At 45.0% G+C, this 115,343-nt stretch carries 109 protein-coding genes and 1 pseudogene (1 of these 110 cut by a window edge); 65 read left to right on the forward strand and 45 right to left on the reverse strand.

The window, feature by feature from the left end:
• The 4 genes from creC to pta all read right to left on the reverse strand — a co-directional run.
• Positions 1–834: the 5' portion of a two-component system sensor histidine kinase CreC gene (gene creC, locus LDO37_RS19455; protein WP_126606502.1), read on the reverse strand. 639 nt of this gene lie to the left of the window's left edge; 834 of the gene's 1,473 nt are visible here — the first part of the coding sequence; its start codon is at positions 832–834; the stop codon falls past the left edge of the window.
• A 1-nt stretch (position 835) separates the two neighbouring features.
• Positions 836–1,537 carry a response regulator gene (locus LDO37_RS19460; RefSeq protein ID WP_126606503.1) on the reverse strand — a complete coding sequence of 234 codons (702 nt, stop codon included), beginning with the start codon at positions 1,535–1,537 and terminating at the stop codon, positions 836–838.
• Positions 1,538–1,643: 106 nt separating this feature from the next.
• Positions 1,644–2,399, reverse strand: coding sequence for a sulfite exporter TauE/SafE family protein (locus LDO37_RS19465; RefSeq protein ID WP_126606504.1), 756 nt, complete (start codon positions 2,397–2,399; stop codon positions 1,644–1,646).
• 19 nt (positions 2,400–2,418) lie between these two features.
• Entirely contained in the window at positions 2,419–3,417 is a 999-nt protein-coding gene (pta, locus tag LDO37_RS19470) for a phosphate acetyltransferase (protein WP_126606505.1), read from the reverse strand.
• A 172-nt stretch (positions 3,418–3,589) separates the two neighbouring features.
• On the opposite strand from pta, the gene LDO37_RS19475 reads away from it, so the two are divergent.
• From LDO37_RS19475 to LDO37_RS19485, 3 genes are read left to right on the forward strand one after another with little or no spacing between them, the layout of a single operon-like run.
• Positions 3,590–4,399, forward strand: a complete 810-nt coding sequence (locus LDO37_RS19475) for an IclR family transcriptional regulator (RefSeq protein ID WP_101110356.1) — start codon at positions 3,590–3,592, stop codon at positions 4,397–4,399.
• A gap of 8 nt (positions 4,400–4,407) precedes the next feature.
• Entirely contained in the window at positions 4,408–5,112 is a 705-nt protein-coding gene (locus tag LDO37_RS19480) for a UTRA domain-containing protein (RefSeq protein ID WP_126606506.1), read from the forward strand.
• Positions 5,113–5,115: 3 nt separating this feature from the next.
• A complete protein-coding gene (locus LDO37_RS19485; protein WP_126606507.1) occupies positions 5,116–6,015 on the forward strand; it encodes an EamA family transporter in 900 nt (299 codons plus the stop codon).
• A gap of 329 nt (positions 6,016–6,344) precedes the next feature.
• On the opposite strand, the gene lpdA is transcribed toward LDO37_RS19485, so the two are convergent.
• Together lpdA and LDO37_RS19495 are read right to left on the reverse strand one after the other, a co-directional pair.
• On the reverse strand, positions 6,345–8,483 hold the full coding sequence (gene lpdA, locus LDO37_RS19490; protein ID WP_126606508.1) for a dihydrolipoyl dehydrogenase: 2,139 nt from the start codon (positions 8,481–8,483) through the stop codon (positions 6,345–6,347).
• A 461-nt stretch (positions 8,484–8,944) separates the two neighbouring features.
• Positions 8,945–9,361 carry a hypothetical protein gene (locus LDO37_RS19495; RefSeq protein WP_101110349.1) on the reverse strand — a complete coding sequence of 139 codons (417 nt, stop codon included), beginning with the start codon at positions 9,359–9,361 and terminating at the stop codon, positions 8,945–8,947.
• A gap of 375 nt (positions 9,362–9,736) precedes the next feature.
• Here LDO37_RS19495 and LDO37_RS19500 point away from each other — a divergent pair, with 375 nt between their 5' ends.
• The 3 genes from LDO37_RS19500 to LDO37_RS19510 all read left to right on the forward strand — a co-directional run bounded on the left by LDO37_RS19500 (position 9,737) and on the right by LDO37_RS19510 (position 13,270).
• Positions 9,737–11,989: a ribonucleoside-diphosphate reductase subunit alpha gene (locus LDO37_RS19500; RefSeq protein ID WP_126606509.1), complete on the forward strand. Its 2,253-nt coding sequence runs from the start codon at positions 9,737–9,739 to the stop codon at positions 11,987–11,989.
• 93 nt (positions 11,990–12,082) lie between these two features.
• Positions 12,083–13,015 (forward strand): ribonucleotide-diphosphate reductase subunit beta, encoded by a 933-nt coding sequence (locus LDO37_RS19505; RefSeq protein ID WP_101110345.1) that lies wholly within the window; start codon positions 12,083–12,085, stop codon positions 13,013–13,015.
• Between the two features lie 12 nt (positions 13,016–13,027).
• Positions 13,028–13,270, forward strand: coding sequence for a glutaredoxin family protein (locus LDO37_RS19510; RefSeq protein WP_101110343.1), 243 nt, complete (start codon positions 13,028–13,030; stop codon positions 13,268–13,270).
• Positions 13,271–13,405: 135 nt separating this feature from the next.
• Here LDO37_RS19510 and LDO37_RS19515 read toward each other — a convergent pair whose 3' ends face one another.
• The 3 genes from LDO37_RS19515 to LDO37_RS19525 form a co-directional block, all read right to left on the reverse strand.
• Positions 13,406–14,797, reverse strand: coding sequence for an ATP-binding protein (locus tag LDO37_RS19515; RefSeq protein WP_126606510.1), 1,392 nt, complete (start codon positions 14,795–14,797; stop codon positions 13,406–13,408).
• Entirely contained in the window at positions 14,790–15,482 is a 693-nt protein-coding gene (locus tag LDO37_RS19520; RefSeq protein WP_101110339.1) for a response regulator transcription factor, read from the reverse strand. The genes LDO37_RS19515 and LDO37_RS19520 overlap by 8 nt, the downstream gene beginning before the upstream one ends.
• Before the next feature lie 341 nt (positions 15,483–15,823).
• Positions 15,824–16,069: a PnuC protein gene (locus LDO37_RS19525; protein WP_126606511.1), complete on the reverse strand. Its 246-nt coding sequence runs from the start codon at positions 16,067–16,069 to the stop codon at positions 15,824–15,826.
• 116 nt (positions 16,070–16,185) lie between these two features.
• Between LDO37_RS19525 and LDO37_RS19530 the strand changes: the two genes are divergently transcribed.
• Positions 16,186–17,049: an AraC family transcriptional regulator gene (locus tag LDO37_RS19530; RefSeq protein ID WP_221768503.1), complete on the forward strand. Its 864-nt coding sequence runs from the start codon at positions 16,186–16,188 to the stop codon at positions 17,047–17,049.
• Positions 17,050–17,111: 62 nt separating this feature from the next.
• On the opposite strand, the gene LDO37_RS19535 is transcribed toward LDO37_RS19530, so the two are convergent.
• Positions 17,112–18,476, reverse strand: coding sequence for an MATE family efflux transporter (locus LDO37_RS19535; RefSeq protein WP_126606512.1), 1,365 nt, complete (start codon positions 18,474–18,476; stop codon positions 17,112–17,114).
• Between the two features lie 107 nt (positions 18,477–18,583).
• On the opposite strand from LDO37_RS19535, the gene LDO37_RS19540 reads away from it, so the two are divergent.
• Positions 18,584–19,468, forward strand: a complete 885-nt coding sequence (locus LDO37_RS19540; protein ID WP_126606513.1) for a LysR family transcriptional regulator — start codon at positions 18,584–18,586, stop codon at positions 19,466–19,468.
• A 72-nt stretch (positions 19,469–19,540) separates the two neighbouring features.
• Here the strand turns inward: LDO37_RS19540 and LDO37_RS19545 are convergent, their stop codons facing one another.
• Complete coding sequence (locus LDO37_RS19545) at positions 19,541–20,956, reverse strand: OprD family outer membrane porin (RefSeq protein ID WP_399481715.1); 1,416 nt, start codon at positions 20,954–20,956, stop codon at positions 19,541–19,543.
• A gap of 462 nt (positions 20,957–21,418) precedes the next feature.
• Between LDO37_RS19545 and LDO37_RS19550 the strand changes: the two genes are divergently transcribed.
• On the forward strand, positions 21,419–22,327 hold the full coding sequence (locus LDO37_RS19550; protein ID WP_399481717.1) for an EamA family transporter: 909 nt from the start codon (positions 21,419–21,421) through the stop codon (positions 22,325–22,327).
• Positions 22,328–22,352: 25 nt separating this feature from the next.
• Here the strand turns inward: LDO37_RS19550 and LDO37_RS19555 are convergent, their stop codons facing one another.
• The 6 genes from LDO37_RS19555 to LDO37_RS19580 all read right to left on the reverse strand — a co-directional run bounded on the left by LDO37_RS19555 (position 22,353) and on the right by LDO37_RS19580 (position 29,614).
• Entirely contained in the window at positions 22,353–23,078 is a 726-nt protein-coding gene (locus LDO37_RS19555) for a DUF3726 domain-containing protein (RefSeq protein WP_101110329.1), read from the reverse strand.
• A complete protein-coding gene (locus LDO37_RS19560) occupies positions 23,075–24,775 on the reverse strand; it encodes a hypothetical protein (protein ID WP_126606516.1) in 1,701 nt (566 codons plus the stop codon). The genes LDO37_RS19555 and LDO37_RS19560 overlap by 4 nt, the downstream gene beginning before the upstream one ends.
• A gap of 108 nt (positions 24,776–24,883) precedes the next feature.
• On the reverse strand, positions 24,884–26,482 hold the full coding sequence (locus LDO37_RS19565; RefSeq protein ID WP_126606517.1) for a BCCT family transporter: 1,599 nt from the start codon (positions 26,480–26,482) through the stop codon (positions 24,884–24,886).
• A 142-nt stretch (positions 26,483–26,624) separates the two neighbouring features.
• Entirely contained in the window at positions 26,625–27,614 is a 990-nt protein-coding gene (locus LDO37_RS19570; RefSeq protein WP_126606518.1) for a membrane dipeptidase, read from the reverse strand.
• 34 nt (positions 27,615–27,648) lie between these two features.
• Positions 27,649–29,103: an aldehyde dehydrogenase family protein gene (locus LDO37_RS19575; RefSeq protein WP_101110321.1), complete on the reverse strand. Its 1,455-nt coding sequence runs from the start codon at positions 29,101–29,103 to the stop codon at positions 27,649–27,651.
• Positions 29,104–29,215: 112 nt separating this feature from the next.
• A complete protein-coding gene (locus LDO37_RS19580) occupies positions 29,216–29,614 on the reverse strand; it encodes a RidA family protein (RefSeq protein WP_126606519.1) in 399 nt (132 codons plus the stop codon).
• Positions 29,615–29,766: 152 nt separating this feature from the next.
• Here LDO37_RS19580 and LDO37_RS19585 point away from each other — a divergent pair, with 152 nt between their 5' ends.
• Together LDO37_RS19585 and LDO37_RS19590 are read left to right on the forward strand one after the other, a co-directional pair.
• Positions 29,767–30,666, forward strand: coding sequence for a LysR family transcriptional regulator (locus LDO37_RS19585; protein ID WP_126606520.1), 900 nt, complete (start codon positions 29,767–29,769; stop codon positions 30,664–30,666).
• Positions 30,667–30,801: 135 nt separating this feature from the next.
• Positions 30,802–32,157, forward strand: coding sequence for an aerolysin family beta-barrel pore-forming toxin (locus LDO37_RS19590; RefSeq protein WP_126606521.1), 1,356 nt, complete (start codon positions 30,802–30,804; stop codon positions 32,155–32,157).
• Positions 32,158–32,301: 144 nt separating this feature from the next.
• Here the strand turns inward: LDO37_RS19590 and LDO37_RS19595 are convergent, their stop codons facing one another.
• On the reverse strand, positions 32,302–33,234 hold the full coding sequence (locus LDO37_RS19595) for a LysR family transcriptional regulator (protein WP_224055764.1): 933 nt from the start codon (positions 33,232–33,234) through the stop codon (positions 32,302–32,304).
• 488 nt (positions 33,235–33,722) lie between these two features.
• Between LDO37_RS19595 and LDO37_RS19600 the strand changes: the two genes are divergently transcribed.
• The 4 genes from LDO37_RS19600 (at position 33,723) to pstB (ending at position 37,286) form a co-directional block, all read left to right on the forward strand.
• Entirely contained in the window at positions 33,723–34,544 is an 822-nt protein-coding gene (locus LDO37_RS19600) for a phosphate ABC transporter substrate-binding protein (protein WP_126606971.1), read from the forward strand.
• Between the two features lie 78 nt (positions 34,545–34,622).
• Positions 34,623–35,552, forward strand: a complete 930-nt coding sequence (pstC, locus tag LDO37_RS19605; RefSeq protein ID WP_126606970.1) for a phosphate ABC transporter permease subunit PstC — start codon at positions 34,623–34,625, stop codon at positions 35,550–35,552.
• Between the two features lie 2 nt (positions 35,553–35,554).
• A complete protein-coding gene (pstA, locus tag LDO37_RS19610; protein WP_126606969.1) occupies positions 35,555–36,430 on the forward strand; it encodes a phosphate ABC transporter permease PstA in 876 nt (291 codons plus the stop codon).
• 106 nt (positions 36,431–36,536) lie between these two features.
• Positions 36,537–37,286 (forward strand): phosphate ABC transporter ATP-binding protein PstB, encoded by a 750-nt coding sequence (gene pstB / locus LDO37_RS19615; protein WP_101110309.1) that lies wholly within the window; start codon positions 36,537–36,539, stop codon positions 37,284–37,286.
• Positions 37,287–37,380: 94 nt separating this feature from the next.
• Here pstB and LDO37_RS19620 read toward each other — a convergent pair whose 3' ends face one another.
• The 4 genes from LDO37_RS19620 to LDO37_RS19635 all read right to left on the reverse strand — a co-directional run bounded on the left by LDO37_RS19620 (position 37,381) and on the right by LDO37_RS19635 (position 41,678).
• Positions 37,381–38,391 (reverse strand): ester cyclase, encoded by a 1,011-nt coding sequence (locus LDO37_RS19620; RefSeq protein WP_126606968.1) that lies wholly within the window; start codon positions 38,389–38,391, stop codon positions 37,381–37,383.
• Between the two features lie 50 nt (positions 38,392–38,441).
• A complete protein-coding gene (locus LDO37_RS19625; RefSeq protein WP_126606967.1) occupies positions 38,442–39,323 on the reverse strand; it encodes a carbohydrate ABC transporter permease in 882 nt (293 codons plus the stop codon).
• A gap of 11 nt (positions 39,324–39,334) precedes the next feature.
• Positions 39,335–40,366: a carbohydrate ABC transporter permease gene (locus tag LDO37_RS19630; RefSeq protein WP_126606966.1), complete on the reverse strand. Its 1,032-nt coding sequence runs from the start codon at positions 40,364–40,366 to the stop codon at positions 39,335–39,337.
• Between the two features lie 70 nt (positions 40,367–40,436).
• A complete protein-coding gene (locus LDO37_RS19635; protein WP_126606965.1) occupies positions 40,437–41,678 on the reverse strand; it encodes an ABC transporter substrate-binding protein in 1,242 nt (413 codons plus the stop codon).
• 418 nt (positions 41,679–42,096) lie between these two features.
• Here LDO37_RS19635 and LDO37_RS19640 point away from each other — a divergent pair, with 418 nt between their 5' ends.
• The 21 genes from LDO37_RS19640 to LDO37_RS19740 all read left to right on the forward strand — a co-directional run bounded on the left by LDO37_RS19640 (position 42,097) and on the right by LDO37_RS19740 (position 62,233).
• Positions 42,097–43,167, forward strand: a complete 1,071-nt coding sequence (locus LDO37_RS19640) for an ABC transporter ATP-binding protein (RefSeq protein WP_126609080.1) — start codon at positions 42,097–42,099, stop codon at positions 43,165–43,167.
• Positions 43,164–43,691 carry an ester cyclase gene (locus LDO37_RS19645; RefSeq protein ID WP_126609079.1) on the forward strand — a complete coding sequence of 176 codons (528 nt, stop codon included), beginning with the start codon at positions 43,164–43,166 and terminating at the stop codon, positions 43,689–43,691. The genes LDO37_RS19640 and LDO37_RS19645 overlap by 4 nt, the downstream gene beginning before the upstream one ends.
• Positions 43,692–43,722: 31 nt before the next feature.
• Positions 43,723–45,033, forward strand: coding sequence for a histidinol dehydrogenase (hisD, locus tag LDO37_RS19650; RefSeq protein WP_126609078.1), 1,311 nt, complete (start codon positions 43,723–43,725; stop codon positions 45,031–45,033).
• A gap of 18 nt (positions 45,034–45,051) precedes the next feature.
• Positions 45,052–46,131 (forward strand): ester cyclase, encoded by a 1,080-nt coding sequence (locus LDO37_RS19655; RefSeq protein WP_126609077.1) that lies wholly within the window; start codon positions 45,052–45,054, stop codon positions 46,129–46,131.
• A gap of 1 nt (position 46,132) precedes the next feature.
• Positions 46,133–46,900, forward strand: a complete 768-nt coding sequence (locus LDO37_RS19660; RefSeq protein ID WP_126609076.1) for an SDR family NAD(P)-dependent oxidoreductase — start codon at positions 46,133–46,135, stop codon at positions 46,898–46,900.
• Positions 46,900–47,916: a LacI family DNA-binding transcriptional regulator gene (locus tag LDO37_RS19665; protein WP_126609075.1), complete on the forward strand. Its 1,017-nt coding sequence runs from the start codon at positions 46,900–46,902 to the stop codon at positions 47,914–47,916. Before LDO37_RS19660 ends, LDO37_RS19665 begins: the two co-directional genes overlap by 1 nt.
• A gap of 3 nt (positions 47,917–47,919) precedes the next feature.
• On the forward strand, positions 47,920–48,888 hold the full coding sequence (locus tag LDO37_RS19670) for a nuclear transport factor 2 family protein (RefSeq protein WP_126609082.1): 969 nt from the start codon (positions 47,920–47,922) through the stop codon (positions 48,886–48,888).
• A 141-nt stretch (positions 48,889–49,029) separates the two neighbouring features.
• Positions 49,030–49,989, forward strand: a complete 960-nt coding sequence (locus LDO37_RS19675) for a cupin domain-containing protein (protein WP_126609074.1) — start codon at positions 49,030–49,032, stop codon at positions 49,987–49,989.
• 119 nt (positions 49,990–50,108) lie between these two features.
• A complete protein-coding gene (locus tag LDO37_RS19680) occupies positions 50,109–50,681 on the forward strand; it encodes an alpha/beta fold hydrolase (RefSeq protein WP_224055919.1) in 573 nt (190 codons plus the stop codon).
• A complete protein-coding gene (locus LDO37_RS19685; protein ID WP_126609072.1) occupies positions 50,678–51,373 on the forward strand; it encodes an RraA family protein in 696 nt (231 codons plus the stop codon). The genes LDO37_RS19680 and LDO37_RS19685 overlap by 4 nt, the downstream gene beginning before the upstream one ends.
• Positions 51,374–51,519: 146 nt before the next feature.
• The gene (locus LDO37_RS19690) at positions 51,520–51,900 is read left to right on the forward strand and encodes a VOC family protein (protein WP_126609071.1); all 381 of its coding nucleotides are present in this window, start codon (positions 51,520–51,522) and stop codon (positions 51,898–51,900) included.
• A 113-nt stretch (positions 51,901–52,013) separates the two neighbouring features.
• Positions 52,014–52,460, forward strand: coding sequence for a hypothetical protein (locus LDO37_RS19695; RefSeq protein WP_051841951.1), 447 nt, complete (start codon positions 52,014–52,016; stop codon positions 52,458–52,460).
• Positions 52,461–52,524: 64 nt separating this feature from the next.
• On the forward strand, positions 52,525–53,928 hold the full coding sequence (locus LDO37_RS19700; RefSeq protein ID WP_126609069.1) for a TolC family protein: 1,404 nt from the start codon (positions 52,525–52,527) through the stop codon (positions 53,926–53,928).
• Positions 53,929–53,943: 15 nt separating this feature from the next.
• A complete protein-coding gene (locus LDO37_RS19705; protein WP_126609068.1) occupies positions 53,944–55,644 on the forward strand; it encodes an efflux RND transporter periplasmic adaptor subunit in 1,701 nt (566 codons plus the stop codon).
• 2 nt (positions 55,645–55,646) lie between these two features.
• Positions 55,647–58,769 carry an efflux RND transporter permease subunit gene (locus tag LDO37_RS19710; protein ID WP_126609067.1) on the forward strand — a complete coding sequence of 1,041 codons (3,123 nt, stop codon included), beginning with the start codon at positions 55,647–55,649 and terminating at the stop codon, positions 58,767–58,769.
• A gap of 63 nt (positions 58,770–58,832) precedes the next feature.
• Positions 58,833–59,348, forward strand: a complete 516-nt coding sequence (gene copI / locus LDO37_RS19715) for a copper-resistant cuproprotein CopI (protein WP_022560720.1) — start codon at positions 58,833–58,835, stop codon at positions 59,346–59,348.
• Between the two features lie 152 nt (positions 59,349–59,500).
• Positions 59,501–59,878 (forward strand): MerR family transcriptional regulator, encoded by a 378-nt coding sequence (locus LDO37_RS19720; RefSeq protein ID WP_126609066.1) that lies wholly within the window; start codon positions 59,501–59,503, stop codon positions 59,876–59,878.
• A gap of 47 nt (positions 59,879–59,925) precedes the next feature.
• Entirely contained in the window at positions 59,926–60,738 is an 813-nt protein-coding gene (locus LDO37_RS19725; RefSeq protein ID WP_224055766.1) for an SDR family NAD(P)-dependent oxidoreductase, read from the forward strand.
• Positions 60,739–60,842: 104 nt separating this feature from the next.
• The gene (locus LDO37_RS19730) at positions 60,843–61,334 is read left to right on the forward strand and encodes a GNAT family N-acetyltransferase (RefSeq protein ID WP_148112156.1); all 492 of its coding nucleotides are present in this window, start codon (positions 60,843–60,845) and stop codon (positions 61,332–61,334) included.
• Between the two features lie 30 nt (positions 61,335–61,364).
• Positions 61,365–61,778, forward strand: a complete 414-nt coding sequence (locus LDO37_RS19735; protein WP_126609999.1) for a GNAT family N-acetyltransferase — start codon at positions 61,365–61,367, stop codon at positions 61,776–61,778.
• Positions 61,779–61,795: 17 nt separating this feature from the next.
• Positions 61,796–62,233, forward strand: coding sequence for a GNAT family N-acetyltransferase (locus LDO37_RS19740; protein WP_126609998.1), 438 nt, complete (start codon positions 61,796–61,798; stop codon positions 62,231–62,233).
• A 69-nt stretch (positions 62,234–62,302) separates the two neighbouring features.
• On the opposite strand, the gene LDO37_RS19745 is transcribed toward LDO37_RS19740, so the two are convergent.
• Complete coding sequence (locus LDO37_RS19745) at positions 62,303–63,511, reverse strand: MFS transporter (protein WP_126609997.1); 1,209 nt, start codon at positions 63,509–63,511, stop codon at positions 62,303–62,305.
• A gap of 97 nt (positions 63,512–63,608) precedes the next feature.
• Between LDO37_RS19745 and LDO37_RS19750 the strand changes: the two genes are divergently transcribed.
• The gene (locus LDO37_RS19750; RefSeq protein WP_126609996.1) at positions 63,609–64,511 is read left to right on the forward strand and encodes a LysR family transcriptional regulator; all 903 of its coding nucleotides are present in this window, start codon (positions 63,609–63,611) and stop codon (positions 64,509–64,511) included.
• A 51-nt stretch (positions 64,512–64,562) separates the two neighbouring features.
• Here LDO37_RS19750 and LDO37_RS19755 read toward each other — a convergent pair whose 3' ends face one another.
• Positions 64,563–65,759 (reverse strand): CobW family GTP-binding protein, encoded by a 1,197-nt coding sequence (locus LDO37_RS19755; protein WP_126609995.1) that lies wholly within the window; start codon positions 65,757–65,759, stop codon positions 64,563–64,565.
• 259 nt (positions 65,760–66,018) lie between these two features.
• Between LDO37_RS19755 and LDO37_RS19760 the strand changes: the two genes are divergently transcribed.
• Complete coding sequence (locus LDO37_RS19760) at positions 66,019–66,882, forward strand: glycine betaine ABC transporter substrate-binding protein (RefSeq protein ID WP_221768597.1); 864 nt, start codon at positions 66,019–66,021, stop codon at positions 66,880–66,882.
• Between the two features lie 75 nt (positions 66,883–66,957).
• Here the strand turns inward: LDO37_RS19760 and LDO37_RS19765 are convergent, their stop codons facing one another.
• Positions 66,958–67,314 (reverse strand): RICIN domain-containing protein, encoded by a 357-nt coding sequence (locus LDO37_RS19765; protein ID WP_126609994.1) that lies wholly within the window; start codon positions 67,312–67,314, stop codon positions 66,958–66,960.
• Between the two features lie 332 nt (positions 67,315–67,646).
• Entirely contained in the window at positions 67,647–68,267 is a 621-nt protein-coding gene (locus tag LDO37_RS19770) for a dioxygenase family protein (protein ID WP_126609993.1), read from the reverse strand.
• A gap of 448 nt (positions 68,268–68,715) precedes the next feature.
• Between LDO37_RS19770 and LDO37_RS19775 the strand changes: the two genes are divergently transcribed.
• Positions 68,716–69,939 carry a M23 family metallopeptidase gene (locus LDO37_RS19775; RefSeq protein ID WP_224055768.1) on the forward strand — a complete coding sequence of 408 codons (1,224 nt, stop codon included), beginning with the start codon at positions 68,716–68,718 and terminating at the stop codon, positions 69,937–69,939.
• 257 nt (positions 69,940–70,196) lie between these two features.
• The gene (modA, locus tag LDO37_RS19780; protein WP_224055769.1) at positions 70,197–71,003 is read left to right on the forward strand and encodes a molybdate ABC transporter substrate-binding protein; all 807 of its coding nucleotides are present in this window, start codon (positions 70,197–70,199) and stop codon (positions 71,001–71,003) included.
• Positions 71,004–71,055: 52 nt separating this feature from the next.
• Here modA and LDO37_RS19785 read toward each other — a convergent pair whose 3' ends face one another.
• The 6 genes from LDO37_RS19785 to LDO37_RS19810 all read right to left on the reverse strand — a co-directional run bounded on the left by LDO37_RS19785 (position 71,056) and on the right by LDO37_RS19810 (position 76,992).
• Positions 71,056–71,853, reverse strand: a complete 798-nt coding sequence (locus LDO37_RS19785) for a phosphodiesterase (protein ID WP_126608648.1) — start codon at positions 71,851–71,853, stop codon at positions 71,056–71,058.
• A gap of 13 nt (positions 71,854–71,866) precedes the next feature.
• On the reverse strand, positions 71,867–72,718 hold the full coding sequence (locus tag LDO37_RS19790) for a carbohydrate ABC transporter permease (RefSeq protein ID WP_126608647.1): 852 nt from the start codon (positions 72,716–72,718) through the stop codon (positions 71,867–71,869).
• Positions 72,715–73,629 (reverse strand): carbohydrate ABC transporter permease, encoded by a 915-nt coding sequence (locus tag LDO37_RS19795; RefSeq protein ID WP_224055770.1) that lies wholly within the window; start codon positions 73,627–73,629, stop codon positions 72,715–72,717. The genes LDO37_RS19790 and LDO37_RS19795 overlap by 4 nt, the downstream gene beginning before the upstream one ends.
• Positions 73,630–73,804: 175 nt before the next feature.
• The gene (locus LDO37_RS19800; protein ID WP_126608646.1) at positions 73,805–75,070 is read right to left on the reverse strand and encodes an ABC transporter substrate-binding protein; all 1,266 of its coding nucleotides are present in this window, start codon (positions 75,068–75,070) and stop codon (positions 73,805–73,807) included.
• 75 nt (positions 75,071–75,145) lie between these two features.
• Positions 75,146–76,201: an ABC transporter ATP-binding protein gene (locus tag LDO37_RS19805; protein WP_126608645.1), complete on the reverse strand. Its 1,056-nt coding sequence runs from the start codon at positions 76,199–76,201 to the stop codon at positions 75,146–75,148.
• Positions 76,198–76,992: a DeoR/GlpR family DNA-binding transcription regulator gene (locus LDO37_RS19810; protein ID WP_126608644.1), complete on the reverse strand. Its 795-nt coding sequence runs from the start codon at positions 76,990–76,992 to the stop codon at positions 76,198–76,200. The genes LDO37_RS19805 and LDO37_RS19810 overlap by 4 nt, the downstream gene beginning before the upstream one ends.
• 298 nt (positions 76,993–77,290) lie before the next feature.
• Here LDO37_RS19810 and LDO37_RS19815 point away from each other — a divergent pair, with 298 nt between their 5' ends.
• Positions 77,291–77,896 (forward strand): histidine phosphatase family protein, encoded by a 606-nt coding sequence (locus LDO37_RS19815; protein WP_126608643.1) that lies wholly within the window; start codon positions 77,291–77,293, stop codon positions 77,894–77,896.
• Positions 77,897–78,037: 141 nt separating this feature from the next.
• On the opposite strand, the gene LDO37_RS19820 is transcribed toward LDO37_RS19815, so the two are convergent.
• Together LDO37_RS19820 and LDO37_RS19825 are read right to left on the reverse strand one after the other, a co-directional pair.
• The gene (locus tag LDO37_RS19820) at positions 78,038–78,982 is read right to left on the reverse strand and encodes a hypothetical protein (protein ID WP_126608642.1); all 945 of its coding nucleotides are present in this window, start codon (positions 78,980–78,982) and stop codon (positions 78,038–78,040) included.
• Between the two features lie 59 nt (positions 78,983–79,041).
• Positions 79,042–79,974, reverse strand: a complete 933-nt coding sequence (locus LDO37_RS19825; RefSeq protein ID WP_126608641.1) for a delta-60 repeat domain-containing protein — start codon at positions 79,972–79,974, stop codon at positions 79,042–79,044.
• A gap of 413 nt (positions 79,975–80,387) precedes the next feature.
• Here LDO37_RS19825 and LDO37_RS19830 point away from each other — a divergent pair, with 413 nt between their 5' ends.
• The 8 genes from LDO37_RS19830 to LDO37_RS19865 all read left to right on the forward strand — a co-directional run bounded on the left by LDO37_RS19830 (position 80,388) and on the right by LDO37_RS19865 (position 89,401).
• On the forward strand, positions 80,388–80,576 hold the full coding sequence (locus tag LDO37_RS19830) for a DUF1289 domain-containing protein (protein ID WP_126608649.1): 189 nt from the start codon (positions 80,388–80,390) through the stop codon (positions 80,574–80,576).
• A 165-nt stretch (positions 80,577–80,741) separates the two neighbouring features.
• Positions 80,742–83,567 carry a M16 family metallopeptidase gene (locus tag LDO37_RS19835; RefSeq protein WP_185829865.1) on the forward strand — a complete coding sequence of 942 codons (2,826 nt, stop codon included), beginning with the start codon at positions 80,742–80,744 and terminating at the stop codon, positions 83,565–83,567.
• Positions 83,568–83,808: 241 nt separating this feature from the next.
• Positions 83,809–84,672: an AEC family transporter gene (locus LDO37_RS19840; protein ID WP_224055771.1), complete on the forward strand. Its 864-nt coding sequence runs from the start codon at positions 83,809–83,811 to the stop codon at positions 84,670–84,672.
• Positions 84,673–85,129: 457 nt separating this feature from the next.
• Positions 85,130–85,888 (forward strand): helix-turn-helix domain-containing protein, encoded by a 759-nt coding sequence (locus tag LDO37_RS19845; protein WP_126606890.1) that lies wholly within the window; start codon positions 85,130–85,132, stop codon positions 85,886–85,888.
• A gap of 59 nt (positions 85,889–85,947) precedes the next feature.
• Positions 85,948–87,101 (forward strand): IS3 family transposase gene (locus tag LDO37_RS19850; RefSeq protein ID WP_224055256.1). Its coding sequence is split into 2 segments (ribosomal slippage): positions 85,948–86,194 and positions 86,194–87,101, totalling 1,155 coding nucleotides; the frame shifts between segments, so codons are not numbered across the junction.
• A 130-nt stretch (positions 87,102–87,231) separates the two neighbouring features.
• Positions 87,232–87,726 carry a bifunctional 3-hydroxydecanoyl-ACP dehydratase/trans-2-decenoyl-ACP isomerase gene (fabA, locus tag LDO37_RS19855; protein ID WP_126606879.1) on the forward strand — a complete coding sequence of 165 codons (495 nt, stop codon included), beginning with the start codon at positions 87,232–87,234 and terminating at the stop codon, positions 87,724–87,726.
• 280 nt (positions 87,727–88,006) lie between these two features.
• Positions 88,007–88,330, forward strand: a complete 324-nt coding sequence (locus tag LDO37_RS19860; protein ID WP_126606880.1) for a Fis family transcriptional regulator — start codon at positions 88,007–88,009, stop codon at positions 88,328–88,330.
• A gap of 168 nt (positions 88,331–88,498) precedes the next feature.
• Positions 88,499–89,401 (forward strand): LysR family transcriptional regulator, encoded by a 903-nt coding sequence (locus tag LDO37_RS19865; RefSeq protein WP_126606881.1) that lies wholly within the window; start codon positions 88,499–88,501, stop codon positions 89,399–89,401.
• Positions 89,402–89,523: 122 nt separating this feature from the next.
• Here the strand turns inward: LDO37_RS19865 and LDO37_RS19870 are convergent, their stop codons facing one another.
• Complete coding sequence (locus LDO37_RS19870) at positions 89,524–90,015, reverse strand: VOC family protein (protein ID WP_126606882.1); 492 nt, start codon at positions 90,013–90,015, stop codon at positions 89,524–89,526.
• A gap of 550 nt (positions 90,016–90,565) precedes the next feature.
• Between LDO37_RS19870 and LDO37_RS19875 the strand changes: the two genes are divergently transcribed.
• The 3 genes from LDO37_RS19875 to LDO37_RS19885 all read left to right on the forward strand — a co-directional run bounded on the left by LDO37_RS19875 (position 90,566) and on the right by LDO37_RS19885 (position 93,507).
• Positions 90,566–91,531, forward strand: coding sequence for a hypothetical protein (locus LDO37_RS19875; RefSeq protein WP_126609791.1), 966 nt, complete (start codon positions 90,566–90,568; stop codon positions 91,529–91,531).
• Positions 91,532–91,572: 41 nt separating this feature from the next.
• A complete protein-coding gene (locus LDO37_RS19880; RefSeq protein ID WP_126609792.1) occupies positions 91,573–92,820 on the forward strand; it encodes a DUF3644 domain-containing protein in 1,248 nt (415 codons plus the stop codon).
• Positions 92,821–92,934: 114 nt separating this feature from the next.
• Entirely contained in the window at positions 92,935–93,507 is a 573-nt protein-coding gene (locus tag LDO37_RS19885) for a hypothetical protein (protein WP_126609793.1), read from the forward strand.
• A 218-nt stretch (positions 93,508–93,725) separates the two neighbouring features.
• On the opposite strand, the gene LDO37_RS19890 is transcribed toward LDO37_RS19885, so the two are convergent.
• Complete coding sequence (locus tag LDO37_RS19890; RefSeq protein WP_126609794.1) at positions 93,726–94,916, reverse strand: benzoate/H(+) symporter BenE family transporter; 1,191 nt, start codon at positions 94,914–94,916, stop codon at positions 93,726–93,728.
• An 88-nt stretch (positions 94,917–95,004) separates the two neighbouring features.
• Here LDO37_RS19890 and LDO37_RS19895 point away from each other — a divergent pair, with 88 nt between their 5' ends.
• Both LDO37_RS19895 and LDO37_RS19900 read left to right on the forward strand, forming a co-directional pair.
• Complete coding sequence (locus tag LDO37_RS19895; RefSeq protein WP_126609795.1) at positions 95,005–95,571, forward strand: helix-turn-helix domain-containing protein; 567 nt, start codon at positions 95,005–95,007, stop codon at positions 95,569–95,571.
• 122 nt (positions 95,572–95,693) lie between these two features.
• Positions 95,694–96,239: an AAA family ATPase gene (locus LDO37_RS19900; protein WP_126609796.1), complete on the forward strand. Its 546-nt coding sequence runs from the start codon at positions 95,694–95,696 to the stop codon at positions 96,237–96,239.
• Between the two features lie 60 nt (positions 96,240–96,299).
• Here the strand turns inward: LDO37_RS19900 and LDO37_RS19905 are convergent, their stop codons facing one another.
• A complete protein-coding gene (locus tag LDO37_RS19905) occupies positions 96,300–96,647 on the reverse strand; it encodes a hypothetical protein (protein ID WP_126609797.1) in 348 nt (115 codons plus the stop codon).
• A gap of 690 nt (positions 96,648–97,337) precedes the next feature.
• Between LDO37_RS19905 and LDO37_RS19910 the strand changes: the two genes are divergently transcribed.
• Positions 97,338–97,937 carry a hypothetical protein gene (locus tag LDO37_RS19910; protein ID WP_224055772.1) on the forward strand — a complete coding sequence of 200 codons (600 nt, stop codon included), beginning with the start codon at positions 97,338–97,340 and terminating at the stop codon, positions 97,935–97,937.
• Positions 97,938–98,029: 92 nt separating this feature from the next.
• On the opposite strand, the gene LDO37_RS19915 is transcribed toward LDO37_RS19910, so the two are convergent.
• From LDO37_RS19915 to LDO37_RS19925, 3 genes are all read right to left on the reverse strand, one after another.
• Positions 98,030–99,025 carry a trypsin-like serine protease gene (locus LDO37_RS19915; RefSeq protein ID WP_126610246.1) on the reverse strand — a complete coding sequence of 332 codons (996 nt, stop codon included), beginning with the start codon at positions 99,023–99,025 and terminating at the stop codon, positions 98,030–98,032.
• 464 nt (positions 99,026–99,489) lie between these two features.
• A complete protein-coding gene (locus LDO37_RS19920; protein ID WP_126609374.1) occupies positions 99,490–101,190 on the reverse strand; it encodes a S8 family peptidase in 1,701 nt (566 codons plus the stop codon).
• Positions 101,191–101,515: 325 nt separating this feature from the next.
• Positions 101,516–102,013 carry a GlcG/HbpS family heme-binding protein gene (locus LDO37_RS19925; RefSeq protein ID WP_101110243.1) on the reverse strand — a complete coding sequence of 166 codons (498 nt, stop codon included), beginning with the start codon at positions 102,011–102,013 and terminating at the stop codon, positions 101,516–101,518.
• Between the two features lie 160 nt (positions 102,014–102,173).
• Between LDO37_RS19925 and LDO37_RS19930 the strand changes: the two genes are divergently transcribed.
• Both LDO37_RS19930 and LDO37_RS19935 read left to right on the forward strand, forming a co-directional pair.
• Positions 102,174–102,854, forward strand: coding sequence for a response regulator (locus LDO37_RS19930; RefSeq protein WP_101110597.1), 681 nt, complete (start codon positions 102,174–102,176; stop codon positions 102,852–102,854).
• Positions 102,832–104,256: a sensor histidine kinase gene (locus LDO37_RS19935; protein ID WP_126609375.1), complete on the forward strand. Its 1,425-nt coding sequence runs from the start codon at positions 102,832–102,834 to the stop codon at positions 104,254–104,256. The genes LDO37_RS19930 and LDO37_RS19935 overlap by 23 nt, the downstream gene beginning before the upstream one ends.
• A 66-nt stretch (positions 104,257–104,322) precedes the next feature.
• Here the strand turns inward: LDO37_RS19935 and LDO37_RS19940 are convergent, their stop codons facing one another.
• Positions 104,323–105,273: a bile acid:sodium symporter family protein gene (locus tag LDO37_RS19940; RefSeq protein WP_126609376.1), complete on the reverse strand. Its 951-nt coding sequence runs from the start codon at positions 105,271–105,273 to the stop codon at positions 104,323–104,325.
• A 395-nt stretch (positions 105,274–105,668) separates the two neighbouring features.
• Here LDO37_RS19940 and LDO37_RS19945 point away from each other — a divergent pair, with 395 nt between their 5' ends.
• Positions 105,669–107,246, forward strand: a complete 1,578-nt coding sequence (locus LDO37_RS19945) for a S8 family peptidase (RefSeq protein WP_126609377.1) — start codon at positions 105,669–105,671, stop codon at positions 107,244–107,246.
• A gap of 373 nt (positions 107,247–107,619) precedes the next feature.
• On the opposite strand, the gene LDO37_RS19950 is transcribed toward LDO37_RS19945, so the two are convergent.
• Entirely contained in the window at positions 107,620–108,528 is a 909-nt protein-coding gene (locus LDO37_RS19950) for a LysR substrate-binding domain-containing protein (RefSeq protein ID WP_126609378.1), read from the reverse strand.
• A gap of 106 nt (positions 108,529–108,634) precedes the next feature.
• Here LDO37_RS19950 and LDO37_RS19955 point away from each other — a divergent pair, with 106 nt between their 5' ends.
• Positions 108,635–109,072, forward strand: a complete 438-nt coding sequence (locus tag LDO37_RS19955; RefSeq protein ID WP_126609379.1) for a VOC family protein — start codon at positions 108,635–108,637, stop codon at positions 109,070–109,072.
• A 16-nt stretch (positions 109,073–109,088) separates the two neighbouring features.
• Here the strand turns inward: LDO37_RS19955 and LDO37_RS19960 are convergent, their stop codons facing one another.
• On the reverse strand, positions 109,089–109,664 hold the full coding sequence (locus tag LDO37_RS19960) for a TetR/AcrR family transcriptional regulator (RefSeq protein WP_126609380.1): 576 nt from the start codon (positions 109,662–109,664) through the stop codon (positions 109,089–109,091).
• A gap of 81 nt (positions 109,665–109,745) precedes the next feature.
• Here LDO37_RS19960 and LDO37_RS19965 point away from each other — a divergent pair, with 81 nt between their 5' ends.
• The 5 genes and pseudogenes from LDO37_RS19965 to LDO37_RS19985 all read left to right on the forward strand — a co-directional run bounded on the left by LDO37_RS19965 (position 109,746) and on the right by LDO37_RS19985 (position 112,531).
• The gene (locus tag LDO37_RS19965; protein ID WP_185829913.1) at positions 109,746–110,180 is read left to right on the forward strand and encodes a GFA family protein; all 435 of its coding nucleotides are present in this window, start codon (positions 109,746–109,748) and stop codon (positions 110,178–110,180) included.
• Position 110,181: 1 nt separating this feature from the next.
• Positions 110,182–110,748: a histidine phosphatase family protein gene (locus LDO37_RS19970; RefSeq protein ID WP_185829914.1), complete on the forward strand. Its 567-nt coding sequence runs from the start codon at positions 110,182–110,184 to the stop codon at positions 110,746–110,748.
• Positions 110,749–110,798: 50 nt separating this feature from the next.
• Positions 110,799–110,972, forward strand: a pseudogene (locus tag LDO37_RS19975) (Lrp/AsnC ligand binding domain-containing protein); the annotation flags it as partial.
• Between the two features lie 422 nt (positions 110,973–111,394).
• Positions 111,395–111,805: a hypothetical protein gene (locus LDO37_RS19980; RefSeq protein WP_126608553.1), complete on the forward strand. Its 411-nt coding sequence runs from the start codon at positions 111,395–111,397 to the stop codon at positions 111,803–111,805.
• A 171-nt stretch (positions 111,806–111,976) separates the two neighbouring features.
• Positions 111,977–112,531, forward strand: coding sequence for a nucleotidyltransferase family protein (locus LDO37_RS19985; protein WP_126608554.1), 555 nt, complete (start codon positions 111,977–111,979; stop codon positions 112,529–112,531).
• Positions 112,532–112,537: 6 nt separating this feature from the next.
• Here the strand turns inward: LDO37_RS19985 and LDO37_RS19990 are convergent, their stop codons facing one another.
• A complete protein-coding gene (locus LDO37_RS19990; RefSeq protein WP_126608600.1) occupies positions 112,538–113,563 on the reverse strand; it encodes an AraC family transcriptional regulator in 1,026 nt (341 codons plus the stop codon).
• A 125-nt stretch (positions 113,564–113,688) separates the two neighbouring features.
• Here LDO37_RS19990 and LDO37_RS19995 point away from each other — a divergent pair, with 125 nt between their 5' ends.
• Positions 113,689–114,408, forward strand: coding sequence for an AraC family transcriptional regulator (locus LDO37_RS19995; RefSeq protein WP_126608555.1), 720 nt, complete (start codon positions 113,689–113,691; stop codon positions 114,406–114,408).
• Positions 114,409–114,420: 12 nt separating this feature from the next.
• On the opposite strand, the gene LDO37_RS20000 is transcribed toward LDO37_RS19995, so the two are convergent.
• Positions 114,421–115,323 carry a DMT family transporter gene (locus tag LDO37_RS20000; RefSeq protein WP_126608556.1) on the reverse strand — a complete coding sequence of 301 codons (903 nt, stop codon included), beginning with the start codon at positions 115,321–115,323 and terminating at the stop codon, positions 114,421–114,423.
• Positions 115,324–115,343 lie beyond the last annotated feature (20 nt).

Below are 115,343 nucleotides of genomic sequence, written 5' to 3' on the forward strand. Positions count from 1 at the left end.
AAGTTCGTGGGTGAGTGTTTGAACATACTCTTCAACGTAGTGTTTTCCGTCGAGTTGATTGCGCATTTTTTCCAGCGCATTACTTAGCGTGCCGTATTCATAAAAGATTCGAAAAGTCGGCTTGGTGACTTTTTCTCCGCGCCCCATTTTTTCTGCGTAATCTTCAAGTTTATGTAGGGCAGAGTGAATACGCCAAGCGATGAGCGCACCGGTGAGCAATACTAGCCCTGTCATCCACATCATCCAGAACAAGACATTTCGTTTTGAAAGATCGATAAAAGGCTGAACACTCCGATTGGCTTTCGCGACCGTAACGCTGCCGATAATTTCTCCTTGATGGTAGATGGGGGCGGCAACGTGCATAACCGTAGAAAGAGGATCTTCGGGGTTTTCTGTTGTACTGCGAGCCCCATATTTTCCGCGTAACGTTAAGTACACGTCATTCCACTGAGAGTAATCTTTGCCCACGTCTTGCTGCCAAGAATCTGCGATAACAATGCCATTTCTATTGGTGATATAGATTCGATGATTAATGACTTTTTTGCCGATTTCCCAGATTCTCGCTTCCGGTTCTCGCTTACCATAAGCGGTCAGTAAACTGGCAAATCGACTTTGTGTCATTTCACCATTTGCAACTTCTTCTTCCGCCAGTACGGCAAGCAAATTCGCCATGTCGACTAACGTTTCCTCTGTCGCTTGGCGCACGGTCGGTTTCAGTTCTTGAATGACCGTTTGGCTAACGATATAGGCAGTCATGCCCACCAAAACAAAGTAGAGGAAGAACAGACGAATCCCGAGGGGGATTTTAGGCCAATTGAACGTTTTGTCGGTCATGTTAAGCCTTACAGCGGTGTGAGTTTTGAGCGCAATAGTAGTATCCGAACCCGCGTTTTGTACAAATTCTATCTGTCATACCAAAGGGTTTGAGTTTGTTGCGAATGGCTTTAATGTGAGAATCGATATTACGTTCGTAGATGGCATCTGGCGTCATGTCGGCAGCGATCATGAGCTGTTCTCGGCTAAGTACATTGGTCGATACATCAATCAACTTATGAAGGATTTTGAATTCCACAGCGGTTAGACCTAGGTTTTGGCTGCCCACACGGTAGTCAAAATTCTCAGGGTATAAGTCTTGGGTACTCTCGACCGATTTTTCCGCTTCAGGTGGGGGAGAGACTAATGGGCGAGATTTAATACGAAGCTTGATTCTTGCAAGCATTTCCCGAGGGCTAAAAGGTTTGGTTACGTAATCATCAGCCCCGATTTCTAGTCCAACAACTCGGTCTATTTCATCATGTCTGGCGGTTAAAAAAATGATAGGGATTGCGGAAAAATCTCGAATGGTTTTACATAGCTCGAAGCCATTTCCATCCGGTAGCCCCACATCCAGAACCAATAAATCTGGGCTTTGTGCTTTTAAATGGGCAAGCCCTTCACCAGCGGTTGAAAACCAGTCCACTTGATAACCATCCATTTCCAAAACGTGGATTAAATTTTCAGCAATAGCGGGTTCATCTTCAATGATCAGGATATTCAAAATTTGGCTCGATTCAGGTTTTATATCGCGCAATTATACCAGCCAAAAGTAAAGTATGGGGCTGGTGTGTTAGCTGCAGTCACATATCAGTGTTTAATCAGATGAGTCACTTGGGGAGCATGTCTATAAAGAACGGCACCATCAAGCGCATTGCGATCAGAAATAACACAATCGATATCCCTTTTCTCATGGTATTGGGGGCGATATTCGTCGGATATTTCTGGGTTAAGTAGGTCACAAGCATCACTAAGGGAATCGCTGCGGCTGAAATAGTCAGAATTTCAGGGGTGAGCTGGTTTTCCCATGCAAGAAGCACCGTTCGAGAAACCGAACTGCAAAGAAAGGTGGAAAGCAACAGCGCACGAATATGCTCCATTGCCATAGGTTGGCGATAAAAGTGGTAAACAAGTGGAGGGCCGCCCAGCCCGAACATTCCGCTACAAAGCCCCGAAGTAAAGCCAGCAACAGAGAAACTACGAACACTAGAGAGTTCTTTTTTTGCCGACGCTCGCCAAAATAAACTGATGGCGCTGTACAAGATGATACAGCCCAACAAAAACTCCAAAGTACTTATCGCTTCACCACTGAGATGGTTCAAGCCCAGTAGACCAATATAGATACCAGGCATAACACCTAAAATGGTGAACACCCATTTACGCCAAGGGGTTTGCCGACCAACACCTTTTAAGGCGACTAGACAATTTCCGATTGTTATCAAACTGATGATGGCAGCGATAACAGGTAAACTGTAGAGTTGGAAAGCGCTGGTCAAGCCGATAATGATTATGGCGATACCAAACCCTGCTACAGTTTGGAAATACGTGCCAATGGCGATAATAACGAGTAACAGGATTAATTCCATTCGTGCGAGGTAACCTCAATTAGGTATGTTGAGCTTGAACAACCGTTGTGGCGATGACATGGAATATATCGTCTTCGCTGCAACCTCGGGACAAATCGTTGGCGGGTTTTGCCAGTCCCTGTAAAAGAGGCCCTATAGCTTTTGCGCCACTGAGTCTTTCTGCCAGTTTGTAGCCGATGTTTCCTGCTTCTAAATTAGGGAAAACGAGCACGTTGGCGTTGCCTTTTACGGTTGAATTTGGTGCCTTCTTATTAGCAACTTCTGCGACGATGGCGGCATCGAATTGCACATCTTCATCAATTGCCAGTTCAGGTCGTTGATATTTTACTCTTTTTGACGCATTTATCACTTTGTCTACCGAAGAATGTTGCGCACTTCCATTTGTTGAGAATGAAAGCATCGCGACTCTCGGTTCTACATTCAGAAGTTGCTGTGCGCTATTGGCTGCTGTGATCGCAATATTGGCAAGTTGTTCTTCGTTTGGATCCACCACCAAGCCGCAGTCTGTAAATATGAGTGGTCCTTTATGCTGGTGGAAAGGCTCACATAACATCATGATGAAAAAGCTCGACACGAGCGGGAATGCTTTGTTGGTGCCAATTAACTGAATGGCATTACGAACGACATCCGCTGTGGTGTATACCGATCCTGCGACCAGCCCATCAGCATAGCCCTCTCGTACAAGCATAGATGCAAAAACGAGCGGTTGACGAATCAATGCTTCAGCATCTTGTAGGCTGATCCCTTTGTGTTTCCTTAACTCATACAATGCTTTGCTCAACGGCTTGGTAAGTGAGCTATCGTCGATACAAATCAAGGTTAACCCAGACAACGATAGCCCTTGTGCCAAAGCTTGCGCTTCAAGATCTTTGTTGCTGCCAACCAATATTATCTCAGCGACCCCGAGTTGATGAGCCTTTAAACTGGCGTTGAGGATGCGCTTATCTTGTGCTTCGCACAACACGATCTTTTTTGGGTTGTTTCTTGCGGATTCGATGATCTTTTCAATTGCTTTCATAATAATAAAATTCCATTTATTGATACAATTTGTTCCGTAAATTGTAATTATGTGACAATGCTAGCGACTGATGCCCCATAGATCAATCTAAAATCCGCTATGTGGTATAAATCATATTGCTTTCTTGCTATAAGTGGTCTCGTGAGCAGTTGAAGAAGAAAATCGGAGAAATATGGACAGCCAGTCACCCACTCAGCCTCCAAAAGTGGAGGGTGATACGCCCACCTTGCGCCTTTTTGCTTTACTCGAAGTGATCGCGGAAAAGGACGAATTTTTCTCATTACAAAGCCTTGTCGAAGAAACGGGTTTGCCAAAGCCCACATTACACCGAATGCTTCAGCAGCTAGAGAGCGCTGGCATTGTTCAGCGTGACCATGATGACAGGCACTACAGCACCGGAATACGATTACGCCGTTTTGCGGAAAAGTTGCTACTGAACAGTACGATTCACAGTGCGAGGCACGCCGTGTTACTGCAATTGCAAAATGAAGTGGGAGAAAGCTGTAACCTTACGGCGCTTTCTGGGGGCGAAATTGTCTATGTTGATCGCGTAGAAACCCAAGCCCCACTTCGCTTTTATTTGCACCCCGGTTCTCGTGTGCCTGTGCATTGCAGTGCAACGGGTAAGCTTTTCCTCGCGAATATGAATGCCAAACAGCGCAGACGTGTGTTAACCACCACTGAATTAGAGCGTTACACCCAGCATACGAAAACCAACATTGAAGATTTGGAAGAAGAACTCGACCTCGTTAAGAACAATGGTTACGCCATCGATAACGAAGAGTTTTTACCCGGTCTGTTCTGTGTTGCTGTGTTAGTGCCTTCAAAACGTGGACGCTCTAATCTTGGTATTGCCATACAAGCGCCGATTATTCGCCTAAAACCAGAACAAGCTCTACATTTTCTTCCTGCTTTGCAGCGCGCAGCCAATGCATTGGCCAAAATAGAAGAGGAAGAAGATGAACGGTTGTCTGACAAATAGGTGAATGGGTGCAATACGTAGAGATTAAAATCGCAGTAGAAGAGCAGATTGAGTCTGGTTTATTACCTCCTGGGCAAAAACTGCCTCCGGAACGTAAATTAGCTGAGTCATTTAACACGACTCGAGTAACACTGCGAGAAGCACTATCGCTGCTTGAGATTGAAGGAAAAATCTACCGAGAAGATAGGCGAGGTTGGTTTATCTCGCCTCCGCCACTAAGCTACGACCCGGGTAAAGACTTCAGTTTTACGGCATTAGCGACGGCGAATGAAAGAAAGCCTAGAACCGAAGTTCTCACATCGAAAACCATTTTGGCGACCAAATACGCTTCTCAGATTTTGGATCTTCAACCTTTCTCTGATGTGCATAAAATTGAGAGGCTTCGTTACCTCGATGAACGCCCCGTCATGCATGTGACTCATTATGTTCAGCCTGACTATGCACCGAGCTTGCTCGATCACGACCTTACCTTTTCACTCAGTGGTATTTGCGCGAGTGAATTCGGTATTCACCCTGCATCGACTCAAATTCGGCTACGAACTACTTCACTGCTTGGAGACATTGCACAGTCTTTACGTGCAACACCGGGTGCCCCCGCAATGGTGATTGAGCGCTCTAGCTTAGACAGTTCCGGTGCGATCATTGATTGTCGCATCGAATATTGGCGACATGATGCGATCAGTATTGAATCGAGTGTGGAGCTGAAAAAATAGCTTATGTCGTTGTTTGCTATTGCGTTAGTGGTTTTCTCGGCGTTGCTGCACGCGAGTTGGAATATCATTGGCAAATCTAAACAAGGTGCTGGTGGTTCGTTTTTTCTTGCTTCGGCGTATGCTCCAACTCTTATCTTAGCCCCTTATACGTTTTGGTTTCTCTCTTCTCCCGAGATTTCATTGCCTTCCCAATTTTGGCTTTGGGTATGTGTGAGTGCGGTATTTCAAGCTGTTTACATGCTTGGGTTAGCGTACGCTTATCAGCGTGCCGATGTTGGCGTGATTTATCCTATCGCGAGAGCCACGCCAGTACTGATGGTTGGTATGGGGACGGTATTGTTAGGGCAGACATTGAGTGATGCTCAATGGATTGGCTTTACCTTAATTACCCTTGGCTGCCTGTTTGTTCCGCTCGTGACATTCAGCCAGTTTAGGCTATCCGATTACATGAATAGTGGTGTGGCTTGGGCGCTTGTCGCCGCAGTGGGGACAACGGGTTACTCCATTCTGGATAAAGTCGCGATAGACATTCTTACCACTGAAGTGAAGGAAGTTTACAGTGCGCAACAGGTGGCTATCTTCTATTTGGGCGTTCAGTTTGCATTTATGGCCGCGACATTAACCCTGACCTTTGCTTTAACGAAACAATGGCATGTCTTTCGAAAAGGTTGGGAAATGAAAAAGTCCGCCACCGTTGCAGGCGTCATGATGGGCGTAACGTACACCTTAGTTTTGTATGCCATGACGCTAACGGAAAACGTCAGCTTGGTGGTTGCTTTACGCCAGACCAGCATCATATTTGGGCTTTTATTGGGAATTATTTTCTTGAAAGAAAAGTGGCTGTATACAAGAGGTGTCGGGGTGGTGTGTATTGTCGTTGGACTTGTCTTGGCTCTTATTTGATGATCTGTGTAAAAACAAAAAAGTGCCCTGAAAAACAGGGCACTTTTGGTTATACTCCAACCACCTCAAAGTGCAGGATTCAGAGCTCTATCTTCTGTTTCAGTTCAAGGAGAAGAACGCAGTGGAATGACGAGTCCTTTCCAAGTTCTTTGACGATGAAATGGGACAGAAGATAAGCTCCCAAGGGCGAGTTTGCTTGGTTTTCATGCCGCGTTACCGATTCTAGATTTAGAACCACTAGACCTTCAAATCGGTGCCTTGCCTGAAAACTAAGCAATTCTCGCTGAACCTAGCACCTTGAGGTGGTTGGAGTATAAAACCTTGTTGGCTTACTTACCACGTTGCCAACCGTGGAATTTTTGAACCCATTCCAACAGTTTTTCTGGTGCGTTGGCTTTTTTCCATACCCCAGCAGTGTATTTCGCCGCTTCACTCATCGTTGGGTAAGGGTGAATCGTACCTAGAATTTTGTTCAAACCTAAGTTGTACTTCATGGCTAAAGTAAATTCAGCCAGCAATTCACCTGCTCCGTGCCCCACAATCGTGACACCCAAAATAGTGTCTTTTCCTTTTGGTGTGATCACTTTAATGAAGCCGATGTCTGCTCCATCGGTAATGGCGCGGTCTAGATCATCAATGCCATAAGTCGACACTTCGTAGTTAATGCCTTTGGCTTTTGCTTCGCTTTCGTTGATACCAACACGAGCGACTTCTGGTGTAGTGTACGTTGCCGCTGGCATCACACGGTAGTCGGCTTTAAATTTCTTAAACTGCCCAAACAAGCCATTTACGGCTGCATACCAAGCTTGGTGCGCGGCAGCGTGAGTCAATTGGAATGGGCCACACACATCGCCAACAGCGAAGATATTAGGGTACTTAGTTTGTAGGTATTCATTGACGTCAACCGTGCCACGATCCGTAACTTCAATGCCGAGCTCCTCTAAGCCAAAGCCTTTCACATTGGCAACGCGACCGAGTGCAAGTAACACTTTATCGAAGTAGACGCGTTTGGTTTCGCCCTGGTGTTCAAGCTCGGCAAACTGCCCCTGTTCATCACGGCCAAATTGCGCGGCTTTGTGACCCGTTAACAGGTTGACACCGTCTTCGGTTAAATGGCTTGCTACGAGATCAGACGCTTCTCTATCTTCACGAATTAGGATTTGTTCCGCCATTTCAACCAGAGCAACTTCAGATCCAAGTAGGCTAAAGCTTTGTGCAAGTTCGCAACCAATAGGACCGCCACCTAACACCAACAGTTTTTCAGGCTGCTCACGCAGTTCCCATACGTTGTCGGAAGTGAGGTATTCAACATCGCTTAAACCTGGGATACCCGGAACCAGTGGGCGAGCACCAGTTGCGATAACGATATTCTTCGTGGTGAGACGCTTACCATTTACTTCCACTTCCCAAGGGGATAGAACTTTCGCTTCGCCAGTCACACAATCGACACCCAGCGAAGAATAGCGCTCGATAGAATCGTGAGGTTCAATGTCCGCAATGACGTGTTGAACACGATCCATTACCGCGCCAAAATCGGCTTTCGCTTCTCCGGCATCAATTCCAAAGCGCTTCGCTTGAGAGATTTCCTTCATTGTGTGCGCGGCACGAATCAGTGCTTTAGAAGGCACACAACCTGTGTTCAAACAGTCACCGCCCATCTTATGGCGCTCAATCAAGGTGACTTTCGCTTTAACCGCGGCAGCAATGTAAGCTGAAACTAAACCACCAGAACCAGCACCGATAACCACCATGTTGGTATCGAATTTAGCGGGTTTCTTCCAGCCTTCATACACTTTACGAGCCGCAATAATATCGACCAGTTTCTTGGCAATTAATGGGAACAAACCAAGTAAAACAAATGAAAGCAAAATTGGTGGTGAAATAATGCCCGCTAACGAGTCGATTTCAGCAAGCTGAGTACCGGCGTTAACGTATACTGCTGTTCCCGCCAACATACCCAGTTGACTTACCCAGTAAAAATCGCGTGCTTTGATTGGCGTTAAGCCCATTAAAAGGTTAACGACAAAGAAAGGGAATACAGGGATTAGACGTAAAGTGAATAGGTAAAATTTACCTTGTTTTTCAACACCTTCGTTAATGGCTGATAAGCGCTCGCCGAATTTGTTTTGAACCCAATCGCGCAGTAAGAATCGGCTGAATAAGAACGCTAGTGTTGCCCCTACAGAGCTGGCGAATGAAACCAATAGCAAGCCCCAGCCAAATCCAAACAATGCGCCGCCTAATAACGTCATAATGGCTGCACCAGGCAGTGATAGCGCGGTCACGATGACGTAAATTACAAAGTAGGTCACACTGGAAAGCAGAGGGTTTTCAGCAATCAGAGAAGACAATTGTTCCTGCTGCTGTTTTGCTGTTTCCAAGGTTAGGAAGCGACCTAAATCTAGGCTAAACCATAAAACTATGAACCCAACAATCGCGAGTGCGAGAAGTATCTTTTTTTTGCTCATCACATTTCCTTCATTAGGTTGTTGGCAAAATTATCAACCACTTATATCCATCACGTGGTCTGGCTATAAGTGTAGTGAAACTGACTAATAAAAACAGGGCAAATACGTTCTTTTCCTTGAACTGAAACAGAAGATAACGCTCTGAATCCAGCATCTTGAGGAAGTTTGAGTACTCATTTACAGCACTGTTTTGAAGACTTGTTTTAAAAGACCCAGCAAAGCACAGGTTCATTTCACTTTTTTATGCTTTTTTTTAAAAAAAGGGATTCGCCTTATTCCTCAAGATTCTGAATAAGTCATCAGGGAAGCAAAAATGCATCTTGCTACGGATAATCAAACAGACCCTAGATACGAGGATCTGTGGCTAGAAGGAATGTCGTTTCATTGAACTGCTGGGTGCGACAAATCTTAGGGTCAATAGACCCTAACATGAACGGAAAGCTTGGAATGAGAGGGAAAACTCAGTGTGATTTAGGAGGATGATTACAGGTAATGGAGCGAGAAAACTCTTCCTGACACATTTGAGCGCGTGGCTCATTTTCATACAAACGGTAGAGGCGGCACATTTCCACCAATGTATCGCATGCCAAAAGATAACTTTTGTGACGAAAAGCCTGACCGCGGTCTGGGTTGTTCATCTCGTTAACCAGTGCATAGTGGAGCTTTTTCAATACTCGGATGGCACAATAGTCGTCACCGACTTCCTGTGATCGTCTCACCAGTTTTTGGCAGGCATCGTTATAGGCATGAAGTGCTCGCTCGCAGCCGTTGCTTTTAGTCAATACAGCTTCACACAGATACATTTCGGTTTTTAAATCTTGAGCCTTCAAGCGATAGTTATCGATATTGCGGAAAATCTGATGATGAAGTGAATCCATTTCTTTAACATCCCAAATGAGTGAAGTATTTTTTAAATGATAATCATTATCAATTGATAAATCTACACCCTTTTTTTGTTTTAAAAATTACGCGGTCGATCACGAAACTTTATTTCTGCTTAAATTTCATAAAAAATTCATATATATCATTGGTATACACCAATCATGGCTGGTGTTTAATTTTGTGGGAAATTTCGTGCTTCAAACCGCCAAACTTTGCTCGCCTCTGGTCTGGCAAGGCATCTAGAAATTGCAAAATTTTTTTCGCTTGTTCAGTTCTAATATGTAAAACGTCTTGAATTGATAATCATTATCAACTAGATCTATATAGCAAGATGTAGTGGTTAATTTTTGAACTGGATACAAGATATAGTTATGGACGTAATAAAACGCGACGGGCGAAAAGAGAAAACTAGCCTGGACAAAGTTACCCGAAGAGCAGAGGCACTGTCAGACGGTCTTAAGGTAGAACCTATAGCAGTGGCTCAAAAAGTAGTAAGTGGCCTGTATGATGGCATTAAGGTGACAGAGATTGATGTTTTCCTAGCAGAAACATCAGCCAGCTTGGCAGCAGAGCACCCAGATTATGCAAAGCTTGCAGCACGTGTGTTGGTGAGTTCACTTCAAAAAGAGACTCAAGGCTTCCAGTGGGCGACGAAGAAACTGGCCGAAATTGGCATTTTATCGGACGAATATGTTGCTCAAGTGCAGCGCCAAGGTCCTGAGCTTGCAGAACTCATTGATTACAAACGTGATTATCAGTTTGACTACTTCGGGTACAAAACGTTAGAGCGTTCATATCTGCTCAAAGCAGATGGTGTGATTATTGAACGTCCGCAAGACATGTACATGCGTGTTGCGATAGCAGTGGCCGGTGACAACATTGAGCAAATTAAAGAGCTCTACGACATGTTGAGCTTGGGCTATTACACTCACGCAACGCCAACGCTGTTCAATGCTGGCTGCAAAATGCAGCAACTTTCATCTTGTTTCCTTTTGGCCATGCAAGATGACTCCATTTCAGGCATCTACGACACGCTAAAAGATTGCGCGCTGATTTCAAAATCGGCGGGTGGAATTGGCTTACACATCCACAATATTCGGGCATCCGGCGCACCAATCATCGGTACGAACGGTATTTCGAATGGCATCATCCCGATGTTGAAAGTGTTCAATGAAACCGCTCGTTACGTAGATCAAGGCGGCGGTAAACGAAAAGGTTCTTTTGCGATTTACCTAGAACCTTGGCATGCCGACATTGAAGCTTTCCTAGACCTGCGAAAAAACCATGGTAAGGAAGAATTCCGTGCTCGTGACCTATTCCTGTCACTTTGGGTTCCAGACTTGTTTATGGAGCGCGTAGAGCAGGATGGTGATTGGACGTTGTTCAGTGAACACAGCGCGAAAGGGCTTTCTGACGTTTACGGTGATGAGTTTGTTGCCCTGTATGAGAAATATGAACGTGAAGGACTAGGGCTCAAAACAGTTAAAGCGCGTCAAATTATGACTCAAATTATTGAGTCTCAAGCAGAAACTGGCACGCCTTACATGTTGTATAAAGACTCGTGTAACGTGAAATCGAACCAAAAAAATCTGGGTACGATCAAGTCGAGTAACTTGTGTGCTGAGATCATGGAAGTATCGACAGCCAATGAAACCGCCGCTTGTAACTTGGCTTCACTGGCATTACCTAAATGCATTATTGACGGTGAGTTCGACTTCGAGAGGCTCCACGAAATCACCAAAATCGCGATTAAGAATTTAGATCGCGTGATTGATGTGAATTACCATCCAACAGACAAAATCGAAAAATCGAACCACGCTCACCGACCAGTTGGTTTGGGTATTCAAGGCTTGGCAGACGTATTCTTCAAGTTGCACTTACCTTATGACAGTGAAGAAGCGCGTGCTCTGAACCGCGATATTGCTGAAACCATGTATCACGCTTCTCTGGAAGCATCGTGTGAGTTAGCACAAGATCTGGGAACTTACAGCAGTTACGATGGCTCACCTGCCAGCCAAGGTATTTTCCAGTTTGATTTATGGAATGAACAACCGAGCGAGCGCTGGGATTGGTCTTCACTGAGAAACAACATTTCTCAACATGGTCTTCGCAACTCACTGTTGATTGCTCAAATGCCAACCGCATCTACTGCTCAAATCTTGGGTAACAATGAAGCATTTGAAGCGCAGACCAGCAATATCTATAAGCGTCAGACACTGTCTGGTGAGTTCATTATTGTTAACCGTCACTTGGTTAAAACGCTAGAAGAACGCGGCTTATGGACGGCAGCTGTTCGTGACTCCATCATTTTGAACAACGGTTCCTTACAAAATATTGCGTCGATACCTGAAGATGTAAAAGCGGTTTATCGTACGGTATGGGAACTTTCTCAAAAAGCGATCATCGACATGTCGGCAGATCGTGGCCCGTATGTATGTCAATCACAGAGCCTTAACCTATGGCTAGCATCTCCAACGTTTGCTCAGATTAACGCCATGCATTTCTACGCTTGGAAACGCGGACTGAAAACGGGCATGTACTACCTGAGATCCAAACCTTCTGCTAACGCGGTGAAGATGACCGTCGGTAACAACGATGAAGATTGCGTAGGCTGTGGTGCTTAGGTTAAACCGCCAGAACCAGAAAACGCTTTGTTTTAAATAGAACAATGATTTAAGGCGGGTATACCCTATCCGCCTGCTTAACAGGACAACACCATGATAGTAAAAAACAAGTTCAGCCTTTTTCCTATTCAGTACGAAGAAATTTGGCAAGCATACAAAACCCATGAAGCCGCTTTTTGGACCACTGAAGAATTAGACTTTGCTCAAGATCTGCCTGATCTACAAAAACTGACAGAAGGTGAGCAGCACTTTATCCGTCACGTGTTGGCATTCTTCGCACAAAGTGAAGGCATGATCAATGAGAACTTGTTGACCCGTTTTTACGGTGAGATTGAAATTGCAGAAGCGCGCTGCTTCCTTGCTCTGCAAGCATTCAATGAAGTTATTCACGCCGAAACATACGCGCTTCAATTGGAAACTTACATACCGGATGTCGAAGAGCGTGAGCGTTTGTTCAATGCCATCGACAACGTGCCAACGGTGAAGCGTAAAGCCCAATGGGTGATGAAGTGGATCTCTTCAGACAAACCACTAGCGATGCGCCTTATTGCGTTTGGTTTAGTGGAAGGGTTGTTCTTTGCGGGCAGTTTCTGTGCGATTTACTACTTCCGCAAGCGCGGTTTATTGGCGGGTCTTGCAGCAAGTAACGACCTAATCGCACGTGATGAAGGCTTGCACTTTAGCTTCTCGGCATTGCTATTTAAAACATTGGGTCAAGGTAAAGTGACTCAAGCGGAATTTGAAGAGATATGCCGTGAAGCGGTATCTATCGAAAAAGAGTTTGTGACAGAAGCATTGCCTGTGGATCTGATTGGTATGAATGCGGATCTAATGTGCCAATACATTGAACATACTGCTGATGTTATCGCTGGGCTATTTGGATTTAACCCTGTTTTTGGCTCAGAGAACCCATTTGATTACATGCGCCTTCTTGATATGGAAGGGAAAACCAATTTCTTTGAAAAACGTGTGACCGAATATAAGCGTCCACAAGATCGTCAACTGGCATTTGATGCCGATTTCTAACAGGAGTGGAAAATGCAAATAGAGATGTTTAGCAAGGACAACTGTCCACAATGTGTCACAGCGGCAAATTGGATTGCTCAGCAGGGTATGAAGCTTCATCAACTGAAGTTAGATAAAGACTTCGACCGTGAATCCTTATTTGAACTCTTCCCAACAGCGCGCAGCTATCCGCAGTTTAGAGTGAATGGCGAAGCGGTAGGCGATTTTGAATCGCTGAAAAGACAGTTGGCCTTTGCATCAGAAGCAGCATTTTAACTTCCGTGCAGCGGTTAAGTTAGATACAGAAGATTCTGAAAACAAAAATGGCGGCACATGGTGCCGCCATTTTTATGAGCGTTACATTAGTTTTTATGAGAGTTACACCGGTTTTTATAAACGTTACACTGGCGGCTACAATGTCGTGGTATCGAACTGGTAGGTTTGTATATCAACTTTTTTCTGCTGAGGCTTAACTTCTAACGGAACCAAAACGGTGAAGCGTGCGCCACCTAATTCACTGTCATCGACTGAGATGGTCCAGTTTAGAGTCTTAGCGGCACTTGCTGCTATGGCTAACCCAAGTCCAAACCCGCCACTGTCGGCATTTCGGCTTCTATCTAAGCGAGAAAATGCCATAAAGATCTCTTTGCGTTTATCAAGCGGGATACCCGGTCCATCATCTTCAATATCTATAGCCCAGTGAGTTTTGAAACAGGTTAGGCTCAGCCTAACTTTTTCTTTACCATAACGAGTAGCGTTGGTTATGAAGTTGTCTATTACGAGCTGACAGAGTGTTTCATCCGCATTAAGAACCGTGTTGCCCGTTTTACAATTAACAACATACTCTCCCTGACATTCCGTAATTTTGTTTAGACGGTCGCTGCAAAAATCGGAAATATAAATGTCGGAATTCTTGCTGGCCTTATCGATGCTCCCTGCCAAATTCAATTTAGAGAGCTGCACAATTTTGGTCGACAGTTCTTTTATGTCGTCGACGTAAGTATCGATGTTATTGAAGATGGCTCTATCTTGAATTGGAGTCTGTATTCTAGCGAGGTCGGAAGCCATCTGTATACGGCTTAGCGGCGTACGAATTTCGTGAGGAATGGCTTGGGTGAAGATTTGGCTTTGGCGAACTCGGCTCTCGATGTCTTCCGCCATGCTATTAAATCCGTCAGCTAATTCCCGAATAGGATGTGAATACCGCTCTGTAGTACGGGTTGTTAAACAGCCTTGACCAAATTTACGTTGAGCGCTGACCAACAGGTTAATTTGCTTTTGAATCCTACGGACCGGCATGTAAATGAGCGCGCCTAAGCTCACCACTAGTGTTGCTAATAGTGCGAGTACGAAATGAATTTCTGAGTTTTCGTACCACTCAAACTGAGGTTCAAAAAATTCGCCATGTTCACTGAAAAACAAGCTGGACGAAGAGTTAGGTATGGGCATGACAACGGCAAAGTGACAACCGTTTATGAGGTATACCGGTAACCCTTTCATGTAAAACATGAATTCGCAATTAGCACAGGGTTTACTCTCATCCCAGTCTTTGAGCAGCGCCATATCAAAAATGTAAAAGCGCTGCTTACCTGTTCGTTCCAGTTCTTTGTATAACGAGTTGGGTTGCCCCCTTTCCTCAATGTATTGATTGACGAAAAAGCTCGCGTCGTTGAGGAATATCTCGACATCAGTGCGATGCATGTATTCTTCACCGAGATGGAGGAAAACCATAACGGTTAACCCTAACCCGGCGACAATACCAAGATACAGCCGAGTGAACATGGAATTGAAAATTTTAAACATGAGTCAGCATGTAACCCTGATTTCTAACTGTTTTAATGAACGCGGTTGTAACGTTCGCCATTGAAAACTTTTTACGTAAACCAGAAACGCGCATGTCGATAGATCGATCATTAAAATTGTATTCAATGCCGCGAGCAGACTGGCAGAAAATTTCTCGTGAAACGGGCTTGTTCGAGTTCTCTAACAGCAAGTGCAAAATATCGAATTCTGACTCAGTAAGATTGAGCTTAGTTTCGTGATAGCACGCAATTTTTCGGGTTAGACATAGCGAAATGCCGTAGTTTGAAAGAGATTGAGGATCCGGTGCTGATTGGGATTTTTGATAGCGCCTTAAAAGGGCTTCAATCCGAGCAACAAGAATATGACCGCGAACGGGTTTGGTGATGTAGTCGTCTGCCCCAAATTTAAATAGGCTTACTTCAGTAAGTTCATCTTCTGAAGCAGTTAGAACGACGATCATACCATCGTAAAACTCCCGAATTTCTTGGCATATGGTTGCGCCGTCTTTTCCGGGTAACATGAGATCTAAAATCACAAGATCTGGGGAAGTATTTTTAACCGCGTCGACAGCATCCAAACCGTCGCAGATAGCGTCTACCTTATAGCCTTCGGCTTCGAGGTACATCTTAGTCAGGCGAGATATTTCCTTATCATCTTCAACCAATAAAATTCTACAATTTGGCATCTTGATATGGTCTTTATATATATTGCGAGGTGAGTATATAGAATGTGAATTGTATCGCAAGAGTGAGAAAGGAAAAAAATTTCTCATTGTAAATAGCGAAACCCTTACGCGTTCTTACATATGAGATGTTTTAAATACATTCACCTGCATTTCATGCTGTAAACAAATAACGAACCCTTTAAATGCAGAGTTTTGTACCAAACCTTCTTGAATGTTTTTCATGTATACAATTGATAGAAATGTAATACATTCTTTTACAAAAGTGTCAGTATTCAGAGGTAACCCACGGTCATATGAGTAGCCGCGATTTTCACTTAAGAAGTATTTGATTACACCAGCCTTTATTCCAAGGAAGCTTTTGGCGATCGAGACCATTTGATGATGGCTCGTAAATTCATTGAAAAGAAAATGATGTTGGCAATGATCATGGCTAGGCTGTCAGTGAGGTAACCAACCACTACCCAGCTACTGTTACCGCACATCATTAGCATGAAGCCTATTCTGTTTTTATTGCCAATCTGCCAAATGGCCAAAAAAGTTAGCACCATTGCGAGCCAGTCTATTCCATAGTATTGCGAGTAATCCATCAATGTTCTTCTCTATTTTATAAGCAGGTAGGTTCGTATTGAGCAGAATACAGCAAGATTGGTCAGGCGCAATAAGCATCAAAATAAGATATTAGGAATCGAACAAAGGAGAGGATGTGAAGAACCAATACGATAGAAAAATGAAAAACGTCTGCGAGTTTATCCATCAAAACTTGGACCAATGTTTGACGGTAAAACGGTTAAGCCAAGTAGCTCATTTTTCTGAATATCACTTCCATCGACAGTTTAGTGCGTATTTTGGTGTCAGCGTAGCAAAATACATTACCCAAACTCGCCTAAAAAGAGCCTCCTATGAGCTGTGTTTTCTGAAAGAGAAAAGCATTACAGACATTGCGATGGATGCGAAATATGAGTTTTCTGAATCATTTTCTCGTGCGTTCAAAAAAGAGTATGGCATATCGCCAATGGCTTTTCGCATGAATCCGGATTGGCTGTCATGGAACCAGAAAATGAAGAAGACAACAATACCAACGGTGAGCGTGATGAATGTAAATATTACTGACTTTAAAGAAACAAAAGTAGCTGTATTAGAACACTTAGGACCTGCTGAGAAAGTGAATGAGTCCGTGATGAAGTTTGTCCAATGGCGAAAATCGACGGGGTTATCTCCCATCTCTCAGAGCCGAACGTTTGGGCTCATTTATCATGATCCGGCGATCGTTGAACCGAATGAATTCCGTTTCGATATCTGTGGTGAAGTGTTAAAGCCAATCCCAAATAATGAATTTAGTGTGGTGAACAAAACCATACCACAAGGGCGAGTAGCCGTTTTAAGGCACACCGGATCTCATGATCTTATGGACGAGAAGGTGCACTATCTTTACGGAAAGTGGTTACCAGAGAGTGGTGAGGAGACGGGAGATTTCCCATGCTTTTTCCACTATCATAATTTCTTTCCGGAAGTGGCTGAGCATGAATTAATTACCGATATTTTCTTGCCACTTTCGGGAAGAACATAAGACTGTTCTCTTTACGGTTTGAATATTGAAAAGGGCACAGTGAAGTGCCCTTTTTATGTCCATCATGTTGCTGGCAGAGGCTCAGGATGTTGTGCCTCTTCTTTTAGGTTTCTAAGGCTCTTAATTAACATAGGCAACACGATAACCGTAAGAGCAATGTTCGAAGCAGGTACTGATAGCCAAATGCCATCTACACCAAGATATTTCGGTAAAATCCATAAAAAGGGCAGTTGGATAAACATATTCCCAGCTGAGACAAATAAGGCTTTGCCCCCAAGACCTATTGCCATAAAGTAAACAGAAGCAGCAAATAAGAAACCATCTAAGTAAATGCCTAGCAAGTGAAGTTTAACGCCCTGCGCTGTTGCATCAGTTAATGCCACATCACCCGTGGTAAATAAAGAAATAGCAGCTAGTGGATATACATTCACCAGCAGCACCACAACAATACCTAACCCTACGGATACTGCCAGAGCCAGCTTGACTGTCTTAATGATATTGTCGTATTGCTTAGCACCAAAATAGTAACTCACTGGGGGCTGCATTCCATTGGCTATCCCTTCCGTGAAGTAGTAATACAAACTGGCTATGTAACCGACGATGGCAAAGGCCGCGACATGAGTTGCATCGCCGTACATCATAAATAGCTTATTGTGCAGTGCTAATACAAAGCCGAAGTATATGAACATAACTAAGCTAGATGCGCCCAATTCAAAGATTTGCTTAGCAATTTTGAATGAGAACTTTCCTTGGTTCAAAGAAGCTTCGGAATGCTTGCTGATAAAATACCAAAGGGCTAAAAGGCACGTTGCTAGTTGTGCTATTAACGTAGCGATGGCTGCCCCTTTTAATCCCATATTGAGGTGTGCCAAAAACACATAGTCCAGCAAAATATTGGCTAACGCTCCTACGACAATAAAGGCTGTCGCTAGATTAGGGCTATTATCGTTTCTAACTAACATCGGAAGTGCGGCAGCGCCAATAGTCAACACCGTTCCCATAGTTAATATGTCAATGTAATCTTCTGCGAATGCTCTTGGTGTATTTGAAGCACCTTGGATGGACAATATTGAGTCGCTCGAAATCACCAGAAATATTGCCCCTACCATCCCTGTAATGAGAACAAGAAAGATGGATGTGAATAATGAATGGTTAACGGACTGAGTGTTTCCCTCTCCACGCTTGATAGATATAACACTGCCGCCACCCATGCCAATTAATAACCCAATCCCAATAACAACCGCCAGAACAGGGAATGCCATATTGATCCCCGCAAGCCCTTCTCCTCCAACGTAATGACCGACAAAAATCCCGTCAATGACTTGATAAAGACCACTCACTACCATAGCAACGATAGACGGAACGGCGTAACGCCAAAACGTACTCGTTACAGAGTCATTTTTTTGAGAGGCAGTGATTTGAGACATGGCGCGATACCTAATTACGTTGATCAAATTTGAAATCGATTATATTTCTAATGTGGATAGATAAAAGTTACTATCTATCCGTATTTCGGATAGTTTGAGGTGATAACGTGAATTGGACTTTAGATCAGATTGAAGCGTTTGTGACGGCGGCTCATACTGGGTCATTTTCTGCCGCAGCCCGAAAAATGGGAAAGGCACAATCTCGGGTGAGCAGTGCCATCTCCAATCTAGAGGCGGATCTGGGGTTTGAACTCTTTGATCGTTCCGCTCGTTTTCCTGTTTTAACCGAGTTGGGCAAGCAAATGCTCATCGACGCTGAAGCGCTTTTGCAGCAAAGCCAAAAGCTGAATAGCCGAGCACTAGCGGCTTCTTCCGGTGAACCTATCGCCTTAAAGCTGACGGTAGATGAAGCAATCCCACTTGATACCGCCCATTCAATATTCACTAACCTTGGAGAGCGTTTTCCCAATCTTAGGCTGACAATCACCAACGGTTCGCGTGATGATATCTCGGTAGCGATTGCAGAAAAGAAAGCCGATATCGGGCTTATGTTTCGTCAAAGTGATTTACCAACAGAAGTGGATTTTCAATCCATCGGGTACTTTGAAAAGGTGCTGATTATTGGCGAAGATCATCCGTTAGCGGGTGAGCAAGAAGTCTCGTTATCGGATTTGTATGGAGACAGGCAATTCGTTATTTGCGACCGTTCCGGAGAGGGAGGCGATAAGGCACTAACGCCGAACCATTGGCACATAGACAGTTACTATTTAATTTGCGATTTGGTGGCGCGTAACCAAGGTTGGGCTATTGTTCCTCAGCACATCGCTGACTCAGATTGGTTTTTAGGACAGGTCAAAACCATGGCATGTAAAGATTCCTTTGCAGAAATGATGGTAGAAGTTGGGCTAGTAAAGCGAATTGATAGCCAAATTAGCGAAGTAAAAAGCTGGTTGATTAAAGAACTGAAAGAGATGATGGCGAATCGTGCTTAACCAGTGCTGTCTTCCATAAAAAATGCCCTGCAAGCGGGAAACCATGCAGGGCATAAAGGCAGCTTTTCGGAATTACTTCAAATTCAGGCTATAGGAAATAAGCAGTTTTACGTCATTACGGTCTTGCTTATGTACCACATCACTACCGCGGAACATGCCGTGGAATAGACGAACATTAAGCCCTTTCAACCCGCCATCCAAAAACTTATACCCAAGATTCCAATCTAACGAGTGCATGGTGCCATCGTATTCTTTCTCAATTTTGCTCGAGCGAACGTTAGTGCCATAGTTTGCACCAAGACCAGCGGTTAAGCCTGCAACACCAAAATCAGCAAAGTTGTAGTTCACAGCAAGCTTCGCGGCTTTTGTACCATCAACGTTATAGTCCTCTAGCTGAGAGGTGGTTTGTTGGAAATTGCGGTTGTCGGAGTTTGCCCAAGGCGTAAGGCGGAAGTTATACCCAACTTCTTGACCTTTCGTGTCGGTGGCGCTTAAACCAGCAATCCAGGTGAAGTTACCGCTTTTGATGTTCGCGCCCAAGCCAACGTAACTTTGCGTTTCCTGATCTTTAAGACCTGTCAGCTCAGTTTCGGCGCGGATACTGCCGTGGTAAAAACCGGTCAGGTTGACTTTTGCATCGCCCATGTCGAAGCCGTATTTACCCAAAACTTGCCAGTTAGTGCGGTAATCTTTACCTTCACCGTAGCCTAAATCAATCTGACCACCATCAAACTTATAGATGCCACCGACTGTGTGAATGTAGTCGATGATCTTGCCTTGTTTGCCACCAGGGTGTTGGTTTTGGTGCCAAGTTGTCGTCATATCGTGGAAGTTTTTACGCCAGTCATTTTTGAACTTGTCCGCGATGGCGTAACCGACAACGAAATCACCAAAGTGCGCTTTGGCTTCTAGGCCGCGGTAAGAATGTGGGTTTAATCCCCAGCTCGAACGGATCGTACCGATATTGATTCGGGTATAACCACCGCGAAGCGCAAGACCTGTATCGTCGTCGCCAAATTTGGCTTTAAGCGACGCTACTGGAACTGCCACATAAGATTTTTCGCACGCTTTGCCATCGTAAGAAGGGTTGTTTTCACAGGTGTGATCGTAGTAAAGAATTTCGGATTGACCCGTTGTGTCGCCTAACTGCAAGTTGGTGTTCGCCCAAATATCGATGCCAACCGTATCTTTGAAATACCCAGAACGGTAATCCCAAGCCAATTGTAGGGTTTGATTTTCAATATTCGGAACGTACTCACCGTTGTCGTCTTTTTGCTGACGATCTCGGATGTATAAGAAAGAGTGCAGCTTGGATGAAGAGTCTTCATAAAAGGCTTGTTTTGCTTCATCGGCAAGGTTCAGTGCCGCAGCACTTTGGTTGAGTACATCATTTGGATCATTGTCATTTGCGTGTACAGGCAGTGCCGCCATTGCAACCAAAATGGAGGTACTGAGTAGGGAAAGTGGAGCTTTGTTTATCGTGTTCATAACCATATCCATCAGTTATTGATTAGTCTGTGAATAATCACATTAATAATTTTATAAAAACGGTGGTTTTTTAAAATAGAAACGATGTTTTAAATATACAAAATAAGGCTTAGATCATAGTTAAGTGCTGAGATTAGAAGCCGATCACAATCTGAATGTGGCGAGGAGAAAGGAAAGACATGAACACTTAAGTATTTGATTGGTAAATCGAATATGGGGTTTCCATACGAAGTGCAATGTGGCTTTGCTTGCGTGACATCACTTTTTACTCAAAGTGGCATTGAACGTTTTTCTGTGACATCTATCAATAAAGGTCGCCAATTTACTCGAAAATCTCCAATTAAACAGCAGCAATGTAGAGAAAGTAATTTCGTGCTTAGGCTTATTTTTAATCAATTCCCTCTTCTAAGAATTGAGTGTAAGTTACTATTATATTAATAAAAACTGACTAGAATGAACCAAGTGAAAAATACTTCGACCGATGAATCCCGTGGAATAATGGCATCTATTATGGCGTCCGTTGGGTTTGCCATGATGCCCGCCTATGTGACTTTTCAGCCAGAGATTACAGGCATTCCGACCGATTTTGGTATGGGGAATTGGTTGGCTGGTCAGCGAATATTATGGGGTTCGATACTCTTATTATTTGGTCTTGCCCTATTTGGACGATTACCCACGTTTTGGTCTTTCTTTTCCCAGTGGCGACTGTGGCCGAGATACATGTTATCCGCGATTCTTATTGCCCCTCAGCTTTGGGTTTTTGTTTGGGCACCTCTTCAAGGGGAAACACTTTCTGTTGCGCTTGGCTATTTTTGCTTGCCCCTAACGTTAGCCGCAGTTGCACATTTTGTTTACAAGGAAAGCATTACTCGGAAGCAGTTGATCGCATGCGCTTTCGCCGCCTGTGGAGTAGCTTACGCTTACGCGATGGCCGACGGAGTTTCTTGGATAGTATTTTTGATTTGCTTTGGTTATCCCATGTATTTTATGTTTCGCCGTAAATATAAAATCAGTAGTGACATGTCTTTCAGTTTAGAGAATGTTTTTCTATTGCCGTTTGCCATTATTGGTATGGCTCTGACTTACCCAATTGAGTCTTGGGGAGCCATTGCACCAAGCGCATGGCTGTATTATCTCGGTTTGGCCTTTACGGGGATTATCCCAATTATTCTCTTTTTCTATGCGTCGCAGCTATTGCCAATGACTCTATTTGGACTACTGGGTTATTTGGAGCCTGTGCTGGTTTTTTGTGTTGCGTTGGTATTAGGGGAGCGTATTGCGTTGATCCAGTGGCCAACCTATCTTGCGATTATGGTAGCGTTGGCCATTGTTGCGTTAGAACAGTTGAAATTACGACGATCGTTAGGCTAGGTCAACAGACCCTAATACGCCTATATTATTCGCCTGCTCCAAGCCTTGATTGTTCGCTATTTTCAACCAGGATTTCTGTCGCCGTTTCTTTTAGCGTTTGCCATTCTTGTTCATCCACTTCAATGCCTTTCTCCCACGAGGCTTTTTGGGTGCGAGAAAGTTGCTTTGCCGAAATGTGGATATTGTAACCGTCGGCAACTTCCGAAAAATCAAAGTCATCAATCGAAAGAACAATAGTCATATCGTGAATGATCAATGATTCTGGCGACGCCTGCTCTGAAAAGAAGAGCTCAGGTGATATGCGCCCTTTGTTTAGCACCAGCAGCACTTTCTTAGGATCAGACCCGTTTTCCCAATAGGCTTTACAGGCAATGCCTTTAGACGACAGTTTGGCTAATTCACTGTAGGCGAGCCAGCGATTATGGCACCGTGTTAACTTCAATGTAATTTGACGGTGATTGACCATTTTCTCTAGTGCGAAATCCAATACAACGGGTAAATGACACGCAAGGCTTGACCCGTGAAGATCGATTTCAAGGCTACTATTACCAAGTTCGTATACATCTACGGGGCAATCTTCTTCCTTGCTCATGAATCGGCTGCCATTGTTGAAATGTTTGACACCATTTAGCCCAACCATTTGCAAATCTGCGACCATATTCGCGATGATATCGGCTTCACCACAGTTTCTGCGCATTCCCAAAAATGCTTTGGTGACGGTCGCCACCAATTCGTTATGAGAGACTATCATGGCGCTTTGCCTCCGGTGTATTCGGTTGATGACGGTAACGTAGGAAAGACCCACTCGTCTTCATTGATCTCATCAAGAAGTGGTGCGCCTTGAAAGAACGTTACTCTTACCCAGCGATCTGATCTGGGGTCAAACTTAGTTGCACCGAACATCGCCAATTTGCATCTTAATAAGTGCATAGGCAGCGCATCTTTGTGCAACACATTCATTTGAATGTCGCCCATCACTTTGTTCCCTAATGTCCATGCTCTGCGAGCAATGGCACGGTGTTTTGGGTGCTTCAGTGAAAATTCTGCCATAGATATACTTGGATTTTCGGCGATGAGGGAATGATAAAGTTTGTTCACCTGACGCCCAATATCCAGTGGCAGCTCTTTCTCTTCACCAGGCTCTTCATCTCGCACACCGAGTCTTGGTTCTTCTTTGTCTTGCGAGCGATACCAAAACCAATAGCGGTTGTCGTGCTGAGAATAATCGGTGTTAATTGCCCAGTGATAGCGTGTTTCGAGCAAATCAATAAACTGCTGAACGGTTCTATGACCTTCCAAGTGCAATGACTCATCACAATTCATTTTGTCTTGGTATTTGTCTACTTTTTCAGGGTACAGTTCCATTAAGCAGCTTGTTATTGATTCCTGCGTTTCTAAACTGAAATGAGTACACTGTTCGAGCCATTCTCCCCAGCTTTGATGAACGTCCGAAATGGTATCCATCTCTCTTACAACGCGTTGAAGCTCTTGAACAGCGGCGGTGTTAAGCTGCTTTTGTGGTTCATCTATGGTGACCACTTGATCTAAGTGGCGAATGGCTTTATTTAACAAAGTCACGAGTTTTGAGCGACTTTGTTCATCAGGTGATTGACACAACACTTCTGACAATGCCGACTCTCTTGCGGTTAACCATTGGTCGACAATACAAGGGTGATTAATGAGGTACGGAGCCATGCCGAGCCCCGTCGCATTGCCTACACCAAGGTAGCGTTGAAGTGAGCGATCGAGTTCGACAAAGCGATCCCCACCTTGCAGTTTAGCGAGGTAATTAACCCAGTCTAGGCTGAATTCACGCAGCAGGTAAACCGCACACATTTGAGCACTGAAAGACTGTTTAAAGTCTGGGTTATTTTCCAGCAGCTTAAAATCGGCAATACCAAATTTGCCATTGCCATACACTGCAGTGGTTCGCAATATGTAGCCGACCTTGGCTAACTCATTCGCTTCAGGTTGGATGCCATTAGCTAAACTTGACACAATGTGCTCGAACACTCGCACGCTTTTGTTTGCACGAGCCAACACCAACACGTTGTTGGGGTTGCGACCAGCTTCTTGCAATGGCACGTTTTCACGAAGCCTGTTTAAGAGCACTTGAGATACTTCGCCTTTAACCAGTGCAAAAGTGACATCCCACTTCTCTGCGATCACTCTGTCGTTACGTTCACCGTCTTCAATTTCAGTACAAAACACCACCAGATGGTAGATGTTTTCCGGTGTTTTTAATTGATAAACGACATGACCAAAGCCTTGTGGACACAGCTCCCACTGGTGGTTTGTTACGCTCCATCTCTGATTGGCCATTTTTCGGATCAAGGTTCTAACAAAACTGATCCGGGTTTGGTGCATAGCGCCTAAGCGTTCAGGTGCCATGACGACATCGGCATTGCGATACTGGGCGTTAAAATGAGTTGAACGATGTGCATCCATTTTTGCTCACCACTATGTTGTTATAAGTCAAAATTTTTATAAGACAAATGGTTATAAGAAATAGGGAGGGCAAACACCCACCCGATTATTGGACTAGGTCAACAGGTCCTAGTTTAAGCCTTGTTCTTTAGCTAATTTCATTGCTATTTGCGGCGCATTCCATAGAGAAGGCAGCAAGATCAGCGAAACAGGCACCGCAGTAATCACGATGAACGATTGCAGTGCGGATATCCCACCCGAGCCAAGAGAGATAAGAATTAGCGCTGTAACCCCCATCATTACGCCCCAGAAAGTACGGATAATGGCATTAGGTTCAGTTTCTCCGCTGATCACCACACTGATGGTGTAGGTCATGGAGTCACCTGTTGTTACGATGAAAATAGTCGTAAGAATCAAAAACAAGATAGAGACAAGCATCGGCAACGGTAGCTGTTGAGTTACGGCTAGTAGTGCTCCAGGAAGGTTAAATCCTTCAAAAGCTTTACTGACGGTACCAGGTTCCGCAATTTCAAATGCCAGACCAGAGCCGCCGACAATCGTGAACCAAAAGAACGTCACCAAAGGAGCAATGATGCTGATAGTCGAAATGATTTGACGAATGCTTCGGCCACGAGAAATACGTGCGATAAAGATGGCCATCATTGGTCCATAGCCTAAGAACCAGCCCCAGAAGAACACAGTCCACCAGCTTAACCAGCCTTCGTCACCGCGGTATGTTGCCATTGGAATGAAGTTATCCAACATGGTGCCAACGCCTTGAATGTAGCCATTGAAGATAAAGTTAGTTGGACCAAATAGCAGAATGTAGACCATCAATGCGCAGGCAAGGATAACGTTGAATCGGCTTAGCATCTGCATACCTCTGTTCAAACCACTGATGGCAGAAAGGGTATAAAGAGCGATAGCGAACATCACAATGATCAGTTGAGTAGTAAAGCCGTCAGGGATATCAAACAGAGCATTAAGCGCATAGCTGACTTGTAGACCTAAGAAACCGATAGGACCAATGGTTCCGGCAGCAACAGCCACTATGCAGCAAGCATCAATGAGTGCACCAGTTTGACCTTTCAGTGCGCGTTCACCTAAAACAGGGTAGAGCAAAATGCGAGGTTTTAACGGCAGCCCTTTGTCGTAATGTAGGTGCATGACAACGATAGAAGTCAAACTGCCCACTATCGCCCACGCTAGAAAGCCCCAGTGCATAAATGATTGAGAAAGCGCGTTGATCGCCATTTGTTGGGCATTTTCTTGCGCGCCATACAGAGGAGGTGGGCTAACAAAATGTGCTATTGGTTCTGCCGCTGCCCAGAAGACGCCGCCACCGGCGAGCAAGGTACAGAAGATGATCGCCATCCAGCGAAAACCATTCATTTCCGGTGCAGAGATATTGCCCAAAATGACTTTCCCTGTTCTGCCTGCAGCAAGACCGAGACCAATCAAAAAGGTTAACAGAAGCAGTAATTGCCAATACGGTCCAAATACTTTAACAGACCACGCAAACCCCGTGTTCACGAGCGTAGAGAGAAGTTCTCCATTGAACAAAGCAAGTAGAACGAACAGGGCAATAAAGCCGCCGCTGTACCATAATGCAGGGTTGGTCAGCCCTAACGCATCCGTTGCGCTTTGTGCTGATTTGGTGTTGTCCGATACTGAAGATGTAGGGTTAGTAGCTTCAGTATTTTTCATGCTATTGGTTAGATCAGACATGTGCTGACTCCAGAAGTTTTCTTTGCCGTTGCAAAGGTGTATTTAACACCTGCCCTTATTATTGATTTTGTTAGGCAGGCTGTTCCTTGTTAGGTGAGCTTCAGGTTCTATGTGTGGCAAGGCTCTACATATCACAAAGGCTTTATGTGATAGGCTCTAGCCCGCTTTTCAAAAAGTTGAACCAGTTATCACCGATAATTTGTCCTGCCTCGGGTTCGTTGAACCCATGACGTAGTAATCCGTTATAAATGTTTTCCATTCCTTCGCTGCCAGCGAACCACGGCAGTGAGTCTGGCCAGCCCGAATTGCTTGCCGAGCCTTCACCATAGTCCATGGCTTTTGACCAGCGCCCGTTACGCATCCACTCCAGCACAGACTGAGGTTGGTTTAGGCATAAGTCAGACCCGATAGCGAGATGCTCAACACCCACCATGTCGGCGGTTTTGGCGATCATTTGGCAGAAGTCTTCCAAGGTACAATCACTGCCTTTTGGAAGGTGGAAAGGGTAAAGGCTAAATCCGAGTAGCCCGCCACGTTCAGTGAGCGACTTAATGACATGATCCGATTTATTGCGAAGGGCTTTGTGTGCAAAACTTGGGTTAGCGTGGCTAATACAAATCGGACGAGAAGACATATCGATGGCTTCCAGCGTTGAGCGTTCTGCGCTGTGAGACATATCGATGATCATGCCTACTCGGTTCATTTCCTGAATGGCTTGTTTACCAAATCGAGTAATGCCCATGTCGTGTTGCTCGTAGCAGCCTGTCGCCAACAAACTTTGGTTGTTGTAGGTAAGCTGCATGATCAGCAAACCTTGGCGTTTCATTACTTCGATTAACCCAATCTCATCTTCTATTGGGGAGCAGTTTTGTGCCCCAAAGAAAATACCGACTCTACCCGTGGCTTTTGCTTCTTCCACATCTGCCATGGTGTGAATAGGCATAATGAGATCGGCATTTTGTTCGAATCTCAGGTTCCACTCTGCAAAACGCGTAAGCGTCTCGCGGGTGTTTTCGTGATACACCACAGTGGCGTGCACAGCGGTAATACCGCTGGCTTTTAGAGTTTGAAAATACTCGCGATTCCAGTTGCAGTACTGCAAGCCATCAATCACTATCCTTTGCTGATACATGCCTATTCCTTCCTAGTTGGTGTTCACGATATGATCAGTAAGGACGCTGGTAAGTCGTCTTCACTACGGTGTAAAACTCTTTGGCGTACTGACCCTGTTCACGCGGACCAAAGCTGGATTCTTTGCGCCCACCAAACGGCACGTGATAATCGGTACCAGCTGTTGGCAGATTAACCATGACGCATCCCGTTTGTGCTTGTTGTTTGAAAATGGCACTGGTGCGCAGGCTTTGGGTGATGATGCCGCCAGTCAGACCAAAGCGAGTGTCGTTGGTGACGGCAATGGCTTCTTCGAGGTTCGCAACACGAATGACGCTGGCCATTGGCGCAAACACTTCTTCTTGGTTCACTTCCCATTGATTCTGAGTATCCAAGAACAGAGTCGGTGACATGTAGTAACCTTCGTGAGCGAGGTTTAAACGCTCACCACCAAATGCCAATTCCGCGCCACTTTCTCGGGCTTTGTCGAGCCATGCGAAGTTGGCGTCCAGCTGATTACCATCGACAACCGGCCCCATAAATACGCCGTCTTCGAGTGCGTGGCCGACTTTCAGCTCGCTCATGCGTTTGATCAGTGCTTCCACGTATTGGTCGTGAATACCATCCATGACGACAAGGCGAGAAGATGCGGTACATTTTTGACCAGCACCAGAGAAAGAACCGGCAATAGTGGCATCAACCGCTGTTTGAATATCGGCATCGTCGGCAACCACTAAGGCATTCTTACTGCCCATTTCCAATTGGCTGCGCACAAAGTTGGGTGCGGTTGCAGCAGCAACTTTACGACCGGTTTCAACAGAACCCGTAAAGCTGACCGCGTTAATCTCTTTAGAATTAATCAGAGTGTTACCAACCTTAGAACCACTACCTAGAACGAGGTTGAATGTGCCAGCTGGCAATCCTTGGCGGTGAATAATTTCAGTCAGAGCAACGGCACTGGCAGGAGTGAGGTTAGCGGGTTTCCAAATGACGCTGTTACCAAACGCGAGTGCTGGCGCGATTTTCCAAGCGGCGGTGGCGGTAGGGAAGTTCCATGGGGAAATGATGGCAACCACACCAACCGCTTCACGCGTGACTTCAACAGAAACACCAGGTCGAACAGAATCGGCTGTGTCGCCCATTTGACGAAGAACTTCCGCCGCAAAGTACTGGAAGAACTGCCCAGCGCGGTAGATTTCTCCACGCCCTTCAGCAAAAGGTTTTCCTTCTTCACGAGAAAGTAGCGTACCCAATTCGTCACATCGTGCTATCAACTCATCACCAATCGCTTGCAAGACAGCTTGCTTGCGCTCCATCGGGGCTTTTTCCCACTCTGGCTGTGCGTGTCTTGCTGCGCTGATAGCCTGTTGAGTTTGTTGCTCGCTTGCTTGTGCGAAGGAACCAATGGTATCGGAAATGTCCGATGGGTTGATGTTAGCAACAGTGCTTTCACCTGTATGCCATTCACCACCAATGTAGAGTGCGTTTTCGTAGGGCAATTGAGTCGTCATTGTTGTGTCCTTGTCTGTTCTTTGGCTGCTCATCCCTTATTGTTATAGACGTTTTGCAGCGTGTTCGAATATATGTCGTGTTTATTGAGGCTTGGTTGTTGGCTAAAAAAAGCTACTGAGTCTGCGTCGCAGAAGCGTACACAACGAACTCCACCAACATTTCCTCTCTAGCCAGACCTGCTACAACCATGGCTGCACGGTTAGGGAAGGGGGCGTTAAAGTACTCGGCATAAACACGGTTAACTGTTTGAAGATATTCGCGGTCGGTCACGTAAATCAAAACTTGAAAGACTGAATCCATGGATTCGCCAGCGCACTCAAGGGTATGACTTAAGTTTGCGAAAGTTTGTCGGGTTTGAGCCTCGATACCACCTTCAACAACCGCACCCGTTTCATCAATGGGAATTTGAGCAGTGTAAAGCGTGCCGTTTCCAACGACTGCCCATTCAAGTGGCGCTTTGGAAGCAAAAAGTTCAGTTTTAATTGGTTGTTTTTTAGGTTGTGTATTCACGTCTCGGTTCCAATATGTAACGAAATTGTTTCTTGATGGTTAAATATTGCCCGTTGACAGGTGATAAATCTAACGGTAAATTTTTTACATTTGATAAATAAAATTTATCATCGTGTTTGGCATCAATCCCAAAGAGGGCTGAGAGAAAAATTATGAATATAAAGCTGCAACAACTGATGCATTTTTCTTTCGTCGTAGAAGAAGGGGGGTTTAGAGCGGCGTCGCATCGAGCGAATCGATCTCAGGCGGCGCTTTCCACTTCTATTAAGGAGTTAGAGCGCACATTAGGGCAACCACTTTTTGAAAGTGGCAATAAGTCTGCGTTGACGCCATTTGGTGAAATTTGTGTCCCTAAAATTTCCCAGTTTCTAAATGTGTACCATGCGCTGGATAACGATTTGCGAGCGGCGGCAGCTGGTCAGCAAGGTCGGGTACGCATTGCCAGCGTTCCTTCAGTCGCCGCCAAACTGATTCCAAGTGTGCTGGCTGCATTTTGTGAACAGTTCCCTAGTGTGGAAGTGAGCTTAGTCGACGACAATGCAGCTGGTGTAGAGTCTCGGTTGATGTCTGGAGAAGTCGATCTCGCTTTGGGTAACTGCTCGCACTTGGAAGAAGAATCCATTGATTTTGTTTCGCTGATTTCAGACCCGATTGGAGTGGTGTGTTTGAAAGACAACCCAATCGCGAGCAAACAAGAAGGCATTGCATGGGAAACTCTCATACAGCAACCATTTATTCGAAACGGCACCTGTACCCTGCTGGAATCTACGCCGGCCAGAGTGCTAAGTGAGCGAGCACTCTACTCTGTAGAAAATATTACTTCTTTATTCTCTGTCCTTGAGTTAGGAATAGGTGTGACAACACTTCCAAAACTAGCGTTTCCTACCAATGAAACACGCCTGACTTGGATACCCCTAATCGATCCACCATTACAACGTGAGATAGGGATTTTTAGGTTGTCCGATCGCACTATATCCCCGCAAGCGCAAGCCTTTCACGACCTATGTATCGAGTATCTAAATTACGGTCAGGAGAGTAGGAATGATCTTTAGGTCATAAATTGAACCAATACTGATCAAACTATCAAAAAGCAATTTCTATTTAGGAAAACTCGGTTTTATTCCACTGATATTCACTCTCCAATCTCAATGCATAAGAATGATTTTGCAAACACAAAGGAGATAATAATGGAAAGAAAACCTTTTGCTTTATGTACCTTAGCAGCAAGTATTGCACTTGTTATGGCACCTTCTGTTGCTTTGGCGAGCTCGTCTTCAGACGGTGCGTCAGGCAGCGCAACCCCTACAGTAAACAATAGCCCGCTACCAGCGTTACCTAGCTACCCAAACAAAGCGTATGCCGATGGTGGAAATGTTGAAGCCCTACAATACAACGTCTTTAACGACCCCGATTTCTATAAACCTTTGTCGTATCTTGGGCATTATTTAGGCTTTGGTTGGGCTGGTGGTACGAAATCACGCTATATCGGTGAAGATATGGAAGTGAGGCGTATTGATGAAAAGACATACAGCATCAATGCGCGATACAACAGTAATGATCCACATGCCGATGGCTATTGGGCACACAAGCGGTTAAAAATGAAAGTGAAAGACGTCAAATTGGTGACAAATCCAGCGACATTGGTGTTGGGTGAGCCTGAAGTATACGATCGTGAAGCTTTAGCAACTGTTGATGCAATGGTGTACAACTGCGGAACGACAGAAGACACAGCACCTGTCGATATTGGGTACAACGAAACGACAAGTTGGACAAAAACCGATAACTTCTCGTTTGGTCAATCGCTCAGTGTGACAAACAAATACGAAGTTGGTGTACCACTTATTGGTGGCGCTTCGTCGGAAATCAAAGCCGAATTCAATGCGAGCCAAGGTTGGAGTGAAACGGATGGTAAATCCACCTCAGTTGACCGAAAAGCACAGTACCGAGCGCAAATTCCTGCTATGAATAAACGCTATATTACGCTCACTTTGTTTAAGCAAAAGGCTGACATTCCCTACAATTCATTTGCTTATCTAAGCTACAACCTAGATTTCGAAGGGTTCCTGCGCTGGAGTGGGAATGCGCGATCTGATCATCCAACCAATCGACCTACCATGACGCAAACCTTTGGAAGCACCATTGGTCTTAATGGTCCTCAAAAAATCGCCGACGAATATAAATATTCCTATATTTCTGGGCGTAGTAATTGGGATTGGCACTGGATGAAGGATGAATTTGGTCAGTCTAACCTTAGCTGGGTGCTAGGTAATGTGGCCAAACGTAAATACGGTGCAGCGATGTCTGGTAAGTTCACGACTGTCGATGGCAGTCAATACAACATTACAGCAGGGGCGGCGATTCCATTAACGCAACAAGAGATTTCGACGCTAGCAAATTGTAGCCAACCATCTAATGGTCGTACAGCAAGATTGCGCTCAGCCGGTTCCAATATGGGCTTAGTTGTGGAATCCGTTGAAAGGCTATCTGATGACTATGCGGATGCTAACATCTCTGTTTCTCTAGCGAGCCCATTGACGCAATAGAGAATAAGCCCTTATTCACTAATAGTACCGACACTATTGTTGAGTTCATTTAATGATAGAAGAGTGGTATTGGGGAGTTAGGAAAAATTATCAATATAAAGTAGAGGGGAATTCCCCTCTATTTTTATATTATAAAGTTCTAAATTAAAGTTCATTGCTTAATGCTGGTTTGATTATAGGGTTTTCAATAACACAGGATTGACTTGGTATTATTTCGGCTAAATTTTGTTTGAGGAAATCAATTAAAGTTCGGGTGGGTGTCGTTAATAATTGTCTATTGGGAAATATTAAGCTGATATCTTGTGGTGGTAATGATTTGTCTTTTAACAATATAACCATATCACCATTTATAACGTTATCCTTAATATTAAAATAAGGAAGTATAGAGATAGCATTTATCGACTTTATGGCATTAATGGCACATCTATCTGAATTTACTTTCATAACTACGTTATCTGTTGAAACGTAGTTAGATAAAAAATTCTTATATAATGAAAAGGTTGTCGCTACATTTAAAACAATAGGTAACTGGCTAATATAATGGATGTTATCCCTTTCTTGTTTAGGGACTAAGTTAGAAGGGGCAACAAGTACTCGAGGTATTTGCCCAAGCTTTACAGAGACGACATCTTGTTCGGTCACTTTTCCAATTCGTAAAACCAAGTCATACCCCATACGTGAAATAGACTCTCTTGTATCGTTCATACAGATATCTAGATGGATGTCGGGGTACTGATTGATGAACTTTAATAAGATAGGAAAAACAACGTCTTCACCAAAACGTCGCGGCAGTCCAAGCCTAACAGTGCCTTTCATCGTACTTTCTATATTGGGCATCATTAGCTCATTATAGCCATGTAGCAAGTCTCGGGCTTTTTGATAGAAGTCGATTCCTTTATTGGTTAACGATATTTTATTTCCCTTTCTATTTAATAATTGATATCCCACTTCTTTCTCAAGATATTGTACACGTTTACTGACGGTTGATATGGAAACAGAAAGCTGCTCTGCGGCAAGAGAGAAGCTATTGGCATTTACTACGGTAACAAAAGCTTTTATTTTTAGAAATTTATCCATTTTACCAACTTAACGAATAACATGGTTATTTATTGATGATATGCTGTAAAACTAAATATAGGATTGGTTTTTGTAAGGTTATTAATAATGTTAAATTGTTCGATAAGATTTTATTATAACTTTATTATTTCTATGGAAATGTGATTTTAATTCTAAAATTGTTGTTAATCAGCTCAATTTTATCAATTGACCCATACTTATTTAGCTATATCTAAATAAGTATGGGTTAAATAATATAAGTATTCATATTGAATGAGAAACCATAGACCAGCAAAGGCTCACCTTGTTTAGAGTAGTAGCAGCCAAGTTGACACAGTAAGTTGAAGATAAATTTAGTGTGTGAAATAGGAGAAATGCAAGAATTCTCAAAAATTACACCTTGTCATATAGGGTTCAAACTAGTGAAACACGACTGTCATAAATCCCTCCTAAAGTGAGCAGCGTCAAGTGAAACACAACGGCGATGAATGCCACTAAAGGAAATTGTGATGAAAAAAACAGTAATCGGTGCATTAGCTCTACTAGGCACACTAACAGTAAACCCAGTTCTAGCTAAAGAAACTATCTCTGCTGTCGGTTCTAGCAGTGTTACTCCACTGATGGAAGTGTTCTCTGAAACTTACATGAAAGCGAACGGAAACGTCTTCATTGAAGTTCAAGGTCCTGGTTCTTCTGCTGGTGTGAAAGCCGCGAAAAATGGAAGTGCGGATCTAGGTATGTCATCTCGCAACCTAAAAAGTTCTGAAAAAGAGCCAGCGCTAAAAGAACTGGTTGTTGCTCGTGATGGTATCGCGGTTGTGGTTAACCCTAAAAACGGTTTGAAAGGTCTTACGGCTGAACAAGTAACAGCTATCTATAAAGGCGAAGTGACTAACTGGAAACAAGTTGGCGGTGCTGACAAGCCTATCGTTGCAATTACTCGTGATACTGCGTCAGGTACTCGTGGTGCATTCGAAGACATCATGAAGCTGAAAAAGAAAATCTCTGGTAAAAAGGTTTCAGCGATTTCTCAACGTGCACAAGTTGCTAACGGCAATGGCGCGCTAAAAACAATGGTAGCAAGTAACCCGTTTGCAATTGGCTACATTTCTTTAGGTACCGTTGATTCTTCGGTTCAAGCTCTGGATATCGACGGCACACCAGCCACTGTGGAAAACGTGAAAAACGGTTCATATAAAGTCGCTCGCCCATTCCTTGTATTGTTCAAAGAAGGCAACCCATCGCCTGAAACGCAAAAATTCCTAGATTGGATGCTTGAGAAAGAAGCGCAATCTCTTGTAGCGAAAAAAGGCTACATCACAGTTAACTAAGCTCCTTTTTAAAATATTTGCTCAGCTCGCGAGGGCTGAGCGTTTTCCATTTCGAACCTTTCGATATGAGTATTTTTTATGACCATCGCGATCAATAGTGAAAAGTCTATGAGTGGCGAAAACACAGAAAAAAACCGTCCACTGCGTGAGAAAAAGCGCGTAGATTGGAAAGAGCGTATCTTCCATTCTTTATTCCTGAGCAGTGCCGTTATCGGTATCGTCTCTTTAGCAACCATTGCTTACTTCATCGTTGCAGAAAGTATTCCAGCCTTCCAAGAAGCAGGTGTAACCGGCATCGTTTTTGGGCAGGACTGGTTGCCGCCGGCACTTTACGGTGTTGCGACCATGATTGTGGCGTCGGTAGTGTCTACCTTCGGCGCGGTTATTGTGGGTGTGCCAATTGGTGTGTTAACCGCTATCTTCATTGCTGAAATTGCACCAAAACGCTTAGCCGATATCATCCGCCCTGCGGTTGAACTGTTAGCGGGTATTCCTTCCGTGGTATACGGATTCTTCGGGTTGGTAATCATTGTTCCACTGATTCAGCAGATCTTTAATGTTCCGGCAGGTAACACGATTTTAGCTGGGATCATCGTATTGGGTGTGATGATTTTACCCACTGTGATCACCGTATCCGAAACCTCTATCCGCGCGGTTCCGAGAACCTACAAAGAAGGCTCTTTGGCTCTGGGCGCATCAAAAATTTATACCATTTTTAAGTTGCTTGTTCCTGCTGCGCGCTCGGGAATTATGACTGGCGTCATTCTAGGTATTGCCCGTGCATTGGGTGAAACCATGGCCATTATTATGGTGATGGGGAATGCCCCTGCGATGCCTGAAGGCATTTTGGATTCCGCACGTACATTAACCGCGAACATCGCTATCGAAATGTCGTACGCAAGTGGTGTTCACGCTAGTGCACTCTACGCGACAGGCGTGGTATTGCTGGTATTCATCATGAGTTTGAATGCCGTTCTTCTGTACCTAAACCGTGAGAAGGCGAAGTAATCATGAGCAATAACACTCAAGTAAGTAAGCTGAAAAAAGCACGTAACTTTAAAGACGGCATGCTAAACGCCTTTGTTTGGATTTCCGCAGCATTAACTGTTGGCTTTCTGTTTTGGATTATCTGGTACATCTTGTCCAACGGGTTGAAACACGTCGATTGGGCATTCGTCACCGATAACTACACGCGCACTGGGGATGAACAAGGTATCTTCCCAATGATTGTGTCGACAATCTACATGGTTATCGCGTCCATCGCGGTGGCTGCGCCGCTTGGTATTATGACGGCCATCTACCTGACGGAATACGCCAAAGTGGGCAGTAAACTCGTGAAGATCATCCGTTTCTGTACTGAATCACTGGCGGGGATACCTTCCATCATATTTGGTTTGTTCGGTATGACATTCTTTGTTGCCATATTAGGGCTCGGGTTCTCGATTCTATCGGGTGCGTTAACACTGAGTATCCTCATTCTTCCTGTCATCATCCGTACGACAGAAGAAGCCCTAATGGCTGTTCCACAAACGTTCCGCGAAGGCTCTTACGGTCTTGGCGCTTCTAAAATCTACACTATCTGGCGCTTAATATTGCCAAGCGCAATGCCAGGTATTTTAACCTCGGTCATTCTTAGTATTGGTCGTGTCATTGGTGAATCCGCTCCTGTTTTCCTAACAGCGGGCATGGTTGCGCGCATTCCAGATTCTTTGTTGGATTCTGGTCGAACGCTAACCGTTCACCTTTATAAGCTGACAACCGAGCTGTTCACTGTTGAAGAGTGGAACCAAGCCTACGGTACAGCCACCGTTCTTATCGTCGTTGTCTTGTTGATCAACATGATCACCAAACTTATCGCAAGACGCTTTAATACCGCGACGTACTGATATTTCAACGTACAGATACTTCATCGTACAGGCACTGCGACGTACAAATACAGAACCTTTTGCTTAAGCGAAATGACACAGATTTAAAGAATTAAGAGAGTAAGTAATGAATAAGTTTGATATTGAGAATCTAGACCTATTTTACGGCAGTAACCAAGCCCTTAAGAGCATCAATCTACCTATCCCATCTCGTCAAGTGACCGCATTGATAGGTCCGTCGGGTTGCGGTAAATCTACGCTTCTACGCTGTTTAAACCGCATGAACGATCTGATCGAAGGGGTGAAGATTACGGGTAAGCTCGATATGGATGGTGAGAACATCTACGGCAATATCGATGTGTCTGACTTGCGCATCAAAGTTGGGATGGTTTTTCAGAAACCGAACCCGTTCCCAATGAGCATTTATGAAAATGTGGCGTATGGATTACGTGCTCAAGGCGTGAAAGACAAAAAACACATCGATTCTGTTGTCGAGAAATCACTTCGCGGTGCGGCATTGTGGGACGAAGTAAAAGATCGTTTGAAGTCTCATGCATTTGGGTTGTCCGGCGGTCAGCAGCAACGTCTATGTATTGCTCGAACCATTGCCATGGAACCCGATGTGATCTTGATGGACGAACCGACTTCTGCGCTGGACCCGATTGCTACACACAAAATCGAAGAGCTGATGGAATCGCTAAAGAAAGATTACACCATCGTTATCGTCACGCACTCCATGCAGCAAGCTCGCCGTATTTCAGATCGAACCGCCTTCTTCTTGATGGGCGAATTGGTTGAACACGATGATACGCCAGTCATCTTCAGCCAGCCAAAAGACGACCGCACACAAGGCTACGTTAACGGCGACTTTGGTTAACACACTGGCTTATAAGAAACGCTTTTACTGGCATAGACTTATAACTATAAGCGATGGTACTTCTTGCCCCTCTACCGGAGGGGCTTTTTTGTTTTTAAAGGGGAAGCTGATTGCGGCTGAGTCGACCCAATACATCGAGACCTTGTTGATGCCAGAAATGCAGCAGGTCGATGAAAATCCAGTTTTCAGCCAGTTTGTTGCCATCGCGTCGGTAGATGTCGATCACTCGCATATCCACGGGTTTATTGAAGGCGGGCATGCCCATAAAGCCGCCTTTTGGGGTTAATGTCAGGTTTGGCCATCCAAAGAAACCACCGAACTCTCCTTCGGCTAAACGGCAAATATGCCCGTTGAAGATTCGGTCATCAAACGCCTCACGAAAAGGACCGGAGTGCTGTTTAGCATAACGTTCGATGGTGTAGCTGGCACCGATTCCAGCCGGCCCCCACCAGATCATGTCGTCGTGCCACGTGAGTGCCAGTTCTTCCTCCAGAGACAGCGCGTTTTTCCAGTTACCAATGTCACTGATCATGCTGTTAATGAGTGCCAGCGTTTTATCACTTTCCTCCGACGGCTGTGTATCAATCATCACTCCGTTGTGGGTCATCGGACCGGGTTGCACCATAAATGCCCCCGTTTGTGGCGGAAACGGGTTTACTCCCGCCTGAACCATCAGATGAGGAATGTCGAAGAACATCGCGGTTTGTTGAATTTTGCCATTCGAGACTTCATGAAACTCGCAGTAGCGTAAAAATGCCATCTTATGAGTCGCTGGAATACCGAGCCAGTTTTGATCCAAAAGCCCCATTAAGTGCCCCATGGACACCACCCAAACAGAGGGGGCATCGGACAAACTGTTTTGTGCCGCCATCAGCACGTCTTGTCTGCGCTGAATGCGTTGCAAGGATTGCTTCAATGGTTGCCAGAACGATGTGCTCAGTTCATTCAGTGAGTTGATTTCATTAAATGGGTGGCACCCTCTCCATTGGTAATCTTCTGAGGTATGGCGCGCCAGCACTTCCTCCACATTTTCTGGGTTGGCGCTGTCTAGCTCTTTGAAAAATGCCAAGACAACCTGCTTGGCATTTTGAGTGTCTGATGACATGAATTTTCCTTATATAACCTGAATTCTTGAAGTCACTTGGGTATGGAACGTTAGCCTTTCACTGCGCCAGCGGTTAGCCCTGAAACGATCTGACGCTGGAAGAAAAGCACTAAGAAGAACAGAGGCACCATGGCAGACACCACAGCGGCAACGGCAAACATCACATTGCCCTCTACCTGAGTTGTGCCAAGGAAGCTGGCGATCTTCGGAATCATGGTTTGATTATCTTGGCTGAGCAGCATACCAGTGACGGCAAAATCGTTGTAAGCCAGCAAGAAACTGAACAGCCCAGTTGTAACCACCCCTGGCCACATCACCGGAATGATCACGTGGCGAAATGCCTGAAAGCGAGTGCACCCATCCACCATGGCACTCTCGTCCATGTCTTTCGGGATATTCAAAAAGAACGAATGCAACATCCACAACGTGAAGGGCTGATTGATGGCCACCAATACAATGATGGTGGTGGGTAAGTGACCCCACAAATTCCATTCAAAGAAAGGCAACAAGTAACCAGAGACCAAAGATATGTGTGGCATTGCGCGAAATACCAGAGCAATCATTAAAATCCATATCGAGTACCGAAACCCTGAACGTGCCAGCGCATAACCACCGAGCGTGCCAATGGTCAGAGAAATCACCACCGCGCAAACCACCACGATCATGGTGTTTATAGAAGCGACCCAAAAGCCTTGTTCTACCCATGCACCGTAATAGCCTTTGAACGTGAATTCACTGCCTGTTTCAACCAGAGTTTTTACTCCGTAGATGGCATTCATCCAGTCTGACTTTGAAAAGAAATCGCCCTGAACTTTAAAGGAGCCCCAGGTTGTCCATAAAAATGGACCTGCGGCAACAATCAACCATCCGATCACAAACAAAATCGAGGCGGTTTTCAGCCATGGGGATTTTTTATCTATTGCTTGTTCCATGTGCATTTCTCCTACGCGGGTTTCTTGTTAAATCCACGCCAGGTGCGGATCAGTACAGGGGTAAGCAGAATGGCAATACCCACAATGGTTAACATGGAAGTGGCTGCTGCGGAGCCAAAGAGCTGTGCGTCGCCTTCTTTCAGATCGTGATAAATGATCCAGCTTAGCGAGGTGGCGTTGGCTTCGGCAGCAAACCCGACAATCGGCTCAAATACGCGGAAGTTATCCATCAACTGCATCAGGGCAACAAACGTTAACAACGGTGCCATATGCGGAATCACAATATAACGAATACGTTCCCAGCGAGATGCCCCGTCGATCATCGCTGCTTCAACCGTATCCGTTGGCACGGTCTGTAATCCGGCATAGAACACGATGAAAGAGAAGGGAATCGAGTGCCAGACGCCATACACAAACAAAGTGATCCAAGTGAGCGTTGGTGACGCTTTCAACGATAAATCAGGATCATCAAATAAGATTTGTAGGGAAGCGCCAATCACACCGTCGGCATCGATCATCCAGAACAGAATCAACGAACCAATAAGTGGCGTAACAATCATGGGCAGTAAGGAGAAGAAGATGGTCGGCCCCTTAAAAAACTTGGGCAGTGCATTCACACCAAGCGCGACAAGCATCCCCAAAACGATCACCATCGGCGTAACAATAAAGGTATAACTGAGGGTAAAAATTAGCGCCTTGTAAAACGGCATATTCAGCAGTTTCGAGGTGAAATCAGACAGAGAGTCTGAGCTATCCCACGCTTCGCCCACTTCGGAAAACGCCAGATGATTTCGGTTGGTGTAGGTGCCAAACCCGTTGAATCGCCCTAAAGGCTGCTCCTCACGCAGTTTGTTGGTGGCATCCAAATCAATGGCCGTCGTTTTGGAACAGCCAAAAGGGCCACATTGTTCGGTTTCTATCACCACTTGCTCGTGCTCGACGTAAAGCGACTGCACAAAGATGGAAACGATGGGAAAAGCGATCAACAGAATCATGATCGTCAAAGACGGCCACATAAACTGCAAAAAAGTGCGATGGGGCATACGTATAACCTCAATGCCAAACACCACTCCCTCTGACTCTACTCAAGCGAGAGGGAATGGGAGAAGTGAATTACAAGAAGCCCTGTTCTTTCGCAGACGCGGTATAAGCAGCTTCGGCATCTTTCAATGCCTGTTCTGCCGACTCTTTGCCTTGCAGGAAGTCGGACAATTCAGAGCCAAGTGCAGAGTGGAGAGACCCCATATAAGGCAGCATTGGGTATGGGCGCGCTTTGTTTTGCACTGAGTCGATCACCCCTTTAGCCGCATCGTTAGGTTGGTAGCCTTCAATCAGCCACACTGCTTTTTCGCTGTTGGCTTTCATCATTTCCGTTGAGGTCGCTTTAACCATGACTTTGAACGTCGCTTCGGCATCTTCGTCTGAAAGGTTCTTAGAAACGGTCCAGCCATCCCACCATAATGTGGTAGCAGGCAAACCGCCTTTCTCCAGTGATGGCGTGCTGACCAAACGAGTCGAAGCCACAATATCTGATTCTGAGCCTTCGTCGTCCAAGATGGCGCTACCACGAGACCCCCACATCACAGCAAACGCCACTTTTCCGTCTTCCCACAAAGACTGCGTCACGTTGGAATCAAACGTTAGATAGTCTGGGTTAGACAGTTCCGTCAGGGCTTTGAGCGTATTCAGCGCTTTCACGCCCATCGCATTATTGATATTGGGCTGTGCACTGCTGCCTTTAAAGAAATCACCACCTGTAGCGCTGTACATATTGATGAACTCTTCACCGAGGTTCCAACCCGTTTTGGTGTTTAAGGCAATAGGGTTAGCCATGATGTCTTTGTCGCGAATAACTTTTGCTGCAGCAATCAACTCGTCGTAGGTAGTCGGTGGCTCTACGCCAGCCAACTTAAGGATATCTTCGCGGTAGAAGAGGTGTTGGCTGTTCGCCATAAATGCCACCGCCATCACCTTACCGTCGACACGAATCAATTGAGAAGGTTGTAGGCTGGCACCGTACTTGGCGACCAAGTCATCCAAAGGGCGAACCAAGCCTTCGTTGAGCAGCGGGACAATCGAGCTGGTTGAGACGATTGCGCTTGAATATTTCGCAGGGTTGGCTTTGAGTGCCGCTACCTGAAGGTTGCGATGGTCTTTTGTCTGGTTTTTGGACACCGTGACTTTATCGCTGGCGCACGTTTCTGCCATGTTGGCCACGGCGTGCAATGCAGGGAAGTCGTTGGAAAGAATGCTTACTTTACCCGACTCTACTCCACAACTCGCGTACACATTGCTTGCGCTGGCGATGGCGACGGTGGCCGCAGCACGCAACGCCCATTGAGTTACATTTGCCATGTTTTCTACTCCTTTAGCTGGCAGCATCAAGTGGGCAATACCACGATAGGCGGCTGGTTTCTTTGTTCGACGACGTCGACAACTCAGCGGCGTTTCCTTGCCCTTTTCCTAAAAAATGGGAACGTATGCAAAAATCCTATGCTTTAAAGTTACTTTTGATCAAGATTTGTATTTATTTTGTAAATAAATTGTGATTGTTGATTTAATTGTTTGATTAATAAAGATTTATATTGATTTTTGAATATTTTGGATGTTGTCGTAACTTATTGAATTACTAAAAATATCCGGGTTTTTATACTTTTTGATTGAATTGTTATTAGTGTGATCACCTTCTAATTTGCTTAAATTGTGACCTTGTTGATTAAAAAGTCGTCTGATAATTTTGAATACGTACCCAAGATTTGAAAAAGGACATTTCATGGCGGAAATACAACTACGACACGTTAATAAGCGATGGGGCGGATTTATCGGGGTCAACGATTTTGATTTGACGATCTCTGATCAGGAGTTCCTCGTTTTGCTTGGTCCGTCTGGTTGTGGAAAAACCACGACCATGAGAATCATAGCAGGGCTTGAAAGCGTTTCTGATGGCGAAATTCTGATTGACGGAGAAGTGGTGAACGAGCTTGAACCAAAGGATCGAGACGTCGCCATGGTGTTCCAGAGCTATGCGTTGTATCCGAATATGACGGTGTATGAAAACATCCGCTTTCCGCTCAAGGTACGTAAGATCGACCCAGAAACCCACGATGAGAAAGTCATGAAAGCTGCGGAGATGGTCGAGCTCAATGAATTTTTGCATCGCAAACCTTCTGAGTTATCGGGCGGTCAGCGTCAGCGTGTGGCTTTAGCGCGGGCGATTGTACGTGAGCCAAATGTCTTTTTAATGGATGAACCCTTATCTAACCTCGATGCTAAATTGCGTGTCTCAACACGAGCACAAATCAAAAACCTAACGCACGAGCTCAAAGTCACCACCATTTACGTAACCCACGATCAAATCGAAGCCATGACTCTGGCCGATCGCGTTGTTGTCATGAACAAAGGGGTGGTTCAGCAAGTGGGTTCCCCAACCGAGATTTACAACAACCCAGCTAATACCTTTGTGGCGAGCTTTATTGGTTCTCCTGCCATGAACTTGGTGGAAGGCACAATAACCAACGGTACATTCGAAGCTGAGGGGATCACAATTTCTGGTCTGGATGCTTCGCTGTCTGGCAAGGTTACATTGGGTTTCAGGGCAGAGGACGCCAGTTTGAACGGCGAATCTGCTCAAGTTCAGGCTAACGTTTACTCCATGGAGCTTTTGGGTGACGCCACCATGATCACCACCAAAGTTGGTCAGGCATTTGTCGCAATCAAGGCAGACAAAGATTTCAGAATCGATATTGGTCAGCCCTTTTCGGCACACATTCCTATTGCTTCATGCCACCTGTTCGATGCACAAACTGGAGCGCGAATTTCCCCTGTTTTGGCGGAGGCATCATGAAAGGTTCAAGACCTCAGCAAGCAGAATTATCCCGCGATACTGATATGAGCAAAACCGACGAAACCCGAGCGGTGATCGAAGGCATGGTAGACGGGTTAAACGATCACCGAATCGACGACATAGGTCAGTTTTTCTCGCAGCAGTTTCGTTGGTTAGGCAACCAAGGATGTGGCAGAAAAAACGGGCTGCAAGAATTTCAAGAAAACTGGCAACGACCTTTTCAAGCAGCGTTTTCCGACAAATCGTGCGTTGATGAAGCGCGTTTGTATATGGGGGAATGGGCAGCAGCATTTGGTCGACAAGAAGCCACACACAGCGGTGAGTTTATGGGGGTTGCCCCTACCGGAAAAAAAGTGGAAATCCGCTATATGGATTTCTGGAAAGTGCAGGATGGAAAAATCGTCGACAACTGGGTCATGGTGGATTTTCCCCATGTACTTGCACAGTTAGGGGTGGATGTCTTCAACGGTGAAGGTTGGGAAGCCTACGACCGGGGTGAACGAACCCCACCAAGACCACAGTGATAGAAGCAGTCAAACAGGATGAATGGAAATCATGACCATTGAATATTTAAAAAGCAGCAAACCAGAGCAGGACAAAGCGTCAGATAACGCCAAGGTTGCCTCTGTGGTCGCCGATACACTGGTGTACATTGAGAGCGACGGCGACAAAGCGGTACGTGAACTGTCTGAAAAATTCGACAACTATTCCCCAGACTCATTCCGACTCTCTGAAGAACAGATCCAAGCTCTGATCGCCAAAGTGCCAGAGCGAGATTTGGCGGATATTCAATTTGCACACGACCAAGTAGTTAATTTTGCCAAAGCACAGCGCGATTCCATGCAAGATATCGAAGTGGAGACACTGCCCGGTGTGATATTAGGTCACAAGCATATTCCGGTGCAAAGTGTTGGCTGCTATGTCCCTGGTGGAAAATTCCCCATGGTGGCTTCGGCGCATATGTCGGTAGCGACTGCTAAAGTGGCAGGGGTTCCGCGAATTGTAGCTTGCACTCCTCCCTTTAAAGGCGAACCGAACCCAGCGGTTGTAGCGGCTATGCACATCGGTGGTGCCGATGAAATATACGTGATTGGCGGCATTCAGGCTGTAGGCGCTATGGCCATTGGTACCGACACCATCGACCCTGTTCACTTGTTGGTAGGCCCAGGAAATGCCTTTGTGGCAGAAGCCAAGCGTCAGCTTTTCGGACGCGTGGGCATCGACCTTTTTGCCGGTCCAACCGAAACCATGGTGATTGCCGACGATACCGTCGATGCTGAAATGTGTGCCACAGATTTGTTAGGTCAAGCGGAGCACGGGTTTAACTCCCCCGCGGCTTTGGTGACCAACAGCCGAAAACTGGCGGAAGACACCATGGCTGAAATTGAACGCATCCTTAAGATTCTGCCGACGGCGGAAACGGCGTCTGCCAGTTGGGAAGACTATGGTGAAATCATACTCTGCGACAGTTACGAAGAAATGCTGCAAGTCTCGGAAGACAAAGCGTACGAGCACGTGCAAGTGATGACGGATCGCGACGACTGGTTCCTAGAAAACATGACCTGCTACGGTGGTTTGTTCTTGGGAGCAAGAACCAACGTCGCTAACGGCGACAAGGTGATCGGAACCAACCACACTCTGCCAACCCAAAAAGCGGGACGCTACACTGGCGGGTTATGGGTAGGTAAATACCTGAAAACCCACAGCTACCAAAAAGTAACAACCGATGAAGCCGCCACACAGATAGGTGAATACGGTTCGCGGCTTTGTATTCTGGAAGGGTTTGTTGGTCATGCCGAGCAGTGCAACTTGCGAGTGCGTCGCTATGGCAATAAAGACGTTCCCTACGGGCAACCGGCGCAGTAACGGTTGATAGAGGTGGCAATGTCAGAATCCCAGCAATCAGCAGAGCAGTTATTCAGCCAGCTAGCGCAATGGCGACAGTCTCTTTATAAGGGAGATATCGCCTCTGCCCGAATGCAGATGGGCTCTGTTTTTGCTTCCGACGCCACGTTTCACATGTGCGCGCCATTTGGGGATTGCTATTCGCCTGCGGATTGGTTCGACGCTTGTGTTACCTCACTTGCTGATGCGATGCCGGATCTGGAACGGCGTGATTACATTGTTATCTCGGGCATAGATGCCGACCAAAATGGGTGGATAGGGTGTGCCGGTTATTACTGCGGCACCTTTATCAAACCTTGGCTGGACATTGCGGCTACCGGGCACTTTGCCCACATGCGGTTTCACGAATTTTACCGGATGGAAGGCGATGCCATCGTCGAAGCACAAATCATCTGGGATATTCCTGAACTCATGATGCAAGCCAACGCTTGGCCGCTGGTGCCGTCATTAGGGCGAGAAGGTTTAGTGCCAGCACCTGCCACCTGCGACGGTATCGAAAACAGATGGAGCATCCCTTCGCGGAAATCAGAAAAATCGCAGAAATCAGAGGTAAGCCGTCAACACGTTTTGGATATGCTGGAGCACTTACAGCGTTACCCGAGTCAGGGTGGACCTGAAGTGATGGCAATGGATCGATTCTGGCACCACAACCTAAGCTGGTATGGTCCAGCGGGTATCGGCACCTGTCGAGGCATTGCGGGCTTTCGACACTGGCACCAAATACCGTTTCTCAATGCCATGCCTGATCGCGGTCAGCACAAAGAGGAAATTCACGCACACTTTTTTGCCTCTGGTGAATACGTCGCGGTGACAGGCTGGCCCAATATGTGTCAGACACTGACGCACGGTGGCTGGCTAGGCATCGCCCCATCTGGGAAGAAAATCACCTTACGCAGTCTGGACTTCTGGCGACTGGAAGACGGAAAAATTCGAGAAAACTGGGTACTGGTGGACTTAATCGACGTCTATTCACAACTCGGTATTGATGTAATTGCCAGAATGAAAGAATTCAATAAAGCTCGTGTGATTGGCGACATCCAACTACCACAGGGAATGTGATATGAAAATTCTTCCAACTTCACCCGGATTCGATTTAACAGGCAAGCGAGCATTGGTTTGCGGTGCATCGTCGGGTATTGGATTGGGGTGCGCTGTTGCACTAGCAGAAGCAGGGGCTCACGTTACGCTTGCAGCGCGCAGAACGGATTTGCTTGAAGAGGTTAAACAGCAGTTTGAACGCCAGCAGTGGCAGGTCGACGTTCTACACATGGATGTTGCGGATATTGAAGGCACTCAGGCACTGATTGAGCAGCAAGAAACGTTTGATGTGATGGTGAACTCCGCTGGGCTAGCTCGCCATTCCGATGCGCTATCGACTCAGCCTGACGACTACGACGCCGTGATGAATGTGAATGTGAAAGGGGCGTATTTCTTGTGTCAGGCAGTGGCGAAAAAGCTGATTGACGCCAACCAAGGCGGAAGCCTCATCACCATATCGAGCCAGATGGCACACGTTGGCGGGCTTGAGCGCGCTGTTTACTGCGCCTCAAAGCATGCGGTGGAGGGGTTTACCAAAGCCATGGCCATCGAATGGGGCAAGAACCAAGTACGGGTCAATACCATTTGCCCGACTTTCATCAAAACAGAATTAACAAAAAGCACGTTTGAAAACCCTGATCTCCGAGCGTGGATTGAGAGCAAAATCCACATTGGAAGAGTGGGAGAAGTCGAAGATGTGATGGGCGCGGTGGTGTTCCTTGCCAGTGATGCGTCCGCCATGATCACCGGCACTTCGCTGCGTGTGGACGGAGGTTGGACAGCAGAATAATGGCAAATGAAAAAGTTACCTCAACCGATGTCGCCAAACACGCTGGTGTAAGCCAATCTGCGGTGAGCCGCGTATTCACGCCTGGTGCATCGGTCTCACAGAAAACCATGGACAAAGTGAAGAAAGCGGCGGATGAGCTTGGGTATCGCCCCAATTCACTGGCACGAGCTATGGTTTCGGGCAAAAGCCGAATCATTGGTTTAATTGTGGCGTATCTGGATAACCAGTTTTACCCCGACGCATTAGAAAAACTCTCCAACTCTCTGCAAGAACAGGGCTACCACGTTCTGATGTTTATGGCATCCAAAACAGCAGACTCCATCGACTCTGTGGTGGAAGAGATTCTGGATTATCAGGTCGATGGCATTATCGCGGCCTCAGTAGCCATGACTTCAGAGCTCGCCGAGCGGTGCCGTCAAGCCAACGTGCCCATTGTGTTGTTCAACCGCTCGCAGGAAGAAGGGGATTTTTCTGCGGTGACCTCAGACAACTTTGTTGGTGGTTTGAAAGCCGCTCAGTTCCTGATTCGGGGTGGTCATAAGAAATTCGGCTACATTGCAGGTTGGGAAGGCGCGTCGACTCAGCGCGATCGCGAACTGGGCTTCAAAGCTGGCTTATCGCAAGAAGGGTTTGAGCTACATGCTAGAGAAATTGGAGATTTTTCGATGGAAAAAGCTAAGGAAGCTACTCGAAATATGTTCCGGAACGATCCACCTGATGCGTTGTTTGTTGCCAACGATCACATGGCACTGGCGGTCATGGACACCTTGCGCTTCGAGCTGAATATCAAGGTGCCGGAGGACGTGTCAGTTGTAGGGTACGACAACGTTCCCGCATCAAGTTGGCCGAGTTATAACCTGACAACACTGAGCCAGCAAGCGGACGCCATGGTTAATGAAACCATACGAATTTTGCTCCAACAGATTGATGGTGACAGCGCGTCACCCCAGAAAATTGCCATCGGGTCGCCACTCGTGATCCGAGGTTCAGCCAAATTGCCAAAGGACATTAACTAGATGATGAAAGGATTCGACAGCAAGTTTCAGGACTTCCCCGACTACATACTGTCCATTACCAAAGAGATTTGGGAAGACAGAGGGATTGCGACGCTAGAGCATTACTATTCGCCCGATATTATCGTTCGCACACCTGCCAGCATTTCAGTCGGAAATGAAGGGGTTATTGCTGCTACCTTGTCGACATTGCATGAATTTCCAGACAGACAATTACTTGGGGAAGACGTGATTTGGAGTGGCACACCTGAAACAGGTATGTTGTCTTCGCATCGGATCCTGTCTACGGCAACGCATTTAGGCGACGGTATTTTCGGTAAAGCCACAGGGTCACCATTGAAGTACCGTGTGATCGCTGATTGCCACGCCATCAACAATCAGATCAATGATGAATGGCTGATTCGGGATCTGGGTGCCATCGTTAAGCAGATGGGCTGGGATCCAAAACAATATGCTCTCACTCAAATTGAAAATGAGGGGGGATCACAAGCGTGTAACGTGCCATTTACCCCAGAGCAAGACAAAAACGGACCGTACCAAGGCACCGGAAACGACAACGCCTACGGAAAGCAGTATGCCAATGTGCTCAAGCGCATTATGAATGCCGATATTGCCTGCATTAGAAATGAATACGATCGCGCTTGTACCGGTGAATACCCATGTGGTGAAACCATCCACTCTTGGGCTGGGATTGAAGCCTTCTGGCAAGGGTTACGAGCCAGTTTTCCGAACGCAGAATTTACCATAGAACACCAAATTGGACGCGAAGATCCAATGATGCCACCGAGAGCCGCCATTCGGTTCTCATTACAAGGAAAGCATGATGGGTGGGGGCGATTTGGCGCACCAACGGGGGCAGACGTTTATGTCATGGCAGCCGCTCATGTCGAGTTTGGCCCTTGGGGCATTCGACGCGAGTTTGTTGTATTTGACGAGACCTCCGTCTGGAAACAAATCGCTCTGCATACAGGGTAACTCAACAGACCCTAGAGAATTGCAGGATCTGGATTGGGCGTTCAAGCTGCTCAACCCGATGAATTTCGCGTATTGCTGACATGACGGATGCACGGCTCTTAGCATTTGCCCGTGTGTTGGAATCCAAAGGAGATAACGAGAATGGAAAGCCCACAATGGGTGCGATTTGGGGAACTCAAACCCTGTCGCACAGCATTTATTGATGCTCATACACCCGGTTCATCACAAAAAGAAAACTTCACGATTATTGGCGGGGGAGTCTCAGAGAGCCCTGACCAGCATGTGCACATCACCGCCACGCCGGGCTTCAATATTGGAGCAGCAGGCCAACCGCCAAAGTGTTTTAACTCATTGCATTATCACCATACGGCAGAAGTTTTTTTCGTGTTGAAAGGTCGCTGGCGTTTCTTCTGGGGGCATGATGGTAAAGCCGGAGAGGTGACGTTATCGGAAGGCGATATCTTCAATATCCCAACACACGTTTTCCGAGGTTTTGAAAACGTTGGGACCGATTACGGCATGATCATGTCCATTCTGGGCGGCGATGATGCAGGCGGTGGCGTTGTATGGGCGCCTCAGGTATTGGAAGACGCTGTTTCTCATGGTTTAAAACTGAGTGAAACCGGCAGGCTCTACGACAGCAAAAAAGGGGAAAACCTCCCTGAAGGCGTGAAAGAGATGCCTATGCTGACTCAAGACGAACTTGACCAGATTGGTCAGCCAAGTGTTAGCGAAGTTGTCCCGAAATACGTGGCACGTTACCTCGATATGATGGCTCTGGCGGACGAGAAGCCATGCAGTGTGATCGGTGAAAATGCCCTTATCGTCGATAAGCCTGGTTTTGAAGTCGATTTCTTTAACCACAATACACCGCAAGCCGAGTCGTATCACGCAGAGCAGGATCAGGTTTTGATGGTCATGTACGGTCATTGGCAAGTTCAGTGGGGGCAAGACGCCGTCACTTTAAATCCGGGTGACACCATCTGGATGCCAGCTGGCAGTGACTACTCACTTTCGGTGACTGCGTCTGGCGACGCAAGTTTGTACCGAATCAGTAAGACACTCGATAGTGCCGGACCAACATGGACTCCCAAACGATGAATACGCCGCTGGTATTGTTGCCCGGTATGATGTGCGACGAGCGGTTGTTCGCAGCTCAGGTAGCGGAGTTCAGCTCTGAACGTCAGGTTATTGTTTTGCCAGTAACACAAGCCGACAGCATGCAAGAACTGGCGAAGAAGGTGCTTGAACAAGCGCCTTCCACCTTCGCGCTGGCGGGATTGTCGATGGGTGGCATCGTTGCCATGGAAGTCTTCAGGCAGCAGCCCGAACGTATTGAACGTCTGGCGCTGCTAGACACGAATCCCCGAGCAGAGTTGGACGAAGTGAAGCAAGGACGAGCAAGGCAGCTGGATCGCGTTGCAAAAGGCGAGATGCTGAGTGTGATGAGTGAGGAGATGATCCCGAGATATTGCCACCGAGATTTCCCCAATCCCAGTATCGATAAGCTTTGCCTAGACATGGCAAATGGACTGGGGGACGAGGTGTTTGTTCGTCAGTCGCTGGCGTTGCGTGATCGCCCCGATCAGCAACAAACGCTGGCCACTGTCACTCAGCCGACCCTGATTCTGGCTGGGGAAGACGATCAGCTTTGCCCGTTAGACAGACACGAATGCATGAAGGCGTTAATTCCACATGCCACACTTACCCTGATCCCCAAAGCGGGGCACCTGACAACTTTAGAGCAACCGGAGGCGACAAACGCCGCTTTGCGTGCGTGGTTAGAATCATGAACGAGTCTTTATTAAAGCTATTACAACGTGTAGATACGCCCGCGGTGTGCAATGCCATCGAAGTGGCGCAGGGTAAGCGCGGATTCGACCGTTTTACCAAGCAGACCATGCTGATTTCAGACACTAGGTGCGGGGCAATGGTGGGCTACGCGAAAACAGCCCAAATTGCTGCGCTAGAACCTGCTCAGGAACCCGCTGATGTGATTCGGGAAAGGCGTATGGCGTATTATCGTTATATGTCAGAGTCTCCATTCCCTTCTGTTGCTGTGATAGAGGATATCGATTTCCCAAATGCGATTGGTGCTTATTGGGGAGAGCTGAACACCAATGTTCATAAAGGGTTTGGGATGAGTGGCGTGGTCACAAACGGTGTGATGCGCGATCTGGGTGATTTGCCGGAAAATTTCCCAGTGCTCGCAGGTTCTATTGGTCCAAGCCATGGGTTTGTGCACGTAAAAACCATCGATCAGCCTGTCAGTGTGATGGGGTTAAAGGTGGAACCGGGCGAGCTGATTCATGCGGATCGCCACGGCGCACTGGTGATTCCAAATGAGGTTTTACCTCGCTTAGAAACCGCCATCACCACCTTGCTGGCTAACGAGCAAATCGTATTGAAAGCCACCAAGCAGGACAACTTCGATTTTGAAGCGTTTGAAAAAGCGTGGGCAGAGTTTGAGCGAGTTAGGACTTAATATCCCCGCGTCTCAGACGTTAGATAGAGTATGTGGAAGTTTTATCTTTTCTCCCTAAATGATCGCTCAGTAACTTTCTGAGAGGTTCTTCAATGAGACAATGTGACTTGGTTTTTACAGGTCGCATTGTTTAAGTTGGAGGGGCTATGATTTCACATTTCATTTTTTACGTACTGGATCAGGAAGCAAGCACTCGATTTTACGAACGTGTTCTCCTGTCCAGCCCAGTGCTCAACGTTCCCGGTATGACTGAGTTTCAATTAGATCGGGGTTCGAAACTTGGATTGATGCCTTACGAGGGGATAAACCGACTGCTAGGTTCACACCTTACTTCACCCGATCAGGCATGTGGCAATCCAAATTCCGAGTTGTATCTGATTGTGGATGACCCATTTGAATATCATCAACGCAGCTTAAAGCACGGAGCGACAGAACTCAGCCCTGTTCAAGAAAGGGATTGGGGGGCTCTGGTTGGATACAGCAAGGATATAGATGGTCACATTTTGGCTTTCGCAAAACCAAGCTAGTACTGGGAAAGAAATCAAGATGTTGAGTCAGGCTGCTATCCTTATAAGAATCTGTTGACCTTACCCCTAGGGTAAGGTTTAGAGTCGGGATGCGATTGACTTAAAGGTGCGCTATGAACAGACGATTAAAAACAACCTGGATTACAATGCTCAGCATTGTTGCCTTGTTGTTTTCAGGGTTTGTCACCAGTGCCCCTGTTATGATGATGACAATGGCAGAACACCAAATTGAAAGTAACGTTTCTCCTTGTCATGCCAGTTCCTCTCCTATGGCAGATAACCCATCTGCTCACAAATCGCATTCCCCAGACAGACCCATTCATTCACTGATGGTGGATAGTGGCAAAAACAACGCGTCAGACGCTTGTTCTTCCGCGTCCCATGAAGGACATACCTGTTGTGCTGCTGTGTGCGGTGTCACTTTTGTGCCTTTGCTTACTCGTAGCTCGATGAATGTGGCAGACTTTGCCCTTGCCCCTATCGCTTCCATCACTATCGGTGATGCACTTTCTCGTACTCAATCCCTTTTCCGACCCCCAATCACTGAATCCATTTTCTGATTTCACCGCTTCTGAATGAAGCCCGATTTATTGGCGCATTGCGCCCAGATTTTGGATATACACAGTGACAATACAATTTAGAAAGCTCGCACTGGTTGTCGGTGTAAGCTTGGCTGCAACGCCTTTATGGGTGGGTGCTTCCGAGTCTTCATCGATAACGCCCAAGCAAGCTGGATCGACTCAAGTGGCACGTTATGAACCCTTGATGCAATTGATTCATGCCGCCATAGAACAAGACGCTGCCAGAAAGCAGTTCTACGCTCAGTCTGTTGCCATGCGCGAGATAGGCGTGGCCAGCGCCACCTTGATGGACCCAAAAGTCAAAGTCGGATTTGGCGGTTTGCCCATCGACAGTTTTCAGTTCGATCAAGACCCGATGACCAATCTGTCGGTCGGGGTCATGCAGCAATTTGAGCGCGGTTCAACCTTAGAGCTCAGCCAGAAAAAAGCCAATCAGCAGGCGCAGGGTGTGAACCTTAAGGTCGAATCCAGAGAGCTGGACATTGCCAACAGCATGACCACCCTTTGGCTTGAGCTTGGGTATCAACAGGTAACGGAGCAAATCCTAAGAGAGAAAAAACGCCTGATGACGGAGCTGGAAAGCTTTGTCAAAACCAATTACTCCAACGGCAAAAGCGAAGCGCAAGACTGGTTAGACGCTCAGCTTCAAGTCGCTAAGCTGGACGAAAAACTTGAAGCCAATCAGCAAATGCAGCGTCGTCTTATGGCCCAGATGTCCGAGTGGCTGGGTTCAGACTGGCTCGACAGTTTCGCTTCTTCGCAGCGTAGACTGGAGGCGTCTAATCAGCGCAACTGGCTGAAACTGGAACGAGTACTCGATTCAACGCCTGATGCCACCAGACATTACACTGCGCTGCGATTGCACCCAATGGTGAAAATGGCAGACAGCCAGATTCAGGTTAGCAAAACGCAGGTGGACATTGCCGAGCAGGCGTATACGCCACAGTTTGGCATCGAGGTGATGTACGCCCACAGACAAGCCAACAATATGCGGGGTGAACCAGCATCGGATCTGGTCAGTGCGTACCTCACTTTAGACATTCCGCTGTTTACTGAAAACCGACAAGACAAAAACAAGTCTGCCGCGCAATATCAGGTTGGAGCTGCGCAGCTTCAAAGAGACACCTTACTTCAGCAAATGAACGCCAAGGTGAACACCCTCCTGAGCGACCGAATCAATCTGCAACAGCGATTGGCGCGTTACCAGTCTTCCCTTATGCCTCAAATTAACGCGCGGATTCGTGCGGTAGAACGGGGTTATCAGAACAACACCGCGCAGTTCAGCGATGTGATTGCCGCCTCTAACGATGAGCTGGCCCTCCAACTTGAACAGCAGCGGTTGCTGACCGACCTGAACGTGGTCAACAGCAATCTCGCGGCTCTGCTCAGCGCCTTTGAGTTTCAGGTCGACTCGCCTGTTCTCACGTACACCTATCGCTCAAATTAATAAGGGAAACAACAAATGAAAACAATGCAAGTAGCCGCCGTTGCGCTCTTGGTAGGCGGAGCCCTGGGTTATGGGGTGAATCACTATATCGCAGGTGAAAGCCACAGTATGGGTGCTGTTGCCAGCCCAGCTGCCAGCTCTGATGAGCCATTGTACTGGGTCGCGCCTATGGACCCGAATTACCAACGAGACAAGCCGGGTAAATCGCCAATGGGGATGGACCTTGTTCCCGTTTACGCAGAAGACTTGAATGGCGATAACGATCAGCCGGGCACGGTCAAGATTGATCCATCGGTCGAAAACAATCTCGGGGTGAAAACTGCGTCGGTCAGTCGAGAGCCGTTGGCACCCAAAATCGAGACCGTAGGTTACATCGCCTTTGATGAAAGCCAGCTCTGGCAAACCAATGTGCGTGTCGCCGGTTGGGTAGAAAAGCTGTTCATTAACGCCGTGGGGGAGAAAGTCAACGAGGGAGACGTACTGTTCACCCTGTATTCGCCTGAACTGGTTAAAGCGCAGGAAGAACTGATCAGCGCTTACCAGACGGGGCGAAAGGGCTTAGTGAAAGGGGCGACCGAACGCCTGTTGACGCTGGGTGTTGACCGCAGCCAGATCCGAACCATCACCCGTCGCGGTCGAGCGTCTCAAACCATCGAAATCAAAGCACCTGCGGATGGCGTGATAGCCAGCCTGAACATCCGTGAGGGTGGGTATTTATCGCCTTCTCAGGCGGTGATCAGTGCCGGACCGCTCGACAACGTGTGGGTCGATGCTGAAGTTTTTGAGCGTCAGGCACACTGGGTGAATGCTGGCAGTAACGCCAAGATGACCCTGGATTCTGTTCCGGGTAATGAGTGGCAGGGTGAGGTGGATTACATCTACCCAATTCTTGACCCTAAAACCCGTACGCTCCGTGTCCGACTGAAATTTCCCAATCCTCAGGGGGATTTGAAGCCCAATATGTTCGCCAATATCACCTTGCAACCCGTCAGCGAAGATTCGGTGCTGACTATTCCTAAATCGTCGGTGATTCGCTCTGGTGGCATGACCCGAGTGGTGCTTGCTGAAGGAGAAGGGAAATATCGCTCCGCCCGTATTCAGGTAGGGCGTGAAGCGGGTGAAAAAGTGGAAGTGCTGCAAGGGCTGAAGCCGGAAGACCGAATCGTGACGTCTGCTCATTTCATGTTGGATTCTGAATCAAGCCAGACCGCCGATCTGGCGCGCATCAACGGAGTGGAGGCAGATGCCGAGACCGTCTGGGCGCAAGGGGAAATCACCGACGTTATGGAAGGACACCGGATGCTGACCATCAACCATCAGCCTGTACCGGAGTGGAACTGGCCAGGCATGGTGATGAATTTCACCTTTGCTGAAAACGTGGAAATGAAAGGGCTCGGCAAAGGGCAAGCCATCGACTTTGAGATGCAGAAAACCGAGTCCGGTCAATACGAAATTGTGGACTACAAAGTGGGGGAAAGCGTTCTGGCGAGTGAAGTCTGGTTAACTGGAGACGTCACTCTATTGATGGCGGATTTCGGAATGGTCACCCTAAGCCATTCACCCGTTACCGAGTGGAACTGGGAAGCAGGAGAGATGAATTTCACGGTTGAGGAAGGCATTGATCTTACCGAGTTTCAGGAAGCCCAAAAGGTTCGATTTCTAGTCGAAAAGCAAGGCAGCGAATACCGACTTAAGCAAATAGAAGCTGAGGGCTGAGTATGATAAATGCAATCATTCGCTGGTCCATCAGTAACCGATTCTTGGTGCTGATTTCTACCTTAGCTCTGGTGCTCGGTGGACTTTACAGCGTGAAAAACACGCCTGTGGATGCGATTCCGGATTTGTCGGATGTACAGGTGATCATCAAAACCAGTTACCCCGGTCAGGCACCTCAAGTGGTGGAAGATCAGGTGACCTATCCGCTGACAACCGCCATGTTAGCGGTGCCCGGTGCCGAAACTGTGCGTGGTTACTCCTTCTTTGGAGATTCGTACGTTTACATCATCTTCAATGACGATACCGACATGTACTGGGCACGTTCGCGGGTGTTGGAGTACCTCAGTCAGGTTGCCCCTAATTTGCCTCCGAATGCAAAGCCGACGCTGGGACCAGACGCCACGGGAGTCGGTTGGGTTTACAGTTACGTGCTGCAAGATAAAACCGGTCAGCACGATCTGGCTCAGCTACGCAGTCTGCAAGACTGGTTCTTGAAATACGAATTGCAAACCGTTGAAGGGGTATCAGAAGTCGCCACGGTAGGCGGTATGGTTAAGCAATACCAAGTTCAGATCGATCCTGCCAAATTACGGGCATACAACCTGACGTTACAGCAGGTAAATATAGCGATTCAAAACGGCAATCAGGAGTCGGGTGCATCAGTTATTGAAGTGGCGGAAGCCGAGCATATGGTGCGTACAACGGGCTATTTGAGCAGCATAGACGACATCAAATCGTTACCATTAAAGGTGACTGAAAAAGGGACACCACTGCTATTAGGAGACATTGCAGACATTAATCTCGGACCCCAAATGCGACGGGGTATTTCAGAACTCAATGGTGAGGGTGAAGCGGCTGGTGGCGTCATAGTGATGCGTTTTGGTGAAAATGCCAGTGAAGTGATTGCCAATGTAAAAACCAAGCTTGGAGAACTTCAACGCAGCTTGCCAGACGGAGTGGAAATTGTGCCGACGTACGACCGCTCTACGCTGATCAATGCGGCAGTGGAAAACCTTTGGAAGAAGCTGGCGGAAGAGTTCATTGTGGTGGCGGTTGTCTGTGCCCTGTTCCTGTTCCACATCCGTTCTTCTTTGGTTATCGCGCTGAGTTTGCCCGTTGGGATACTGGCTGCGTTTATGGTCATGCATTGGCAGGGTATCAACGCCAACATCATGTCGCTTGGGGGGATCGCGATTGCCATTGGTGCCATGGTGGATGGGGCCATCGTCATGATCGAGAACGTGCACAAGCACATTGAGCGTACACCCCTGACCGATAAGAACCGCTGGCAGGTGATTGGCAAAGCGGCGGAAGAGGTGGGCGCACCCCTGTTTTTCTCGCTACTCATCATCACATTGAGCTTCGTTCCCGTGTTCGCTTTAGAAGGGCAGGAAGGGAAAATGTTCTCACCTCTCGCGTTCACCAAAACTTACGCCATGGCGGCATCGGCTGGGCTGGCGATTACGCTGGTGCCTGTACTTATGGGCTACTTCATTCGAGGAAAGGTACTGCCAGAGCACCGCAATCCGGTCAACAAAGGGCTGGTGGCGCTGTACAAGCCGCTGTTGAGCGTGAGTCTACGTTTTCCCAAAACCATGATCATCTTGGCGCTAGGGCTGATGGCTTCTGCCTATTACCCAACCAGTAAACTGGGCAGCGAGTTCATCCCACCACTGGATGAAGGCGATTTGATGTACATGCCGACGACCTATCCCGGGATTTCAATTGGTAAAGCACGTGAAATCTTGCAGCAAACCAACAAGCTGATCAAAACCGTGCCTGAAGTGCACACCGTGTGGGGCAAGATTGGTCGAGCTGAAACCGCTACCGATCCTGCTCCGCTGACGATGATTGAAACCGTTATTCAGCTTAAGCCCAAATCGGAATGGCGAGTAGGGGTGACATCTGAATCTTTGCGGAAAGAGTTTGATGATCTGGTCCAGTTCCCCGGCTTAACCAACGCTTGGGTTATGCCGATCAAAACCCGCATCGACATGTTGGCAACGGGCATCAAAACCCCGATTGGCATAAAGATAGCGGGCCCTAATCTTAAGGTGATTGAAACCATAGGTGCCCAGCTCGAACCGATTCTGAATGGGATTAACGGCACCGCTTCCGTTTATGCAGAACGTGTAGCGGGTGGGCGCTATGTCACCATCGACATCAAGCGCCGCTCGGCTGCCCGATATGGTTTGAGCATTAAAGACGTTCAGCAAGTGATCTCGACAGCGGTTGGGGGCATGAATGTGGGCGAAACCATTGAAGGGTTGGAGCGCTATCCGATCAATGTTCGCTACCCACAGGAATATCGTAACTCTGTGGTGATGTTGGAAAACCTGCCTTTGGTGACACCAAACGGTGCGCGTATTGCTCTCGCTGATGTGGCTGACATTCGTTATGAAGACGGCCCCCCGATGATCAAAACGGAAAATGCTCGTCCCAACGGCTGGGTGTTCGTGGATATTGAAGGTCGCGATCTTGGCTCTTATGTGGCTGAAGCGCAGCAAGTTGTGGCTAGCGAGTTGTCGCTTCCTGCTGGATATTCGCTGGCTTGGTCGGGGCAATACGAGTACATGGAGCGAGCGAAAGAGCGCTTAAGTGTCGTCGTACCGATCACCATTGCCATCATTATGCTGCTGCTCTATTTCAGCTTCCGACGTATCGGTGAGGTGTTGATCATCATGCTGACGTTGCCGCTCGCCATGGTTGGCGGTTTATGGCTGATGCATTACCTCGGCTATAACTTCTCTATTGCGGTTGGGGTCGGGTTTATCGCTTTGGCAGGTGTGGCGGTTGAGATTGGGGTCATCATGCTGGTTTACCTCAATCAAGCTTGGCATTACAAAAAGCTGGATGCAGCAGAAACAGACACCGCATTGACGAAAGACGACCTGACCAACGCTATTCGTGAAGGGGCAGGGCTGCGTGTTCGCCCAGTCATGATGACGGTTCTGACTGTGATTATTGGTTTGGTGCCCATAATGTACGGTGATGGCACAGGTTCTGAGGTAATGCAGCGCATCGCGGCTCCCATGATTGGCGGTATGGCGTCGGCACTGTTACTGACGTTGTTGGTGCTGCCTGCCATTTTCAAATTGTGGAAACAACGCGAAGTGCGCGAGTAACTCTAGATCAGGGTTACCCGCTGGTTGACCCTGAATTCAAATTCAAAAAAGAAGGATATTCAGATGAAAAAATCAATCATTGCACTGATTCTCGGTATGGCAACAACGGGCGTTTTCGCTCAAGGAATGGACCACTCTAAGATGGATCATTCCAAAATGGATCACAGCAAGATGGACCACTCCAATATGATGAACATGGAAGGCATGTCGGATGTGGGGATGCCTGCCAAAGGCGCGAAGCCAGACAAGGTAGTACACGTTATTTTGAGCGACGACATGACCATCAAGTTTAAAAAAGAGGTGAATATCGAGCCTAATGATGTGGTTCAGTTTGTGGTGATCAACACTGGAAAGATCGACCATGAGTTTGCGATTGGTTCACTTGCGGAGCAGGAAAAGCATCGCGCCATGATGAAAGAGCAAGGCGCACATGCTCACGATACGGGTAGTGCTGTGACGGTTAAGCCCGGTAAAGCTAAACAATTGACGTGGCACTTTCATGGAGACACCAATGTCGAGTTTGCTTGCAACATTGCTGGGCACTACGAAGCAGGCATGGTGAAGTCGATTCAAATCTAAGCAGACTTCAGTAACCAATAGATGATGAAGCTCGGGCGGTATTCGTATCGCTCGAGTTTTTCTAATTTACATTGTAAATTCCTACGATATTTAGAGAATGTTTAGTCTGGTTTCCTTACACTCTTGCAACACATCAGGGAGGAGAAAGCGCGATGTACATTGGAGAACTATCGAAAAAGACTGGAGTCAGCGTTAAAGCGATTCGACATTATGAAGAGATTGCGTTAATCAAATCGCCCCAACGCGATGGCAAATACCGAGTTTACGACGACAGTTATGTTCAAGTGCTAAGCATGATAAAAGCGGCAAAAGGGCTAGGGTTTACTTTGGAGGAGCTTCGAACCATAGCGAAAGCCAAATCACAGGAAGGCTTGGTGCCGATGGACTTACTGAAAGCCGAACTGCAAAAAAAGCGCACCAACATTCTCATTAAGAAAGCGGAATTGGAAAAAAGACTTGAGGAAATGGATGAGCTAGAAATCAGCGTTCAACATTACAATCAGTGTTTATTGGAAAATATTAATCAATAATTTTTTATAAATAGGTGTTGACTCTCCCCTATACGGGAGACTTTAGGATGAAGACCTCAACAGACAAAACAGAGGTCAACATTATGAAAACGGCATTCATCACAGGCGCAACATCTGGCATTGGTTTCGAATTTGCCAAGTCTCTTTCTGAGCAAGGCTACGCACTGATCGTTCACGGACGCAACCCTCAGAAATTGGCAGAACTCGAACGCCAAATTGAAGGCGTCAGCCAAACCATTTGTGCTGACTTGTCCGATCCCGATACGCATGCTCAGGTGATTCAACAGCTTGAAGCCTATTCCAGCCCCATCGACGTTGCCATTAATAATGCAGGTTACGGATTATATGGTGCGCATATCGAGCACACGTCGGCAGAAATACAGAAAATGGTGTCGGTTAACGTGTTAGCGCTGACTTCCTTGAGTGAGTACTTTGCTAAACGAATGGAAAAACAAGGCAAAGGATACCTAATGAATGTAGCGTCTACCGCTGCTTACCAACCACAGCCTTATATGGCAGCGTATGCAGCCAGCAAAGCGTATGTCGCCAGTTTTACTGAAGCCTTAGCCGTAGAAATGAAAGGCAAAGGTGTGAACATCACCTGTTTGTCACCGGGGCGAACAGATACAGGCTTCTTTACTTTCGATGGTAAGGACGAGTCGAGCTCTGGCACGGGGACATTTGCGGCAAAATACCGAGTCAGCCCAGCAAAAGTCGCACAGAAAGGGTTGGATGCTTTGTTCAAGGGACGTTTTAGAGAGATTCCGTTTCTCGACAACAAGTTCTACGTCTTCCTGAATCGAATTCTGTCTAAAGATGGGATGCTGAAAATGTACAGCAGCGCGATGAAGAATGTATAAAATCAAAGCTATTTGATGCCACTGTTTATGAGTATATTGGAGAGGATGGAAACGGTTTTATTCAAGTTTCCCTTCCTTCCTCTAATTCAGGAGTTTGAAGCAGTATGGAAAAATTAAGTTGCGCACTTGTCCCTTTTGCGGAAGATGATTTTGAGTATCTGACTGATTGGATAGTGTCAGAAGAGCTTACTTATCTTTGGGCTGGTCCCACTTTTCAGTATCCGCTTACTCATGAACAATTGCGCAAGCACTGCCAGCAACCGGAAGTTATCCCTTTCTTGATCAAATATGGTGATCAGGCAGCCGGTTTTGTTGAACTCAACCGACAATCAGAAACGCACTGCCGCATATGTTTGGTGTTTGTTTCAGATTCGTTCCGCGGCAAAGGCATTTCAAAAACTATCCTGACAACGCTTGCCGATGTGGCTAAACATGATTACGGCTGTAACAAACTCAGCCTTGCAGTATTCAGCCATAACCAAAGGGCAAGAAAGGTGTATCAGTCGCTAGGGTTTAAAACCGTTTCGATTGAAAAAGAAGCCATGCACTTCAAAGAAAATACCTGGGATCTAGAACTAATGGAAAGGCTATTATAGTATTGTTTTCTTTAAATTATTGGCGAGTTTATGAGTATTAAAGCCTTTGAAGAAGCGCCGACTCCCGAAGAGTTTGTTGCCATGAGAATCACCGCAGGTTTATCGGCAAAGTCACTGGAAGCAGCGAAAATTGGTTTACCCAATTCACTCTATGCGGTCTCGATTAGAGACGAAGGCAAACTTATTGGTATGGGGCGAGTCGTCGGCGATGGGGCATGCAACTTTGAAGTGGTAGACGTTGCGGTCGACCCAAGCTATCAAGGTAAAGGGCTAGGCAAACAAATCATGCAGTACATTGATGCGTACATCGCTTCTGTGGCGCTTGAAGGTTCTTATGTTTCGATGATTGCCGACGAGCCGGAATTCTACCAAAAGTTAGGATACAGATTGGTGTCACCAAGAAGCCATGGAATGACCAAGAAGTTCCACCCCAAAACATCATAAATGTACAAAGGATTCTTATGTCTGTTGAATTTTCACCGACGGAAGACGCGAGCTTTGCCGAGAAGCTGACGCAAACAAACATGGCTCGTTATTACGAGAAACGTGGTATCGAATGGAATCACGAGATGTTTACTCAAAGTTGGGATACTTTTGAAAACTTTGATATTTACCAGTCAGGCAAACGTGTTGGCGTAATTCGATTTACATACGAAACCGATACAACCTACCTACGAGACTTCCAGATAGAGGCTGAATATCAAGGCAAAGGCATCGGTGCTCAAAGTTTGACCTTAGCCATTGAGCATGCAAAGCATCGTGGATCGTCTTATCTTCGCCTACGTGTATTCAGTGAAAATCCGGCTATTAGTTTGTACCAAAAGCTGGGCTTTGTTGTTATTTCAGAAGAAAATGAATTAATGACAATGGAGCTTGCACCTTCTGAATGTAAGCTTTGAGACGAATCACCACAGCAAAAGATATTCCAGTCTTAGCCGATATGACTTTCTGAGCCAAGCAAGAGGGTCTCATTCATTTGGTTTCACCCGCATTAATAGGGCGACAAAAATGAGCCCGCTTACCCCTGAAATAACCCATACAACACGCACACCGGCACTGTCTGCTATGGTGCCTAGGGCTAACCCGACTAAGACACCACCTAGGTTCAGCGCGAGCGATAATATGGATAACGCAGTCGCTCGCTGATGATCTTCTATGGATTGATGCATCAGAATGGCGAGCAAAGGCTTGATGGCAAAAATGGCGAACCCAAAGCACAAATAGACCACAATGAATAACAGAGCAGAGTTCGTGGTTGCTAATAGCAAAACCAACACAGAAGACGCGCCAAAAATCCCAAGTAACTGACGTCCATTATTGTTCAATAAACCTTTATGTGAACGCTTTATCCATGCCGCAGACAAAGCGGCAGAAAAGAAAAAGAGCGCAGATACCCAGCCAAATACGAATACATCCGTTTTTTCATTCAACATCGTAAGCAATTGTGGTTGCCAGTAAGTTTGAATGCTTGAGAGTAAAAAGCCGTGAATGATCTGTAAGCCCAGAACACGTTTGAGTATTGGATGCTGAATACAAGCCATCAATATTTTTTTTATGACGTTGACATCAGATCTTTCTTTCCGAATCGTCTGCTTTACCTCACCTTCATGGAAACAAAAGGGGACGGAAATGCCCAGAATCAAGTGCATTGTGAACGCAACGAGCAGTACCCAGTGATACGGGGAGTTATTGTTTGGTAATTGAAGATTACAAGCGACCAGTGCGGCTCCGCTAACGGCACCAAAAGCCATTGCTACTAACGCCCAACCATGTGCGTTACTGAGCAAGCTGGGCATCAGGTGATAGCGATGCACTTTCTTTAACTGATCAACATACCATGCTTCCATTGCGCCAGAACCCATGGCACGAGCGATACCACCTACAAACGATGCTGCATACAAGGCGGGGATATAATCAAAATAAAACAGCAAAGCAAAGTTCAAGCAATCCAACATTTTGCTTAGCATAAATACGTTCAATCGACCGAAGCGATCTGCCCACGCACCGGAAGGCAATTCAAATAAAATTATCGCCAAAAAGTAGACCCCAAAGAAAAGACCAATTTGACTAAGATCCATACCTTTGTGCTGACAAAATAATGCAATCACGGGGGCGAATATACAGATTGTGCCGATGTTAATGGCGTGATGAAGTGCGTAGCGAATGTCGAGCGTCATTCGGGTTTCCTGAATGCTGAATACGCAGAAATTGTATCGGACGGAGTGAAGTGATAAAAATAGATAAAGAATATGTTTGTTATCTATAAATTGAATAATGATTGAAAAAACACTGCCGCTACTTAAATATTTTCATGCACTTGCTCAAACAGGCAGCTTTACCAAAGCCGCCGAACAGCTCTGTATTTCTCAGTCCACAGTGAGTACTCAAGTACGAAAACTGGAGCAGGTTCTGAGCGTTAAACTTATCAACCGAAAAAACAAACATCAGTTTGCCCTAACCGCAGAAGGGGAGTCACTAGCACAGGAAGTGGCCTACAGTTTTGGGCGTTTGTCTTCTCAGCTAGATGGATTGCAACAGGTGTCGCCGAGCAGCGCGAAACTCACGGTATCGGCTTCCACTTCACTAGGAATTAAATTTGTTTTGCCTGTTATTGCTAAATTGCGACAGCAATACCCCGACCTCACGCTTCATCTCCAAGAAAATGCAGGCAGCAAACATTTCTTTGAAGACAAAATTGATATCGCGACCAATTATGGGGTTCCGGACAATACCTTTCACAGCGTATACATAGGCGAAGTTGAAAAGTGTGTAGTAGCGAGCGATGCGTATATTAAACGCTTTGGGATGCCTAAGGGTTTATCGGAATTGGCGCGGCACTCTCTGATTGCACAATCACATGGTAAGCAAGAATGGCAAACGCTGTTTGCTAAATCCGACGTTGATATTGATTCGTTAGATGTACTCAGCGTATCGAGCAACATAGCAAAACTGGAAGCGGTTCAGTTAGGGATGGGGATTGGGTTGCTACCTCATTATTTACTCAAAAGTAGTGAGGCATCACTTATCATTTTACCGGAATTTGAGCTCCAATCGTTGAGGGAGTCACTGTATCTTATATGTGAAAAACGCAGAAAGGATGAACATAAAATTCAGTGGGTGATGGATAAGTTAGCGAGTGGATGTCAGAGCTTATTAACGTTTGATAATAAGGGGTAATGTTTGTGCATTACCCATATGTTTGACCTTCTTTAATCGAATCTAGGCGGCTTAAACCTTAGCCACTTTCTTTGGCCATGGATCGTCAAATTCTCCGCCGTCTTTCCAGTGATCGAGTTCTTCATCGGTCAAGAAACAGCGATTTAACGCCTCAATAAAGGCATCGGCTTCGTCGTTTTGTCCAATCACCGTTAGGCGGCAACGTCGGTCGCCGAAACGGCTGTCTACACTATCGATTTTGGCTTGCAAAATTTCAAGTTGCTCAGGGGTAAAGTTTTGAGTGTCATCATGCTTTACCGACTCACGCCAAAACCCAACCACCTCAAGACCAACACTGCCGTTGGTTTGGCTCCAAAGCAGTGAAACGTCATCTCGTGTTGGCATCCAAAAGAAACCTTTACTGCGGAATACGCCTTGTGTCAGGTAGCTATGGCACGTTTGCCATAAACGTTGAGGGTGGAAAGGGCGGTCGTCTTTCATCACTTTTGCTACGATCTTCTGGTTATGTTTCCCAGACAGTGTGAGTGGCGCATTAACACCGTCTCTCAGCTCATCAGCCAGTTGTTGCACCATGAAAAAATTGTAGTCTTCAATGGATTTAAATTGCTCAATCCCAACATTACCCCAAGATGTGCTCACAATAGAGGCGTATGGGTTAAGCGGATGCAAAGCTTCGGCAATACTCTTGATTGATTGCTCATCCAATCGATCGGCTTTAGTGAGAAAAACACGGTTTGAAAACAGAATTTGTTCCACAAGCAGATTTTCTATGCCTCGATCTCCTTTTTGCAAGTTCTCTTGCCATTTCGGGATGAGCGTTTTTGCGTGTGAATAGTCGTCGCGCAACCATGTCGCATCGACTAACGTGACTACGCCTTTTAACGAAAACAGAGCGTGATCTTTAAAATACTCGACCAAAGGTAAGGGGTGGCTGCTACCCGATGTTTCAATCAGGATCCACGGTGGCTGGGCTTGTTGAACCAATTGGTTAAGTGCCTTGTCTAGCTTTTTTATGCCTTCTGGGCTGCTTACACTGTCGCCACTGATGGTGACGAAATTGCCATGGCTCTCATTCACCACATCAGTATTCATGACCAACACGCCATCTACGTCTAGCTCGCTCATATCATTAACGATCACTGAAGGCACATATTCAGCTATTTGAGATTGCGCCAAAATACTACGCAAAACGGTTGTTTTACCCGACCCAAGAAAGCCGTGCAGAATAGTGATGGGGGTGGAAGCCATGGATAAACCTTTAGAATTAGATAAGTGATAGATACCAGTTGTATATACCCAGTATCTTGAGGTTACTCAGTTGTAAGATGTTATAACATATCAACTATTGATTTGTTTATCCAATTAAAGCAAACCCAAACTAAGGTAATTTGGACTATCTTTAGCTCATGGAGTCTATCTACGAGAAAACACCGTGAGAGCCAGTTTGAAGCGCCTGATTTGTATTTTTGTTTTGAGCTTTTTGCCTAATTCAGTTTTAGCAACACCTGTGACTTTAATAGAGCTCGATTGGGCCAGTCAGCGTGTACTTACCCATGCCTTAGCGAATATTTTGGAAGATCAAGGCATTGATACAGACATCATTGTTCACTCTTCCCCTGAGCAATGGTTACAGCTGAGTACAGGGCGAGCCGATATCCAAATTGAAGTGTGGGAAGGCACAATGGGTAACAAGTTTATGAGTCATGTAAAGCGTGAGCGCATGCAAGTAGGCGGCACGCACCATGCCACGACTCGGGAAGATTGGTGGTATCCCCAATACAGTGAAGCGCTTTGCCCAGGGTTACCAGATTGGAAAGCGTTGCAGAAATGCGCCTCCGTATTTAGCCCCGACGGGAAAGGAAAGGGTATTTACTATTCAGGGCCTTGGGAAAAGCCAGATCGGGCTCGCATACGAGCGCTTGAATTGGATTTTGAAGTGGTCACATTAGAAACCAGTGATGAGCTGAATGGCCTGATCCATCGTTATATTGAAAGCCGGGTACCGTTTTTAGTTTTCAACTGGACACCAAATTGGGTAGAGGCAATCTATGAAGGCAGCTTTGTCGAATTTCCCGATTTCACTGAGGAATGCCAATCCGATGCTGAATGGGGTTATAACAAAAAGCATATATGGGATTGCGGCAACCCAAAAGGTGGATGGCTTAAAAGCGTCGTTTCGAATAACTTAGCAATCAAATCACCCTGCGCATTAAACATTGTTCGTCATTTCAAGTTATCCAATTCCGACTTGGCACTTGCAGCGTCATTACTGGATGCGCATACCCTCACTATTGAAGAAGCAGCGCAAGTTTGGCAAATCGGAAACAAAGAACGTATTGATGCCATCATAAAAGAAGCAAATTGCCAGTAAGAGCGCAAATGGTGGCGAAGTTGTCTTCGCCACTCATCTTTTCATTTTTCACGCTGTCACTCTGCCACTCTGCCACTAATTTATGTACTCAATGATCCAAGCACCTTGGTTCACTGGTGTACCGGGACGCCACGTGAACACTCTGCGTCGGTCTCTATCGAAAGGTTGGAAATCAGCAGCGTACAAGTATTCATTTTGATGGGTGTTTAAAATACGTACCTGACCATTGGCTATGTTTTCAATTTTCCATTGACCTTGAACGGGTGCGTGACCTGGTCGCCATGTGAATACACGTCTTCTGTCTTGATCATAAGGTGCGAAGTCAGCGGCGTAGAGGTATTCCTGTTGATGAATGTTAAATAGGCGGACCTGCCATTCCGCTGCGTTCTCTTCCTTGAACTGGAACAGCATATGAGGCTCTGAATCCTGCATTTTGAGGTCACTTGGGTATACCTGTTTTATTCTATTTACATCAATGAGAACTGGGAAAGCTAATATAACTTGGATTGCCCAATTCGATACTAGAGGTTAGAAGCAACTGAAAGAATAGACTTTCTCTTAAAACAGATCCTTGTAAATATAAATATCAATAGTCGATCTTGGTTCAGGTGATTTCTTAGGAAATGAATTTAAATGGATGGTTGGTTATTTTTATTTCTATGAGTTACGTGCCGGATAGGGTTAATTGTAATAAGGCGTACCGCTATAAATTAATATACCCAAGCACCTTGAGGTCGCTTGGGTATACAACCGTATCTCATCTATCACACTACGACATCAACGCGAGTTTCAACTCTATCGTTGTTTTGGCTAAATACCATAGAAACGCTATCGGCTTCTTGTTTCGACATACGGCGATAAATGCTATCGGCCTTATTGCGATCATCACCAGAAATATAGAATTGTGTTGTCAGTAACTCGCGTTTCTGATCGAATACTTTTACATGAATATGGGGTGTTCTTCCCGGGTATACCGTGGGTTTTATGGTTCGGAAATGGTAATTCCCGTCGGCATCGGTAATGTCGTGCCCAAATCCTTGAAATCCTGTGTCGTACTTTACATCTCTATCATCACCGGTATGTAAGTACTTGCCATTTACATCACATTGCCATATTTCGATTCTGTGCCCCGCCAGTGGCTGCCCATCTTTCGACAATATTCTTCCACTCAGATGAATGATCTCACCGCCAGCTTCTTTTACTGCGTTCGACACTTTGACCAAGTCGTTGTCGATGTCCGGGAATCGCATGGATGATCGTGGGTAAAACGGTCCCTCAGTGGCACTGGGGGTAAACATTGCAGATACAGCACTTCGTGAATACATAGGCAGCGCAGCTAACGCTACGAGCCCTTTAACTATGCCTCTTCGGCTTACAGATTTCATAATAGGGCATTTTCCTTACTTCAATACCAAAACTTATATCGGTTACAACAAGAAGTGTAGTTGAGATCAAACACAAGACATCACGTGTACCATTACAGAAATCTGACATTGAAGATGTGAAAATAGTTCAGTAAAAAAGATTGAAGAAACGAATATTATGTAATGCTGCTATTCTAAATAACGAATATCCAATTGAATTATTGAGACTTTTCTAAATAAATAAAAAGGAGTCGATAACTTAAAAATTTTGACAAAATGATATGTTTCGCAAGGAGCTTTATTAAAAAATAGAGATTTAAGAGATTGCTTCCTGTTGTTGAGTTGCATATGTAGGATTTGTCGCATTATTTGTCTTGTTGCACTGAAACACTATTTCAAAGTTGAACCATGAATAAGCACTCACTAGCTTATGTCTTTTTTAACAACCAATGAAAATAGCAGGGAACAAATGAAAATAAACCTTAAGAAAACTAGCCAAGCTGCAACATTGTTCGCGGCGATTGTATTTGGAGCACAAGCGCAAGTTCACCCAGAGGAAGCCTTTGCGGTAACGCCGTTCCAAATACAAAAACTGGACGTTTCAAGCCTACAGCTTATTGATGATCAGGCTTTTGTATTTAGTCCAGAATTGAATGAAATCGATTGGGATGATTTCTTTGCCCAAAATGCACCGCTACTAGCAGAGAAAAAAGAAGTCATTATGCATTGGGCAGGCTACGCCAGTATCAGCCCTAAATTAATTCTTAGTTTAATCGAAATGCAGTCTGGGCTTTTGAGCCAACCAGATGAAGAAAAGCTGGAAAATCCATTACCGGGTTTAACCAATAAAGTGGGTTTCGATGCTCAAGTAAAAGCCGTCACTTTGCGTTTGAGCCAGCGTTTTTATGCTTTTGAAGAAGCATTAAACCGAAAAAGAACGGCGTTGCCTCAATACAGCACACCCGCCACCTTGGCGCTTCAAAGTACATTAGGCGAAATACGCCTTTCCAAGCAGGAGCGATCTCGTCAAGGCGTTCAAGCACTGCGCTCTAAAGATCATATGAATCGTTTATTGGATGCGTACTCGCAGGTCTTTTATGGCGAGTCTTTAATTCGTTCTCAGCAACAAAAGAGTGACGACCCCGAGTTTTCTGCTCGACGCAATGCCTACAATACCTTCACTCTGAGATTCCCTTGGCCAAGTGGTTCAGTTTGGCGAAGTGGTGGTGCGCATTCCAACACAGGATCGGGTTATCCTTATTCTTCATTAGATTTCAATAATGGCAGCGGTGGATGGGGCAGCAACACACCTTGGGTTCAAGCATCTCATGGGGGAACGGTAACGCGCTATTCTCGCTGTAATATTAGGGTAACGCATTCTAGCGGTTACGCTACTAGCTATTACCATATGGATAACTTGCAATACAACACTGGCGATCGGATTTCCGCGGGCGATTGGTTAGGGCGTTACGCGAACAATAAATCCACGGCACTTTGTGATGGGGGGCAATCAACAGGGCCGCACTTGCATTGGTCCTTGTTGCGAAATGGCCGGTTTATTTCACTACAAGACGTTTATATCAGTGGATACCGCGTCGATGTAGGAAACAGCAATTACGATTCGAATTGCTGGAATTTCTATTTCGAGAAAAATGGATACAGAACATGCGCATGGCGTAACCTGTATCACTGATCAATTCTGAATTGAGAATAAGATGCGCCTATACCGTCGGCTTCGGTATAGGCATTTTTTCGAAATAAAAAGACCTCCAAAGCGATTAGATTTTAGCCAGTTGAGAAGCATGGTATCGGAAGTGTGAGGCAATATTTACAAGTCCTTACCCCTACTGTGTGAATGGTCTGTTAGTATCTCGTTTTGGAAAGTGTTATCCGACGTATGTGGGTTCATAGAGTTAGGTTATTTGGTTATAAATTAAGTAGGGATAAGAAGTGAAAAAGCGAGTTTTTAAGTTGCAAGCTTTTGGGACGAGTGTTTTTGGGCGGGTAGCAACATTAGCATTCAGTAGTGCTTTAGTGTTAAGTAGCGCTTTAGCGCTGCGCAATGCTCACGCGCAAGAAAACATTCGGATCTATGCCGCTTCTTCCATGACCAATGCCGTTGAAGAAATCGTAGAGAAATTTGAAAAAAGCCATAATTACAATGTCATCCCTGTTTTTGGCAGTTCATCTTCTTTGGCCAGACAGATCCATAGTGGCGCACCCGCTGACGTTTATATTTCAGCCAACAGCAAGTGGGCGGACTACCTAGAATCACAAGGCAACATCAAGAAAGAAAACATCGCCAATCTCGCCAGCAACACCCTCGTTTTAATCTCTTCTACCGACAAAAATATTCAATTTGATGTCACAAAAGCTAACGAGTGGGCACACTTATTAAAAAATGAAAGAATGGCCATTGCGCAGCCCGATGCTGTCCCAGCAGGTATTTATGCGAAAGAAGCCCTCACCAGCCTTGGCGTATGGGACAGCGTAAAGAAAAGAACGGCTCATATGAAAAACGTGAGAGCGACGTTAGCGTTTGTGGATGTGGGCGAGTCGCCTTTAGGCATTGTGTATAAAACGGATGCGATTGCGTCTGGAAAAGTGAATATCTCCCATGAGTTTGACGGTGCTTTGCATTCAAACATCACTTACCCATTAGTGAATGTGAGCGAAACCGATTCTGCCGCTGTGCTTACGGAGTACTTCAAAAGTGAGGCCGCTCAAGGGATATTAAAGAAGCATGGTTTCAAGTAAAAATGATCACGATATTTAAAGGCTCCGCGTGTATGTACGGCGGAGCCATCCATTAAAACGGATGCACTTCATTCTCTAGATCGAGTGAAATGAATGAGCTGCGAAACCCATTATCCCAATCATGCACCATGTATCCCCCCGTGGATTTGACGAACCCCACCTGCGCATTTTCTCTATAGTCGGTTAAAAACGTGCTTGCGATTGCGGGGCTGGAGATAACCGTCGCCCCTCCGATATCACAGACAATACTGTTGTGTAGATGACCACAGATAATACGAACGTCCTGACTTGCTTGTTCAATTACTCGTGCAAAGCTTTCTGAGTTGTTAAGCCGAATGTTGTCCATGAACGGAATACCAGACATAAAGGGCGGGTGGTGCAAGGCGACCAGAGCGGGTTTGTCTGGCTGACTTTTCAGCGCGTCATTCAAAAACGAGAGCGTATCTTGCGTTAATTCGCCCTCGCCCTTATTGGGGATCGTACTGTCTAGCCCTATTATCATGAAATCGTCCAACGGCTGAACCCAGTTGAGTTCATCCGATTGAGGCATGTACTGATGTTGGTGAAAACACTGCCTTAAGGGTTCGCGCTTATCGTGATTGCCCGGAATCAAAAAGTAGGGAAGCTGCAACTGGTCAATGATGGATTTGAATACTTCATAGCTGCTGAGATCGCCTTTGTCGGAGATGTCTCCTGTGACGATCACGGCGTCTATTTCGCCCAACATAGGCAAGTCGCTCTGAATCTTTTTTACGGCGTTCTCAAATATCTGATGGGTATTCAGCACATCGGACACCGTGCTCGGTCGAGCGGCAAGGTGTACATCCGTGATTTGGAGGATTCGTGACATAGGAGTGATTCCTTTATTTAATCCCAGCACGCAGGAATGCTTGAACAAACTGGCGTTGGAAGATCAAGAATGCGACAAGTAACGGCGCAATAGACATCATGGTCGCCGCTGAGATAACCGAAATATCCACCCCATTTTCAGGTGCACCGAATATCGATAACCCAACCGTTAGAGGTCGAGTATCATCGGAATTGGTGACGATAAGTGGCCACAAGAAATTGTTCCAATGCGTCGAAACCGATACGAGTGCGTATGCCAAGTAAGTGGGTTTGGCTAAAGGCACGTAAACCTTCATCAGAATGCCAAAAGTAGAGCACCCCTCGACACTTGCGGCTTCATGCAATTCTACTGGCACAGACTTGAACGACTGGCGCATCAAAAATATACCGAATGCACTGGCCATATAAGGCATACCGACGCCCAAGATCGTATCAAACAACCCGAGTTTCGATGTAATGGCGTAGTTTTCGACAATCAAGACTTCAGGAAGAATAAACAATTGAAGCAAAACCAAAATAAAAACAAAATCTTTGCCCGGAAAAGAGATTTGCGCAAATGCAAACCCCGCCAAGGTGGTAATGATAAATTGCCCAATCAATACTATGGTCACCAGACAAAAGGTATTGATGAAGTACTGTATCCAAGGTGCGCCTTCCCAAGCGAACCGGAAATTTTCCAGTGTCCAACTTGAAAACAGGTTGAAATTTACGGCATCGGACGTGGTATGAAATGCCGCAAAAAAAGCGAACAACAAAGGCGATATCCATACAATGGCCAGAAGAATCGCACCAAATGAGTCGAGATAATCCGCTATTTTGTCTGTAAAAAGGCGTTTAGGGACGAATGCTGGAGAATGCGTGCTCATTGATAGTGTGTCCTTCTATCGAGATACAGAAATTGCACCGCAGCCGCGATACCCAAAACAATCAACACCATAACGGTCAGTGCCGCCGCGTGAGGTGCATCGAAGAAGGCAAACGCCATTTCCCAGATGTAGTACAGAATCAACTTAGAGGCGTCAGACGGCCCCCCTTTGGTGAGAATAAACAGATGATCAATGAGCTTGACGGAGTTGATCATGGCATTCACCACAATGAACAGCGTCGTTGGCATGAGAAGAGGTAACACAATACGCCTGGTGTATGTCCAGCGGCTGGTGCCCTCTATGTCGGCAGCTTCTTTATAATCCGTCGGAATGGTTTGAAGCGCTGCTAGATAGAAAATCATGAAAAATCCGGCTTCTTTCCAAATCGTCACAATAACGACCGCCCAAAGTGCGGTGTCTGGGCGACCTAACCAGTTTACTGAATCAAAACCAAACCACGCTCCAATTTGGTCCAAAATCCCCAAGTGTGGTGTGTAAAAGAATAGCCATAAGTTCGCTGCAGCAATCATTGGCAAAACGGTTGGCGTGAAATAAGCCGTCCGAATAAAGCCCGTTGCCGACATTTTTGAATTTGCCCATAGCGCCATTATCAAAGCGATGATGATGGACGCAGGAATGGTCACACCTGCGTAAAAGAGGTTGTTCTTTACCACAATCCAAAACGTTGGGTCGTTAAACAGATCGACATAGTTTTCTAAGCCAGAAAACTCAGACGGCTTTCGACGGGTTCCTTTGGAAAACAAGCTGGACCAAAATGTCGCTATAGAAGGATAAAAAGCAAACAGCGATAGCAAAATGGCGGCAGGCGTCAGCAAAAACCACCCATAAAGGTGCTGCCTACGTTTTTCCATTGCGGTGTATTGATTCATAGAGTGATCTGCATAGTTCATTACGAATGTGCTCGTTTAGGCCGTACTTCTTGTATGCCTAGCGGAGCGACACTCAGTTATAGTGATGCGGAGTAAGCACCAGCCAACACATTGCTGGTGCTTATACCCAAACGCGCATCTTGAGGTTGTTTGAGTATTCAACCATTTACGAGAGTTTCTGTAGCGATCGCGATTACTAGCGATATTGTTTCAGGAGTCTGTTGGCAGATTTTTGTGCCTGCTCCAATGCCGCTTCTGGTGTTTTGGTTCCCGTAAGCGCAGATTGAATTGCATTGTTTAACCCTTCACGAACACGAGCCGTTTCATACGTCGAGAACTCGGCAACCGCATGTTCTAATTGATTACGTGCAACCAAAGCTGGTGGGAAAGAAACCGCGTATTTTTTCAATGATTCCGTTTCATACGCACTTTTTGATACGCCCATATAGCCTGTCGAGATAGACCAATGCGCGGCTTGTTCTGGGGCTGTCATGAATTTGATCAGTTTTAGAGAAGCCGCTTTTTCTTCATCCGTTGTGTCTTTAAAGATGTAGAAATTACCGCCCCCAGTAGGAGAGCCTAAACGTTCATTCCCCGGCAGCATGGCCACACCAAAATCAAAGGATGCTGATTTCTTCACCGCAGACAAGTTGCCCGTCGAGTGCCACATCATGGCTGTTTTTCCTTCAAGGAATGCCTGACGTAACGTGCCCCATTCCACTGTGCCCTCAGGCATGATTTTGTGTTCTTCAGACAGCGATTTCCAAAACTTGAGCGTTTCTACAACAGATGGATCATCGAAGTAGGTTTCTAACCCGTCGTCGGACATCAACTTTTTACCGTTCTGAATCGCGAGGGCTTGGAACATCCAGTATGGATAACCCGTTGATGGAATCATCAGCCCAAAGGTGTCATCGTTGGTGAGAGCCTTCCCCATTTTGACCAGCTCTTCCCATGATGTTGGTGGCTTTTCAGGATCCAACCCAGCTTTGCGGAACATGTCTTTGTTGTAGTACGCCACAATGGTGGAACGCTGAAATGGGATACCCCATGTTTGTCCTTCAGCTTGGCCGTTTTCCATCAGCGCTGGATAAAAGTCTCTTAACCATGCTTGATCTTCTTTGTCGTTCATAATGTCGTCAAACGGCGTGATCAAGTCTTGATCAAGTAAGTCATACACATCGATTGAAAACATTACAGCTAATTGAGCAGGTTCGCCCGAGTTTAAGGCAGAAAGTGCTCGCACTCGCGTGTCATCGTAGTTACCGGAGTAGATCGCATTCACTTTAATATCCGGATTTTCAGCTTCGAAATCCGTTACCATCTTATCCACTACTTTGGTTAACGGCCCCCCGACCGCTATCGGGTAGTACATGTTTAACTCAGTTTCGGCTAAAACTGACTGACTCGTACCAGCGACCATGCCAGTTAAAACCCATCCCAGGACTGTAGAGAACTTCATAGTTTCACCATTGGTTTATTAGCTGTTTACAGCAAGCGTTAACACAGCTTCAGCATACTTAGCTGAGGCCGATATTTACTGAGCCGATGCCTTGTCGGACATTCGGTCCCCATTACTATCAAATAGGTGGAGCGCACTATCTTCGAATGAGATATTCACGGTGCTTCCTTCTTTTAGCGAGGAATGCCCGTCCAACTTAACCACCAACCCTTTGGCTTCTGGGTGGTTTAAACTAATGTGGGTTTCAACGCCAAGATATTCGCACTCCGAGACAGAACAAGTTAAGTGGTTATGATTACTGCTCACAGAACCTTGCTCGCTGTCGGAAATGCGTATGTTTTCCGTCCGTATCCCCACTGTGTGGGCATGTTCAAAGCCCTTTAATGCGGATGCAGAAATCAAAGCCATTGGCGGAGCACCAACAAACTCTGCTGCAAACGTATTTTGGGGTTCGTTATACAATTCTTGAGGGGTACCCGATTGCATGATTCGCCCGTCTTTCATCAGTATGATGATGTCGGCCATGCTCATGGCTTCGGTTTGGTCGTGCGTAACGTAAACCACGGTCATTCCCAGCTTTCGTTGCAGCTTTTTAATGTCTCTACGAACCGAGTTTCTGAGCTTTGCATCCAAATTAGACAGCGGCTCGTCCATTAAACAGAGTGGCTGACCTGCCACTATCGCTCTGGCTAGCGCGACTCGCTGGCGTTGTCCGCCAGACAATTCCCCTGGCTTTCTTTGCTCGTACCCAATCAGCCCCGTGATGTCTAACGCGTTATTCAGCTTTTCTTCGCGCTCCTGTTTGGGCACTTTGCGCACTTTCATCCCAAACATGACGTTTTCTGCCACAGAAAGATGAGGAAACAGGGCATAAGATTGGAAAACCATCGACAAATTTCGAGAAGCAGGGGCGAGTTCCGTCACGTCCCGTGAATCGATAACGATGTGACCGATATCGGGTGTTTCTAACCCCGCAAGCAAACGCAATGTGGTGGACTTACCGCAGCCCGATGGACCGAGAAGGGCGACAAAAGATCCTTCCGGAATTTTGAACGAGATACCTTCAACGCCAAGTTGACCGTTCCATCGCTTGCCAATGTTGTCGAATTCAACAAAAGGTTGTTCGCTCATGACATGCCTCCCACTAGCTTAAGACGGTCGCCCACACGCTCACTGATTGCAGACACATCTTCATTTGGATGTTGATTCATTATGATTTGGTCGACATCAAAAATACTGCCACCGACAGCAGGAGCGATCCGGCTGAGTTTGGTACTGTCCATCACCAAAATAGACGTTTTACAATGCGTTCGAATGGCTTCCCTTACACGCACTTCGGATGCGTGGAAATCCAACATTCCCCCATCTTCCGATACGCCAGCGACCCCAAAAATGCCAAACTCCGCTCGATAGGAATTGAAGAACGTAAGGACGTCGTCACCCAAAATGTCTCGGTCGGGGAGGCGTAATTCCCCACCCGGAAGAATCACGCGATTGGTTAACTCGCTGCTCAGTGCCATTGCCGCATTTAAGTTATTGGTCATTACCGTTAAGCCAGTTTTATCGTGCAGTGCTTCGGCGACCATAGCTGGCGTAGAACCGATGGAAATAAAAAGCGTAGAACCATTTGGGATCATGTCTGCCGCTGCCATAGCAATTGCTCTCTTTTCGCTATGGTTTGTTATGGCTCTTTGATCGTAAGGCGTGTTAAGAGGTTGCTCAAAACGCTCCACGCCACCATGTCGCCTACGGAGGCGATTGTCGTTACACAGGTGGTTGATGTCTCGTCGAATGGTTTGAGCAGATACACCCAACACCTCTACCAAAGTTTCAACAGAAACGTTCCCTTCCTGCTGAGTCATTTCAATGATGAGTTCGCGCCGGATATCGGTTTTCTTCGTGATTTTTGGGTCGTGATTCATATTTGTTCATATCTCCACTTTCGTTTGAATATAATGATAGATTTAACATTTATCCAACAAATAATGAGTATTTGAGCATTTTATTGTTCATTTATTGATCAAACGCTCAATAATGGGTAAGTTAAAGGAAATGACATCAGGTGTTCACAACAACGTCACGAATAATAGGATCATTTGGTTAAGAGGGAATAGCAGTTTAATGTGTTTAACTGGCTGTTATTTAAGAGTAATTTAGGCTTTGTTTTTTGAGTGGACAACAGACTCAGTCCGCATTTAATCATTTACAAAAGGGAAAGGAATGCTCGAATTTAGAAATACATACCTTTTGATGCGTCACGGAGAAAGTGAAGCCAATGTTGCAGGTATTGTGGTCAGTGACCCAGCCATCGGTTGCGTTCAGTATGGTTTAACGCAAATTGGTAAGCAGCAAGCCATCACTTCTGCCAACGTCTATTCGGGCGCACCTATTACGCTGGTGGTGTATTCCGACTTTAAACGCACGGTTGAAACTGCTGAAACGGTAAAAAGTACACTCGGTATTGCGAGTTCGAAAGTCGATATTCGGTTACGGGAACGCTTTTTTGGTGCGTGGGAAGGTAAAAGCTCAGACACCTACGAAAAGGTATGGGCAAAAGATGGAGAGTCTTCAACACAGACCGACAACGATGTTGAAAGCGCTCAAAGCGTCTGCGACCGAGCATGGAGCCTTCTACTGGAATTGGAAGAATCTCATCAAGGCGCGGTTATATTGCTGGTGTCGCACGGAGATACGCTCCAAATTTTAAGTACGGTATTCAACAACCTGGCACCAGGTCAGCACCGAACTTTGCCTCACCATGAAACCGGACAAATCAAGCTAATTGCCTCTGTAGGCGATAGTCTTCCTGTTCGTTCCTTCGCATAGGGTAACAGAGGAAAGGAGTGACAAAATGACATGAGCTCTAATGCGATAACAGTAAGAAAAGAGCGAGCATGTTAAATCAAACTCGCTTGTTTTCTTTAGCTTCGGCTTCAAAGCGACCCATCTCGGTCGTATGAAAGAAAGTTAGTTGCCCCTTCTTCTCAGCCACCCCAAGGTTAATGCGAAAGACAGCCATCCCATTCCGAAAGACGCGCCGAACAAACCGCCACCGCTATCATTGCTGTCACCTTTTTGATCGTCCACTGGTGGATCTTGTGGGCTGGAGCTACTGCCCGTGGTGGAAGTAAATGAGTAAATTTCATCGTTAATATTCCAAGCGTTATTGTTACGGTGGCTTCCTACACCAGTTTTAACGACCAACGTTGTGGTTGTGTTTGTGTTTACCTCACTCGATGACTGGTGGGTTAAGCGAATGTTGTTGCCATCGCTTAAGGTAAACTGCACATTGCCCATATTCGCACTGTTGTCGAATTCATAAGAGCCATTAAACACAGTAGCTTTCATGGTGGCCGTAGAAGGGGAAATGGTCACGGTATTCGTATTGGATTTTACAGTACTTGATGCCTCTACCGATGATGCATTGTTAAAGCTCAAAGCCGTAAGAGTATTCGCTGGCGCAGACAATGCTTGGCCTACGTAAGTGATGAGCCCTCCTTCAATTGAGTTATTGGATGGCGTGGTATTTGTAATGGGGAGCCCTGTGGTGGCAGCAATGGTCACCTTACCGCTTTTTAAGATCCCCATCGCGTTCAGTGCCGCAGTATTACTGTTGCCCGTTGAAGCATCGATTAATGTGCCTTTGTGGGTCTGAATCACTGAGCCCGTATTTTCATTTACAGTAGCAACCATTTGTTGGCTGTCATCATTGCCCGCAAGGACAAGCCCCACTCCGGAAAGGTGTGCCATGTCGTTAAAACATTCCCCGCCTCCAGAGGTGGATGAAATGATATTAAAGCTTTGCGCACCACCAGAAAATGAAGAAACCATACTGGCGGAACTGTCTAATCGCTGAACTCGAGAATTACCGCTGTCGTCACACCCTGCGCTGATAACATCGCCATTACTCATGACAATACTTGTGTTAAGAGTCTGAGCTGAGGTAGGAGCGAGTGTTGGCGCGGAAGCGGTCAGATTTTCGTGGGAGAACCAAAACTCTTGTGACCGGTCGTAGACGGTGAAAATGAAGTTGTATTTCCATCTGAGTCATATTTCCCTACAAGTAAGGAATAACGTGCCGCACTGGTACCAACCCCTACCATACGACCCGTGAGGTAGATGTTATCCTGGTCATCGAGAGAAATAGTGTTCAACTCTATGGAGTGTTCATTGATTTGACCGTAATGAACAGCAAATATCCTACCCCCAGCAAACGACGTGTCTCTGGAGCCATTCATGTTGAGCCTAACCATATTTGAATGATGCTTATTCACAAAAGAAGTCGTATCAAACAGTTCGTGATAAAGGATGATGATTTTCCCATCAGTGCTTATCGCGATGTCTTTTGGGATAACACTGGCATTCGGCACAGAGTTAAAAGGGTTTATCGTGTATCGACCATTTGTTGCAAAGTCGGTGTCTAGGCTACCATCTTGATTGAGGCGAATAATGGTCCCTTTCGAAGGCGATGTGCCATTTTTTGTTTGTACTGCAACAAGGATTTTTCCATCAGCCTGCGTGGCAGCTGCAAACACTTTATCGTCATCTGAAAGCGAGAGCACCAATTTTCCATCATCATCGAAACTGGTATCCAATGTGCCATCTAGGTTGTATTTAACCACTAAGGACGCAAATTCATTCGCGGATTTGGAGGTGTGACCAACTGCGACAATTTTTCCATCCGGTGTATTTTCGACATCATTAAAATACGTACTGGAACCCGTACCAGAAAAGTCAGAATAGTTAGCGACAACCCGCCCATTTCCTCCTCCAAACGTAGAATCAATCGTTAAAGGGCTTGGTGCTACCGCAGCGAGTGCTTGAGAGCAAAGCATCCCAGAGCCAAGAATGGCAAAACCATTTTGAACAACAGCTTTGTAAATACGCTTACGTGGGAAAGACATAAAATACCTCGTTTCCTTGTTATCAAGCTGCGATAGAGCAACTTGTCCATTTGCATTTCAAAGCACAATCTTTTCAAAATTCTCGGCGGTGAAATATAGGTAGGATTGGTACATTTATAAGTGTTCAGATGCTTATTTAGGCAATATTTTAATAGAAGAACAGCCTAAAAGGATGGGCAGAGATAAAGTTGAACGTAATACCATTGGCTCTGTGTTTATTTCTCTAGCCCTTTGTTAAAGCGATCGCTCTCGTTATTGATACTTTTAATTGTTATGTTATATTGTTTCAAAGTTGTTAGGTGAATTTATACCCAAGCTGTTTTAGGGCTTTAGAGCTTCAGAGCTTCAGAGCTTCAGAGCTTTAGGGCATGGAAAGCGTTAGAACACCAACGGATGATGGTCAGGTTGAAGAAATGAAAAAGAGAAAAAGCCCTTGTATTGATATGTGCGATTTCTCGGGCGTCAAGGGCTGGTGTTTGGGATGCGGCAGAACGCGAGAAGAATGCCAAAAGTGGAAATCAATGAAGCCTTATGCCGCCAACCTTCTTCAGAAGGAGCTGCAAAAAAGGATGTCGAAATTGAATGCCGAATCAAATAAATAAGCTCTCCATTAAACTAAACAAAAGCGCTGTTTTGTTCACAAGTTTTCATTTCTATTCATAGTTGCTCATGTCTGGATAAATCTCTCGACTTCTATTGAACCAATCGATATTTTCACAGTCGACCTATTCTTATAATCAATAAAAGATACTTAGAAAATGACATTTATGTTTACACAAACTAGTAAGCCTTTCGCTTTGCTGCTACTCGCAACATGTTCGTTTTTTGCGCATTCCTCGCAACAAAATGATGCTTTGTGGTATACCCCTACCGACATTCCTACGGACGAAACAGTTCAATTATCTCAGCTTGATAATGGCATGCGAGTCATCATGATCGACAACGATTTGCCAAAACAAAGTATGTCGATACAGATGTACATTGATGCAGGCTCTCAACAAGATCCTCAACCCTATTCAGGGCTAGCGCATTTTTTAGAACACATGGCGTTTAACGGATCTACTCATGTAGAAGAAGGGGCAATGATCCCCATGTTGGAAAAGCACGGCCTTGCGTTTGGTGCCGACACCAATGCTTCGACAGATTTGGGGTACACCACATACGAGCTGGATTTACCTAAAGCCACGCCAGAAGCCATCGAAACGGCACTGTTCTTACTTCGCGAAACGGCGTCTGAGTTAACACTATCACCAAGCGCTATTGAACGTGAACGAGGCGTTATCCAAGCGGAGCGTCGAGTTAGAGGGACTCGAGAACAGCAGCGCTACATAGATCGTATTCAGTATCTATTGGGTGATTCAAATGTTTATGAGCGACTGCCCATCGGCACTGAATCTTCCATAAACAAGATAAATCGGGATGCGCTGAAGTCATTCTACGAACGCTACTACCGCCCTGAACACACCACATTGGTTGTATCTGGTGCAATCCACCAACATCAAATGATGAAAAAAGTCCAAGAGCACTTTGCAAGCTGGCAACCAAAATCGTCAGGGCAAGCGATTGTGGATCCAACCATTACCTATTCCTTACCTAAAAAAACGGAAGCGTACGCCAATATTGACCCAAAAAATCGCTATATCGTTATTGGGCTCAACTTCATCTCCCCAAGAGACAATGCGCCATATGGGAAAAAACAGCATCTTGCATACCTGAATGAAATCATCGCTTTGAGAGCCTTCAATCACCGCCTTAAAAAGACGGTGGAGCGAAACGATGCAGATGGCAAACTTCGATACCCTGGTGCGTCATTGGAAGGACAATCAGGTGTCGTCCGCATTCGCAACCTTTCAGTGATCACCGATGAAGGGGGGTGGAAACACGGGCTTCAAACCTTGAATCATACCCTAAAGCAAGCCACAACATTTGGGTTCAGTGAACGAGAGATTCAACGTCAGATCGAGTCGTATGAGGGTTCGCTTGAGAATCAAGAGGAGCAGCGTTTCAGCACCCATAACACCACTCTGTCTAACCGCGTGGTGAACGCTTTGGACTCTGGTGAACCTTTGGTGTCTGAACGGACGGTACGCCAATTGTTTGTAGAGATGAAATCGCAACTCACGGTCGAGTCCGTTAACCGCGCATTCCAAACCCATTGGTCAGACAGCGCAGCACGTTTATATTTAGACGATCGAAGTGCTCCTTCTAACATCAATAAGCAAATGCTAGACGCATACCAAGCGATGCAAAAAGAAAAGGTGGAACCTTACAAAGAGCAAGAAAGCCAAGCTTTCGCCTATACCGACTTTGGTCCCGCTGGTAAGGTTACCGAACTCAAACCCACTCAGTTTGGTGATATAAAGCGCTATCAATTTGAGAATGGTGTGATGCTGAATGTGAAGCCTACGGATTTAGAAATAAACACCGTGTACCTCACCATTAATTTTGGGCAGGGGTTGTTAGGGTTTAACGAACATGACGCGCCTTTGGGGAGTGTATTTGCACCCGCAATTATACTGAGTGGAGTAAACAAGCACACCATGGATGAACTCCAAGAGATGTTTGGCGGTAGCTCCCTTTCTGCTTCGCTTAAAGCTCAATACAATAGTTTTGTTAGCGAAGTTGCACTGGACTCATTAGATGTATTCGATCAACTGCGTTTTAGCACGGCATTACTGACCGATAATGGGTATCGCAAAGAAGGCTGGGAGTCAGCAGTGCGCCAGTGGGCTGATTTTCTTGCCAGTTACGAAAGCGAACCAAACAGCGTACTGGGTAGACAATCTTCTGCCATTCTCCATGGTGGCGATAACCGATGGAGTGTTCACTCGCTTGAGCAAGTTCGTCGTTTAAGCATCAAAGACGCTAAATCTGTGCTCGACAAAGCCATTAAGAAGGGACCAGTCGAGATTTCTTTGGTCGGTGATATTAGTTTGGAACAGGCCGTTCACTATGTAGCGAATACCTTTGGTGCGCTAGACATAAACGCGCAAGCGCCTGCCAAGCCATTCACTCTATCTCTGCCTACATTCAAAACGGAGCCAGTGACACTTTTCCATACTGGCGATGCAGAAAATGCCATTGTCTCGGCATATTGGAAGGTCTCTGATGGTTCAGATCCTTTGCGAAACATTCGACACAGTGTTCTTCATAGTATCCTTCAAAGCAAGGTGACCGAAACCATACGTGAGAAAATGGGAGTGGCTTACAGCCCAAGTGTTTACCTAGAACAATCGAATTGGTTAAAAGACTTTGGCTATATCAATATCGAAAGCCGCACCGCATTGAAAGATGTTGAGAAAGTAGAAGCCGTATACCAACAAATTTGGCAAGCGCTCCAAAAAGCACCCATTAGCCAAGAAGAGCTAGAACGAGCAAAAGCACCGATTCTTGAGACGTTGGCACAAAAGCCACAATACAACGGATACTGGTCCAATGTAGCGTCGGTTGCTCAATCTCGACCTGCGTTAGTGGAAAATGAAGTGCTTTACATAGACGCCTTAAAATCGATCACAGTAGAAGACATTCAACGCCTCGCTCAATCAATCTCAGAAGATGAGTATCTATCGATTCGCGTGGTACCCAAACCGTAATACGACAAGGAGGCAATTGCCTCCTTTTGTTTATGTGGTGTGATGGAACGTTGTGACGACGAGAACGAATAATTATTCCAGCACAATAAAATCCACTTGTTGCATATGTGTTTGTATTTTATAGAATACGGTTTCTGCTTTAGAACCAAGTAGTTCCAGTTGCTGGTTGATAGGATAAACAATGCTGTATCCCAACGGGCAAAACGATCAAAGAAGAATTAAGTAAAGAGACCCATTATTCATGATGTCATTTATGCCATTTATTTATCTACTTGTTGGCTTCTGCGTCGGAAAAACGCGTCTGAACCTTAAAGCGATAGCATCCCAAATTCTGACTAAATTGGTTATCCCACTGGTCATCATTTGGAATATCTCACTCCACTTAGAACAAATGGTGTGGGTGATAGTACTGACTTTTGTTATCACCTTAATATTATTTTTTGGTAAACAACGTTTCGGAAAAGATGCGGTGCGGAGTCTATGTTTTTGTTATTTAAACATAGGTTGGTTGGGGTTACCCATTGCCCATACGCTGTTTGGGGAAGAGGCAGCTAGATTTGTATTGGCGGTCTACATTGGTAGTTCAATTTTTGGCAATTCTATTGGAGCTAACTTCCTTTCTAAAACTCAGCGCTCTTTTATAACGATATTTAGGTCGCCTCCTGTCGTTGCACTTGTTGTTGGCTGTTTGCTCATCCCCTTTAATCATTGGGTTGAAAGCTACGCTGGTTCAATTTATCAGGTAAGCAAATTTCTCATGAGTTTTCTGGGGATGATGGTACTGGGTATTTGGTTATCGGAGACTACTTTAAAACGTTGCGACGCTTTGACTTACACCAAAACTTATCTTTTTCGTATTCTCATATTGGGAGTCGCGTTATTGATGGTAATGGTTACCTACTCACAATTTGACACACACATAATGAGCGAGCAGATGTTATGGCTTTTCTTGATATGCCTCCTTCCGCCTGCTGCAAATATCATTGTTTTAGAAACATCTTATTTAGGCACGGGAACCAGTGCTGCTAGAATTTCAATAGAGACAGTTGCCAGCTTATTTGCTATTGCGGTTTATGGTGTAGTTCTCCATTATCTACCTAATTAACTTAAGTTTTTGATATAAAATCATTTTTCATCAAAAAAGGAGGCATCAGCCTCCTTTCCTAATCCAATAAAACTTTTTCTCAATTGCTGATCCAGCGAGCTCAATTTGCTCTATTTAATGAGTTACGAAAATACCTTCTGACGCATAAAGTCTACGAGTAACATTATTAGGTGAGTATGAAAGCTGATTGAACGATGATGGATATAGATGGTTAAAGGTGCCAATAGACAATCTAAATGCTGTTCAATCAATAGACCGCGATTCAGTTCCTCCGTACAGAAGCCCTTAGGTAAAGCAACGAAACCTAATCTACAGATTGCCTCATTCGTTTTTTCCCCGAATTGAGTTGGCACTTACTTCATCTCTTTAAGCATTCAGATGCATTTGACTTATTTTTCCTAATAGCTGTAGCCTAGTTAAACAAGGACGACCAGTCAGGTTTTAAAGGTACTTCTACATGGACAGCCCTATCAATCCATACGAGCCATTTCAGCCGCAATTAGATAGTAAGATTGCAGCGAGTCAAAATATCACGATAAAAGAGCGTCCCCCTTGTGATGAACTAAAGGGTATTGTTCACTCATATATACAAGTTACGACTACAGGTCCACTACAGTACAAAGTAGTGCCAGACGGAATGGAAGCTTTTTATATTTCACCGTGCGGTGTAATGATTTTAGGAGTGTGCAGAGAGTCATTCGAAGTAAATATTACGCAATCAGGTCAATATTTTGGAGTGCGTTTCTACCCTGGCATGCTAAAACGCTTCACAATAGACCGCTTTCCAGATATCACATCTAAACCAATAACTCATGAGCCCATTTGGCGTGAGACAGGAGACTTACATACACAGATTTATCAGAAGTCAGGTTTTGATGAACGAGCACAAATTTGTGATAGTTGGCTAATTCAAAGGCTTTCACCAAACCAAAACTCAAAACTTATCGAGGCTGTGAACGTAATCTTTGAGAATAAGGGATGTATTTTAGTTTCAACTCTTGCCGAGAAAGTAAATCTAAGCGCGCGACAGCTCAATCGTGTTTTCCGCAAGCACACAGGCTTAAGTACCAAAGCAATGATTCAAACTATTCGGTTGCAGTGCGCATGCCGTAATACGTGGCTTTCAGAATCCCCTCTCTCTGAAGTTGCACTCGAACTTGGCTATTACGACCAATCTCATTTTACAAATGACTACAGACGCTTTATGTCGAACTGATCCGCCCCAGCAGTTTTGGACACCAAGTTAAGTGAGTACAATCACTAACGAGGTGAACAATGACAACTAACAAAAAAACTAGAATTAAACATTCCCCTGAATTTAAGGCAGAAGCTTTGAAGCTATCAGAGAAAGTGGGAGTTGCTGCGGCAGCGAGGCAGCTCGGGTTGCATGAATCCCAGATCTACGGTTGGCGTAAGGCAATTAAAAAAGACACCAGTACCAGTCAGCGTGAAAGAGATCTCGCTGCCGAAGTCGCCAAGCTCAAAAGGCAATTGGCTGAGCAAGCTGAAGAGCTAGATATCGTAAAAAAGGCCGCCACCTACTTCGCGAAAAATCTAAAGTAGATTGCTATGAATTTATGCTAGAACACCTTCTGTGTTTCAATGTGGTCCGCATGGCTAAGGTGTTCGAAGTTTCACGAAGTGGGTTCTATTACTGGATTAAGCATCGCCACAAGGCCATCCAGCGTGAGGCAATACGCCAAAAGCTTGATGAAAAAGTCAAAAAAGCTTTTGACAATAGTAAGGGGCGTGATGGCTCAAGGCGCATCCAGAAAGAGCTAGCTGAGAATGGGGATAGCCGTAATGTTAAAACCATTGCCGCCAGTATGAAGCGTCAGGATTTAACGCCGAAAGCGGCACGCAAGTTTAAATGTACGACGGATAGCAAGCATAAGATGCCCGTAGCGCCGAACTTGCTAGCTCAAGACTTTAACGCAACGGCTCCGAATCAAAAATGGGCGGGAGATATCACGTATCTTGCCACGAGCGAAGGCTGGTTGTATCTGGCTGTCATCATCGACCTTTACTCACGACAAGTGATCGGTTGGTCAATGGATACGAGGATGACGGCAACTCTGGTCTGCGATGCATTATCAATGGCTCTGTTCCGTCGAGGGTTCCCTGAGCATGTTACTGTCCATAGTGATCGAGGTAGCCAGTATTGCTCAAAAGACTATAGGGACATAATAAGTGCTTATAACCTAAAACAAAGTATGAGTAGAAAAGGAAACTGTTGGGATAATGCGTGTGTTGAGAGCTTCTTCCATTCTATGAAAGTCGAGGCGATCCAATACGAACCGATCATGACAAGAAATGAGATGCGCCAAACGGTCTTCGAGTACATTGAGGTTGATTATAATCGGATGAGAAGGCACAGTGCTCTTGGGTATCTAAGCCCAGTTAACTTTGAACAGCAAAATGTCGCTTAATGAAGTGTCCAGTCTTGCTGGAGCAGATCAAACACCCCGAATGGGCTGCACTCTCAAATGATGTCCGATTTTTCCAATACACAGTTAGGAATAATGAGTAAAAAAGCAGTTTAATCATAAGGATTTAAAAATGCAGTTTACTCAAGAACAGATTATTAAGATGTCTGGTGGGAACTTTTTCGGTAAGGGAAATGCAACCCTTCCAAGTGATGAGATGCTGATGATCGATCGGATTACAAAAATAACGAAGGAGAATGGAAGGTACAACAAAGGCATGTTGGAGGCAGAATTTTTGATAGATCCAACGCACTGGTTCTTTAAATGCCACTTTAAAGGAGATCCAGTTATGCCAGGTTGCCTTGGTTTAGATGCGCTTTGGCAATTACTGGGGGTGTTTCTAGGTTGGTCAGGTCTACAAGGTAAAGGACGAGCGCTTGGAGTCGGTGAAGTAAAGTTTTCAGGTCAGATTTTTCCAGATGCGGGTAGTGTCCAGTATAAACTTGATATTAAACGCGTGTTCAAGAAGCCGATGCCTCTCGGAATAGCTGACGGTTTTGTGCTGCACAATGGTGAGGTAATTTATGAAGCTAAAGATCTCAGGGTGGGGTTAGTTTCCAACCCATAATTGAAGGCATAGTAATGATTTATCCAAATACCTTCGTGGTCTGAGTTTTTACCTGTGGCACTTTTAAATTCGAAAGTGCCCCTTTTATGAGCTAAAAATCGGCAGACTTCAAACTCAAATCCTCTTGTTTGGCTTACTCATCCATTACCAATATCACACGGTAAGTTTATCAAGTGTTACTATCACTGCTCTGCATTTGAAATAGCCACAGTGCCCAATGCTGTTTAAGACAATGTTGACCAAAAACGTTTTTAAAGATGTTAAATAGGAAGTTTGCTTTATGCGTAAATCAGATAAGAAGATCGAAAATCAAATTAGAGAGGTGTTAACCGAAGTTTGTGAAGATACGTTAAAAGGCTACGACGGTTTTCTTTGGGTGACTCATACGGTCAAATACTCTTCTTTTCCACAGAGCTTAAAAATCGTCTGCGTATTCGACACTATTCAAGATAGAGCGAACTTTTTAATGGGAGAAGGGCAGCTTCATGTTTCAACAGCTATCCAAAAGACGTTTAACAAGGTTGGGGTTCAGCTAAAGAACGTAGATAAGCTAATCAGTTACGATATACAGAAAAAGCGCGAGTCCGGTTATCAGAAAAAGTGATGAAGTTTGGAGTGAGAATCTAAGGCTTTATATAACGAATATTAATATAGAGCCTAGCGGTATATCCGAGCTGTCGTTCTCTCTGAACGATAGGGACACAAAGGGTGGCTTTCGATATAATCAGTATTTATTGAAAACGTATTTATTAATAATTATTGGTTTCTAACCATGCTCAATCCTATTTGGCTTAACACTTTTAAAACACTGGTCGATGTCGGACATTTCACCAAAACGGCCGAGTTGCTCCACATGACGCAACCTGGGGTAAGCCAGCACATCAATAAACTAGAAACTGCATGCGGTTATCCCCTAATAAAGAGATTTAACAAGAAGTTTGAGTTAACCATCTATGGGCGTAAAGTTTACGATTATGCCGTCAAACACTTTGAAGAAGAGTTTGATTTATTACAAAATCTAGCACACGACGAACCTTTCCGAGGCCGCTGTACCATTGGCTGTTCGGGCACTTTCGCTTGGTTGATCTATTCAGATTTACTTTCTTTGCAAGCGAGTTATCCAGACTTATCCATTGAGTTAGAAGCCACACCAAACCAACGTATCTTTGAGCAGATACTACAAGGAAAATTGGATATAGGTCTAGTAACAAAAGAACCCAATCCCAAATACTTTTCGAGCCGTATAATTGGTGCAGAGTGTCTTGCCCTTGTGCTACCGCTTTCCGCAGACGAAAGCTTACCTATCAATGAATTATTAATGGAGTTAGGCGTAGTTCGTCACCCAGATCTGGCTCACTATTTCCAAACTTATGTTAATCAAGCCAATAACGATTTGCTTCGTTTGGTCGATTTGGATGAGGTTTCTACACAAAGCTACATTAACCAAGTGCATCAAATATTAGTTCCTATAGCGAAGGGCATTGGTTTTACAGTGGTTCCTCGGTGGTGTGTCGACTTATTCGCTGCCAAAGAACAGCTAAAAATATTCAATATTACCGCAGAGAGGCAAGAGCCTGTGTACTTGGTGAGCAAGCTTAATTCACCACTTGCTAAGCGTTATGAACAAGTCATTAAAGTTATCGAGAACTCTTTTGATATGGGTGAAGTGAGTTAAGAACCACTATTCAAAAGATAGTTGCGTTATGCCCTTATATGTCATGGTTCTGGCTAGATCTTACCTAGGAATGAACACAAAAAGGTTGGCATAACAGCCAACCTTTTGCTTTAGGTGTTTACTTATTCATAGTCTGAAGCGTAAGTGTCTTCGTAAGAGTGTGAGTAGAACTCGAACAGGTTGCCAAACGGGTCTTCCAGATAAACCATTTGTGCTTGCTTTAACTCGTCTTCTGGGTGGTAACGCATGATGTCCATACGAACTTTACCGCCATACTCTTCAACACGCTTGATTGCAGTATCAAACTGCTCTTTAGGTAGCTGCAAGCAGAAATGGAAGATACCTAGGCGAGAGAAGTCTACTTCATGACGTTCTTGACGATCTTTCATCTCAAACAATTCAACACCGATACCATCCGTTGTTACTAGGTGGGCGATGTTAAAGCCTTTAAAACCTTCACCGAATACCGCAATACACATACGGCCAATCGCAGATTCTCGTTCTTCAATCACTTTAGTGTTGCTCATTACAATACGAAGACCTAGCGCTTTAGTATAAAACTCAACCGCTTTGTCCATATCACCAACCATGATACCAACGTGATTCATTTTCATAATTTGCTCCCAGTACCGTTAATTTTGCAGCTCTATTTCGATAGAAGGGAGTATATGGGGGCGAATGAATTGGTGAAAATTATCATTTTTTATTTAGATGATAATATTTGGTTATGGATATTGTTAGAGGGTAAGAAAGCTAGATAGGTCTTCACATCGAAGTATTTTGTGCATGTGTAGTGGCGTAGTGGATTTGGCAAACTGACTAGGGTTTGTAATAGCCAAGGTAATTTGAGAAAGACTAATTTATAAAAAAGATAACTCATAAGTGTCTAACATTGAGCTAGCTGTATTGGCTAGCTCAGTTCTGCCCCAAAGCTTTTTAGAGCCACCAAGCTCGTTCTTTGAACGTTTCAGTTAAGACCAAATTAATCTAATCCAAGTACTGCGGTGTAACACGGAAATTTTACGTAGTTTCTCTTGTGATGTGTGGTCGATTCAAACTAAAGCTTGATACTAGTTGAGTTTCATAATGAATAGCTGCAACATAGACGAAATAGAAATGCGGAAAAATTCTGTCTATAAAGCGTTATATTTTCGGAGGATTATCATGAGTAAGTGGCTATTGGACAGGTTATTTGAAGCTGGTGATCAGGCAGAGCCACGCTTTGCATTTCAGGGCACTGTAAACTGGATGAGGACTCTTGCCGAAGTTGTTAACGATGGTGTTTGTGCTGACGATAAATTAAGTGACTTATATGCTCGGGTTCAACGGAGACCTGTTAATCGTGAAGCTGACACGCTTGTGTTTGAAAATACAATGATGGCTTTACATAATCTGTCTTCCCTCAAGAGCATGAATGAAGATGCCGGAGACAAATATGATATATGTCGTTCAGCCATTATATCTTGGTATTACAGTATCTATTTTTCCGCTAGTGCGATGGTTGCAGCATCTTCTGGTTCTATTCAAGAAACGCACACAGCTACAGCGAAAGTATGGCAATCAGACATCGCGGAAAAAGAACTGATCCCTTACCCATTCAACCTTCTTCTAACTAGCTTAGTTTCCAAAACTGCTGATGCTGAAATAACGGCGTATAGAGGGAGCAATCGTTACGATTTAAATGATAGGGCTTATGATAATGAAACGGCTCATGGCGCATTGGTTTCGTATCTAAAGGGAACTCATGGTTATAAAAAATGGGAAACAGAAGAAAGAGTAAGAACTTCTCGTGATTTCAAAGCACTGGGTGTTGACAACTTTCGTACGAAAGCTGCTCGTGAAGTTCGCGATCGTGCACTAGAAAAGGGGCAAGTAAACTTTCTTATTCAGGCATTTCGTTACCGTGGAAAAGCTAACTATCGCGACTCTATATTTTTATCATACGGTGATAACAATGAAGCTACGATCGAAGAATTCATTCAAGATTTGTACGATGTATCTATTGGTTTCATTAGGTCTACATCACATTATTGCAGCCGAAGAGTCGAGAGGGGGGCATGGGCTGAGTTTGTTGAGGATATATCCGATAACTCTAGGTTATCTATTGACCCCATCGTTCTTGAAATATAACGGGGTATTAATTGGCTTTAAATCCGTGAGGAGTAATAGGATTGAGTAGATACGATAAAGTAGATTTGGCTTATAAGTTTCTTTCCTCAAAAGAAAATGAGGGCGAGTCGTTTACAATTGATGAATTGGCTAAAGCTACTGGTTGGAAAAAGCAGACCTGTGGTACATACCCATCAAAGCGCTGGCATCAATATGTCCAAAAGGATGGTTCTCATTACCTCACTACTGGGATTAAATTCCTTAGTAAAGATGAGTTTAGGGCAGTCCATAGTCAAAAGTTACAACGAGTAGCAGACCAGTCTGCGAAAGGTATGTTACTACATAAAGCTAGAGAGTTTGCATTACTAGCAGTATCAACATACAACAATCCATACACTGAGTTTAAAACCTATGGTTATATCGTAAATATTGTTATTGCTTATACAGCACTGTTTCACGCAATTTTTGAAAAGAAAGGCATTGATTACTTCCACCTAAGAGATGGGAAGCCCGTCATTATCGACGGCGAAGAAAAAGCGTGGGAACTAATGGAGTGCTGTAATCAGTATTGGAATGGCGTTGAACGTCCAGAGAAGTATAACCTTCAATTTTTGATTGGACTAAGAAACAAAATCGAACATCGCAGCCTTCCTGCCATAGACCTTGCGGTTGCAGGTGAGTGCCAAGCTGCTCTCATTAATTTTGAAAACTTGTTAGCAGAAGAGTTTGGTGACTCCCATGCACTATGTACAAACCTAGCTATTGCTATGCAACTAAGTCGCATATCTGAACAAGCCCAAATTGATGCGATGAAACAGCTCCAAAAAGAAAACTACAAAGTTGTTCGCCATTATATGGAAACTTATCGCGCTGACTTAGAAGACAACATAGTTGAGAGTCAACAATATCGTATTCGCGCTATGTTAGTTCCTAAGCTTGGCAACCATGCTAAATCATCTGATATCGCTGTTGAGTTTATTAATGTAAACAAACTCACCGAAGAAGAACTGCAAAACTACGAACAGGGTGTAGCGTTTATTAAAGGTATTGAAAATCCATACAAATTAAAACCATCAAAAGTAATGGCTCTTGTCCGTGAGAAACTTCCGTTTTTCAACATGCCACTTCATACGAAGTGTTGGAAGTATTTCGAAGCTCGTCCTCGCGATAATGCACCAGCTTTTAAAGGTGAGTATGCATCATTTATTGAGGGTTTTGATGGATATTTATACACAAAGCAATGGGTAACATTCTTGACGACTGAGCTGAAAAAGCCAGAGGTGTTGGCAAAAGTGAAAAAAGCCAATTAACAGTTGTTTTAAGTGGGATTCGTAAACGCGTGCCGAACTCGCTTCGCTCAAACATAGCACGCGTTCACTTAGCCCTTAAGCAGGCGTTAGCAGAAATAGTAGTAGGTTGATAAATTGAAGTTTGAGTTTTTGAATACGGAAATAGTAGCACTAGTTAACTTTGTTGCTGCATTGTTTACTATTGCAGCAGCGGTTATTGCGTTAATCACATTATTGAGCTGGAAAAAGCAGCAACTCTTGGGACCAAAATTAAATGCGGTTTTAGAAGCGGAAGATTGCTATTACTTGGTTGTGCAAGGATATATGCAAAATTTTTCTTTTTTCTTTCATAGCAGTAAGTTGGCATTCGAAACACGAAATGCACCTAAAGAGACAAGAGCAGAAGCCAACGATGTAATTTCACGAGAGTCTGAAAAACTAAATTTTGAAAAGCAGGCCCTACATGACTCAAACTTTCAACTCGCAGTACTACGGATGCAACGACTTGGATTAATTGCAGAAATAGATAAAAGTATGGACACAAAGCACCTAACAGAAATATTTGAGGGTTACCTAGAACGAATTCAAAAACATGACTACTCCGATGAAGATAGCAACAACGACTTTCTTAGTTCATTTGCACATGAAATCTGTTGGATTCAGGATAGTGGTAAACAGGCTTTTAAAACGATTAGGGACTCTTTGTAAATTTCAGCCATACAAGCGTTTAAGGTTTCAAGATACTATTTCTAATCTGATTAAATCGGTTTACGGCAATTTCCTAAATCGTTTTTGTCCAATAACGTGTTAAAAAAAAGGAGGCATCAGCCTCCTATGCCAACCTAATTTCAAGGCACTAAAGCTTCTTCTCAATGGTTGTTTTCTTAGAGTGAGTGTCCCCTCTATTTCTCCTTCCCTTTCAGCAATTATTGAGTCGACGAAGGGCTATTTTTTGGACCCGCACTAGCCTTATAGTTGTAAAACCAGTAGAAGCTCAGCCCGGTACATAGCCCCCAAAAAGCACTGCCAATGCCCAATAAGTCGATACCAGAAGCGGTGAATAAAAATGTAAATAGTGCTGGCTCTCGGCATTGATTATCTGCCATCGACACCGCTAAGCAGTTCATTAGCGTCGGCATTATTGCAAGACCTGCAACCGCAATAACAACTGCTTCAGGTACGGCGCTAAACAGGGAAAAAAAGGACATCCCCATAATGCCTGCTAATAGGTAAAACACCCCCGTCGAAACCCCTGCCATATAACGTGTCTTCGGGTTTTCATCTGCATTAGCCCCCATACAAATAGCGCCTGTGATGGCCGCAAGATTAAAAGCAAAACCACCAAACGGAGCCGACAATAGGCCAGCCACACCTGTCACTGTAATGACTTTTGAGGAATCGACTTGGTAGCCATTCGCTTTCAATACTGCAAATCCTAGTAAATTCTGCGAGGCCATGGTGACGATAAACAGTGGTATCCCAACACTGAACAACGAGAAAAATTCAAACTCTGGAGCAATGAATTCGGGCGTGGTTAAGCCTATCGTCACCTGACTGACATCGAGCTTGCCTAAACCTACACACATGACTAGGGCGATGATAAAAATACTTGGGATCAGCAAGTTTCCGAGCCGAACTTTGGCCAGAATAAACACCGCCAACATAACAGCAACAATATGGACTTCTTCCATCAAAGACGTAAATAGACCCAAGCCAAATTGTAATAAAATCCCCGCCAACATAGCGGAGGCGATGGATGTAGGGATCTGTTTAAGTACTTTTTCAAATATTCCGGCTAAGCCAACTAGCGTAATTAACAACGAACTAAACAAAAACACAGCCACTGCCTGATTCATCGTCAACCCTTCAAGAGATGTAATTAACAACGCTGCTCCGGGTGTCGACCAAGCGGTAACGACAGGTTTTTTGTAGTAAAACGAGAGCAAGATTGTGGTTACCCCCATACCAATACCCAGCGCCCAGAACCATGAAGCTACTTGCGCGTCAGTAGCACCTGCACTCATCGCCGCTTGGAAAATAATCGCTGCGGCACTCGCATAACCAATGAAAACGGCAATAAAGCCGGTACTAACGTGGGAAATTTTTAGTTTAGCCATGTTAATTTTTTCCTATGTGCGTTATAACGTCCATAGGTTCAATCTAGCACTTGTGCGTTATAACGCACAATCTATTTGTAGAGAAAATATGCAAAAAGAAATAAATGTTGGTGATAACTTAAAGCGTCTCCGTAGTGACAAAGGTTGGAGCTTAGATAGGGCCGCGAAAGAAACGGGTGTCAGTAAAGCGATGCTAGGTCAAATAGAACGTGGTGAATCAAGCCCTACGGTGGCAAAGCTATGGCAAATAGCGTCAGGGTTCGAGGTGTCATTTTCGAGTTTTATCACAACCAGTTCAAACAGTGAGCTTACTAGCCTATTCAGGGATGCGAATGAACTAAGGCGTGAAGAATACAACGTTGGCTTTTTCGTTAGCTTATTGTTTCCTTTCGAGCCCGCACTCGGATTTGAGATATTTGAACTGACTCTTGTCCCCAGTTATCAGCACGAATCTCCCCCACATAACCTTGGTGTTACCGAACACATTTTATGTATTTCCGGTGAACTAGCGGTGTTGTTTGATGGTGAATGGCATACATTAAAGGCAGGACAAGCCGTTCGCTTCAATGCTAACCAGATTCATGGTTACAAAAATATCGGAAAGGAAAATGCCGTATTTCATAATGTGATTCATTACCCTGAGAGTAAGCAGTAGGGGCAAATATTACGCCATTAGGAGTGTCCGCAATGTATCGTATTTTTGAATATTAATTGATTTACCCATATTAAATCTAATAGCTGTCACGTATGAAATGCTAGTAGTCTATGGAGTGTTATTTGAACAATCGAGTTGTCTTTACAGGTGGACCGGGGGCTGGAAAGACTTCAGTTATCGAGCTTTTATGCCAATTGGGTTACCAAAGTGCGCCGGAAGTTGGGCGAAAAGTTATCCAAGCCCAAATGAAATCACAAGGTACAGCGTTGCCTTGGCTTGATAAGGCAGCATTCCGAGATGAAATGGTTCTTGAAGAAATCAATAATTATGAGTGCTATAACGATGCTGAAATTACACTATACGACCGGAGTATCATTGATTCGTATGGATACAGTACGCTTGAAAAAATACCCATCTCAGAACTTTTATTATCCAAATGTCGTGAACTAAATTATTGCCGTCAAGTTTTCATTTTTCCTCCTTGGAAAGAAATCTATGCAAATGATACCGAGAGAAAACAGGACTTTATTGAAGCAGTGGCTACCTATCATGCGATGATGAACGCGTATACAAGGTTTGGCTATGACTTAATTGAAGTCCCTAAGGTTTCTGTTTTAGAAAGGGCAGAGTTCATCATTGGTAAGCTAAAAGATGGATATCAAGCGTGATTCTGCACACAAGCTACTTATGCCCTTCCTATATGGCTGATCCAGCGCGCTAAATACGCCTTATTTACTGAGTTTTAAGCCTGTAATTCTGGGTTGTTGGTCTACACAACCGTCGACAAATACAGTTAGCTTTTTCTCGTTGGTTTGCGCATCCAGCATCATGGTAAAAAGTCTGTTGGCGGCATTGGGCATCTGATTTTCCAGCGTTGGAGAAATCAGATACACGTTTTCTTTAGACGTCCATTGGCATTTTTCAGGATCGTGAAAGAGAGAGGCATCAACAGAAAAACCAGACCGACCGGATTTCCATATAATGTCCTTAACCTCTTGCTGGCCATTGGTCCAACTACCCGCTGCACTAATCGTGGGTATGAAAGAGAGAAGGGAAACAACAACAAATTTATACATAATTTCTAATTACCTTTACTCAAGCGAAGTATTCAAAGCGGAAATGCTTGATGTTTAATCCCAAGCTTTTCCATAAAACGTTCGCATGTTGCCAGATTATTGATTAATTACATCTTTAAAGCTTATGGCTGTAGAAATGTAAAAGTCAGATTTTGAATAAAGGTCGCTTTTTGCTGAGGTGATTACAAAGGCTTAGGTATAGTCATCTATAAATTAGTGGGTTTTTCAAAAAATGAGCTTGAAAAGAAAGCGGAAATCGAAACTTTTTATATGTATATACCCAAGTGACCTCAAGGTACAGGATTCAGAGCCTCATATTCTGTTTCAATTCAAGCCTTTCTACTTCAAAATCAGGAACGCAGCGGAATGACGAGTCATTTCCAAGTACTTAGACGATGAAGTGGGGCAGAATATGGGCTCCCAAGGGCGAGTTTAACTGGCTTTCATACTGTGTTATCGATTCTTGATTTAGAACCACTAGATCTTCAAATCGATGCCTTGCCTGAAAGCCAGTTAACTCTCGCTGAACCTAGCACCTTGAGGTCACTTGGGTATAGAGTTCTATATCTCATTTATCGATAAAAGGTATTGTTCGCTGAAAATTTTTCCGTACTCTTCTGTGAGAAACGGGGTTCGTAAAACATCCAGCGCTATGAACACCTAAACATTTATGTAATGTGAGTATTTATTTTGAAAACCATATTTGATCGTCTTATTTATTTTCTCGTAACGATAATAGTGTTAGCAATAGTTTCTGCTGCAATATATTTTTACATGGGTGAAAAAGAAGAACCAAAAAGGGATATTAGTAACTACGTGACTCTAATGGATGAGCTTAAAAATTCACTAAACCCTACGAAAAAATACATGGAGTTAAAAAAAGAGCACCGCTGTATAATGGAGTTTGGTTGGGGGTTAAATTTCGACAAATCTGCTAAAGCGTTAACGAGGAATCCACATTTGTTATTGCAAGATCACTACATTGATCTCGCAGCGGCAGGTATAGAAGTATCACTTAACTACGTTAAAACCATTAAGGTAGACGGAACAAATGCTTGCTTTAGCGCGTTACATTCTAAAGATAGAGTCAGAGAGATGATCAATATTGATGAAATGTGCAGAAACGAAATAAAAAAAGGATCCTTTGGTGATTTCCCTAACGTTGATTTTGATAGCTTCTCGGATGAACAAATCGTTGCAACACTTTCTATCTTAAATTCTAAATATTTAAGTGAACTCCCTTTTTCAAATACGAAGTTAGAAGAATTTTTAGGTTCTTGCAGTGAGTAGCTTATCTTTAGGGATTGGGTAGGATATTGAAATTTAATAATAATGCCAGTCAACTAATTGACTGGCATTCTACAATTCAGCAAGTTAAAGATTTAGTAATCAGGGAAGATAATTGGTCTAAACTCCGGTTTTTCTTCTGACGATAAGCTAGTTGCTGTTACTCGTGTCTGAATATCTTTCACCGTTTCAACGATCCAATTGTAGGCTCCTTCGCGACCCAAACCTTCATAGAAGGTAGCTACGTTGTGTGGTGCTGAGTAAATGTTGGCAACGGAGCTTGCTACCCCATAAATTTTGCCATCAAATATAAGCGGACCTCCACTATCACCTCTCGTGCTGCCGTATTTAGTGACAAAACCGCTACTTTCATCTAAAGAATAATTTGGATGAGAAGGAGGTAAAGACGGGTTTTCAACACTAATTGTATATTGTGTTTGGCTTATAGGTTCTCTTCTATTTTCGAACGCATATTCCAAATAATTGCACCTAGCCTCGTCTCCTTTCACACTTGGTTGGTTGTAGTAAGTATTTGAATAATTAGGGGAGTTAGGGCATTGGGAGAAATACGCCTCGATGTAATAAGCTTTAGAGTTCTCTGTTGCCGCAACTCTCGCAGGAACAGGCATCTTTTTCAATTGACCTGAAGAATACCCGAGTGGGTAAACTTCGGCACCCAATGGAATACTGCCTGAAGCAACTGGAAGAAACTCAACGTGGTCAGGTGTGCCTTCAAGCTCTAAAATCGCGATGTCGTAGTACTTTCTAGGATCATCAAAAGTGTATAAGTGGTTAATTGAATGAGCTTTAACTACTTTTCTGCTTTCACCATTTACAGTCCCATCTTTATTTTTGGAATATAGAAAATGAGCGTTCAAATTGTCGAAAGCGCAATGTGCAGCGGTTAGAACGGTGTTTGGAGCGATGAGTGCTCCACTGCACGTCGTTCCTGCACCCAGCAAGTAAACCATGTAAGACTCGTCTTGAGGTACCACTTCGACCCCGTTATAAACAGCGTGAGCTTGAGAAGAATAAACCGCTGTAATAGTAGCGATTGGAACAAAGTAAGTCAGCATGCTATTTTTTTTCATAGTTATTCCTTTGTGTTTTTTATTAAGGCGTGTAGGTACTAAGTAATATTTATTAGTAAATATTATTCTTAGTTTTATTTATTGATTTAGAAAATCTATGAAGATACTAGTTAAATAATTTTATTGTTTTTTAATTACTTTAAATTAGTTTTATTTGTGTAATTATATTTTTTATTATCTTCTTTATTTACGATGACGATATATTGATTGGGTTGAACGTGAATTTCAACTGATTGCGATAGTACGAAGTTTGTTTGTTGTAATAAAAGGAGTGGAGATCACAGGTTGGAAGTTATAAACATTAATTGACATTCTTCTAGCAGAATAAATTTGGACTTAATATCACTAAAGATAGTGGAAGTGTATTTGAAAACAACAAAACGCCCGATGCAGCACATCGGGCGTTTTAACGAATAATGCTTCAATCCATAAAAGAATGGTTTTTCAGCATTGAGCTATATCGACTAATCCAACTCAGCGAAGACAGCTTCTGCACTCACTACACCACCTGAACTAGACAGGCTGCTAAATGGAACCAAAGTTTCTGGTGAAGAAGGTTTCTTAACCAGCAGCTCTGGGTACGTTGTTGAGTAATCCTTCAGCAACTCTTTTAGCTCTTTTGCTGATAAATCAGGGTAACGAGACCAAATGAGTGCCGCGACACCAGAAACAACTGGCGCAGCCATACTTGTGCCACTGTACGCCGCGTAAGTGTTGTCTGGCGTGGTCGATAACACTCGGTGACCCGGTGCAAAAACATCAACGGATTTCTGCCCAAAGCTACTGAAGTAAGTAACCAAGGTTTCATCTGCCAATTTCGACGAAGCACCTACATCCATCCACGTAGGGATAGGGTAAGAAGCGTAGTATTTAGCGAATCGGTTTGGATAGCTTGGCTTGATGTCGTTGTCGTTACGGCTGTTACCCGCAGAGTGAACAATCAATACGCCTTTGCTGGCAGCGTAGAGGAAGGCGTTATCAACAATGTATTTGCGAGGTGAGTAGCTTTTACCAAAGCTCATGTTGATGATTTTCGCGCCGTTATCGACAGCATAACGAACCGCATTGGCGATGTCTTTATCGCGCTCATCACCATTTGGAACCATGCGTACTGCCATGATCTGTGCGTAATCTGCTACGCCATCTACACCCACATTATTTCCCCGTTCTGCGGCAATAATACCGGCGACGTGTGTACCGTGTCTGCCGACAGGTCCTTTCACGTCGTTGTTACCATAGCCTCTTTCCCAAGGGTTTCTTGGGTCGTCCATCACAATGTCTCTACGAGGATCAAAGTCTAGGTTGTAGTGGTAGTTAATGGATTCTTGATAGCGGCTTAAACGCGAATCGAGGTAGTCAAACGAGCGCCACTTTTCAAACACAGTAAGCAGACCTTGCGCGGCAACAACCACTGCTGGGTCGGAATGCGTCAGCAGTACTTGAAGCCCTTCTTTCGTGAAATCGGTGTGTTCGACAACAGCCAAAATATCGGCTTTGTACTGATTCGCTTGAACAATGGCTTGGTTAACTTCATCTAATGCGTTTTGGTAGTAGGTTACCGATTCTAAGTAATTGGCTTCCACACCTTCGTAGTAGGCGCGCTTTTTCGGCGGGATCCAGTACCCTGCTTCTTTAAGGCGGAGGTACTTTTTGTATTCACGGGTCACTTCTAGGGTGTCGTGATCCATGTTGATGCCAAGTGAGTTCCCCAAGAAGTTCCAGCCATGAACATCATCGATGTATCCATTACCATCGTCGTCGATGCCATTGTCTGGGATTTCATCTTCGTTAGTCCACAGCTTATTTTTCAAGTCTTCGTGTTCAACATCCACACCTGAATCCAGTACCGCCACAATGATAGGTTGAGGCTGAAGCGGTGGCATAAGGTGGTCGTAAACGAAATCGACACCAGAGCCTTGAATCACAGAAGAGTTTGGCGAAGCATTGAACCAATCGCCGCGGTGGGCGGCTGGGTCGCTGAACATATTGCGTGAAAGCTCATTGCGCTGAACGGGGTGAGAAGAGTGATCTTCAACGATGGTGCCTTTCACATTTTTTATGAAAGGGGAGTTGATAGGGTCTTCACCAACGTTAGCTAAGGCAGAGAAGCTGCTGCACGCGGTAACGGCTATCGCGAGCGCTGAAAGTTTATATCCTTTATTCATTGTGTTTGCATCCTTTTATCATTATGTGCTTAAAAAGCGACCTGAAGATAAAATGGATAGAGTTGAATATCATTCGCCATGTTTATGAAATGCGCAACTGATTCCATAATGCAATGTATTTCATATGAAAAGTACCATACTCAAGAGACCTCAAGATGCAGGATTCAGAGCTTTATATACTGTTTCAGTTCAAGAAAAAGAATGCAGTGGGATGACGAGTCCTTTCCAAGTTCTTTGATATACATCCCTTAAATGGGAGGCATAAGCCTCCCATTATTGTTCTTTAAAATCAGTTTGTTAGAGCAATTTCTTTAGGCTCGGGGTATTAGAGCACTTTTTTAATCGCTGCTTCTGCACAAGCAACATCAAGGTGACCACCCGGAGCACCACCCACGCCGATTGCGCCGATGATTTGGTTATTCACTTTGAGTGGAATACCGCCCGCCAATAGCAATAGGTTGTCGTCCATGTCTTTCAATGGTTGCAGAATCGGTTTTTCTGAAATGGTCTTCATTAGGTTTGCTGTTGGTTGCTTCATGCTCACAGCGGTGAACGCTTTCTTACGTGAGCTTTCTAGTGTGTGAGTGCCTGCGTTGTCAGCGCGAAGCTGCGCCACGACTCGTCCGGCGGTATCCACAACCGTGGTGCTCACACGGTAACCTTGTGAATGGCATTGGTGTACCGATTCCATCGCTAATTTAAACGCGGTTTGTGAAGCAATGTTAGCGACGTTCACGGTCTTATTTTCTGCGGCGAAAGCATTGGTGCTCATCAATCCAGTTAACGTAAGTGCAGCAGCTAGAGCAGTGTGTTTGATGTTCATTTTTTCTTCCTCATTATTGACGGTTTTTGTTTGACGAACCCATCCTATAAGAAGCGGAATTACGGAATGCTTTCACCAAGATTACAAACTTGTAATGTTCAAATTATCCGCAAAAAAGCTGTTAGAATTTTCCCCGAAGGTTATTAAAAAGGAAGCCAGAGTGAGAGTGTTACTCATTGAAGACGACAGCTTTATCGCTGATTTTGTTATTCAAGGTTTAGAGCAAGAAGGGTACAGCGTTACTCACACTGCTAATGGGCTAGATGGTGCGCATCTTGCCAAAAGTGAACCGTTCGATATTCTGATTCTCGACATTATGCTCCCCGGGAAGGATGGCTTTCAGATTTTATCTGAGCTTCGTGGTGAAGGGCACGCGATGCCTGTGATCATATTAAGCGCCAAACATTCGGTAGAAGAGAGAGTGCAAGGGCTAAAGGCTGGGGCAGATGATTACTTAATTAAGCCGTTTGCATTCAGCGAATTGTTGGTGCGTTGCCAAACCTTATTGCGTCGAATGTCGGTCTCGTCTACCCAAAACAACACTCTAAAATACCGCGATGTGGAGCTCGATCCTCTTAAGCGGGATTTAAAGCGCAGTGGCAAAGCGATTGCCTTAAACCAGCGAGAATTTGCGCTGGCGTATTTGCTGTTGCAGAACCCAGAAATGGTGCTGTCGAAAACCAATATTTTGGAATCGGTTTGGGGGTATCAATTCGATCCTCAAACCAACGTAGTGGATGTATTGGTTTGCCGCTTGCGAGCCAAATTGGATAAAGGCTTTGACCAGTCGCTTATTCATACTATTCGAGGGGTAGGGTATGTCCTCAAAGCAGAACATTGAGTTGGCGCTGCAACAAGCCAAAAAGCAGCTGTTTACCCAGTTTATGACTCTGCTATTTGGAGGCTTGGTGGTGATCTTAATGTTGATCGGCATTGTGTTTTTCTTCGACTCGTATCAAGAGGAGAAGAAATATCTGCACAGCTTATCGACGGAGTACCAACGCATTCTTACCTACGAATCGGACGAAAAATTGGTGCATGTCATCGAATCTAATCAACAGCGATTGTATGAAAACCATATTGCTGTGTATTTGTCGGACGAGAAAGGTGCGCTGAATTATCTAGCGGGTGATGAATTTCCTATGTACGGGCTGGAAAAGTCGGTGATGGATTGGGATTCTCAGAATTTTGCTTACTTTCTCACGCAGCCTCATCTCGCGATTCAACTGACGGGCAAAAAACAGGTCTTTCGCTTAATAGTGGATTTGAATTCTCGTTATGCTTCGGCGTTAAAAAACTGGCTGATCACGTGTTTTTCTGTGGTGCTATTGGCATTGATCACTGCTCTATTGGTGCATCGGCTGTTAACCAAAACATTGCGCCCGTTATCCCATCTAGCAGAGGATATTCAACGCTTAGATGAAGGCAATTTAAGTGACATCGCTACAACCCACGTAGGGAACGTGAATGGGGGGTTTGCTTTGCTTTACAGCAGTGTTCATAACATGTTGAGCAAGCTGACAACCTGCATTACGACACTCGATAGAACGCTGGACGCCATTGCACACGATTTACGAACACCACTGACTCGCATTCACTTAACCGCAGAAAAGGCGCTGTCTCTCCCTAACCTTTCCCCAACACCAGAGCACCTTATACAGTCGAATACTACGCTTACCCAAGCCCTTAGCGATTGCGCAGAGAACTCAACCCAAGCTAATAACTTGCTCACGGCACTAATGAAGCTTAATGACGAGTTAACGGGGAAAAAGCCAACCCTGTTGGAAAACATCGACCCCAATACCATCGTGAAAACGGTCGCAAGTTGGTATGAAGACATCGCAGAGGTAAACGGTATTACGTTGAATCTGGAATTGGCGGATAGCCATTTAGCGAAAGCCGATGCCAATAAGCTAACGCAAATTATTGTTAACGTGTTGGATAATGCTTTGAAGTACACGCCAGAAGGCGGAACCGTGACCCTTTCTACGGCGATTAATACGGCACACCAATACCAAATTTCTATCGCAGACACGGGTATTGGCATTGAGCCGGAATTCCATGAGTTGATCTTTAAACGTTTATTCCGAGTCGACGAAAGCAGAAACTTAACGCACGGCTACGGGTTGGGGCTGTCGTTAACCAAAGCCATGGTTGATAGCCTAAATGGATTGATTTCAGTGGAGTCGGAGCTGGGAAAAGGGAGCTGCTTTAACATTGTGTTAGAAGTGGTGGAAGCGTAATTGATTTATCAGCAAGTCCATCAGCCGCTAGCACTAAGTTTTGCTAACGGCTGATGTTTCTAAGAACTAGGACGATGCCTGCTCTTTCAAGTTTTCTTCACCATCAGGTTGCGCACTATCTTTCGACCAGAAATACGCCAGCACGGAACCAGAAAGGTTGTGCCAAATCGAGAAAATTCCAGCGGGTAGCGCTGAAAGGGGCGTGAAAAACTTAAGGGCAAGCGCGGTGGCGAGCCCAGAATTTTGTAAACCCACTTCGATGGCAACAGTTTTACAGGTAGTTCTGTCAAACCCTAATAAGCGGCATGCGCTGTATCCTGCGGCTAATCCTACCCCGTTGTGAATCACCACGGCAATCAATACCCAAGCACCGACATCGGCAATTTGATCTCGATTTAGTGCTACGATAATCGCAATCGCTAACACAATGGCAGCCATAGAAATCAGAGGTAAAACTGGGCTAATTCGTTCGATAGGCTTGTGAAATAAATGATTGATCAACACACCAATACTGACAGGCACCAGCACAATTTTAATGAGGCTGAATACCATTTGAGTGACAGGTACATCGACTTTAATACCCAAAAATAGGTCAACAAGAAACGGTGTCATTAACACGCCTAACAGGGTAGACACTGCCGTCATGGTGATAGACAACGCGACATTTCCCTTTGCGAGATAGCAAATCACGTTCGATGCTGTTCCTCCCGCCACACTGCCAACCAAGACCATGCCGATGGTGAGAGAATCGTTCATATTGAACGCTAAGGCGATGATGAATGCGGTAAGAGGCATTACCGAGAACTGGAGAAAGACACCCACCCCGACAGCTTTTACGTTAGAAGAAAGACGACGAAAATCTTCTAATTTAAGCGTTAGCCCCATAGAAAGCATGATGATGGTGAGTAGAGGAACTATCTGGCTTTTTAGAGGAACGAAAATATGAGGTACAGAAAAAGCCGCCACTGAGCCCAAGATAGCCCATAAGGGAAACCAATTAATGATTGTTTTAAGCATAGTGAATATATGTGTGTTAGTTCATTTGGACGATCGATAATCCACTAAATTTGCTGTGGTGTATAGATCATGACCAGAAAACAGAGGGAAGTGTTGTTATGAACGATTTTCACTGGTGCCTTAGCACGTAATTTCCAATTGATGGCGATATAAATCCTAATTTAGATGACTGTCTCAGTTGAATAGAAACTGACCGAAATTGAACTGCTAATTAAGGTAAAGCAATCCCATTTTCGACTGTTTACTCTGATTTATAAATGCAATTAGTTTCATTGGTGCGTAACTTTGATTGTGAAAAAAGAAGCCATGCTCACATGGTATTCGAACTATCAAATTTGTTAGTAATAACAAATATTTATGTATCATATAAATTAGAATAATCACAGGAAAACAGTATGTTAAAGAAAGTACTAGGTTGCTGTATCGCCGCTTCATTTGCGGTGATTTCAACGTCAGGCTACGCACAAAATAATGAAGAACAAGGCTTTACTTCAGAAGGTCAAACGCTGGCACCTTTGGTGTCTGCACCTGAAAGCCAAGGGGTCAAAAATCAGTACATTGTGGTATTGAAACAGCCTTTCTCAGTGGCAAGTAACCCTGAATCAATCCAAACCTTTACTCAACAAACGGTATCAAGCTTAGTGACGGAGCAGGCTGTGGAGGTCGACAAAGTGTTCGACCGTTCAATCAGTGGCTTTGTTGCAACGTTATCAGAAGATCAGCTTGATTCGCTACGTGCCGACCAGCGAGTCGAGTTTATTGAGCAAGACCGAATCATTTCTATTGATCCTCTTATCTCTGCCAATGCAAACCAAGGGAGTGCAACTTGGGGGCTAGACAGAATTGATCAGCGCAATCTTCCATTGAATAGCAACTACAGTTACAACTACGACGGCTCAGGTGTTACCGCGTACGTCATCGATACGGGTGTGACCAATACACACCCAGAATTCGGCGGTCGCTCCGTTTCGGGTTACGACTTTATCGATAACGACGCCGACTCAACCGACTGTAACGGTCATGGTACACACGTTGCAGGTACCATTGGCGGTGCGAAATACGGTGTCGCGAAAAACGTGAATATTGTTGGTGTCCGAGTCTTGAGCTGTACTGGTACCGGTTCTACTTCAGGAGTTATCGCCGGTGTGGACTGGGTAGCGGCAAACGCGTCTGGTCCATCTGTTGCCAATATGAGTTTGGGTGGTGGCGTGTCTACGGCATTAGATCGTGCAGTGGCAAACGCTGTGAAATCAGGCGTGAGTTTTATGCTGGCAGCGGGTAACGACAATGCCAATGCGTGTAATTCTTCACCAGCTCGTGCCGCTACTGGTGTAACGGTAGGTTCAACGACTCGCAGTGATAGCCGTTCAAGCTTTTCTAACTGGGGTAGCTGTGTGGATGTCTTCGCTCCGGGCTCTAGCATTACATCGGCTTGGTATGACGGCAGCTACAAAACCATCAGTGGTACATCTATGGCAACACCACACGTAGCCGGCGTTGCAGCGCTTTACCTGCAAGCAAATCGATACCTTTCTCCTGCTGCGATTTCTAACTTGATCACTCAACGCGCGACAGTCGGTAAGGTTAAAGACACCAAAGGCTCTGTGAACAAGCTGCTTTATAGCCTGAGTGACAGCAATTGTGAACCCGATTGTGCAAACCCAGGTGATGGCAAGTTAACGAACGGTAAGGCAGAAACAAACATCAGTTTAACTCAAGGTGGACAAGAGCATTATTACATTGACGTTCCTGCTGGCCGACGCCTATCTGTAACGATAAGTGGTGGAACAGGTGATGCTGACTTGTACACGCGTTTTGGCGCCAAACCGACAACCAGTTCATGGGATTGTCGTCCATACCGTAACGGCAACAGCGAAACCTGCACCGTAACTAGCACGAAAAGCGGTCGCTACTTCATCATGTTGAGAGGGTACCGAGCAGCCAATGGTGTGAGTTTGAAAGCGAGTTATTAGAAGATTAACGCAATTTTTAGATAACTAAATTTTACCTTTTAAGGATGGTTTACTCGCTAAACCATCCTTTTCTGTTTTCCCTCTTAATATACCCAAGTAACCTCAAGATGCTTGGTTCAGCGGCTTCCTTACCAAAGAATAGGGAACTGGCTTTCAGGCAAGGCATCGATTTGAAGATCTAGTCATTCTAAATCAAGAATCGGTAACGCAGTATGAAAGCCAGTTAAACTCGCCCTTGGGAGCCCATATTCTGCCTCACTTCCTCGTCAAAGAACTTGGAAAGGACTCGTCATTCCACAGCGTTCTTTTCCTTGAATTGAAACAGAATATGAGGCTCTGAATCCTGCACCTTGAGGTCACTTGGGTATAGACACTAACCCTTACGGTTACCTAACAGCCAATTTCGGAATGCTTCCACACTTGGGAGATGCTTTTTCTCTGCTTTGTAAACCAAGTAATAAGCACTGTTGGCGGTCATAGATGCATCACTGACTTGAACCAATTCGCCATTGTTAATCTCTTTCTGCACCACAATTTCTGGTAACAAAGCGATGCCTAAGGATGATATAGCTGCTTGCTTAAGCATAAAGAAATGCTCAAAAGAAGGGCCTGATGGATTGAGACTAGGTGTTTGAGTCGCTTGTGCCCAATGGCTCCAAGTGTGTGGTCTTGTCGAGTGTTGCAGCAGTGGTAACACTTGAAATGGATCTTGAGTGTCACAGCTTTTCAATAGTTCTGGGTTCGCGACGGCAATCGTTGTTTCGTCAAAAACTTTTTCTGATTCTAAATTTTGCCAATAACCATCACCGTAGAACAACCCAATATCTATGAGTTCACCTTCCAAGTCTGGTGAGCGGTCTGCTGTGACAAAGTTCAATTCGAGCGACACCATTTGAAGTTCAATAGAAGGGTAGAGGTCGAAGAAATCAGGCAGTTTAGGGATGAGCCAATATGTCGCTATGGTCGGTAATACCCCAAGCTTAATTTTTCCTCGGCTTCCTCCATACGTAAGAAGATCGAGTGTTGCTGACTCAATTTTGTCGAATGATTCTCTTAACGCAACAAGGTAGTTTTCGCCTGCTAAAGTCAGCTGCAGGCGTTGTTTAACGCGGTTGAAAAGAGCCATCCCTAGTTTTTCTTCAAGTGCGGCGACCTGTTGGCTTATTGCCCCTGGTGTTACAGACAATTCATCGGCTGCTTTCGCAAAACTTTGGTGGCGTGCAGAAGCTTCAAAAGCACGAAGACCGTTAAGTGAAGGGGTGAGTCGTCTAGGTATATTCATTAGTTTTTCTATTTAATTGCTCAGAAAAGATGGTTTTTATACGAAAAGATGAATAGCTAATATATATAACAGCAAAGTTGCTGTACTTTTTCAACAAGGAGATCCTATGAAGCTAACGCCATTTCACGTTGCGATTCCAGTTCGCCATTTAGAAGAATCCCGCCAGTTTTACCGCGATGTATTGAATTGCAGCGAAGGTCGCAGTAGCGAATGCTGGGTCGATTTTAATTTGTATGGTCACCAACTGGTGATTCACTTCGACCCGTCAATAGGCGAAGAAGGAAAGATACGCCTGCATCATAACTCCGTAGACAGCCATGCCGTACCCGTTCCACATATCGGTGTTGTACTGGAAATGGCAGATTGGGAGGCATTAGCCACACGCCTAAAAGAGAAACGCGTTGAGTTTGTGATTGAACCTTACGTGCGCTTTAAAGGACAGACGGGCGAACAAGCCACCCTATTTTTCTATGACCCAACGGGCAATGCGCTGGAATTCAAAGCGTTTAAAGACATTGAAAGCCAACTGTTTGCTGCGGACTGAAAAACGTGAGTATTGGCTAAATAGCAACAAGCATGTCGTAGGCTTCTTTTTGGCTGGAAGACAATAAAGCTAGGATGGACTGATCATCTTCCATTGTACGAGCAATGGCGACGGTGCCGATAACCAGCGCCGTAATTGCCAGTACTTTGCCTTCGTCGCATTCTTTGTATCGCCTCACATAGTTAAGAATCGTCTGGTTCATGTTTTGATAGATACCTGAAAAGGTCGATTTTGCACCAGAATCTTTTGTTGAAATATCGGTAGCAAAAAAGGCGAGAGGGCAAGGTGTTTTACCTTTTACGTGTTCAATACTGAGGTAGGTATTTAACAAAAATTCTACCCACTCTTGAGGTGAAAAATGTGTTGGCTTTTGTTGAGCCAAATGTGTTTCGCTTGCTCCCTTAGACAAAGCGCTTTCGTACAGTTCTGCCTTACTTGAGAAGTGGGCATAAAATGCGCCTCGCGTTAAGCCGCAATCTTTCATCACCATATCAATAGTGACGAAATCAAATCCATTTCGCGAAAAAAGGTGAAAGGCACTTTTTAGGATCTTTTCGCGGCTCTTTTGCTTATGTGCTTTTGTATAAGGCATCGCTTTTTTTTAATATGTTCTTTAACATATTTTATATGCTACCTAGTATCCCGTTTACAGCAAGTTAATTGGGAGATAAACGTGAGCAGCTATAAAGTGAAATGCCATTGTCAAAAGGTTGAGTGCGAGATTTCTCTGCCTGTTTCTACTGTAGTGCAGTGCCACTGTCACAATTGCAGGAAGATGCAAGGAAGTGATTACAGTACGTGGGTAGCCGTACCCAATGCACAGTTTAAAGTGATGAAAGGCGAAAGTTTCCTGTCGCGCTACGAAGTGAGTCAACGCTCAAGCAAAAGCTTTTGTACCCAGTGTGGGACAACGGTATTTGCCATTAATGGGAAACACTTTTTAGATCATAAAATGGTAATACTAGGGTCGATAGAGCTTTGTACGTCAGAGCATTATGTGTCAGAGCTTTTCCCTCAAATGCAAGTGTACACCCAAGACAAAGCCCACTGGGTATCTGTTCATCCTGAAGTGCCTGTATTTGCGGGGGAAAATGAAAATGGAAAGTAGGATGGAACAGTTGAAAATAGCCATAATTAGGCATGGCAAACCGAGTTCGGTATCCAACGATGTTGTGGACGCATTAGGTTTTGAGAAATGGGTACAAGCCTATGATTTGTCTGATGTGGATACCCGAAGTCTGCCACCTTTAGAGCTACAGTTAGAGCTAGAAAAGAGTTACTCAATAAGCAGCGATCTGAATCGCGCTCTGCATTCTGCTCGGCTTTGTGCCAATAAAAACGCCGACTGTATTTTAAAAGAATTGAGAGAGTTTGAAATCCCTTGTTTCCGTTGGCCATTTAGGCTTTCTATTGGCAAATGGTTATTATTTTCTCGCCTAGCTTGGTATATGAATATTGTCGGTAAAAGTGAATCGAGACGCGTGGGCCATGCGCGGTTAAGGAAGGCGGTTGATCTCATTGAGGAAAAGTCATTAGAACAGCCCAATATCGCAATATTTGGGCATGGTTTGGCAAACAGATTTATAGCAGCAGAGCTTAAGCGTCGTGGTTGGACAGTGGCTTCGAGTGGTTCGGGGTATTGGGGAACCATACGGCTAGTTAAAGCATTGAGTTGAGTTTTAGTCTGGGCATCACTTATACAAACTGAACTTTTTGGTTATCGCCTGAAGTGACCGAATGCCACAATGTCACAGGTGAGTTTGAATATTTAGTTCGGGTTGAGACTAATGATCAGAAAAGCTACAAAGCTTTCCATTCTGAAACATTGGGGATGTTGCCTTACATTGCAACCATGACGACACATGTTGTGATGGACTCGCCCAAAGATGAGCGTGAATAATAAATTAACAGTTTTTCCTATTATATTTTTATGGAGTTTAGTGATCTTTATTCCAGTCAAAATGGTGATTGGTTTATGTTGAAAATAATAATCAGATAGCTTCTATTATTTTTGAGGGTTATAAAAGTCCAATTAAATCGAGCAAAAATACAACTTTTTGAAAAATAAGATGAATTTTAATTGGAATTAAACTCATATAATCTACCGTTAAATACGATTGTTTTTCATTTTAAATTAGAGAAATCTAAATTTATTAACGTATTGATTATTAATTATAGTTTTCATACATGTAATTCAATGGCTTACATTGGTGGGGTGAATCTCTTACATTTTTGGAAGAAATACGCCTATTGATACTTATTTTTCTAATGAGCTACATTCGACTTGGGAACAGTCCCAAATCAAATGGAGAAATCAGAATAATGAAATTTTTTAAACTTCTTAGTCTAGCGGCTATGTTGGCGACCTCTGCTGCATCAGCAAACAATGCAATCGTATTCCCAGGCTCAAATTCAGCGGTTGGTGATGCACCTATCGTTTTTCCTAAAGCGAAAACACCTGTGCCAATTGTTGGTGGTTACACGTTAGAAAACGGGTTACTGACTGCAAGTACATGGAATTGCGGCATTAACTTAGAAGATCTTGATATGGAAGCGAAAGTTCACTGGGAAGGCAATACACCACAGCTTCTTATTGTTGGGGACTACCCAGAAAATATGTGCCGTGCTGCTTTTACTGGTGAGTTTACATTGGATCTAACACAGTTCATCCACAACACACCTGTGCACATTTTGGATCGATTGGAAGTTGTGACGAACCCTCGCTTCCGTTAATTTCCTAATTTTCCTTAATCAATAAGTTAAAACAAGCCAGTTTCTCCCCCTTACTGGTTTGTTTTTTTCGTCTTTGGGCAGCTTGATTATGGAAACAAATGTATGGCTTAATCCCTGAATAATACAGCCGAAATAGTTTAATGTATAAGTCTCAGGGAGATGGGTCATCGTATGGAAGAACGTCTAAAAAGCCTTATTGAATCTGTACCGGAGCTGATGGACACTGCAATGGTATGTCGTGATTTAGGGTTACCGAATTTTTACATTGCAGGCGGTGCTATAACTCAAATCATCTGGAACAGTCTTTTAGGGCGCCAGTTTTTAGATAACGTGAAAGATTTTGATATTGTTTATTTCGATTCGGAAGAAAAACTTAGTGAACAAGAGTACGAAGATGCCGCTCGTATAAAGCTCAATCATGACGTAAAAATAGACATCAAAAATCAAGCGAATGTGCACCGTTGGTATCCTCAAAAATTCGGCACTGTCATTCCACCTTATACGCGGGTCGAACAAGGCATCGATTCATGGTTGTCGGCGTTTTCGATCGGCTTTACCTTAGATAAATCTGATCAGGTTTCTATCTATTCTACGAAGGGATTGAGCGATGCGTTTAATATGCTAGTGAAGCCGAATAAAGTAGCAATGACCGAAGCGAGTTACCTCAAAATGACCAAAAGCTTTAAAAAGCGGTGGTCGACTATAACTGTTGAACCTTGGGCATAATAGGTATTATTTTCTTAAAGCTTGCGGTGGTCTTCCTGTCCAGCTTTTAAAGCCTCGTCTGAAATTACTGGCGTCGCTGTAGCCTAATCGATGGGCGATTTCATCAACGGATAACTCGGTATGAACCAAATACTCTTTCGCTAATTCACAGCGAACTTGGTTCAATAACACTTGGAAACTAGTGCCGACTTTTGCCAACTCTCTACGAAGGGTTCTAGAAGAGCAGCCAAAGTGGGTGGTTATGTCTTCTATAGAGGGAAAGCTTCCAGCGCTTTGATACAACATAGCTTTGATTTGATTGACCAGTAAATGAGGTGATTCAAGCGTATCAATGATGGCATCGCACGATGTAAGGCATGCCTTAAGCGTGTCAGAATGATGAGATTTTAAAGGGTATTGCAAGATGTCAGCATGAAATCGAAGTTCAAATCGAGGGCTATTGAATTGAGTTTGGCAGCGGAATCTATCGCGGTATTTATTTGCATAGATAGGCTCTGCATAAGGGACGTGTAACTCGATAATTTCAAGCTTATTTTTGGTCATTGCCTCAAACAGTGAGACAATAGCGCTTAGAAAATACTCCGTACAAAATGGCAGTAATTCACCAATGTCTAACGTATTTTTGATGCAAATGGCGGCAGTTTCACCTTCAATCGTCACTTTTACAGCAAAAACAGGTCCATTCAATCTTAAGTATTTAAAGCCCGTTCTGACGGCCTCCTCAACCGATTGGCTGCATAAGATGGCGTAGCCCAGAACACCAAAGTGGCTAAACTTCGCGAATTCTCCCAGAGTTAAGCCTAGCCCGTCATTAGCCAGCATCTGATTCACTTTGCTAAACAATACTAATTTATCTGAGTAGGTAATTTGGCATTGCGGATTCTGCCAATCCAGTGTTTCCAACCCAGTACTTTTCAAAAGTTGAGCCGTGTTAATACCGCGTTCGTTCAGCACATTGAGCAACAAGGCAACATCCAGTGTGCCCAGTTGGTAGCGATGATCGGTTGGAAGGTATTCAGCAATAACGGTCATTGGGGTCGCGCTTTCTTGAGTTATCCGAAGCTTGGGTATTGGATACTCACAAATATCGGAGTATTCATACTGGCTCGTTTGGGTATAGACTAAGTCCATCAACCCATAATGTATAGTCGAACCTGTTGCGAAGAAAAATCACCATCCGAACTTATACTCGCTCCTCACAAGGGCACAGCCATACCTATTACCAAGTACTGATTCCGACACGTGGATTCATTGATTTAAAAATGGATGGTGAGCCACTGAGCCTGTCTTACGGTGATTGTTTGGTGATTCCACCAGATTGTTACCATGAATTTCAGGCGCGGGAAGATTTTCGGTTTTTGGTGGTTGATGCAGCCGACCTGCCTGAAGCCTTAGTTGGGCTAAACAATGCGGTTATCCCATTGAATGAGGCAGCAAATAACTACGTTCAGTTTATTGAAAAGCAGCTGGATGCCGATTTTAGCAGTGAGGTTGAAAATCAAATTCTTGCGTTGCTGTTTGAGTTGTTAGCGATGCAGGATCTGAACAGTAAAATCGATCTTCGAATCAAAAAAGCGGTGCAATTCATTAATCAAGATATCGCTAAGAATCACACCATAAAAGAACTGGCAAACATTGCTTGTTTAAGCCAAACGCAGTTCAAGCATTTGTTCCTCAAGCACATCAAACTCACGCCACTGAAATACTTAGCCAAAGTCCGTATGGAACGCGCCCGAATTTTGCTCAACAACACCGACTTGCCGATTAACCAAGTGTCTGAAAAGGTCGGCTTTGCTTGCCCATCCTCCTTTACTCGAAGTTTTTCTGCGTACTATTCCCTTTCACCTAAACGCTATCGATCTCAAATAACGGAATAATGGGTGTTTGGCTCACGCCCTAGATTCGCTCACTTCTACTTGTCGTGCGTTTCGTTTGCGATAAAGCACAATGGATATCGCTACGATACCCATTCCGCAGAGAGAAAATAAACTGAGTGTTTCCCCAAACAAAATATAGTTAAACAGATACGCGAGCAAAGGAACGGCGTAGAACAAGACACTCACGCTGTCGGCGTTTTCACTTTTGATCATATAGAGCAGTAAAAACAGTGCCCCAACGGAAACAACAATACTCATCCAAAGTAGGGATACGATGAATCCAGTACTCCAGGTTATCTGCCAGCCTGTGGAGAGCGCGATTACGATGAAGATAGGCATTGAGAACATGCTTTGGTAAAGCATAGCTTGTGCTGGATTGGTATGAATGTGGGCTTGTTTGATGGTGCCGTATGTCATTGAGATTAGGGTTAGTACCGCAAATACAATACCGATGCCAGAGACGGATTCAATGCTTTTCGCACCCAAAATCGCAATACACAACCCAATGAACCCCAATACTAATAAGCTGGTTTTAATGGTATCGAGTGGCTGCTTACCCATTAAAGGGGTAAGCATAGGCTGCAACCCAAGCACTAGGGTAACAAGAGCTGGCGACATGCCTGAACCAATAGCGAGAATGTAGAAGGTGACGTAAAACACCTGCAGCATTAAACCAACAATCGCAATGCTTTTGAATTCACTCAAACTTAGACGAGTAAACGCCAATTTGCCTCTGGTCGCCATAACGCTCAAGATGAGGAGTAGACAAGTAAAAGAGAGCATCGAGCGAGCGGCTAGGAAGCTCCATTCCGACGAATATTGCAGCCCCACCTTCACCATAACCGCACCGCTGCTCCACATCAGCAGAAATAGAATAGGCGCTATGGCACTGAGTGATATATGAGTACGCTTCATGGTTTAGTTCGCTTGGGTCT

It is taken from the genome of Vibrio penaeicida (genome assembly GCF_019977755.1).
GTDB lineage: Bacteria > Pseudomonadota > Gammaproteobacteria > Enterobacterales > Vibrionaceae > Vibrio > Vibrio penaeicida.

Bases quoted from the DNA above. Each gene is read 5' to 3' on its own strand.
- LDO37_RS19465 (WP_126606504.1), bottom strand. From the start codon at position 2,399: ATGGAATTAATCCTGTTACTCGTTATTATCGCCATTGGCACGTATTTC.
- pta (WP_126606505.1), bottom strand. From the start codon at position 3,417: ATGAAAGCAATTGAAAAGATCATCGAATCCGCAAGAAACAACCCAAAA.
- LDO37_RS19475 (WP_101110356.1), top strand. From the start codon at position 3,590: ATGGACAGCCAGTCACCCACTCAGCCTCCAAAAGTGGAGGGTGATACG.
- LDO37_RS19485 (WP_126606507.1), top strand. From the start codon at position 5,116: ATGTCGTTGTTTGCTATTGCGTTAGTGGTTTTCTCGGCGTTGCTGCAC.
- lpdA (WP_126606508.1), bottom strand. From the start codon at position 8,483: ATGAGCAAAAAAAAGATACTTCTCGCACTCGCGATTGTTGGGTTCATA.
- LDO37_RS19495 (WP_101110349.1), bottom strand. From the start codon at position 9,361: ATGGATTCACTTCATCATCAGATTTTCCGCAATATCGATAACTATCGC.
- LDO37_RS19500 (WP_126606509.1), top strand. From the start codon at position 9,737: ATGGACGTAATAAAACGCGACGGGCGAAAAGAGAAAACTAGCCTGGAC.
- LDO37_RS19505 (WP_101110345.1), top strand. From the start codon at position 12,083: ATGATAGTAAAAAACAAGTTCAGCCTTTTTCCTATTCAGTACGAAGAA.
- LDO37_RS19510 (WP_101110343.1), top strand. From the start codon at position 13,028: ATGCAAATAGAGATGTTTAGCAAGGACAACTGTCCACAATGTGTCACA.
- LDO37_RS19515 (WP_126606510.1), bottom strand. From the start codon at position 14,797: ATGTTTAAAATTTTCAATTCCATGTTCACTCGGCTGTATCTTGGTATT.
- LDO37_RS19520 (WP_101110339.1), bottom strand. From the start codon at position 15,482: ATGCCAAATTGTAGAATTTTATTGGTTGAAGATGATAAGGAAATATCT.
- LDO37_RS19525 (WP_126606511.1), bottom strand. From the start codon at position 16,069: ATGGATTACTCGCAATACTATGGAATAGACTGGCTCGCAATGGTGCTA.
- LDO37_RS19535 (WP_126606512.1), bottom strand. From the start codon at position 18,476: ATGTCTCAAATCACTGCCTCTCAAAAAAATGACTCTGTAACGAGTACG.
- LDO37_RS19545 (WP_399481715.1), bottom strand. From the start codon at position 20,956: ATGAACACGATAAACAAAGCTCCACTTTCCCTACTCAGTACCTCCATT.
- LDO37_RS19555 (WP_101110329.1), bottom strand. From the start codon at position 23,078: ATGATAGTCTCTCATAACGAATTGGTGGCGACCGTCACCAAAGCATTT.
- LDO37_RS19560 (WP_126606516.1), bottom strand. From the start codon at position 24,775: ATGGATGCACATCGTTCAACTCATTTTAACGCCCAGTATCGCAATGCC.
- LDO37_RS19565 (WP_126606517.1), bottom strand. From the start codon at position 26,482: ATGTCTGATCTAACCAATAGCATGAAAAATACTGAAGCTACTAACCCT.
- LDO37_RS19570 (WP_126606518.1), bottom strand. From the start codon at position 27,614: ATGTATCAGCAAAGGATAGTGATTGATGGCTTGCAGTACTGCAACTGG.
- LDO37_RS19575 (WP_101110321.1), bottom strand. From the start codon at position 29,103: ATGACGACTCAATTGCCCTACGAAAACGCACTCTACATTGGTGGTGAA.
- LDO37_RS19585 (WP_126606520.1), top strand. From the start codon at position 29,767: ATGAATATAAAGCTGCAACAACTGATGCATTTTTCTTTCGTCGTAGAA.
- LDO37_RS19590 (WP_126606521.1), top strand. From the start codon at position 30,802: ATGGAAAGAAAACCTTTTGCTTTATGTACCTTAGCAGCAAGTATTGCA.
- LDO37_RS19595 (WP_224055764.1), bottom strand. From the start codon at position 33,234: ATGGATAAATTTCTAAAAATAAAAGCTTTTGTTACCGTAGTAAATGCC.
- LDO37_RS19600 (WP_126606971.1), top strand. From the start codon at position 33,723: ATGAAAAAAACAGTAATCGGTGCATTAGCTCTACTAGGCACACTAACA.
- pstC (WP_126606970.1), top strand. From the start codon at position 34,623: ATGACCATCGCGATCAATAGTGAAAAGTCTATGAGTGGCGAAAACACA.
- pstA (WP_126606969.1), top strand. From the start codon at position 35,555: ATGAGCAATAACACTCAAGTAAGTAAGCTGAAAAAAGCACGTAACTTT.
- pstB (WP_101110309.1), top strand. From the start codon at position 36,537: ATGAATAAGTTTGATATTGAGAATCTAGACCTATTTTACGGCAGTAAC.
- LDO37_RS19620 (WP_126606968.1), bottom strand. From the start codon at position 38,391: ATGTCATCAGACACTCAAAATGCCAAGCAGGTTGTCTTGGCATTTTTC.
- LDO37_RS19625 (WP_126606967.1), bottom strand. From the start codon at position 39,323: ATGGAACAAGCAATAGATAAAAAATCCCCATGGCTGAAAACCGCCTCG.
- LDO37_RS19630 (WP_126606966.1), bottom strand. From the start codon at position 40,366: ATGCCCCATCGCACTTTTTTGCAGTTTATGTGGCCGTCTTTGACGATC.
- LDO37_RS19635 (WP_126606965.1), bottom strand. From the start codon at position 41,678: ATGGCAAATGTAACTCAATGGGCGTTGCGTGCTGCGGCCACCGTCGCC.
- LDO37_RS19640 (WP_126609080.1), top strand. From the start codon at position 42,097: ATGGCGGAAATACAACTACGACACGTTAATAAGCGATGGGGCGGATTT.
- LDO37_RS19645 (WP_126609079.1), top strand. From the start codon at position 43,164: ATGAAAGGTTCAAGACCTCAGCAAGCAGAATTATCCCGCGATACTGAT.
- hisD (WP_126609078.1), top strand. From the start codon at position 43,723: ATGACCATTGAATATTTAAAAAGCAGCAAACCAGAGCAGGACAAAGCG.
- LDO37_RS19655 (WP_126609077.1), top strand. From the start codon at position 45,052: ATGTCAGAATCCCAGCAATCAGCAGAGCAGTTATTCAGCCAGCTAGCG.
- LDO37_RS19660 (WP_126609076.1), top strand. From the start codon at position 46,133: ATGAAAATTCTTCCAACTTCACCCGGATTCGATTTAACAGGCAAGCGA.
- LDO37_RS19665 (WP_126609075.1), top strand. From the start codon at position 46,900: ATGGCAAATGAAAAAGTTACCTCAACCGATGTCGCCAAACACGCTGGT.
- LDO37_RS19670 (WP_126609082.1), top strand. From the start codon at position 47,920: ATGAAAGGATTCGACAGCAAGTTTCAGGACTTCCCCGACTACATACTG.
- LDO37_RS19675 (WP_126609074.1), top strand. From the start codon at position 49,030: ATGGAAAGCCCACAATGGGTGCGATTTGGGGAACTCAAACCCTGTCGC.
- LDO37_RS19680 (WP_224055919.1), top strand. From the start codon at position 50,109: ATGCAAGAACTGGCGAAGAAGGTGCTTGAACAAGCGCCTTCCACCTTC.
- LDO37_RS19685 (WP_126609072.1), top strand. From the start codon at position 50,678: ATGAACGAGTCTTTATTAAAGCTATTACAACGTGTAGATACGCCCGCG.
- LDO37_RS19690 (WP_126609071.1), top strand. From the start codon at position 51,520: ATGATTTCACATTTCATTTTTTACGTACTGGATCAGGAAGCAAGCACT.
- LDO37_RS19695 (WP_051841951.1), top strand. From the start codon at position 52,014: ATGAACAGACGATTAAAAACAACCTGGATTACAATGCTCAGCATTGTT.
- LDO37_RS19705 (WP_126609068.1), top strand. From the start codon at position 53,944: ATGAAAACAATGCAAGTAGCCGCCGTTGCGCTCTTGGTAGGCGGAGCC.
- LDO37_RS19710 (WP_126609067.1), top strand. From the start codon at position 55,647: ATGATAAATGCAATCATTCGCTGGTCCATCAGTAACCGATTCTTGGTG.
- copI (WP_022560720.1), top strand. From the start codon at position 58,833: ATGAAAAAATCAATCATTGCACTGATTCTCGGTATGGCAACAACGGGC.
- LDO37_RS19720 (WP_126609066.1), top strand. From the start codon at position 59,501: ATGTACATTGGAGAACTATCGAAAAAGACTGGAGTCAGCGTTAAAGCG.
- LDO37_RS19725 (WP_224055766.1), top strand. From the start codon at position 59,926: ATGAAGACCTCAACAGACAAAACAGAGGTCAACATTATGAAAACGGCA.
- LDO37_RS19730 (WP_148112156.1), top strand. From the start codon at position 60,843: ATGGAAAAATTAAGTTGCGCACTTGTCCCTTTTGCGGAAGATGATTTT.
- LDO37_RS19735 (WP_126609999.1), top strand. From the start codon at position 61,365: ATGAGTATTAAAGCCTTTGAAGAAGCGCCGACTCCCGAAGAGTTTGTT.
- LDO37_RS19740 (WP_126609998.1), top strand. From the start codon at position 61,796: ATGTCTGTTGAATTTTCACCGACGGAAGACGCGAGCTTTGCCGAGAAG.
- LDO37_RS19745 (WP_126609997.1), bottom strand. From the start codon at position 63,511: ATGACGCTCGACATTCGCTACGCACTTCATCACGCCATTAACATCGGC.
- LDO37_RS19750 (WP_126609996.1), top strand. From the start codon at position 63,609: ATGATTGAAAAAACACTGCCGCTACTTAAATATTTTCATGCACTTGCT.
- LDO37_RS19755 (WP_126609995.1), bottom strand. From the start codon at position 65,759: ATGGCTTCCACCCCCATCACTATTCTGCACGGCTTTCTTGGGTCGGGT.
- LDO37_RS19765 (WP_126609994.1), bottom strand. From the start codon at position 67,314: ATGCAGGATTCAGAGCCTCATATGCTGTTCCAGTTCAAGGAAGAGAAC.
- LDO37_RS19770 (WP_126609993.1), bottom strand. From the start codon at position 68,267: ATGAAATCTGTAAGCCGAAGAGGCATAGTTAAAGGGCTCGTAGCGTTA.
- LDO37_RS19775 (WP_224055768.1), top strand. From the start codon at position 68,716: ATGAAAATAAACCTTAAGAAAACTAGCCAAGCTGCAACATTGTTCGCG.
- LDO37_RS19785 (WP_126608648.1), bottom strand. From the start codon at position 71,853: ATGTCACGAATCCTCCAAATCACGGATGTACACCTTGCCGCTCGACCG.
- LDO37_RS19790 (WP_126608647.1), bottom strand. From the start codon at position 72,718: ATGAGCACGCATTCTCCAGCATTCGTCCCTAAACGCCTTTTTACAGAC.
- LDO37_RS19795 (WP_224055770.1), bottom strand. From the start codon at position 73,629: ATGAACTATGCAGATCACTCTATGAATCAATACACCGCAATGGAAAAA.
- LDO37_RS19800 (WP_126608646.1), bottom strand. From the start codon at position 75,070: ATGAAGTTCTCTACAGTCCTGGGATGGGTTTTAACTGGCATGGTCGCT.
- LDO37_RS19805 (WP_126608645.1), bottom strand. From the start codon at position 76,201: ATGAGCGAACAACCTTTTGTTGAATTCGACAACATTGGCAAGCGATGG.
- LDO37_RS19810 (WP_126608644.1), bottom strand. From the start codon at position 76,992: ATGAATCACGACCCAAAAATCACGAAGAAAACCGATATCCGGCGCGAA.
- LDO37_RS19815 (WP_126608643.1), top strand. From the start codon at position 77,291: ATGCTCGAATTTAGAAATACATACCTTTTGATGCGTCACGGAGAAAGT.
- LDO37_RS19820 (WP_126608642.1), bottom strand. From the start codon at position 78,982: ATGAGTAATGGCGATGTTATCAGCGCAGGGTGTGACGACAGCGGTAAT.
- LDO37_RS19825 (WP_126608641.1), bottom strand. From the start codon at position 79,974: ATGTCTTTCCCACGTAAGCGTATTTACAAAGCTGTTGTTCAAAATGGT.
- LDO37_RS19830 (WP_126608649.1), top strand. From the start codon at position 80,388: ATGAAAAAGAGAAAAAGCCCTTGTATTGATATGTGCGATTTCTCGGGC.
- LDO37_RS19835 (WP_185829865.1), top strand. From the start codon at position 80,742: ATGTTTACACAAACTAGTAAGCCTTTCGCTTTGCTGCTACTCGCAACA.
- LDO37_RS19840 (WP_224055771.1), top strand. From the start codon at position 83,809: ATGATGTCATTTATGCCATTTATTTATCTACTTGTTGGCTTCTGCGTC.
- LDO37_RS19845 (WP_126606890.1), top strand. From the start codon at position 85,130: ATGGACAGCCCTATCAATCCATACGAGCCATTTCAGCCGCAATTAGAT.
- fabA (WP_126606879.1), top strand. From the start codon at position 87,232: ATGCAGTTTACTCAAGAACAGATTATTAAGATGTCTGGTGGGAACTTT.
- LDO37_RS19860 (WP_126606880.1), top strand. From the start codon at position 88,007: ATGCGTAAATCAGATAAGAAGATCGAAAATCAAATTAGAGAGGTGTTA.
- LDO37_RS19865 (WP_126606881.1), top strand. From the start codon at position 88,499: ATGCTCAATCCTATTTGGCTTAACACTTTTAAAACACTGGTCGATGTC.
- LDO37_RS19870 (WP_126606882.1), bottom strand. From the start codon at position 90,015: ATGAAAATGAATCACGTTGGTATCATGGTTGGTGATATGGACAAAGCG.
- LDO37_RS19875 (WP_126609791.1), top strand. From the start codon at position 90,566: ATGAGTAAGTGGCTATTGGACAGGTTATTTGAAGCTGGTGATCAGGCA.
- LDO37_RS19890 (WP_126609794.1), bottom strand. From the start codon at position 94,916: ATGGCTAAACTAAAAATTTCCCACGTTAGTACCGGCTTTATTGCCGTT.
- LDO37_RS19895 (WP_126609795.1), top strand. From the start codon at position 95,005: ATGCAAAAAGAAATAAATGTTGGTGATAACTTAAAGCGTCTCCGTAGT.
- LDO37_RS19905 (WP_126609797.1), bottom strand. From the start codon at position 96,647: ATGTATAAATTTGTTGTTGTTTCCCTTCTCTCTTTCATACCCACGATT.
- LDO37_RS19915 (WP_126610246.1), bottom strand. From the start codon at position 99,025: ATGAAAAAAAATAGCATGCTGACTTACTTTGTTCCAATCGCTACTATT.
- LDO37_RS19920 (WP_126609374.1), bottom strand. From the start codon at position 101,190: ATGAATAAAGGATATAAACTTTCAGCGCTCGCGATAGCCGTTACCGCG.
- LDO37_RS19925 (WP_101110243.1), bottom strand. From the start codon at position 102,013: ATGAACATCAAACACACTGCTCTAGCTGCTGCACTTACGTTAACTGGA.
- LDO37_RS19935 (WP_126609375.1), top strand. From the start codon at position 102,832: ATGTCCTCAAAGCAGAACATTGAGTTGGCGCTGCAACAAGCCAAAAAG.
- LDO37_RS19940 (WP_126609376.1), bottom strand. From the start codon at position 105,273: ATGCTTAAAACAATCATTAATTGGTTTCCCTTATGGGCTATCTTGGGC.
- LDO37_RS19945 (WP_126609377.1), top strand. From the start codon at position 105,669: ATGTTAAAGAAAGTACTAGGTTGCTGTATCGCCGCTTCATTTGCGGTG.
- LDO37_RS19950 (WP_126609378.1), bottom strand. From the start codon at position 108,528: ATGAATATACCTAGACGACTCACCCCTTCACTTAACGGTCTTCGTGCT.
- LDO37_RS19955 (WP_126609379.1), top strand. From the start codon at position 108,635: ATGAAGCTAACGCCATTTCACGTTGCGATTCCAGTTCGCCATTTAGAA.
- LDO37_RS19960 (WP_126609380.1), bottom strand. From the start codon at position 109,664: ATGCCTTATACAAAAGCACATAAGCAAAAGAGCCGCGAAAAGATCCTA.
- LDO37_RS19970 (WP_185829914.1), top strand. From the start codon at position 110,182: ATGGAACAGTTGAAAATAGCCATAATTAGGCATGGCAAACCGAGTTCG.
- LDO37_RS19980 (WP_126608553.1), top strand. From the start codon at position 111,395: ATGAAATTTTTTAAACTTCTTAGTCTAGCGGCTATGTTGGCGACCTCT.
- LDO37_RS19985 (WP_126608554.1), top strand. From the start codon at position 111,977: ATGGAAGAACGTCTAAAAAGCCTTATTGAATCTGTACCGGAGCTGATG.
- LDO37_RS19990 (WP_126608600.1), bottom strand. From the start codon at position 113,563: ATGACCGTTATTGCTGAATACCTTCCAACCGATCATCGCTACCAACTG.
- LDO37_RS20000 (WP_126608556.1), bottom strand. From the start codon at position 115,323: ATGAAGCGTACTCATATATCACTCAGTGCCATAGCGCCTATTCTATTT.